This window comes from Catellatospora sp. TT07R-123, from assembly GCF_018327705.1.
Classification (GTDB): Bacteria; Actinomycetota; Actinomycetes; order Mycobacteriales; family Micromonosporaceae; genus Catellatospora.
In genome coordinates this window covers 1,549,436-1,664,778 of record NZ_BNEM01000001.1, presented here as the reverse complement: position 1 = coordinate 1,664,778, position 115,343 = coordinate 1,549,436, and the positions used below count along the sequence as shown (strand labels likewise).

83 protein-coding genes, 1 pseudogene and 2 riboswitches (2 of these 86 running past the window's edge) are annotated in these 115,343 nt (G+C 74.2%); of the genes and pseudogenes, 44 read left to right on the top strand and 40 right to left on the bottom strand.

All coding sequences use genetic code 11. The features are described from left to right. A protein-coding gene (locus Cs7R123_RS40070) for a glycosyl hydrolase family 18 protein (protein WP_244871658.1) crosses the window boundary here: on the top strand, positions 1-30 show its end. 1,857 nt of this gene lie to the left of the window's left edge; the window shows 30 of its 1,887 coding nt (coding positions 1,858-1,887); its start codon lies off the left edge, out of view; the stop codon is at positions 28-30. 71 nt (positions 31-101) lie between these two features. Here the strand turns inward: Cs7R123_RS40070 and Cs7R123_RS06910 are convergent, their stop codons facing one another. The 6 genes from Cs7R123_RS06910 to Cs7R123_RS06885 form a co-directional block, all read right to left on the bottom strand. After that, the gene (locus tag Cs7R123_RS06910; protein WP_212824359.1) at positions 102-1,361 is read right to left on the bottom strand and encodes a hypothetical protein; all 1,260 of its coding nucleotides are present in this window, start codon (positions 1,359-1,361) and stop codon (positions 102-104) included. A gap of 207 nt (positions 1,362-1,568) precedes the next feature. After that, on the bottom strand, positions 1,569-2,354 hold the full coding sequence (locus Cs7R123_RS06905) for an ABC transporter permease (protein WP_212824357.1): 786 nt from the start codon (positions 2,352-2,354) through the stop codon (positions 1,569-1,571). After that, positions 2,351-3,313, bottom strand: coding sequence for an ATP-binding cassette domain-containing protein (locus tag Cs7R123_RS06900; protein ID WP_212824355.1), 963 nt, complete (start codon positions 3,311-3,313; stop codon positions 2,351-2,353). Before Cs7R123_RS06900 ends, Cs7R123_RS06905 begins: the two co-directional genes overlap by 4 nt. Before the next feature lie 11 nt (positions 3,314-3,324). Then, on the bottom strand, positions 3,325-4,158 hold the full coding sequence (locus tag Cs7R123_RS06895) for a DUF4097 family beta strand repeat-containing protein (RefSeq protein WP_212824353.1): 834 nt from the start codon (positions 4,156-4,158) through the stop codon (positions 3,325-3,327). A gap of 120 nt (positions 4,159-4,278) precedes the next feature. After that, on the bottom strand, positions 4,279-4,806 hold the full coding sequence (locus tag Cs7R123_RS06890; protein WP_212824351.1) for a toxin-antitoxin system HicB family antitoxin: 528 nt from the start codon (positions 4,804-4,806) through the stop codon (positions 4,279-4,281). Between the two features lie 760 nt (positions 4,807-5,566). Beyond that, the gene (locus Cs7R123_RS06885) at positions 5,567-6,775 is read right to left on the bottom strand and encodes a S8 family peptidase (protein WP_244871657.1); all 1,209 of its coding nucleotides are present in this window, start codon (positions 6,773-6,775) and stop codon (positions 5,567-5,569) included. A 338-nt stretch (positions 6,776-7,113) separates the two neighbouring features. Here Cs7R123_RS06885 and Cs7R123_RS06880 point away from each other — a divergent pair, with 338 nt between their 5' ends. The 3 genes from Cs7R123_RS06880 (at position 7,114) to Cs7R123_RS40690 (ending at position 13,317) form a co-directional block, all read left to right on the top strand. After that, positions 7,114-9,948: a PQQ-dependent sugar dehydrogenase gene (locus tag Cs7R123_RS06880; protein WP_212824347.1), complete on the top strand. Its 2,835-nt coding sequence runs from the start codon at positions 7,114-7,116 to the stop codon at positions 9,946-9,948. Positions 9,949-10,010: 62 nt separating this feature from the next. Continuing rightward, entirely contained in the window at positions 10,011-12,107 is a 2,097-nt protein-coding gene (locus tag Cs7R123_RS06875; protein WP_212824345.1) for a ThuA domain-containing protein, read from the top strand. Between the two features lie 136 nt (positions 12,108-12,243). Next, positions 12,244-13,317 carry a hypothetical protein gene (locus Cs7R123_RS40690; RefSeq protein WP_212829308.1) on the top strand — a complete coding sequence of 358 codons (1,074 nt, stop codon included), beginning with the start codon at positions 12,244-12,246 and terminating at the stop codon, positions 13,315-13,317. Positions 13,318-13,395: 78 nt separating this feature from the next. Here Cs7R123_RS40690 and Cs7R123_RS06865 read toward each other — a convergent pair whose 3' ends face one another. Then, positions 13,396-14,139, bottom strand: coding sequence for an SDR family NAD(P)-dependent oxidoreductase (locus Cs7R123_RS06865; protein ID WP_244871656.1), 744 nt, complete (start codon positions 14,137-14,139; stop codon positions 13,396-13,398). Positions 14,140-14,284: 145 nt separating this feature from the next. Here Cs7R123_RS06865 and Cs7R123_RS06860 point away from each other — a divergent pair, with 145 nt between their 5' ends. Both Cs7R123_RS06860 and Cs7R123_RS06855 read left to right on the top strand, forming a co-directional pair. Then, positions 14,285-14,614: a hypothetical protein gene (locus Cs7R123_RS06860; RefSeq protein WP_212824343.1), complete on the top strand. Its 330-nt coding sequence runs from the start codon at positions 14,285-14,287 to the stop codon at positions 14,612-14,614. Positions 14,615-14,669: 55 nt separating this feature from the next. Continuing rightward, positions 14,670-15,239: a DUF4291 domain-containing protein gene (locus Cs7R123_RS06855; RefSeq protein ID WP_212824341.1), complete on the top strand. Its 570-nt coding sequence runs from the start codon at positions 14,670-14,672 to the stop codon at positions 15,237-15,239. A gap of 64 nt (positions 15,240-15,303) precedes the next feature. Here Cs7R123_RS06855 and Cs7R123_RS06850 read toward each other — a convergent pair whose 3' ends face one another. Beyond that, positions 15,304-15,963 (bottom strand): FMN-dependent NADH-azoreductase, encoded by a 660-nt coding sequence (locus Cs7R123_RS06850; RefSeq protein ID WP_212824339.1) that lies wholly within the window; start codon positions 15,961-15,963, stop codon positions 15,304-15,306. 108 nt (positions 15,964-16,071) lie between these two features. Here Cs7R123_RS06850 and Cs7R123_RS06845 point away from each other — a divergent pair, with 108 nt between their 5' ends. Beyond that, positions 16,072-16,590 carry a MarR family winged helix-turn-helix transcriptional regulator gene (locus Cs7R123_RS06845; protein ID WP_212824337.1) on the top strand — a complete coding sequence of 173 codons (519 nt, stop codon included), beginning with the start codon at positions 16,072-16,074 and terminating at the stop codon, positions 16,588-16,590. A 10-nt stretch (positions 16,591-16,600) separates the two neighbouring features. Here the strand turns inward: Cs7R123_RS06845 and Cs7R123_RS06840 are convergent, their stop codons facing one another. The 4 genes from Cs7R123_RS06840 to Cs7R123_RS06825 all read right to left on the bottom strand — a co-directional run bounded on the left by Cs7R123_RS06840 (position 16,601) and on the right by Cs7R123_RS06825 (position 20,479). Further along, complete coding sequence (locus Cs7R123_RS06840) at positions 16,601-17,074, bottom strand: GbsR/MarR family transcriptional regulator (protein ID WP_212824335.1); 474 nt, start codon at positions 17,072-17,074, stop codon at positions 16,601-16,603. A 35-nt stretch (positions 17,075-17,109) separates the two neighbouring features. Continuing rightward, complete coding sequence (locus Cs7R123_RS06835) at positions 17,110-18,735, bottom strand: ABC transporter permease (protein WP_212824333.1); 1,626 nt, start codon at positions 18,733-18,735, stop codon at positions 17,110-17,112. After that, positions 18,732-19,640: an ABC transporter ATP-binding protein gene (locus tag Cs7R123_RS06830; RefSeq protein WP_212824331.1), complete on the bottom strand. Its 909-nt coding sequence runs from the start codon at positions 19,638-19,640 to the stop codon at positions 18,732-18,734. The genes Cs7R123_RS06835 and Cs7R123_RS06830 overlap by 4 nt, the downstream gene beginning before the upstream one ends. A gap of 89 nt (positions 19,641-19,729) precedes the next feature. Next, a complete protein-coding gene (locus Cs7R123_RS06825; RefSeq protein ID WP_212824329.1) occupies positions 19,730-20,479 on the bottom strand; it encodes a GNAT family N-acetyltransferase in 750 nt (249 codons plus the stop codon). Between the two features lie 389 nt (positions 20,480-20,868). Here Cs7R123_RS06825 and Cs7R123_RS06820 point away from each other — a divergent pair, with 389 nt between their 5' ends. After that, positions 20,869-22,425, top strand: a complete 1,557-nt coding sequence (locus tag Cs7R123_RS06820; protein WP_212824328.1) for a M4 family metallopeptidase — start codon at positions 20,869-20,871, stop codon at positions 22,423-22,425. Between the two features lie 66 nt (positions 22,426-22,491). On the opposite strand, the gene Cs7R123_RS06815 is transcribed toward Cs7R123_RS06820, so the two are convergent. From Cs7R123_RS06815 to Cs7R123_RS06805, 3 genes are all read right to left on the bottom strand, one after another. Then, positions 22,492-24,534 (bottom strand): PKD domain-containing protein, encoded by a 2,043-nt coding sequence (locus tag Cs7R123_RS06815; protein WP_212824326.1) that lies wholly within the window; start codon positions 24,532-24,534, stop codon positions 22,492-22,494. A 139-nt stretch (positions 24,535-24,673) separates the two neighbouring features. Beyond that, positions 24,674-26,131 (bottom strand): SigE family RNA polymerase sigma factor, encoded by a 1,458-nt coding sequence (locus Cs7R123_RS40980; RefSeq protein WP_212824324.1) that lies wholly within the window; start codon positions 26,129-26,131, stop codon positions 24,674-24,676. Between the two features lie 102 nt (positions 26,132-26,233). Then, positions 26,234-27,415: an AAA family ATPase gene (locus Cs7R123_RS06805; protein ID WP_212824322.1), complete on the bottom strand. Its 1,182-nt coding sequence runs from the start codon at positions 27,413-27,415 to the stop codon at positions 26,234-26,236. A gap of 198 nt (positions 27,416-27,613) precedes the next feature. On the opposite strand from Cs7R123_RS06805, the gene Cs7R123_RS06800 reads away from it, so the two are divergent. Continuing rightward, positions 27,614-29,293, top strand: coding sequence for an AbgT family transporter (locus Cs7R123_RS06800; RefSeq protein ID WP_212824320.1), 1,680 nt, complete (start codon positions 27,614-27,616; stop codon positions 29,291-29,293). Between the two features lie 9 nt (positions 29,294-29,302). Continuing rightward, positions 29,303-31,102: an SLC13 family permease gene (locus tag Cs7R123_RS06795; protein WP_212824318.1), complete on the top strand. Its 1,800-nt coding sequence runs from the start codon at positions 29,303-29,305 to the stop codon at positions 31,100-31,102. Between the two features lie 3 nt (positions 31,103-31,105). Here Cs7R123_RS06795 and Cs7R123_RS06790 read toward each other — a convergent pair whose 3' ends face one another. After that, the gene (locus Cs7R123_RS06790; RefSeq protein WP_212824316.1) at positions 31,106-31,711 is read right to left on the bottom strand and encodes a hypothetical protein; all 606 of its coding nucleotides are present in this window, start codon (positions 31,709-31,711) and stop codon (positions 31,106-31,108) included. Between the two features lie 315 nt (positions 31,712-32,026). Between Cs7R123_RS06790 and Cs7R123_RS06785 the strand changes: the two genes are divergently transcribed. Further along, positions 32,027-33,100, top strand: coding sequence for a HEAT repeat domain-containing protein (locus Cs7R123_RS06785; RefSeq protein ID WP_244871963.1), 1,074 nt, complete (start codon positions 32,027-32,029; stop codon positions 33,098-33,100). Positions 33,101-33,118: 18 nt separating this feature from the next. Beyond that, positions 33,119-33,742 (top strand): hypothetical protein, encoded by a 624-nt coding sequence (locus Cs7R123_RS06780; protein ID WP_212824313.1) that lies wholly within the window; start codon positions 33,119-33,121, stop codon positions 33,740-33,742. Positions 33,743-33,809: 67 nt separating this feature from the next. On the opposite strand, the gene Cs7R123_RS06775 is transcribed toward Cs7R123_RS06780, so the two are convergent. Together Cs7R123_RS06775 and Cs7R123_RS06770 are read right to left on the bottom strand one after the other, a co-directional pair. Further along, positions 33,810-34,880 (bottom strand): dipeptidase, encoded by a 1,071-nt coding sequence (locus Cs7R123_RS06775; protein ID WP_212824312.1) that lies wholly within the window; start codon positions 34,878-34,880, stop codon positions 33,810-33,812. Beyond that, the gene (locus Cs7R123_RS06770) at positions 34,880-36,190 is read right to left on the bottom strand and encodes an amidohydrolase family protein (RefSeq protein ID WP_212824311.1); all 1,311 of its coding nucleotides are present in this window, start codon (positions 36,188-36,190) and stop codon (positions 34,880-34,882) included. Before Cs7R123_RS06770 ends, Cs7R123_RS06775 begins: the two co-directional genes overlap by 1 nt. A 103-nt stretch (positions 36,191-36,293) precedes the next feature. On the opposite strand from Cs7R123_RS06770, the gene Cs7R123_RS40685 reads away from it, so the two are divergent. From Cs7R123_RS40685 to Cs7R123_RS06735, 7 genes are all read left to right on the top strand, one after another. Beyond that, positions 36,294-37,058 carry an IclR family transcriptional regulator gene (locus tag Cs7R123_RS40685; protein WP_212824310.1) on the top strand — a complete coding sequence of 255 codons (765 nt, stop codon included), beginning with the start codon at positions 36,294-36,296 and terminating at the stop codon, positions 37,056-37,058. Continuing rightward, positions 37,055-37,999: an NAD(P)-binding domain-containing protein gene (locus Cs7R123_RS06760; RefSeq protein WP_212824309.1), complete on the top strand. Its 945-nt coding sequence runs from the start codon at positions 37,055-37,057 to the stop codon at positions 37,997-37,999. The genes Cs7R123_RS40685 and Cs7R123_RS06760 overlap by 4 nt, the downstream gene beginning before the upstream one ends. A 40-nt stretch (positions 38,000-38,039) precedes the next feature. Further along, positions 38,040-40,088, top strand: a complete 2,049-nt coding sequence (locus Cs7R123_RS06755; protein ID WP_212824308.1) for a hypothetical protein — start codon at positions 38,040-38,042, stop codon at positions 40,086-40,088. Further along, the gene (locus Cs7R123_RS06750; protein WP_212824306.1) at positions 40,085-40,714 is read left to right on the top strand and encodes a hypothetical protein; all 630 of its coding nucleotides are present in this window, start codon (positions 40,085-40,087) and stop codon (positions 40,712-40,714) included. The genes Cs7R123_RS06755 and Cs7R123_RS06750 overlap by 4 nt, the downstream gene beginning before the upstream one ends. 51 nt (positions 40,715-40,765) lie before the next feature. Next, positions 40,766-42,595 (top strand): hypothetical protein, encoded by a 1,830-nt coding sequence (locus tag Cs7R123_RS06745; protein ID WP_212824304.1) that lies wholly within the window; start codon positions 40,766-40,768, stop codon positions 42,593-42,595. Positions 42,596-42,683: 88 nt separating this feature from the next. After that, the gene (locus Cs7R123_RS06740) at positions 42,684-44,114 is read left to right on the top strand and encodes a uracil-xanthine permease family protein (protein WP_244871655.1); all 1,431 of its coding nucleotides are present in this window, start codon (positions 42,684-42,686) and stop codon (positions 44,112-44,114) included. Positions 44,115-44,171: 57 nt separating this feature from the next. Next, positions 44,172-44,735 carry a GNAT family N-acetyltransferase gene (locus Cs7R123_RS06735; RefSeq protein ID WP_244871654.1) on the top strand — a complete coding sequence of 188 codons (564 nt, stop codon included), beginning with the start codon at positions 44,172-44,174 and terminating at the stop codon, positions 44,733-44,735. A 1,146-nt stretch (positions 44,736-45,881) separates the two neighbouring features. Here Cs7R123_RS06735 and Cs7R123_RS40040 read toward each other — a convergent pair. The 3 genes and pseudogenes from Cs7R123_RS40040 to Cs7R123_RS06720 all read right to left on the bottom strand — a co-directional run. Beyond that, positions 45,882-46,397: pseudogene (locus Cs7R123_RS40040) on the bottom strand (SigE family RNA polymerase sigma factor); the annotation flags it as partial. Between the two features lie 123 nt (positions 46,398-46,520). Continuing rightward, positions 46,521-46,760 (bottom strand): hypothetical protein, encoded by a 240-nt coding sequence (locus Cs7R123_RS06725; protein ID WP_212824300.1) that lies wholly within the window; start codon positions 46,758-46,760, stop codon positions 46,521-46,523. 40 nt (positions 46,761-46,800) lie between these two features. Continuing rightward, positions 46,801-47,439, bottom strand: coding sequence for a class I SAM-dependent methyltransferase (locus tag Cs7R123_RS06720; RefSeq protein ID WP_212824298.1), 639 nt, complete (start codon positions 47,437-47,439; stop codon positions 46,801-46,803). 187 nt (positions 47,440-47,626) lie between these two features. Here Cs7R123_RS06720 and Cs7R123_RS06715 point away from each other — a divergent pair, with 187 nt between their 5' ends. Then, a complete protein-coding gene (locus Cs7R123_RS06715; protein WP_212824297.1) occupies positions 47,627-48,082 on the top strand; it encodes a hypothetical protein in 456 nt (151 codons plus the stop codon). A 45-nt stretch (positions 48,083-48,127) separates the two neighbouring features. Here the strand turns inward: Cs7R123_RS06715 and Cs7R123_RS06710 are convergent, their stop codons facing one another. Next, positions 48,128-48,925 carry an NUDIX domain-containing protein gene (locus Cs7R123_RS06710; protein WP_212824296.1) on the bottom strand — a complete coding sequence of 266 codons (798 nt, stop codon included), beginning with the start codon at positions 48,923-48,925 and terminating at the stop codon, positions 48,128-48,130. A gap of 73 nt (positions 48,926-48,998) precedes the next feature. Between Cs7R123_RS06710 and Cs7R123_RS06705 the strand changes: the two genes are divergently transcribed. Together Cs7R123_RS06705 and Cs7R123_RS06700 are read left to right on the top strand one after the other, a co-directional pair. Next, on the top strand, positions 48,999-50,291 hold the full coding sequence (locus Cs7R123_RS06705) for a hypothetical protein (protein WP_212824295.1): 1,293 nt from the start codon (positions 48,999-49,001) through the stop codon (positions 50,289-50,291). Between the two features lie 42 nt (positions 50,292-50,333). Then, the gene (locus Cs7R123_RS06700) at positions 50,334-51,851 is read left to right on the top strand and encodes a DUF4419 domain-containing protein (RefSeq protein ID WP_212824293.1); all 1,518 of its coding nucleotides are present in this window, start codon (positions 50,334-50,336) and stop codon (positions 51,849-51,851) included. A gap of 12 nt (positions 51,852-51,863) precedes the next feature. Here Cs7R123_RS06700 and Cs7R123_RS06695 read toward each other — a convergent pair whose 3' ends face one another. Both Cs7R123_RS06695 and Cs7R123_RS06690 read right to left on the bottom strand, forming a co-directional pair. Next, positions 51,864-52,298: a DUF4362 domain-containing protein gene (locus Cs7R123_RS06695; RefSeq protein ID WP_212824292.1), complete on the bottom strand. Its 435-nt coding sequence runs from the start codon at positions 52,296-52,298 to the stop codon at positions 51,864-51,866. 114 nt (positions 52,299-52,412) lie between these two features. Next, complete coding sequence (locus Cs7R123_RS06690; protein WP_212824291.1) at positions 52,413-52,787, bottom strand: TraR/DksA C4-type zinc finger protein; 375 nt, start codon at positions 52,785-52,787, stop codon at positions 52,413-52,415. 217 nt (positions 52,788-53,004) lie between these two features. Between Cs7R123_RS06690 and Cs7R123_RS06685 the strand changes: the two genes are divergently transcribed. Further along, on the top strand, positions 53,005-53,349 hold the full coding sequence (locus Cs7R123_RS06685; protein ID WP_212824290.1) for an ADP-ribosylation/crystallin J1: 345 nt from the start codon (positions 53,005-53,007) through the stop codon (positions 53,347-53,349). 1 nt (position 53,350) lies between these two features. Here the strand turns inward: Cs7R123_RS06685 and Cs7R123_RS06680 are convergent, their stop codons facing one another. After that, positions 53,351-54,184, bottom strand: a complete 834-nt coding sequence (locus tag Cs7R123_RS06680) for an alpha/beta hydrolase (RefSeq protein WP_212824289.1) — start codon at positions 54,182-54,184, stop codon at positions 53,351-53,353. Positions 54,185-54,255: 71 nt separating this feature from the next. Here Cs7R123_RS06680 and Cs7R123_RS06675 point away from each other — a divergent pair, with 71 nt between their 5' ends. From Cs7R123_RS06675 to Cs7R123_RS06665, 3 genes are all read left to right on the top strand, one after another. Then, positions 54,256-55,044 carry a TetR/AcrR family transcriptional regulator gene (locus tag Cs7R123_RS06675; protein ID WP_212824288.1) on the top strand — a complete coding sequence of 263 codons (789 nt, stop codon included), beginning with the start codon at positions 54,256-54,258 and terminating at the stop codon, positions 55,042-55,044. 168 nt (positions 55,045-55,212) lie between these two features. Further along, positions 55,213-59,196, top strand: coding sequence for a choice-of-anchor D domain-containing protein (locus Cs7R123_RS06670; protein WP_212824287.1), 3,984 nt, complete (start codon positions 55,213-55,215; stop codon positions 59,194-59,196). A 248-nt stretch (positions 59,197-59,444) separates the two neighbouring features. Beyond that, positions 59,445-59,708, top strand: a complete 264-nt coding sequence (locus tag Cs7R123_RS06665) for a hypothetical protein (RefSeq protein WP_212824285.1) — start codon at positions 59,445-59,447, stop codon at positions 59,706-59,708. A gap of 79 nt (positions 59,709-59,787) precedes the next feature. On the opposite strand, the gene Cs7R123_RS06660 is transcribed toward Cs7R123_RS06665, so the two are convergent. Continuing rightward, positions 59,788-60,369, bottom strand: coding sequence for a hypothetical protein (locus Cs7R123_RS06660; protein ID WP_212824283.1), 582 nt, complete (start codon positions 60,367-60,369; stop codon positions 59,788-59,790). Between the two features lie 88 nt (positions 60,370-60,457). On the opposite strand from Cs7R123_RS06660, the gene Cs7R123_RS06655 reads away from it, so the two are divergent. Beyond that, on the top strand, positions 60,458-60,973 hold the full coding sequence (locus tag Cs7R123_RS06655; protein ID WP_244871653.1) for a hypothetical protein: 516 nt from the start codon (positions 60,458-60,460) through the stop codon (positions 60,971-60,973). Here the strand turns inward: Cs7R123_RS06655 and Cs7R123_RS06650 are convergent, their stop codons facing one another. The 6 genes from Cs7R123_RS06650 to Cs7R123_RS06625 form a co-directional block, all read right to left on the bottom strand. Further along, positions 60,974-62,710: a DEAD/DEAH box helicase gene (locus Cs7R123_RS06650; RefSeq protein WP_212824281.1), complete on the bottom strand. Its 1,737-nt coding sequence runs from the start codon at positions 62,708-62,710 to the stop codon at positions 60,974-60,976. Positions 62,711-62,891: 181 nt separating this feature from the next. Further along, entirely contained in the window at positions 62,892-63,605 is a 714-nt protein-coding gene (locus tag Cs7R123_RS06645; RefSeq protein WP_212824279.1) for an ABC transporter permease, read from the bottom strand. Between the two features lie 9 nt (positions 63,606-63,614). Then, positions 63,615-64,568 carry an ABC transporter ATP-binding protein gene (locus Cs7R123_RS06640; protein WP_374706922.1) on the bottom strand — a complete coding sequence of 318 codons (954 nt, stop codon included), beginning with the start codon at positions 64,566-64,568 and terminating at the stop codon, positions 63,615-63,617. After that, positions 64,523-65,377, bottom strand: a complete 855-nt coding sequence (locus Cs7R123_RS06635) for an ABC transporter permease (protein ID WP_212824277.1) — start codon at positions 65,375-65,377, stop codon at positions 64,523-64,525. Before Cs7R123_RS06635 ends, Cs7R123_RS06640 begins: the two co-directional genes overlap by 46 nt. Continuing rightward, positions 65,370-66,287, bottom strand: coding sequence for an ABC transporter ATP-binding protein (locus tag Cs7R123_RS06630; protein ID WP_212824275.1), 918 nt, complete (start codon positions 66,285-66,287; stop codon positions 65,370-65,372). The genes Cs7R123_RS06635 and Cs7R123_RS06630 overlap by 8 nt, the downstream gene beginning before the upstream one ends. A gap of 213 nt (positions 66,288-66,500) precedes the next feature. Beyond that, the gene (locus Cs7R123_RS06625) at positions 66,501-67,286 is read right to left on the bottom strand and encodes a (2Fe-2S)-binding protein (RefSeq protein ID WP_212824273.1); all 786 of its coding nucleotides are present in this window, start codon (positions 67,284-67,286) and stop codon (positions 66,501-66,503) included. Between the two features lie 27 nt (positions 67,287-67,313). Between Cs7R123_RS06625 and Cs7R123_RS06620 the strand changes: the two genes are divergently transcribed. The 6 genes from Cs7R123_RS06620 (at position 67,314) to Cs7R123_RS06595 (ending at position 95,692) form a co-directional block, all read left to right on the top strand. After that, positions 67,314-68,375 (top strand): iron chelate uptake ABC transporter family permease subunit, encoded by a 1,062-nt coding sequence (locus Cs7R123_RS06620; RefSeq protein ID WP_244871651.1) that lies wholly within the window; start codon positions 67,314-67,316, stop codon positions 68,373-68,375. Further along, the gene (locus tag Cs7R123_RS06615; RefSeq protein ID WP_212824271.1) at positions 68,372-69,421 is read left to right on the top strand and encodes an iron chelate uptake ABC transporter family permease subunit; all 1,050 of its coding nucleotides are present in this window, start codon (positions 68,372-68,374) and stop codon (positions 69,419-69,421) included. The genes Cs7R123_RS06620 and Cs7R123_RS06615 overlap by 4 nt, the downstream gene beginning before the upstream one ends. Before the next feature lie 69 nt (positions 69,422-69,490). Then, the gene (locus tag Cs7R123_RS06610) at positions 69,491-69,727 is read left to right on the top strand and encodes an MbtH family protein (RefSeq protein WP_212824268.1); all 237 of its coding nucleotides are present in this window, start codon (positions 69,491-69,493) and stop codon (positions 69,725-69,727) included. An 8-nt stretch (positions 69,728-69,735) separates the two neighbouring features. Then, positions 69,736-71,460, top strand: a complete 1,725-nt coding sequence (locus Cs7R123_RS06605) for an ABC transporter ATP-binding protein (protein WP_212824266.1) — start codon at positions 69,736-69,738, stop codon at positions 71,458-71,460. Beyond that, positions 71,457-73,247, top strand: a complete 1,791-nt coding sequence (locus Cs7R123_RS06600; protein WP_212824264.1) for an ABC transporter ATP-binding protein — start codon at positions 71,457-71,459, stop codon at positions 73,245-73,247. Before Cs7R123_RS06605 ends, Cs7R123_RS06600 begins: the two co-directional genes overlap by 4 nt. A 5-nt stretch (positions 73,248-73,252) precedes the next feature. Continuing rightward, a complete protein-coding gene (locus Cs7R123_RS06595; protein ID WP_212824263.1) occupies positions 73,253-95,692 on the top strand; it encodes an amino acid adenylation domain-containing protein in 22,440 nt (7,479 codons plus the stop codon). A gap of 52 nt (positions 95,693-95,744) precedes the next feature. Here the strand turns inward: Cs7R123_RS06595 and Cs7R123_RS06590 are convergent, their stop codons facing one another. Continuing rightward, a complete protein-coding gene (locus Cs7R123_RS06590; RefSeq protein WP_212824261.1) occupies positions 95,745-96,749 on the bottom strand; it encodes an ABC transporter substrate-binding protein in 1,005 nt (334 codons plus the stop codon). 88 nt (positions 96,750-96,837) lie between these two features. On the opposite strand from Cs7R123_RS06590, the gene panD reads away from it, so the two are divergent. Further along, positions 96,838-97,251, top strand: a complete 414-nt coding sequence (gene panD / locus Cs7R123_RS06585) for an aspartate 1-decarboxylase (protein ID WP_212824258.1) — start codon at positions 96,838-96,840, stop codon at positions 97,249-97,251. Positions 97,252-97,303: 52 nt separating this feature from the next. Here panD and Cs7R123_RS06580 read toward each other — a convergent pair whose 3' ends face one another. Next, positions 97,304-98,254, bottom strand: a complete 951-nt coding sequence (locus Cs7R123_RS06580) for a methionyl-tRNA formyltransferase (protein WP_212824256.1) — start codon at positions 98,252-98,254, stop codon at positions 97,304-97,306. Positions 98,255-98,344: 90 nt separating this feature from the next. Here Cs7R123_RS06580 and Cs7R123_RS06575 point away from each other — a divergent pair, with 90 nt between their 5' ends. The 3 genes from Cs7R123_RS06575 (at position 98,345) to Cs7R123_RS06565 (ending at position 101,196) form a co-directional block, all read left to right on the top strand. After that, positions 98,345-99,646, top strand: coding sequence for a lysine N(6)-hydroxylase/L-ornithine N(5)-oxygenase family protein (locus Cs7R123_RS06575; RefSeq protein ID WP_212824254.1), 1,302 nt, complete (start codon positions 98,345-98,347; stop codon positions 99,644-99,646). A gap of 138 nt (positions 99,647-99,784) precedes the next feature. Then, a complete protein-coding gene (locus Cs7R123_RS06570; protein WP_212824252.1) occupies positions 99,785-100,765 on the top strand; it encodes a helix-turn-helix domain-containing protein in 981 nt (326 codons plus the stop codon). Positions 100,766-100,827: 62 nt separating this feature from the next. Next, complete coding sequence (locus Cs7R123_RS06565) at positions 100,828-101,196, top strand: hypothetical protein (protein ID WP_212824250.1); 369 nt, start codon at positions 100,828-100,830, stop codon at positions 101,194-101,196. A 134-nt stretch (positions 101,197-101,330) separates the two neighbouring features. On the opposite strand, the gene Cs7R123_RS06560 is transcribed toward Cs7R123_RS06565, so the two are convergent. Continuing rightward, positions 101,331-101,933, bottom strand: a complete 603-nt coding sequence (locus tag Cs7R123_RS06560; RefSeq protein WP_212824249.1) for an HAD family phosphatase — start codon at positions 101,931-101,933, stop codon at positions 101,331-101,333. Further along, positions 101,930-103,357, bottom strand: coding sequence for a hypothetical protein (locus Cs7R123_RS06555; protein ID WP_212824248.1), 1,428 nt, complete (start codon positions 103,355-103,357; stop codon positions 101,930-101,932). Before Cs7R123_RS06555 ends, Cs7R123_RS06560 begins: the two co-directional genes overlap by 4 nt. 167 nt (positions 103,358-103,524) lie before the next feature. Here Cs7R123_RS06555 and Cs7R123_RS06550 point away from each other — a divergent pair, with 167 nt between their 5' ends. Both Cs7R123_RS06550 and Cs7R123_RS06545 read left to right on the top strand, forming a co-directional pair. Next, a complete protein-coding gene (locus Cs7R123_RS06550) occupies positions 103,525-103,809 on the top strand; it encodes a hypothetical protein (protein WP_212824247.1) in 285 nt (94 codons plus the stop codon). Positions 103,810-104,081: 272 nt separating this feature from the next. Beyond that, the gene (locus tag Cs7R123_RS06545) at positions 104,082-106,646 is read left to right on the top strand and encodes a hypothetical protein (protein ID WP_212824246.1); all 2,565 of its coding nucleotides are present in this window, start codon (positions 104,082-104,084) and stop codon (positions 106,644-106,646) included. A 48-nt stretch (positions 106,647-106,694) separates the two neighbouring features. On the opposite strand, the gene Cs7R123_RS06540 is transcribed toward Cs7R123_RS06545, so the two are convergent. From Cs7R123_RS06540 to Cs7R123_RS06525, 4 genes are all read right to left on the bottom strand, one after another. Further along, positions 106,695-107,282: a DUF3592 domain-containing protein gene (locus tag Cs7R123_RS06540; RefSeq protein WP_212824245.1), complete on the bottom strand. Its 588-nt coding sequence runs from the start codon at positions 107,280-107,282 to the stop codon at positions 106,695-106,697. A 61-nt stretch (positions 107,283-107,343) separates the two neighbouring features. After that, positions 107,344-107,613, bottom strand: coding sequence for a hypothetical protein (locus Cs7R123_RS06535; RefSeq protein ID WP_212824244.1), 270 nt, complete (start codon positions 107,611-107,613; stop codon positions 107,344-107,346). Between the two features lie 75 nt (positions 107,614-107,688). Beyond that, complete coding sequence (locus tag Cs7R123_RS06530; RefSeq protein ID WP_308442891.1) at positions 107,689-108,120, bottom strand: hypothetical protein; 432 nt, start codon at positions 108,118-108,120, stop codon at positions 107,689-107,691. A gap of 53 nt (positions 108,121-108,173) precedes the next feature. Further along, positions 108,174-109,202, bottom strand: coding sequence for a peptidase (locus tag Cs7R123_RS06525; RefSeq protein ID WP_212824242.1), 1,029 nt, complete (start codon positions 109,200-109,202; stop codon positions 108,174-108,176). A gap of 325 nt (positions 109,203-109,527) precedes the next feature. Continuing rightward, positions 109,528-109,679: riboswitch (cobalamin riboswitch) on the bottom strand. 33 nt (positions 109,680-109,712) lie between these two features. After that, positions 109,713-109,838, top strand: a riboswitch (cobalamin riboswitch). Positions 109,839-109,939: 101 nt separating this feature from the next. On the opposite strand from Cs7R123_RS06525, the gene Cs7R123_RS06520 reads away from it, so the two are divergent. The 5 genes in view from Cs7R123_RS06520 to Cs7R123_RS06500 are tightly spaced (each overlapping or abutting the next) and all read left to right on the top strand, a layout consistent with a single transcriptional unit that may run on beyond the window. Beyond that, complete coding sequence (locus Cs7R123_RS06520; RefSeq protein ID WP_212824241.1) at positions 109,940-111,229, top strand: prenyltransferase/squalene oxidase repeat-containing protein; 1,290 nt, start codon at positions 109,940-109,942, stop codon at positions 111,227-111,229. Then, positions 111,226-112,080 (top strand): hypothetical protein, encoded by an 855-nt coding sequence (locus Cs7R123_RS06515; RefSeq protein WP_212824240.1) that lies wholly within the window; start codon positions 111,226-111,228, stop codon positions 112,078-112,080. Before Cs7R123_RS06520 ends, Cs7R123_RS06515 begins: the two co-directional genes overlap by 4 nt. Then, complete coding sequence (locus tag Cs7R123_RS06510) at positions 112,073-113,188, top strand: CbiQ family ECF transporter T component (protein ID WP_212824239.1); 1,116 nt, start codon at positions 112,073-112,075, stop codon at positions 113,186-113,188. Before Cs7R123_RS06515 ends, Cs7R123_RS06510 begins: the two co-directional genes overlap by 8 nt. After that, positions 113,185-114,816 (top strand): ABC transporter ATP-binding protein, encoded by a 1,632-nt coding sequence (locus Cs7R123_RS06505; protein ID WP_212824238.1) that lies wholly within the window; start codon positions 113,185-113,187, stop codon positions 114,814-114,816. The genes Cs7R123_RS06510 and Cs7R123_RS06505 overlap by 4 nt, the downstream gene beginning before the upstream one ends. Further along, positions 114,813-115,343, top strand: the 5' portion of a protein-coding gene (locus Cs7R123_RS06500) for an ECF transporter S component (protein WP_212824236.1). 267 nt of this gene lie beyond the right edge of the window; only the first 531 of its 798 coding nucleotides appear in the window; it begins with the start codon at positions 114,813-114,815; its stop codon lies off the right edge, out of view. The genes Cs7R123_RS06505 and Cs7R123_RS06500 overlap by 4 nt, the downstream gene beginning before the upstream one ends.

Sequence of the window (115,343 nt, the reverse complement as noted above, 5' to 3'; positions counted from 1 at the left end):
GTGCACGGCCACCTGGTCGGCATGCCCTGACCCGGTGACACGGCGAACGGCGGCCCGACCTGCGGGCCGCCGTTCGCCGTTCTGGCGCAGACTGCGCAGTCTCAGGAGGCGGTGGGCTGCGGCGTGGCCGCCTGCTGGGGCGCGGCCGGGCCGAGCAGGCCGTACCGGGCGGTGTCGAGCGTGCCCTTGCCGGTCACCGCGTACCCGGGCGAGGCGGCGTCGGTGGTCAGCGAGATGTTGGCCTCGTAGCGGGTGTACCAGTTCGCCGCGCCCTTGGGCGGCTGGGCGGTGGCGGCGTTGATGACGTACGGCTTGGTCGCCAGCGCGGTGTTGGTCGAGGTCATGGTGACCGTGGCCGCGTTCTCCCCGGTGTACACCCACTCGACCTGCGAGGACTCGTTCTCGCCGTCGCCGGTCCGCTCGAACTCGGTCGCGTTCAGCGCGTCGTCGCCGAACGCGCCGACGAGCCGCTTGTGGTTCTTGGCGTCGTCGACGACCAGCATCGGCAGGTAGGTCGAGCCCCACTGCGGCCGCAGCTGCGCGTCGATGCCCAGGATGGCGAAGTCGCCCACGACGCCCCGGCCGGCCTTCCAGCGCTCGATCACGCTGGGCAGCGGGATGTTGCCCCAGCTGTGCTCGTGGAAGCCGTGCCCGTCGAACTCCCGCACCTCGTCGTAGATCTTCAGGGTGCCGGTGGCGCGGCCCGTCGGCACGGGTGCGGTCCAGCCGTAGTACGTGTCGGTGCTGCCGAGGAAGATCACGCCGGTGCCGGGCCGGAACGGCGCGGCCTGGTTGGTCAGCGTCAGGTCGAGGCCGATGTCGCCGTCGCGGCCGGTCAGCCGGAAGGTCTTCGTGTCGCCGGTGAGGCTGAACGGGCCGACCTTCACGTCGCAGCGGTCGGTCGCACTGGAGAACTGGTTCCAGCTGTACGTCTTCACCACGTCGAAGTTGGAGCCCCACGGGAACGACATGATCAGGCTCGCGGCGGGCAGCCGGTTCTGCTCGGTCGGGTTCAGGGTGAGCGCGTCGCCGGGGCGGGTGCGCAGCGTGAAGGTCACCACCGTGCCGTCGTCGGTCATGAACTCGCAGTGCCAGCGCTCGTACACCTTGGGGTCGCTGTTGGCGGCGGCGGTGCGGAACCCGCCCTCCCAGGGCTGGTACTCGTCGGCCTTGAGTGACAGCCGCTGGTAGTCGGCCGGCGCGTTGCCGAACGTGTTGAGCGTGGCCGGCGGCAGCACCGCCTTCGGCTTCTCCGGTCCGCCGCACCCGGCCAGACCGGGGATGGCGGCGAGCGACCCGGCCGCGATCGCCCGCAGCACGGTGCGTCGCGACGGCGTCGAGCTGTACAGATGAGGATTCATGGCGCCGTCCCATCGCCGCGGCCCCGGCGACGATGCGCCGGAGTCCAACCCATTGATTGTTGTTTGCGCAGAATATACGGCGCATTGGCGGGATCGGCGGCGATTTGGGCAAAGTGTCCGCAGGCAGCGCGGCTGCGGCGCGTCGGCCGCGACAGCGCGAAGCGCCCCCGCGGCCAGGCCGGGGAGCGCATGCTGTACCAGCGGCGATCAGCGAACCGGATCGCGGCGGTACAGCCGCTTGGCCCACAGGTAGCAGACCACGGTGATACCGGCGCCCCAGGCGACGGCGCCCACGGCGTCGCCGCCGATCGGCCCGCCCAGCAGCAGCCCGCGCAGCGTCTCCATCATCGGCGTGAACGGCTGGTACTGCGCGAACCAGGCGATCGGGCCCGGCATCGAGTCGGTCGGCACGAAGCCGCTGCCCATGAACGGCAGCAGGATCAGCGGCATCGGCAGGTTGCTGGCCGACTCGATGCTCTTGGCGACCAGGCCGCAGGCCACCCCGAACCAGGTGATCGCCAGCGAGATCAGGGTCAGCAGCCCGGCGGCGGCGAACCACTCGGCCACCCCGGCGGTCGGGCGGAAGCCGACCGCGACCGCGACCCCGATCACCACGGCCAGGGCGAGCAGCATCTGCACCAGGTTGCCCAGCACGTGGCCGGTCAGCACGGACGGCCGGAAGATCGCCATGGTGCGGAACCGGGCGATGATGCCCTCGCTCATGTCCTGCGCCACCCCGATCGCGGTGCCCTGCGCGACACCCGCCACGGCCAGCAGCAGGATGCCGGGGGTGACGTAGTTGGCGTACACCTCGCGGCCGCCGCCGGCGGCGATGCCGTCGCCCAGGGTGCCGCCGAAGACGTACACGAACAGCAGCAGCATCACGACCGGCACGCCGATCAAATACATGATCATCGGGTATCGCCGCGCGCGCAGCAGGTACCGCCGCAGCATCGTGGTCGAGTCGCGCAGCGCGTACGTGGCGGTGCTCATCGGGTGGCTCCTTCGAGGGTGGTGGCGGTGTCGGGGTTGCCGGTGAGGGCGAGGAACACGTCGTCGAGGTCGGGGGTGTGCACGGTCAGCTCGGCGACCTCGACGTCGGCGCGGTCGAGCCGGTCGAGCACCTCGCGCAGCGAGCGGACCCCGCCGTCGCTGGGCACCTGCAGGGTCAGCGCGTCGTCGTCGCGGGTGTTCGACCCGAGCGCGCGGGCGGCCGCCTCCAGTTCGCCCGGCCCGGCGAAGCGCAGCCGGATGTGCCCGCCGGGGATGAGCCGCTTGAGCTCGGCCGGAGTGCCCTCGGCGATGATCCGGCCGTGGTCGAGCAGGGCCACCCGGTCGGCGAGCTGGTCGGCCTCCTCCAGGTACTGCGTGGTGAGGAAGATGGTCACCCCGCCCGCCACCAGGCCGCGGATGACGTCCCACATGGTCCGGCGGCTGCGCGGGTCCAGCCCCGTGGTCGGCTCGTCCAGGAAGATCACCTTCGGGTCGCCGACGAGCGTCATCGCCAGGTCGAGGCGGCGGCGCATGCCACCCGAGTAGGTGACCGCGGGCTTGGCGGCCGCGTCGGCCAGGTCGAACCGGGCCAGCAGGTCGGCCACCCGGCGGCGGCCCTCCGCCCTGGACAGGTGGTTCAGGTCGGCCATCAGCGTCAGGTTCTCGGTGCCGGTGAGCAGGTTGTCCACGGCCGAGAACTGGCCGGTGACGCCGATCGCGGCACGGGCGCCGTCGGGGTCGGCGGCCACGTCGTGCCCGGCCACGACCGCCTGGCCGCCGTCGGCCCGGATCAGCGTGGACAGGATGTTGACGGTGGTGGTCTTGCCGGCCCCGTTCGGGCCGAGCAGGGCGAAGACGGTGCCCGCGGGCACGTGCAGGTCCAGGCCCTGCAGGACGGGGGACTTGCCGTACGACTTGCGCAGGCCGGTGACCGCGATCGCCGGTCGGGGGGTGGTCATGCTGATCTCCTTCAGGAACGGTGGATGACGATGTCGCCCCAGTGGGTACGCGCGTGGATCTCGACCCGCTCGTCGGTCTCCTGCGGCCCCTCGGCGCTGTTCAGCTGGTTGCGTACGGTGCCGGACGCGTTGAGGTCGAGCCAGGCGGCGGTGCCCTCGGGGATGCCGATCTCCAGCTGCCCGGCCGCGGTCTGGAGCACGACCGAGCCGCGCACCGCGCTCTCGACGCGGATGGCGCCGTGCGCGGTCTTGGCGGTCAGCCCGCCGCCCGCACGGCCGACGGTGATGGCGCCGTTGGCGGCGTTGACGCGGGCCTGGCCGTCGGCCCGCCCCAGCCAGGTGTCGCCGTTGGAGCTCTTGAGGACGGCGGCGCCGGTGACGTGGCCGATCCGCAGCCGGCCGGTGCCCGTGCTGGCCTCGGCGTCGCCGTCGACGTGGTCGACCGACACGTCCCCGGCGCCCGTGCCCACCCGCAGCGGGCCGGTCTGCTGCAGGCTCAGATCGCCGTATCCGGTCCGGAACCGGCACTCGCCCAGCCGCCCCGTCGCCCGCACCGACCCGAGCGAGCACGTGCCCTCCAGGGCGGACCCGGCCGGCACGTGCACCTCGACGTCGATCGAGCCGGGCTTGCCGAACAGCGAGCTCGTCTTCGGCGTACGGACCAGCAGGCGCCCGGCCGTGAACTCGACCCGGGTCTGCTCGGCGAGCTTGACCGACTTCGCGTTGTTGTTGCTGGGCCGCACGGTCACGACCGTGTCGGCCCGATCGGCGGCGTGCACGCGCACCTCGCCGACGGCCAGGTGCAGATCGACGGTTATCGCTTCAGGTGTGTCGAAAGTGGGCATGGTGGTCCCCTCGCAGCGGGTAGGTGGAAAGAAAGTCCTGGTCAGTTCATTCGCCGAGTTGCCGGGCAATCGGGCTTCCCACGACGGTCGGAGTGCCCGACTGCCCGGCGACTCGGCGGGTCAGCGGACCCAGCCGGTGTAGCGCTGGCCGCTGTCGGTGATCTGGGCGGCGGTCGGGCGCGGGGCGGCGTCGGCGCCGACCATCGCGGCCGCGGCGCGGACCAGCCAGGTGTTGACCGACATCCGCTCGCGGGCGGCCGCCTCCTCGATCCGGGTCTTCAGGTCGTCGGGCAGGCGCAGGTTGATCCGGGTCATCGGGCCGCGCTCGGCGTCGTCGGCCGGTGCGGAGGCCGGTGCCACCGGGGCCGGTGCCGCGGCGGGCTCCTGCGGCCGAGGGATCTCGCCGTCGCGGACGGTCACCACGAAGCCGGGGTCGCGGCCGCGCAGGCGCAGCTCGACCGAGCCGGGCGCCATGTCGCGGGTGATCTCGTCGGCGGCGGCCGACAGCGCTTCGAGCAGCGTCAGCCGCACCGCCGACTCCAGCGGCGCGGTGAGGCGGTCGGCGAGCGCGCGGGCGTCGTCGCCACCGGCCTCGGCGGCGGTGGCGAGTTCGCGGCGCAGCGTCTCGACGTACGGCGTCAAATCCATGACGTCACTATGGCACCAAAATGGCACCACACGCAACCCACTCTGGCTCACTATGGCGCCACGGCTGAGCCAAGACCGCGACGAAGCGACGAATCCGCAGCTCGGACCTGGTCCCCACTCCGGTCACGCGTCATCTACTCCGGGTCACGCCTCCCGGCACCCGACGTGCCCTGCCGGTCGGCCAGGCGCCCCGAGGTCGGCCGGGCGCCCCGAGGTCGGCCGGGCGCCCCGCCGGTCGGCCCCGCCCCGCCGCCGCCCGTTTTCCATAGACGTTGGCCTATTACATCGACTGGCAGAAGATCACCCTCGATGTAATAGGCCAACGTCTATGAATGTCGACGCTCGAAGTCGCTTTCGTCCCCCTTTGCTGAGCGGCATGGTTGCCATTTCGACGCGGGCGGCGATCGGGGCCGCGACGCATGCCGCCTGGGTCCCACCTGCCGGAACGCGATGAACGGATTCCGACCACAATCGCCGATCAAGGTCTGCGATCGCCGTGATGATCGCCGGTGGCGGTCGAAACCTGTGCTGGACAAGCACCTTCTGACCGAAAACGGCGATCATCGAGCCGGAGCCGGAGCCGGAGCCGGAGCCGGGGCCAGGGCGGGAGCCGGTGCCGGGGCCGGGGCGGGGCGGGTGCCGGGGCCGGGGCGGGAGCTGGGGCCGGAGTGGGGCCGGGGGCGGCTGAGTTGCCGGGCAATCGGGGGTATCTTGGCGCGCTGATGGCCCGATTGCCCGGCAACTTGGGGTGAGGTGGGGGTCAGAGGGTGCGTTTGTTGAGGAGGCGGTTGGGGGTGCCCGAGAGGGTGCCGGTGACGACGCCCGTGGTCGCGTTGTCGACGATCCAGGCGTGCACGGTGGCCTGGCTGGCGTCGCCATACGTCGCCTTGTACAGCACCGCGATGCCCGCGGCGTGCGGGGTCGACATCGAGGTGCCGTTGTAGCTGCCCGTGGTGTTGCCGGGCAGGGTCGACACGATCGCCGAGCCGGGGCCGTAGATGTCGACGCAGCTGCCGGTGGAGGAGTAGCTGGCGCGGGCGTCGGTCGAGGTGGTGGCCGCGACGACCAGGGCGGCGGTCAGGTTGCGGGGCAGCCGGTCGCAGGAGTTGCTGCCGGTGTTGCCCGCCGAGGTGGCCAGGAAGACGCCCGCGTTCATCATGTTGGTCAGCGCGGTGGCCAGTGTCGCGCTGTACGTGATGTTCCACGAGGTGTTGGCGACGGCCGGCTTGACGTGGTTCGCCGTCACCCAGTTGACCGCGGCGACCGCGCCCGAGGTGGTGCCGCTGCCCGCGCAGTTGAGCCACTTGACGCCGTGCAGCGAGGCGGCCTTGGCCACGCCGTACGAGGTGGAGCCGATGGTGCCCGCGACGTGGGTGCCGTGGCCGTTGCAGTCGGTGTTGTTGCTGTCCACGGCGTTGTAGTTGAACTGCGCCCGGCCGCCGAAGTTCGGGTGGGCGGCGTCGACGCCGGAGTCGATGATGTACGCGTGCACGCCCGCGCCGGTCGCGGTGTAGCTGTAGCTGGCCGACAGCGGCAGGTTGGTCTGGTCGATGCGGTCGATGCCCCAGGCGGGCGGGTTGGCCTGGGTGGTGTCGAGGACGTGGTGGTGCCAGGCGTCGCGCTCGATGGCGACCACGTCGGCGCTGTGCGACAGCTCGGTGACCTGCGCTTCGGTCAGGGCCGCGGCGAAGCCGTTGAGCGCCTTGCCGAAGTCGGTGCGGGCGGTGGCCTTCAGGGCGCGCAGGGCGGTGCCCCGGTCGGCGCCGGAGCGGAACGTCACCAGGTAGGCGCCCGGGATGACGGCGGTGTCGGCATCGGCGGCCGGTGCCGTGATCCGTACGGGCACGGCGCGGTACGGCGCTCCGGCCGCGGTGGCGGCCGATGGCAGGGCCACGAGGGTGACCGCGGTGGTGGCGGTGAGGGTGGCGAGGGCGAGCAGGCGGTGGCGCCAGGTCCGTGTGGGTGACACGTCTTCCTCCACATACCGGTGGACGTCCTGGATGGACGGCATCTGGCCGGGAGATTACATAGACAGTGTTACGTCAATCAATGCTTTGGATGTGACGTTTTCGGCCTTACGTCGGACCTGGCGTTTCGCTGCCAGAACAGGACTTTCGGTGAGATCGACAGAAGTTCTTGTTGACACATCTGAAAGTCTGGACACGTCGATGAAAAGTGCTCTAAGGTGGCCGTCATCAATGTTTCGTCCGTGTAACCGGCGGCGCGGTTACCCCTAGCCCACCCGGCATCCGGCGCGGCGGCGCGCGCCCTGCCTGGCCTCCCCCAGTCAGGAAGGGTCGGACACCCATGTCCAGACACGCGTTAAGACGTACCCTCCAGCACGCGGCAGCGGCCGCGCTGCTACTCACCGGCCCGGCCCTGGCGGCCGTGGCCACCACCGCCGCCCCCGCGGCGGCGCACACCATCGACCCGGCCGGATACCAGCAGATCGAGCTGGCCCGGGGCGTCGCCGAGATGGGCGAGCCGATGTCGCTGGCGGTGCTGCCTGACCGGTCCGTGCTGCACACCGCGCGCAACGGCACGCTGCGGCGCACCGACGCCGCCGGGGTCACCTCGGTGGTCGGCACCATCCCCGTCTACTCCCACGACGAGGAGGGCCTGCAGGGCGTCGGCATCGACCCCGGCTTCGCCACCAACCGCTACATCTACCTCTACTTCGCTCCGCCGCTGTCCACCCCGGCCGGTGACGCGCCCGCCACCGGGACCGACTGGACGGCCTGGACGGGCGTCAACCGGCTGGCCCGGTTCACTCTCAACGCCGACTTCACGGTGAACATGTCCAGCCAGGTCACCGTGCTGGACGTGCCCGCGAACCGGGGGCTGTGCTGCCACGTCGGCGGCGACATCGACTTCGACGCGGCGGGCAACCTCTACCTGTCGACGGGTGACGACAGCAATCCGTTCGACTCGGCCGGGTACGCGCCGATCGACGAGCGGACCAACCGCAACCCGGGCTACGACGCGCAGCGCTCGGCGGGCAACACCAACGACCTGCGCGGCAAGATCCTGCGGATCAAGGTCGCGGCCGACGGGACGTACACGATCCCGTCGGGGAACCTGTTCGCGCCGGGCACGGCCAAGACCCGGTCCGAGATCTACGCGATGGGCTTCCGCAACCCGTTCCGGATGAGCGTCGACAAGGCCACGGGTGTGGTCTACGTCGGCGACTACGGCCCGGACGCGGGCACGACGGACGCCAACCGGGGTCCGAGCGGGCAGGTGGAGTTCAACCGGATCACCTCGGCGGGCAACTACGGCTGGCCGTACTGCACCGGGGCCAACACCAGCACCGAGACGTACAACGAGTGGGACTTCAACACCGGGACCACCGGGCCGAAGTTCAACTGCGCGGGCGGGCCGACCAACAACTCGTTCCGCAACACCGGTCTGACCACGCTGCCGCCCGCCCGCCCGGCGTGGATCAAGTACGGCGGGGACAGCGGCACGCCGAGCGAGTTCGGCGGCGGCTCGGAGTCGCCGATGGCCGGGCAGGTGTACCGCTACAACGCCTCCTCCACCTCGACGGTCAAGTTCCCGCAGGACATGGACGGGCTGTTCTTCGCCACCGAGTTCGGCCGGGGCTGGATCAAGCCGATCCACGTCAACGCCGACGGCAGCCGCGGCACCATCGACGCCTTCCCGTGGACCGGCAAGCAGGTCATGGACTCGGCGTTCGGCCCGGACGGCGCGCTGTACGTGCTCGACTACGGCACCGGCTACTTCAACGGCGACGCCAACTCGGCGCTGTACCGCTTCGAGTACGTCGGCACCGGCAACCGGGCCCCCAGCGCCAACGCCACCGGCACCCCGACCTCGGGTTCGGCGCCGCTGGCGGTCGCGTTCTCCTCGGCCGGGTCGAGTGACCCCGAGGGCGGGGCGCTGACCTACTCGTGGGACTTCGGCGACGGGACCAGCTCGACGGCGGCCAACCCGAGCCACACGTACACGGTCAACGGGACGTACACGGCGACGCTGACCGTACGCGACCCGCAGGGCGCCGCGGGCGGCGACAGCGTGATCGTCACGGTCGGCAACACCGCCCCGAGCGTGTCGCTCAACGTGCCCGGCGACGGTCAGCTGTTCAGCTTCGGTGACACGGTGAGCTACTCGATCGCGGTCAGCGACACGCAGGACGGCGCGATCGACTGCGCCAAGGTCAAGCTGACCTACGTGCTCGGCCACGACCAGCACGGGCACCAGATCACCTCGAAGAACGGCTGCTCGGGCACGATGACCATCCCGGTCGACGGCGAGCACGACGACGCGGCGAACATCTTCGCGATCTTCGACGCGGAGTACACCGACGGCGGCGGCCTGACCACGCACGCGCAGGTCATCCTCCAGCCCCGGCACCGGCAGGCCGAGCACTTCGGCTCCTCGCTCGGGATCAACACGTTCACCAAGACCACGGCCGAGGGCGGCAAGACCGTCGGCGACATCCACAACGGGGACTGGATCTCGTTCACGCCGTACCGGCTGAGCAACGCGACCGGGTTCACCGCCCGGGTGTCCTCGGGCGGCGTCGGCGGCACGCTCCAGGTGCGGGCCGGGTCGGCCACGGGCACCGTGCTCGGGTCGGCGACCGTGCCGGTGACGGGCGGCTGGGAGACGTTCACGAACGTCAGCGGCACCATCACCAGCCCGCCCAACGGCACCACGCAGCTGTTCCTGACCTTCGCGGGCGGCACGGGCGCGCTGTTCGACCTGGACTCGTTCACGTTCACCACGGCGGCGGGCGTCGGGCCGATCAAGGGCCTGGCCGGCAAGTGCCTGGACGTGCGCAGCGGGTCCAACGCGGACGGGACCCAGGTGCAGATCTACACCTGCAACGGGACCGGGGCGCAGACCTGGGCCGTGACCGGGCAGACGCTGCGGTCGATGGGCAAGTGCCTGGACATCTCCGGCGGCGGCACCGCCGACGGAGCCAAGATCCAGATCTACACCTGCAACGGTACGGGGGCGCAGAACTGGGTCTACCAGTCCTCGGACCAGACCCTGCGCAACCCGCAGTCGGGCAAGTGCCTGGACGTGGCGGGCAACAACTCGGCCGACAGCACGGTCGTGAACCTGTGGACCTGCACCGCCGGGGCGGCCAACCAGAAGTGGTCCCTGCCGTCCTGACCAGCCGCGGGCCGGGCAGCACCCCCTGCCCGGCCCGCCCCCCTCGTGAAAGGAGCAAAACTGTGCGCAGCATCCTGCGAACCGCGCTCGGCACGGCCGCGGCCGCGCTGACCGTGCTCGCGGCCACCGCCTGCCCGGCGGCGGCCGCCGACGCCCCGTACGACGTGCTGGTCTTCTCCAAGACGGCCGGCTTCCGGCACGACTCGATCGCGGTGGGCACCCAGGCCATCCGCGACCTGGGTGCCGCCAACAGCTTCACCGTGACCGCCACCGAGGACGCCGCCGCCTTCACCACCGCCAACCTGGCGCAGTACGAGGCGGTCGTCTTCCTCAACACCACCGGCGACGTGCTCAACGACACCCAGCAGACCGCCTTCGAGAGCTACATCCGCGGCGGCGGCGGGTACGTCGGCGTGCACGCCGCCGCCGACACCGAGTACTCCTGGCCGTTCTACGGCAACCTGGTCGGGGCGTGGTTCGCCTCGCACCCGGCGATCCAGCAGGCCAACGTGAAGATCGAGGACCGGGGCAAGGCGGCGACCGCGCACCTGCCGCAGACCTGGACCCGCACCGACGAGTGGTACAACTACCAGACCAACGTCCGGTCCACCGCGAAGGTGCTGGCCACGCTGGACGAGTCGTCGTACACCGGCGGCGGCATGGGCGCCGACCACCCGCACGCGTGGTGCAAGACCATCGACAGCGGCCGGTCGTTCTACACCGGCGCCGGGCACACCCAGGAGTCGTACGCCGACCCCGCGTTCCGGGCGCACCTGCTCGGCGGCATCCGGTACGCCGCGGGGCGGACCAAGGCCGACTGCCGCCCCGAGAACGGCTACACCGCCCTCTACAACGGCTCGACCACGGGCTGGTCGCAGGCCGGGCCGGGCAGCCTCACCAACAGCGACGCGACGCTGACCACGGTCGGCGGCATGGGCCTGTTCTGGTACAGCGCCAAGCAGTTCACCTCGTACTCGCTGAAGCTGGACTGGAAGCTCACCGGCGACTCGAACTCCGGGGTGTTCATCGGGTTCCCGCCGTCGACCGACCCCTGGTCGGCGGTGAACAACGGCTACGAGGTGCAGATCGACGCCACCGACGCGGCCGACCGGACCACCGGCTCGGTGTACACGTTCAAGTCGGCCGACCTCGCCGCCCGCGACGCCGCGCTCAACCCGCCCGGCGAGTGGAACACGTACGAGCTGCTGGTCGAGGGCGAGCGGCTGCAGATCTTCCTCAACGGCGTGAAGATCAACGATTTCACCAACACCGATCCGGTCCGGAGCCTGGCCGGGCACATCGGCATCCAGAACCACGGCACCGGTGACACCGCCTCGTTCCGCAACGTCCGGATCAAGGAGCTGGGCAGCGCCCCGACCGACGTGACGGTGCAGGCGGAGTCGTTCACCACCGCCAGCGGCGTGCAGGCGTACACCAAGGCGGGCGCCAACAACGGGCAGACGCTCGGCTACGTCGACCCGGGCGACTGGGCCTCGTACGCCAACGTCAACACCGGTGGGGCGACCAGCTTCCGCACCCGCGTCGTGTCCGGCGGTCCGGGCGGCAGCATCCAGGTGCGCACCGGCTCGACCACCGGCCCGATCCTGGGCACGGTCGCCGTCCCCAACACCGGCAGCTGGAGCACGTACGCCGATGTCAGCGCCCCGCTGACCGGCGTGCCCACCGGCAACCAGACGCTGTTCCTCACGTTCACCGGCACCGGCACCGGCCTGTTCGACGTCGACGACTTCACGCTGGTCAAGACGGGGACGCCGGGCACCGGCCCGGTGAAGGGCCTGGCGGGCAAGTGCCTGGACGTGCGGGGCTCCGGCACCGCCGACGGCACCCAGATCCAGCTCTACACCTGCAACGGATCGGGCGCGCAGAACTGGACGGTCAGCGGGCAGACGCTGCGGGCGCTGGGCAAGTGCCTGGACGTCTCCGGCGGCGGCAGCGCCGACGGCACGAAGATCCAGCTGTGGACCTGCAACGGCTCCGGCGCCCAGAACTGGACCTACCAGTCGTCGGACCAGACCCTGCGCAACCCGCAGTCGGGCAAGTGCCTGGACGTGTCGGGCAACAACTCGGCCGACAGCACGGTCGTGCAGCTGTGGACCTGTGTCGCGGGTGCGGGCAACCAGAAGTGGACCCTGCCCTGATGTGATCGCGGGCCGGACGGGTCATCCCGTCCGGCCCGCGCTTTCGGTAAGTTTCCGCAGGTCACTGGCGTGGCGATGGCGGATCGCGGCGGGGCGTGCTCCGTACGATCTGGCCAATCGTTGTGAAAGGTGACCAATGCGAAAGATCGATCGGGCTGCACTCGTCGGTGCCGCTCTGCTAGCCGCCGTGCTGGGCGGCGCCGCACCCTCGTGGAGCGCCGTCGCAGCCGGTGAGCAGGCTTACGACGACGCCGGGACGTACACCTTCGACCTGCCCCAGGGTGTCGCCGTGACCCTCGAACTGTGGGGCGCGGGCGGTGGCGGGGGCGGCGGCACCGCCGGTGGCGGGGGCGGCGGTGGCGGCGGTGGCGGCAAGGCGCTGCTCGGCCGAGGCGGAGGCGGCGGCGCGGGCGGCAGCTCCGGCGGCGGCGGGGCGGGTGCCGGATCGGGCGGCGCGGGCCAGTACGTCAAGTGCGTCCTGCCCGCCGACTTCCCGCCCGCCCAGCTCGCCGTCGTGATCGGACGCGGCGGCAGCGGCGGGCGCGGCGCCGGTGGCGTGGCCGGCGGCGCGCCCAGCGCCCCCGGCGGCAACGGCAACGCGGGCCAGGCGACCGCCGCCGGTTCCGACGGCGCCGACGGCGCGTCCACCGAGATCAGCGTGCTGCTCAACGGCACCCCGCTGACCCTGACCGCCGCCGCAGGCGGCGGGGGCGGCACGGGCGGCCCGGCGTTCTCCGACAGCGGACCCGGTGGTCAGGACGCCACCGCCAGCCGCCCCGGCCAGACCCGGCCCGGCGGCCTCGGCAGCACCACGCCCGGTGCGGGCGGCACGGGCGGACACGGGACGGTGCTCTCGCCGCGCCTGTGTTCGGCCGCCGACGGTGCCGACGGCAACCAGGGCGGTAACGGCACCGACGGCACCGGTGGCGCCTCGGGTGCCGACGGCGCGACCAACGGCAACGGCGGCGCCGGTGGCGCGGGCGCGTCGACGGTCGGCTCCGGTGGTGCGGGCGGCGCGGTCACCAGCGGTGTCGCGCACGGCGTCGGCGGTGCCGGGGGCGCGGGCGGCAAGGGCGGCAAGGGCGGCGCGGGCGGCAACGGGGCGTACGACAGCAGCCTGGCGGCCCTGGGCGGCGCGGCCGGCAGCAGCTCCTCGGCCGGTGCCACCGGCCTGGCCGGCGCTGACGGCCACGTCCGCCTGACCTGGTGACGCCACGGCTCACACCTCATGTGGTGTCCGTACACCACATGGAGGTGTGAGCCACTACGCCATGTCTGCCCGGCGGGCTCAGACGTGCAGGCTGCGGCCGCCGTCGACGACGATGCGCTGGCCGGTGACGAACCCGGCGCCGTCGGAGGCGAGGAAGCTCACCACGTGCGCGACGTCCTCGGGCCTGCCCATGCGGCCGGACGGGACCGTGGCCAGGTAGCCGTCGGTCTCGTCGCCCTCGTGCCGCTCGACCGGGATCCAGCCCGGCGCGACCGTGTTCACCGTCACCCCGCGCGGCGCCAGCTCGTGCGCCCAGGCGCGGGCCAGGCCGATCTGCCCGCTCTTGGCCGTGGCGTACGCCGACCAGCCCACCGGCGGCCGGTCGGCGATCTCGGAGTCGATGTGGATGATGCGGCCCCAGCCGCGGTCGGCCATGCCGGGGGACAGGGCGCGGCCGAGCAGCACCGGGCTCTGCACGAAGAAGGCGAGCTGGTCCAGGTGTGCCCGCCAGTCCGCCTCGGCGATCGGCGCCTCGGGCTGCGGGCCGGTGGCGTTGAGCACCAGCACGTCGATCTTCCCCAGGTAGCGCTCGACGGAGGCGGCCAGCTCGGCGACGGCCGACTCGTCGGTGACGTCGGCGGCGAACGCGGCCGCGGTGCCGCCCTCGGCCTGGATCTCGTCCACCAGCTGCGCCAGCGGGCCGCCGCAGCGGCGGCTGTTGACCGCCACCGCCATGCCGTCGCGGGCCAGCCGCTTGGCGATGGCGCGGCCCAGGCCGCGGGAACTGCCGGTGATGAGCGCTACGCGCTTGCGGGCTGCCACGGCGGTCGATCCTGCCAGTGCCCGGCCCCGGCCGCGACCGCGTCCCGCAGAGTGCGACCGCCGTCACCGCCCGTTCAGCCACGGTCTTCCCTCTGTTGATCACGTCGGCTACGGTGTGCCGCCGGACATCCGAGAAGGAGACGACGTGGACGTGTGGGGCGACATCGCGCTGCTGGTGTTGGCGCTGCTTATCGGCGCCATGGCATACGCGAAGCGGCGGTTGATCGGCGGGACGGCCTCCTTCCTCACGGTGGCCGCGAGCATCGCCCTGCTGGTCAGCGCCGGTCTGGGTGCGTGCCACAAGGTCGTGGCCGGTCTGGCGGCCGGGCCCGGTGCGCCGTTCAAGTGGATCCTCTTGGAGGCGCCGCTGTCGGTGGCGGCCGCCGCCACGCCGATATTTCCGGTTCTGCTGCTGGCGATGGCGGTCTTCGCGCGGGAGATCGAGCCCGTCGGGCAGGTGACCGGCCGGCGGTGACGCGGGCGGAATATCGCGGGACAGGGCCGGTGGGCCGGCGCTAGCGTCGTGGGCTGTGAGCGTGACACCGACGCGCCAGATCAGGGCGTGCTACGACGAGGACTCGATCACCGTGTACCAGGCGTATTCGCCGGTGATCGCGGTGCCGGCGGTGGCGGCGGGGCGGTTCGCGGACGGGTTCAAGCGGGACCGGATGACCTGGATCAAGCCGTCGTTCCTGTGGATGATGTACCGCTGCGGCTGGGCGGCCAAGCCCGGCCAGGAGCACGTGCTGGCGATCCGGATCCGGCGCGAGGGCTTCGCCTGGGCGCTGGCCAACAGCGCGCTGAGCAGCTACGAGCCCGACGTGCACGCCGATCGCGAGCAGTGGCGGCAGTCGCTGCGGGCCCCGGTGCGGGTGCAGTGGGACCCCGAACGCGACCTGCACCTGCGGCCGCTGGCGCACCGGGCGGTCCAGATCGGGCTGTCGGGCGAGGCGGTGCGGCGCTACGTCGACGAGTGGACGCTGGGGATCGAGGACGTCACGGCGCGCTGCCGCGAGATCCGCGCCCTGGTCGCGGCGGGCGACCTGGCGGGCGCGGCGGCCCGGCTGCCGGTCGAGCGGCCGTACCCGCTCGCATCATGATCTGAGACCGTGGACGCTGGATGTTGCTCTGGCAGCACCTGGCGTCCACGGTATCGGATCTTGCTCAGCCGACCGGGGTGCGGACGCGGTCGGCCAGGGTGCGGCCGTGGTCCTGGGCGGTGCTGTGCGCGTCGCGCAGCGACTGGGCGGCCTGCCCGCGCAGCGCCTCCATCGCCGGGTTGACCTCGGCCAGGGTCAGCTCCGCCTCGACCTCGTGCAGGTCCAGCCCGAACACGTCGCCGAAGATGCGCCGCAGCCACGGCGTGCCGTGGTCCCAGCCCTCGCGCGGGGTGCCCGGCCCGTAGCCGCCGCCGCGCACCACGACGAGCGCGGCCGGGCGTCCGGCCAGCGGCTGGCCCGACCCGGGCCGCAGGCGGGGGTCGGTCATGAGCAGGTCCACCCAGGTCTTGACGTGCTGCGGGACCCCGAAGTTGTACAGCGGGACGGCGAGCAGGTAGGCGTCGGCGGCCAGGACCTCGTCGGCGAGTTCGGCGGCCAGGGCCAGCGCCTCGGTCTGCGGGGCGGTGCGCTGCTCGGCGGGCAGGTGGCCGCCCGTGACCGCGTCGGCCCAGGCGCCCGCGGGCAGCGGCGCGGCGCCGAGGTCGCGGCGCAGCACGGCCGGGTGCGGCTGGTCCCCCCGCCAGGCCGCTTCGACGGAATCGGCGACCCCGCGGCTGACCGATCCGTCGATACGGATGCTGGCGTCGAGGCGGAACAGGTTCATGGCATCGTGCCTTCCCGAGAAAAGCTTACGTTCAGATGTTCTGTGAAACAGAACATCTAGTTCTTAGCACACCTCGACCCGGGTCGCCACTCGCGTACCATCGGGTCCGTGACCGCCACACCCGCCTCCGCCGACGAGCACGTGTGCCGCGAGCCGGGCTTCGACACCGACTTCGGCCTGGCCCTGGGCGCGGTGTTCCGGCAGTACCTCAAGGCGGCCGCCGACGCGGCCCGCGACGTGCCCGGCGGCGGGCGCGGCTACCAGGTGCTCGCGATGTCGGCGGCCGGGGTGTGCGCCAGCCAGCTCGCGCTGGCCAAGCAGCTGGGCATCGACCGCACCGTGATGACGTACCTGGTCGACGACATGGAGCGCGGCGGCGTGATCGAGCGCCAGCCCGACCCCGCCGACCGGCGGGCGCGCCGCCTCGTCCCCACGGCGCAGGGCCGGGCGGTGCTGGCGCGGGTGCGCGGGGAGCTGGAGCGGGCGGAACGGGAGATCCTCGCCGCGCTGGAGGAGGACGAGCGCGAGACGCTGCGCGCGCTGCTGCAGCGGGTGGCGCACCACCACCGGGTCAACGGCGAGCACGCGTGCCAGGCGGCCGCGGCGGTCGTGGCACCGACCTGCTGAGACCGGCAGGTCAGGGCCGGTTCGCCCGGGTGGCCTGCCACTTCGCGACCAGGGCCGCGATCTCGTCCTGGAGGAACACGAAGAACTCGGTCATCTCGGTGAGCCGGGCGCCCGCGGCGGAGTCGGCGCCGACGGCGGACACCCCCTCGGCCATCACGTCGGCGACCACTTTGTACACGCCGCCCTTGGCGACGCTGGCCACGTACCAGGAGTTGCTGACCGACCGGTAGCGGGTGCTGCGGGAACCGGGAACCGGCTCCCGCAGCACCAGACCGACCTGGACCAGATAGCGGACGGCGTCGGAGGCGGCGGCGGGGCTGACCCCGAGCCACTCGCCGAGCTGCGCGGCGGTCATCACCCCGTCCTCGGCGCAGGTCAGGGCCCCGAGCACCCGTGCGGGCATGCGGGGGAAGCCGAGGTCGGACAGCGTCATCGCGAGCTGCTCGACGAAACGCCGTACGGCTTCCTCGTCACGTTCGGCCATCCGCACATCCTCCATCACCGGTCGGTCCGTACTGCTCAGGTGGACAGGTCGCGCCGCCGGAACAGCGCCATTCCGGCCGCCGCCAGTGCGATCGCGACCCCGAGCAGGGCCAGGATCGGCCCGGCGGTCGGGTCCACCGCCGGGACGGCCGGCACGTGCGTGAACGGGGACAGGTCGCGTACGGCCTGCGGCAGTCCGAACAGGTCGCCGAACAGCCCGCAGGTGATGCTCACCACCAGCGCCGCCCAGGCCAGCCCGACCGTGTAGCGGGGCAGCGCGCCGAAGACCAGCAGCACGAACCCGGCCACCACCAGCGCGCCCGGCAGCTGCGCCAGACCCGCCCCGGCCAGCGTCAGCACGCCGACCTCGCCGCCGGCCGCCGCGTCGGCCAGCCCGGTGAACACCCCGGCCAGCACCAGCAGCGCGGTGGCGCCGAAGACGGCGACCGCCAGGTGCGCGCCGACCCACCGGATGCGGCCGACAGCCGTGGCCAGCAGCGCCTCGGCGGTGCCGCCCGACTCCTCGGCGCGCAGCCGCAGCAGCGCCTGCACCACGAAACCGGCGGCGAGCACGCCGTACACGTTCATCATGGCGCCGAAGAAGACGTCGACCAGGCTGGGGCCGCCGCCACCGGCGAGCCCGTTCATCATCTCGACCACGCCCTGGTTGGTGCCGAGCGCGTCCTTGACGGCCTTGCCGAGCGAGCCGATGCCCAGCCCGAACACGGCGCCGCCGATCACCCAGCCCAGCGTGGAGCCCCGGTTGAGCCGCCAGGCGAGGCCGAGCGGGCTGCGCAGGCCGCGCGCGGCGGTGGCCGGGCCGGGCCGGTCGGGGACCAGTCCCGCACCGACGTCGCGCCGGTCGACCAGCGCGTACGCGACCGCGACGCAGACCGCCGCGACCGCGACCGGCACGGCCAGCACCCACCAGCGCTCCTGCCCGTACGGCCGGGCCAGCTCACCCCAGCCCAGCGGCGACACCCAGGTCAGCCAGCCCGGTTCCACCCGGATGCCGTCGGCGGCCCGCTCGCCCAGCGCGTCGCCGATGCCGCGCACCAGGTAAGCGACGCCGACCACGGACGCGGCGGTGCCGTTGGCCGCCCGCGCGCCCTGGAACAGCTGGGCGGCGATGGCGGCGATCGCGGCGAAGGCGATGCCGGTGACCGCGCACGCGGCCCCGAACGCCAGCGCGCCCTCCGCGCCGAGCTTGGCGCCGACCAGGGTCGCGGTGACGACCAGGCCGAGCAGCACGTTGGCCAGGCCGATGGTGACCAGCGCGGCGGTCAGCGGGGCGTGGCGGCCGACCGCGCCCGCGCCGATCAGCTCGGCCCGGCCGTTCTCCTCGTTCTGGCGCGTGTGCCGGACCACGGCGAAGGTGCTCATCAGGGCCACCACCACGAGCATGGTGGCCAGGTTGCGGAAGTTGACCAGCGCGCCGAGGTCGGTGCCGACCGGCACGCCGCGCATCACCAGGATCGCCGCGCTGCTGCCCGCGCCCTTGAGCGCGGTGACCCGGGACTCCTCGGTGGCGAACTCACTGGCGACCGCGCTCGCCCCGGCCGAGGACAGGGCCGCCGCGGCGATGATCCATACCGGCAGCTGGACGCGGTCGCGGCGGATCGCGAGCCGGACCAGGCGGCCGGTGCCCGCGTACGCGTTCACCGAGCCGCCTCCGCCTGCGCGGGCTGCTGGCCGTAGTGACGCATGAACAGTTCCTCCAGCGTCGGCGGCTGGCTGGTCAGCGCCTTGACGTCGAGCGAGGCCAGGTGTGCCAGCACGCCGGGCAGCGCCGCCGCGTCGACGTCGAACCGGGCCCGGGTGGTATCGGCCTCCACGTCGTGCACGCCCGCCAGCTGCGCCAGCCCGTCCAGCGGCCGCCCGGTCTCCACCGTGATCGTGGTACGGGTCAGGTGCCGCAGCTCCGCCAGCGTGCCCGTCTCCACGGTCACGCCCTCCCGGATGATGCTCACCTTCGAGCAGAGCGCCTCCACCTCGGAGAAGATGTGGCTGCTCAGCAGCACGGTGGCGCCGCGCGCGGTGACCTCGCGGACGGTCTGCTGGAACGCCGCCTCCATCAGCGGGTCCAGGCCGGAGGTGGGCTCGTCGAGGATGAACAGCTCGACGTCGGAGGAGAACGCCGCCACCAGCGCGACCTTCTGCCGGTTGCCCTTGGAGTAGGTGCGGCAGCGCTTGGTCGGGTCGAGCTGGAACCGCTCCTCCAGCTCGCTGCGCCGCGCCTTGTCCAGGCCGCCGCGCAGGTCGCCGAACAGGTCGATCGCCTCGCCGCCGGTGAGGTTGGGCCACAGGTTCACGTCGCCGGGCACGTACGCCAGGCGCTTGTGCAGCGCGACGGCGTCGCGCCAGGGGTCGCCGCCGAGCACCTGGACCTGCCCGGAGTCGGCGCGCAGCAGGCCGAGCAGGACGCGGATGGTGGTGGACTTGCCGGCGCCGTTCGGGCCGAGCAGGCCGTGCACCTCGCCGGTGGCGACCGTCAGGTCCAGGCCGTCGAGCGCTCGGCTACGGCCGAACGCCTTGGTCAGACCGGTCGCGGAGATCGCGTGAGTCATGACCCTGAACGTACGCTTCTTTCATAACTTCGTGAAGGTTCTGGGGCGTGACGATTTTGTATAGCCCGTCACGCCCCAGCGAGGGCGGGTCAGCCGAGCAGGTGGACGTACAGGCGGGTGCCGGCGGGGCGGAAGCCGATGCGCTCGTAGACGCGGCGGGAGCCGTCGCCGGAGTACTCCAGCCACACCGACGGGGTGCCCTGGGCGAACATCGCCCCGGCCACGGCCGCCGTCACCGCGGCGGCGACGCCGCGGCCCCGGTGCGCCATCCGCGTGCCGACCCCGGCCAGCTCGGCCGTGCCGACGGCCTCCGCCGCGCAGGTGGCCGCGCCCGCGCAGGTCCCGTCCGGCGCCCGGACGAACCGCACCGCCCCGCCGCCCTCCTGGAGGCGGCGCAGCCGGGCCGCGCCCGACGCCGAGGCGGCGAACTCGCCCGAGAACGCCTCGGACAGCGCGCCGTCGATCGCCAGGTAGTCCTCGTCGGTGACCGGGACCTCGACGGCGGGGCCGCCGGCCGGCGGCGTGAACGTGTCCGGGACGCAGAGCAGGTACTCGTTCGTCTGCTCGATGGTGAACCCGGCCGCGTACAGCGCGGGCGCGACCGCCGGGGCGGCCTCGGGCGCGAACTCCAGCCGGGGCGTCAGCCCGCGCTCGCGGAACGCGGCCACCAGGGCCCACACGTCGTCGGCGGTCGGGTCGGCGCCGGGCAGGGGGGTGGCGTAGTTCAGGAACGGGCTGGTCGTGTCGGGGTCGAAACCGCAGACGAAGCCGGGGGTCTCGACGACCAGGGGGCGGCGGCGGAGGTTGGCTGCGGCGTACTGCTGGACGATGGTGTCCATGGTGGTGGGTTGATCCTCACGGTAGAGACACGGTGGTGCGCGCCGGGACAGGTGTCATGGTCGCGCGGGGATGCCGGATCCGGCCGAGCCGGAGGGTGCGCTGAGGCACCGGGCTGTCGGGCCGCCGTGAGGATGGGGCTGGGCACCGCCCTGCCGAGATGGCAGTGGATCAGTGCCGACGGCGGCCGCTGGGGGCTGCCGAGTCCATGGACTTCGTTCCTAACCGTGACTTGTGGCGAAGTGCTGCCGAGTCTGCCACGCGCCGCCGGTACGGCGCAACGCCGGGGTCAGCAAATCGTCGCCTGACTATCTATCGACCTCGATGGGCTTGTTGTATACAAGGACATCAGTGCGTCACCCGCACGCCACCGCCACCTGGGGAGAGATCCATGAGACGTACCCTCACCGCGGCCGTCGCCGCGCTGCTGGTCACGGCCGCCGCGGGCACCGCCGCGTCCGGCGCGCCGCGCCCGCGGCCCGACGCGGCCACCGCCGCGCTCGCGGTGCTCGCCGCACATCGGACGGTCGCCGAGGCGTTCACGGCCGTCCGGACCGTGACCGACCCCGACGGCGCCGCCCACGTCCGCTTCCAGCGCACCTACCAGGGGCTGCGCGTCCACGGCGGCGACGTCGTCGTCCACCTCGACCGCACCGGTGCCACCACCGGCGTGGGCGACGGGCTGGGCGCGCCGCTCGCGCTGGACACCACCGCCCGCGTCACCGCGGCCGCGGCGTCGGCCGCCGCCGTACGCGCCTTCCCCGGCCGGGTCACCTCCGTCGGCGCGCCCGAACTCGTCGTCGACGCCGACGCGGGCAGGCTGGCCTGGGAGACCGTGGTGCGCGGCTGGGCGCCCGACGGGCAGACCCCGTCCCGGCGGCACCTGCTGACCGACGCGCGCACCGGAGCGGTGTACGGGTCCTACGACGAGATCGAGACGGTGCTCGGGGTCGGGCAGGCGATCTACTCCGGGTCGGTTCAGATCGACACGACCTTCACGGGCACGTCGTACACGCTGACGGATCCGTCGCACGGCGCCAACCGCACCTGCGACATGCTCAACACCACGAGCGGGCCGTGCGTGAACTTCACCGACGCCGACAACATCTGGGGCAACTTCGCCCTCACCAACCGGGCCAGCACCGCCGCCGACGTCCACTTCGCCTCGGCGAAGACCTACGACTACTTCAAGTTCGTGCACGGGCAGGCCGGGCGCACCGGCAGCGGTGCCGGGATCACGTCGCGGGTGCACTACGGCCACAGCTACGTCAACGCGTACTTCGACGGCGCCCAGCTCACCTTCGGCGACGGCAGCGGCGACGCCCACCCGCTGACCGCGATCGACGTCGTCGGGCACGAGCTGGGCCACGGGTACACCGACGCGCTGGTCCCGCTGCTGTACAGCGGCGAGTCCGGCGGCATCGACGAGGCCAGCAGCGACATCTGGGCCACCATGGTCGAGTTCTACGCCAACGCGCCCGGCGACCCCGCCGACTACACCATCGGCGAGGAGATCGACATCTACGGCACCGGTGCGCCGCTGAGCAACCTGTACGACCCGGCGCTGGACGGCTCGTCGCACAGCTGCTGGTCGACGCTGACCCCGCCCGCGGACCCGCACGTGTCGTCGGGCGTGGGCAAGCACTTCTTCTTCGACCTGGCCGAGGGCACCGGCGCCACCAAGTGGGGCTTCAGCCCGGTCTGCGGTTCGGCGGCGGCGGTGACCGGCATCGGCCGGGCCAAGGCCGAGAAGATCTGGTACCGGGCGCTGAAGGTGTACGCCACGTCCTCGGTGAAATACGTCGGCTCCGGTAACACCATGCGCGCGGACACGCTGGCGGCCGCGGCCGACCTCTACGGCATGTGCTCGATCGAGTACAAGACCGTCAACGCGGCCTGGGCCGCGGTCAACGTCCCCGGCGCCACCCTGTGCGGCTCGCTCAGCTGACCAGGCGCGTTGAGAAGGGCACCTTCCACCGCGTATGGCGATGAGAAGGTGCCCTTCCGTTCGGTTCTAGGCGGGCGGCAGGACGACGGTCCAGCCGATGGCACGCGCCGAGGCGACGGTGCTGGTCGCCGTGACCGCCGCCCACGGGCCCGCCGCCACGGCGGAGGTGTCGCCCGCGACCGCGGCCAGCAGGCCGCCGCCGGTGCCGGTGGTGGTGCGGCGGCTGGTGACCGTGCCGGGGACGGTCCAGACGGCGGTGCTGCTGAGCTTCTGCACCCAGTAGCTGACGACGGTCGAGCCGCCGGTGGCGACCGTGACTGCGGCGGTCGGGTGGGTCGTCTTGGTGGCGGTGTCCTCGAACGCGCCACTGGCCGACACCGCCCCGGCGCCCGAGTACGCCACCAGCACCATGCTGGACTTCGTGATCGCGTCGAGCGTCACCGCCACGGTCGAGCCCGCGGTGCCGGTCACCGCCGTCCGGGTGAAGACCCAGGAGACCAGGTCGGTGCCGTCGGACTTGGTGCCGACCAGCGTCCAGCCGGTCGGGGTGGTGGTGGTCGCGCCCCGGTTGCCGGACAGGAACAGCACCAGCCGGTCGCCGACCTGCACCGAGGCCGGCACGGTCACCGACGGGGTCTGCGTGTTGGCGTCGACGCCGGCCGAGGCCCGGAACGTGACCGCGCCCGGCGGCTGCGCGCTGACCGTGACGGTGTGCGTGACGGTGCCGGTGGCGCCGTCGTCGTCGGTGACCGTCAGCGTCACCGGGAAGCTGCCCGCGGCGGCGTACGTGTGCGCCGGGGCGGTGCCGGTCGCGGTGCCGCCGTCACCGAACGTCCACGCGTACGAGGCGATGGCGCCGTCCGGGTCGGCCGCGCCGGACGCGTCGAAGGTGCAGGCCAGCTGCGTGCACGACGAGGTGAACGCGGCCGTCGGGTCCTGGTTGGCGGGCGGGGTGGTGCCGTCGGGCTTCAGGATGACGGAGTACTGCTCGCCGCCGCCTCCGGCGACGGTCACGCCCGTCAGGCCGGGGACGGTGACGCCGCGGGTGCGGCTGGTCGTGGTGCCGTCGCCGAGCTGGCCGTTGGCGTTGTAGCCCCAGGTCATGACGCTGCCGTCGGCCATCGCGGCGATACCGTGGTCGCGGCCGGAGGCGATCGACACCGCCGAGGTCACCCCGAGCACCGGCACCGGGCTGGTGCGGTTGACGGTGGTGCCGTCGCCGAGCTCGTCGCGGTAGTTGCGGCCCCACGACAGCACCTGGCCGTCGGCGCGCAGCGCGTACGAGTGGTGCGCCCCCGCGGTGACCGCGGTGACCCCCGAGGCGATGACCCGCACCGGGGTGAGCCGGTCGGTGGTGGTGCCGTCGCCGACCTGGCCGTAGACGTTCCAGCCCCACGCCCACACCGAGCCGTCGGTCAGCCGGGCGACGCCGTGGTCGCGGCCGCCCGCGATCGAGGTGACGCCGCTGAGGGTGCCGACCCGGACCGGGCTGGTGCGGGTGGTGCGGGTGCCGTCACCGAGCTCGCCGTTGTCGTTGAGGCCCCAGGCGACCGTCCAGCCGTTGGCGCGTACGGCGTAGCTCATGTCGCGTCCGGCGGCGATCGACACCGCGTCGGTCAGGCCGGTGACCAGCACGGGCGAGGTGCGGGTGGCGGTCGAGCCGTCGCCGAGCTGCCCGGTCGTGTTCAGACCCCAGGTGTAGACGCTGCCGGAGGCGGTGCGGGCCATCGAGTGGTTGTGCCCGGCGGCGACCTCGACGACGTTGCTCAGGCCCGGCACCTGCTGCGGGGTGGACCGGTTGGTGAGGTTGCCCAGGCCCAGCTGGCCCTGCTCGCTGCTGCCCCAGGTCCAGACGTGGCCGGCGGCGTCGAGGGCGATCACGTGCTCGCGGCCGCCCGCGATCTGCACGATGCCGGTCAGGCCCGGCACCGCGCCGGGGGTGGGCCGGGCCGTGGTGGTGCCGTTGCCGAGCTGCCCGAACCCGTTGCCGCCCCACGTGTACGCCGTATAGGTGACCACCTCGGCCTGCGCGCCGGGCCCCGAGGTGAGGGTGGCTGCGACGAGCAGCCCCACCAGGGTCGCACGTAGGTACTTTGTGGACGTTCGCATCAAAGGCCTCCCAGCCGCGGTCGGCGAGAATCTAACCCGGGCGGCGGGCGCGCGGCAGCGTCGGTTCAGCCGATGATTCCGGCCGTACATATGGGATGGCCGCCGTGCCGGTCGCGGGCGGCGGCCATCCCGGGGCCGGTCACGGTTCGGCGGGCGCGGTCACCCTGCTCAGGGGTACGCCGTCGAGCGACACGCTCTCGGCCACGCGGATCAGGATCTCCCGCGGCAGGCGCAGCACGTCGGTCAGGCAGTAGACCGTGACGACGTGGCGGTCGTCGAGGTAGACGGCCACGCCCGCGGAGTAGCCGGTGGTGACGTACTGCGCGGGGTGTCCGGCGACGGTCAGGTCGGGCATCCCCTCGGCTCGCCCGCCGTAGCCGTACTGCACGGTCAGCTGCGGGTACTGGTGGTATCCGCCGCCGGTGTCCACCGCCCGGCCGTGGACGGTGACCTCGTTCTCGCCGTAGGTGAGCAGGTCCCAGCCGGCCGGGGCCAGCCCGATCCCGAGCCGGGAGGTCGACCCGAGCGCCGCCGGACGCAGGTTGGCGGCGAACGCGATCGCCTCGGTCTCGGTGAGCACCTCGCTCACGGTCAGTCTCAGCCACCTGCCGTCGCGCTGCCAGGACAGGTACAGGATCCGGCTGCCGTACTCGCCGGTGTCGGTCCAGCGGAAGCCGGTGGCGCCGCCGACCGTGACCTGCTCGCCACCCTCCCGGCCCGGGCCGTCGACACCCGCCTGGAGCTGCAGGTTGCGGCTCGGCCGGGCCGGATCCCAATAGGACAGCGTAGGCAGTAGGTAGCGCAGGCTGACCTCCCGCCTCAGGCCGTCGGGCAGCTGCGGTGAGACGCCGGGCTCATACGGGAAGGGCGTCGGCTGGAGGGTGGACGGGGTCAGGGTGACCGGGCCGTCCGAAGCGGTCGGCTGGGCCGACGGCGCCGGGGTCGGCGTCGGGCTGATGACCGGGGGCGGCGACACGCGCGCCAGCAGCGGCACCGCCAGCAGCAGGATGCCGACCAGCGCGGCGACCACCCCGGTCGCGATGCGGCGTCGCCGGTTGCGGTCGGCCCGGCGCCGGACGCCGTCCAGCGGCACGGCCGGCGGTGCGGGCAGCTCCGCCGGGGACGGCACGTGCAGCAGCGTCCGCAACCGGTCGAGGCCGCGGTGGGCGTGCACGCGCACGGTGACCGGCGAGCACTCCAGCAGCTGCGCGATGCGGTCGTCGTCGAGGTCCTCGAAGAAGCGCAGCACCAGGACGGTGCGCTGGCGGCGGGGCAGGGCCGCCAGCAGCTGCCACATCTCGGCCCGGTCGGCCAGGCGGCCGGCGAAGTCGGTCCCGGTGGGCGCGTCCGGCAGCTGGGCTGACGCCGCCTCGCGGCTGGACCGGCGCCGCCACCACGCCGAGTTCGCCCAGATCAGGCTGCGGCGCAGGTAGAGGTCGGGGTCGTATTCCCGGACGCGGCGCCAGCGCGGGTAGGCCTTCGCGAGCACCTCCTGCACCAGGTCCTCGGCGAGGTGGCGGTCCCCGCACAGCAGGTGGGCGAACCGCACCAGCGCCCCCGACCGGGTGCTGACGTACTCCTCGAACTCAGTCTGCACGGTGCTCCTCGTTCTCGCCCTGGGGATCTGCCCGGTACGAGGACTCTGCGGTGCCGAACTGTTTACCGCCGGCGCCGGGATTTCCAGAGCCGTTCCGTCCGGTCAGGACCGGGCGGGCCAGTGCCACAGCGGCTCGTCGAGCATGCCCTGACCGTCGACGGTCGTCTGCCCCAGCTCCTTGACCAGCTCGATCGTGTTGACGTCGGCCTGGGCCCGGTCCAGCGCCGCGATCAGGGCCCGCGAATGCGACACCAGGATCACCTGCGAGCGCCGCGCCGCGCCCACCACCAGTTGGGCCAGGGCGGGCAGCAGGTCGGGGTGCAGGCTGGTCTCGGGTTCGTTGAGCACCACCAGTTCCGGCGGCCGCGGGGTGAGCAGCGCGGCGGTCCACAGCAGATAGCGCAGGGTGCCGTCGGACAGCTCGGCGGCGGTGAGCGGGCGCAGCATCCCGGGCTGGCGCAGGCGCAGCTCGAACCGGCCGCCTTCGGCGGCGATCTCCCACCGGCTGCCGGGGAAGGCCAGGTCGACGGCGGCGTCCAGCACGTCGCCGTCGCCGATCTCGCGGATGGTCTGCAACGCGGCGGCCAGGTCGGCGCCGTCGTGGGCCAGCACCACGGTGCGGGTGCCGACGCGCGGGACGCGGGCGGGTGCGGCGGCGTCGGTGCGCAGGTGGTCGTAGAAGCGCCAGGAGCGTACGCGCTCGCGCAGCTGCATCAGCTCCGGGGCGTGGCGCGGGTCGGCGAGTTCGCCGAGCATGCTGTCGAACGGGCGCAGCACCTCGGTCAGGCGGTGCCGGCCGCCGTCGGCGTCGCGCAGCGTCACGGTGCTGCCGTTGCGCTGCGCGACCACGCCCGAGGGCCGCAGCACCGGCCCGGCCCACACCGCCTCCACCTTGATCTCGGGGTCGAGGGCGAACGCGGACGCGGCCACCGGGCCGTTCGAGACGGGCAGGCCCAGGTCCATGGCGTACCCGAAGTCGTCGCCGCCGAAGCCGAGCTTCAGGCTCGCCGGGCCGGTCGGGGCCGTCCCCTGCACCGGGTGGCGGCCCGCGCGCACGGCCTTGCCGAGCACGGCCGGTCCGGCCCACATGGTCGACTGGAGCCCGCCCTCGCGGGCCAGCGCGGCGACGGCGCCGTTGCGGGCGGAGTCGGCCAGCAGGCGCAGCGCGCGGTACAGGCTGGACTTGCCGCTGCCGTTGGCGCCGGTCACGACGTTGAGGCCGCGCAGCGGCAGGACGACCTTGCGCAGCGAGCGGTAACCCTCGACGGCGAGCACGTTGAGCATGCTGCGAGCGTAAGCACCACATCGGGAGATCCGGGAAGGACGCCGGGCCAGTCTCCTAGGACGCCGTAGGCGACGTGACTCCGGTCGTACCGGATGAAATTCCTTGATCACGGCGAAAGACCCACCAAAGCGTCCTGATCGCATCATGCTGGGCTTCAGAGCAGCAGATCAGCAGGCGTATGCGGGGGAGTGGTGGGGATGACCGCGGCGGTGGGCGCCGGAAAGAGGACGTTCACCCAGCGGATGCTGGACGGGGTCGAGCGGGTCGGCAACAAGGTCCCGCACCCCGTCATGATCTTCCTCTATCTGATCCTGCTGATCATCATCCTGTCGGCGGTCTTCGCGGCGTTCGGCGTCAAGGTGACATACGAGACGGCCGCCCCGGCGCCGATCGCGGCCGGGGAGACCTACCCCGGGGGCACGCTGGAGCCCTCGCTGGAGACTCCGCCGGAGGAGCTGTACCACCCCGACGTCAAGGTCCACACCGAGACCACCGAGATCAAGAGCCTGCTCACCGCGGACGGCATCCGGTTCATCTTCACCTCGGCGGTCAGCAACTTCACCAACTTCGGCGTCGTCGGCGTCATCCTCGTCGCCATGGTCGGCGTCGGCCTGGCCGAGCAGGCCGGGCTGATCGGCGCGCTGATCCGCAGGCTGGTGTCGGTCGCCCCGCCGTGGTCGCTGACGTTCATCATCGTGCTGGTCGGCATCCTGAGCTCGATCGCCTCCGACGCCGGCTACCTGGTGCTGATCCCGCTGGGCGCGGCCGCGTTCATGAGCGTCGGGCGGCATCCGCTGGCCGGACTCGCGGCGGCCTTCGGGGCCGTCGGCGGCACGTTCATGGTGAACGTGCTGATCACGCCGACCGACGGCATCATCACCGAGATCACCAACGAGGCGGTGGCGCTGGCCGACCCGACCAAGAAGATCGGGCTGACCGCGAACATGCTGTTCGCGATCGCGTCGACCATCTTCCTGGCGTTCCTCATCACGTTCGTCACCGAGAAGATCATCGAGCCGCGGCTGGGCAAGTTCACCGGCACCGTGTCGAACGAGCCCACCGACGTGCCCGACGCCGCCCCGGCCGAGGGCCACGCCGACGCGGCCGCGCAGGCGCGCGGGCTGCGGTATGCCAAGTGGGGGCTGCTCGCGGTCCTGGCCGTGCTCCTGCTGCTGTCGGTGCCGCCCCGGCCGTGGGGCATCCTGCGCAACCCCGTCACCGGCAGCCTGGTCGAGGACTCGCCGCTGATGGACAGCCTGATCTTCATCATCATGCTGGTGTTCCTGGTCTGCGGCCTGTGCTACGGCAAGGGGGCCGGGACGCTCAAGGGCAGCGCGGCGGCGATGAGCGCGATCACCAAGACGTTCGCCGGGCTGGGCGGCCTGATCTTCATGCTGCTGGTCATCGCCCAGTTCATCGCGTACTTCAACTACACCAACATGGCCACCGTCGCCGCGGTGAAGATGGCCGACGCGCTGGAACGGGCCAGCATCGGCCCGCTGTGGCTGCTCATCGGATTCATCGTGGTGGTGCTGCTCCTGGACATCATCATCCCGGGCGTCATCCCGAAGTGGGCGATCTTCGCGCCGATCTTCGTGCCGCTGTTCCTGCGGCTGGGCGTGGCGCCGCAGACGGTGCTGGCCGCGTACCGGGTCGCCGACTCGCCGATGAACGTGGTCACCCCGCTGATGGTGTACCTGCCGTTCATCGTGCTGCTGGCGCAGAAGTACAGGAAGGACGCCGGCGTCGGGACGGTGATCTCGCTGATGATCCCTTACACGATCATCATCGCGGTGGCGTGGACGCTGTTCTTCGTGGCCTGGTACCTGCTGGGCATCCCGCTCGGCCCGGGTGCGCCGGTCCACCTCGCGCCGTAGCGGCCCGCCGTGAGCCAGGCGGCGGTCGCGTTCGCGATCCTGGGCGCGGTGGTGGTGCTGTTCGTCTGGAACCGGCTGCCCGTCGAGGTCGTGGCGCTCGGGGCGGCGCTCAGCCTGTACTTCACCGGCCTGCTCGGCCCCGAGCAGGTCTTCGCCGGGTTCGGCGACCCGGTGGTCCTGTTCGTGGCCGCGCTGTTCGTGGTCAGCGAGGGGCTGGACGCCACCGGGGTCACCACGTGGGCCGGGCAGGCGCTGACGGCGTGCGCCGGGACCGGCCGCGCCCGGCTGCTGGTGCTGGTCATGCTGCTGGTCGCCGGGCTCACCGCCCTGATCACGGTCAACGGGGCGGTGGCGGCGCTGCTGCCGATGGTCGTCCTGCTCGCCGTACGCACCGGGCTGCCGCCCTCGGCATTGGCGATGCCGCTGGCGTTCGGCGCCCACGCCGGGTCGATGCTGGCGCTGACCGGCACCCCGATCAACGTCATCGCGTCCGAGGCCGCCCAGACCGCCACCGGGCACGGCTTCGGCTTCTTCGAGTTCACGCTGGTCGGCGTGCCGCTGCTGGTCGGCACGGTCGCGATCGCGGTGCTGGCCGGGCACCGGCTGCTGCCCCGGCGCACCGCCGAGACGATGCCGCAGGACCTCAGCCGCCACGCTCGCACCCTGGCCAAGCAGTACCGGCTGGACCGCGACGCGTACCGGCTGGAGGTGCCGCCCGGCGGCGGGCCGGTCGAGCCGCCGGACCCGGCCGCCCACCCGGGACTGGTGCTGGTCGGGGTGCAGACCGCCGACGGGCTGCCGCGCGGCACCGGCGCCGTCGGGCCCGGCGACGTGCTGGTCCTCAGCGGCGACGCGGCGTCGGCGGCCCGGTACGCCGCCGACCGGGGCCTGCCGGTGCTGCCCGGCGCCACCGCCGACCACGTCGTGGGCGCGCTGCTCAACCGGGAGTACGGCGTCGCCGAGGTCGTCGTCAGCCCGCGCTCCGCCCTGGTCGGGGCGCCCGCGTTCCCGGGCATGGTCACCGACAGCGGCGACCTGGTCGTGCTCGCGGTGCAGCGCCGGGGCCACACCCAGGGTCCGGGCCGCACCGAGCTGGCCGCCGGTGACACGCTGCTGGTGCAGGGCGACTGGGCCGCGCTGGAACGCAACGTCGACCGTGACCCGGACGTGCTGGTGGTGCACGCGCCCGCGCTGGTGCGCCGCCAGGCGGTGCCGCTGGGGCCGGGAGCCGGGCGCGCGCTCGCGGTGCTGGCCGCGATGGTGGTGCTGCTGGCGAGCGGGGTGGTGCCGCCCGCGGTCGCGGGGCTGCTGGCGGCGGGGGCGATGGTGGTGCTGCGGGTGGTGACGATGGCGCAGGCGTACCGGGCGATCTCGTGGACGACCGTGGTCATCATCGGGGCGATGATCCCGCTGTCGGTGGCGATCCAGCAGTCGGGCGCGGCCGAGCAGGTGGCGCGGGTGCTGGTCGGGGCGGTCGGCGGCGGTGGCCCGTACGCGCTGCTGCTGGGGTTGTTCCTGCTCACCGCGGTGCTGGGGCAGATGATCAGCAATACGGCGACGGCGCTGATCGTCATCCCGATCGCGCTGTCGGCCGCCGCGGAGCTGGGGGTGTCGGCGCGGCCGGTGCTGATGTGCGTGACGGTGGCCGCGGCGGCGGCGTTCCTGACGCCGGTGGCCACCCCGGCCAACATGATGGTGCTGGGGCCGGGCGGCTACCGGTTCGGCGACTACTGGCGGCTCGGGCTGGTCATGCTGGCCTGGTTCGGCGTCGTGTCGGTGCTGGTGGTGCCACTGTTCTGGCACTTCTGACCGTCAGTTCCAGACGGTCGCCTCGACGGTGACCGACCAGTGCCCCTCGCGGGTGTCCTTGGCCAGCACGCGCAGCAGAGCCAGGTGGCCGTCGGTCGTCTCGATGCAGACCAGACGCTTGGGCAGGATCGCCTTGCCGACGGCGAAGTTGCCGTACTTGGCGGCGGCGCACTCCTCATAGGTCCCCTTGGCGCCGACCGGCAGTGCCGCGGCGTGGGTCTTGTTGTCGTGGGTGAGGATGGCATCCTCGTCGATGGTCTTGTCCCAACTGGTGAAGCCGAGATCGGTGCCACTGAGCCAGTTGGACTGGTCCCACGCGTTGGCGCCCGGTTCGACGTCGAGGTTCCACCCGATGCCGTCGGCCAGAGTGAGGCGACCGGTGCGGATGATGCTGTGATCAGGCACGGGTGCGGCGCTGGCGGGTTCGGTCTCGGTCGTCGCATGCGACGGCGCGAGGGTGGGAGTGGGGCGTGGCGGCGCGGGGTCGGACAGCTTCAATGCGGCGATGACCACGGCCGTGATCACGCCGCCGATGACCACGAAGGCCGTGCCGACCACCTGCTTGGTCAGCCAGGTGCGCGGAGATTCCTGTCGGTCATTGTCCGGCATCGCGTTCCTCCTGCTCGCCAGTCATGAGGCTATCGACCTGCGGCAACTGGATGACAGATCCAATGTGATCGGTCAACGGCGCCGATCGCGGTGATGGGATCGCCGGTCGGACCGCCCGGGTGCCCGTTGGTGCCGCCGTGGCGGGTCCCGCAGGTGACCTCGCCAGTGGAGACGTGCTCTCACCCTCGCGTCTGGCGGCTGGAGCTGCCGACTCGTCCTCACGCTGGGCGCGCCAGGTTGTGCCACCCGAGCCGTCTGCGCAGAACCGGGTTGGGCGGGTCGTCTCGTCGACCGTATCGTCCGGGTGTGCCGCTGATGGATGACAGCCAGACCAGGGTGGGGTTCGAGCGGGCGGTGTCGGCGTGGCTGGCCGATCCGACTGATGGGCAGGCCCTCGACGAGGTGCTGATACCGCTGGCGCGGGCGGATCCGGCGGGCGCGTTGGAGCTGGTCAGGGTGCGGGCCGGGTCGCCGGACGCCGATGTGCGCGCGGTCGCGGCGTGGCTGCTGTTCCGGGTGGCCGATGTCGGCGACGCGCAGGTGCGGCACCGGGCCGCCGGGCTGGCGGCGGAGCTGTATCCGGGGGAGGACGATCCGGACGTGCTCGTCGGGCTGGTGCGGACGTTCGAGTTCGCCGGGGCCGGAACAAGGTTTGGGCTGTCGGTGCTGATCGCGCTGGCTGCCCATCCTGACTCGGCGGTGCGCTTCAGTGTCGCTTCCGCGCTCTCGTCGGTGATCGGAGCCGCGCCGGAGATGTCCGAAATCGTTGCCGCAGCGGCCGTGCCCGCCGACTCCGCGGCCGAGCCGGGCCCACTCTCGGACCGCAACCCGCGATCTTCTGCCGATGATCGGCCTTCTCGGTCAGAAGACGCCCGTCCAGCTCAGCTTCTGACCGTAAACGTCGATCTTCCGGCCTACCCGGCCGCGAACGCTGAGCTTCTGACCGTAAACGCCGATCTTCCGGCCTACCCGGCCGCGAACGCTGAGCTTCTGATCGCGAACGCCGATCTGGAGGCGGGGGAGTTGCGGCCGGGGGTGGCGGAGTTGATCGTGTTGATGGGGGATGTGGACCAGGACGTGCGGGACTGGGCGACGTTCGGGCTGGGGGCGCAGCTGGACGATGACGGGCCGCTGATCCGCCGGGCGTTGTGGGAGCGGACCGATGATCCGTATCAGGACGTGCGGGAGGAGGCGGTGCGGGGCCTGGCCCGGCGCGGTGACCGGCGGGTGCTGCCGCTGTTGGCGCGGTTGCTGGAGCTGGAGACGGTCGGGGTGGCTGTGTTCGACGCGGCGGCGGAGCTGGCCGATCCGTCGCTGGTGCCGCTGCTGCGGGAGTTCAGCGGGGCCGGCAGCGCGATCGAGGCCTGCGAGCGGGGCACCGCTGGTTGATCATTTAGGATGCGGGCCATGGCGCTGCTGCACAATGCGGAGATCCACCCGACCAAGCTGGAACTGCTGGCGGCCTGGCTGCCGACCCGCACCTGGTACGAGGGCCCGGCTGAGCCCGTACTGGAGCGGGTGGCGGCCTGCCGGTTCGACGATCCGGCCGGTGAGGTCGGGATCGAGACGATGATCGTGCGGGCCGGGGACGGTCCGCTGCTGCACGTCCCGCTGACCTACCGGGGTGCGCCGCTGGATGGTGCGCAGCGGTGGCTGGTCGGCACGACCGACCATTCGGTGCTGGGAAAGCGCTGGGTGTACGACGGCTGCGGCGACCCGGTGTACGTGGCGGCGCTGGCGCACGCGGTCTTCACCGGCGGCGAGCAGGCGCCGGAGTTCATCGAGGAGGACGGCCGGGCGGTGCCGCGTACGCCCGCGATGACGGTGCGGGGCACCGGCGTCGCGGTCGCGGCCCCGGTGGTGGGTGAGGTCGCGACGGTCGACGCGGACCCGACGCTGATCGACGCCGGTGCGGTCGAGCTGGCGGTGGCCCGGGTGCTGGATCCGGCGGCCGCGCCGGACGAGGGGCTGGCGCTGCACGGTCGGCTGCCGGGGCTGGTCGCCGAGCTTTCGCTGGCCTGGGTTCGCTGAATCACCGCGCGCCACGGTCCGCTGGTGCGGTCGGCCCGTGGCGCGCGGTGTGTCTCGGCGGTGCGTCTCAGGCGCCCCAGATCCGTTCGGCGTAGTCGAGGAAGTTGCGGCCCATGATCTTCTCGATCCGCTCGGAGCGGTAGCCGCGCTGTTCGAGCAGGGCGATGAGCTGCCGGAACTGGTCCACGCCGCGCAGGTCGACGACGAACGGGAAGGTGTCGGCGCGTTCGCCGGCGGCGCCGACTCCGGCGGCCTGGCGCTGGGCGACGTGCTCGGCGAGCTGGGCGCGGTAGCCGTCGAGGTCGTCGATGGCGGTGACGGTGCCGTCGGTGCCGATGCCGACGGCGTCCTCGCCGCAGACGTCGACGGCGTGGGCGATGTGCTCGACGACGTCGGCGGCGGTGGCGTGGCCGGTGGCGTTGAGGAACGGCATGAAGTAGATGCCGACGAAGCCGCCCTGTTCGGCGACGAGGCGCAGTTCCTCGTCGGTCTTGTTGCGGGGCAGGTCGACCAGGGCGCGGCAGCCGGTGTGGTTGATGGACACGGGCCGGGTCGCGGTGCGGATGGTGTCCAGGCAGGTGTTCTCGCCGCTGTGGGACAGGTCGACCATGATGCGGTGCTGTTCGAGGGCGGCGACGGTGTCGCGGCCGAACGGGGTCAGGCCGCGGTTGCCGGGGGCCATGGAGCCGTCGCCGAGGTGGTTGGCCTGGTTGTAGGTGAGCTGGATGACGCGTACGCCGCGGCGGGCGAACTCGGCGACGCGGTCGAGGTCGTCGCCGACGGCGACGGCGTTCTGGAAGCCGTAGACGACGCCGACCTTCCCGTCGCGGCGGGCGGTGCGGATGTCGGCGGCGGTGCGCACCTTGAGCAGGTCGTCGGGGTGGGAGTCGATGATGGCGTCCCAGACGTCGAGCTCGTGCAGGGTGTGCTCGTACGGGGGCATGTCGCCGAGGGTGTAGCCGAGAGTGATGTTGACGGCGGTGAGGCCGGAGGCGTGGGCGTCGGCGATGGTGCGCGCGTCGATGGTGAGTTCGTCGCTGGTCTGGATGAGTTTGCCGGCGGCGTCGGCCGAGTGGGGCGCGTTGGGGTTGTCGAGGGCGCCGAGCGCGTTGATGATCAGGTAGTCGGTGGTGCTCATCAGGCGGGCGTCCCCTTCGCGTAGTCGGCGCGGTCGTAGCGGTGGCCGCGCTTGACGGTGTACTCGATGGCGCGGATGTTCTCGAGGTCGGCGAGGGGGTCGGCGGTCAGGACGACGAGGTTGGCGAGTTTGCCGGCCTCGACGGTGCCCATGCGGTCGGCGGCGCCCATGCTCATCGCGCCGACGAGGGTGGCGCTGCGGATGACCTGCTCGGCGGGGATGCCGCAGCGGCGCCACAGGAACAGCAGCTCCTCGTGCAGCGACGGGTACGGCTGGCCGGGGTCGGTCTCGTAGTCGGTGCCGGTGCTGATCGGGATCCCGGCGCGGTAGGCGTCGGCGGTGAGCCGGATCGACAGGTCGATGTTGGCCAGGGCGCGCTGGCGGGCGGCGTCGTCGTCGGCCTGCTCGGCCATCCAGGTCCACATGCCGGCGGTGGCGTCCAGGACGGTGCCGTGGGCGAGCATGAGGTCGTACAGGGCGTCCAGGCGGGGGTGGCCGTCGCGGACGATGGCGGCGGTGTCGATCGGGGCCTTGGTCTTGTAGCTGGTCAGCGATTCGTCGGCGGTCTGCTGGGCGAGCAGGGTGACGTGGGAGACGGCGTCGACGCCGGCGGCGACGACCTCGGCGGGGGTGGCCGGGAAGACGGCGGCGTGGGCCCATACGGCCAGGCCCTGGCGGTGGGCTTCGGCGGTGATGGCGGCGACGGTGCGGGCGGGCAGGTCGGCGTAGACCTTGACGGCGACGGCGTGGGTGCCGCGGGCCATGGCGACGGCGAGCGGCAGTTCGGTGTGGTCGTCGACGGCCTGCATCCACGGGACGTGGCCGGGGGTCTCGCCCTGGGACACCTGCCAGGTGCGGGGGTCGTCGAAGAAGCCGGGTCCGGCCATCAGCGCGGCGTAGTGGATGTCGGGGCCGGGGATCTCGCCGACGCGGGTGGCGCGGGTGAGGTCGGCGATCTGGCGCAGGTCGTCGGCCATGTCGCGGATGGCGGTGACGCCGCCGTAGACCTGGCGGCGCAGCGCGGCCTCGGCCACGGGCCGGTTGGGCGGGGTGGCCAGGTGCTGGTGGGAGTCGATGAGACCGGGGATGACGTATCGCCCGGTGAGGTCGATCTCGGTGGCGCCGTCGGGGACGGGGGTGTCGGCGTCGGGGCCGACGGCGGTGATGACGGGCCCGTCGACCACGATCGTGGTCCCGGGCCGGGCCGGGCCGCCGGTGCCGTCGACGAGGGTCGCGCCGCGGTAGGCCACCACGGTGCCGGGTTGTGCCGGGGCGTAGGGCGTGGGGGCGCCCTCGTCCTCATGTGCCATCGTCGCCACCTCCGACTTGTTACAACTGTTGTAACACTTGTATCGTTCGCTGAAACCTCGGCGTACTGTACTCCCCGCCGGACCCGAAGCGAAAGGAGCGGCGATGCCACGCTCGGCCAGCTCCGCGGTGGACAAGGCGCTGGACCTGATCGAGGCCGTCGCCCTGGCCGCCCGCCCCCTGCGCCTGGGCGAGCTCGCCCAGGCCGTGGGCCTGCACCGCGCCACCGCCTACCGGGTGCTGCTCGACCTGGTCGCGCGCGGCTGGGTGCTGCGCGTCGGCGAGCACTACCTGCCCGGCGGCGCCGCGCTGCGGGTGTCGCGGGCCGCGGCGGCGGGGTCGCTGGCCGCGCTGGCGCACCCGGTGCTGGCCCGGCTGGCCGAGGCCACCGCGATGATGGTGAACCTCCAGGTGCTGGAGGCCGACCGGTCGCGGGTCGTCGGCGCGGTGCGCCCGCCCCGGTTGCAGATGATCAGCGACCTGCTCGGCGAGGCGCTGCCGGTGCACCGGTTCGCCGGGCCGCTGGCGCTGGTGGCGTGCCTGGAGGCGGCCGCGCGCGAGCCGTACCTGGCCGCGGCGCGCGAGGCCGGGTATCCGCTGGACGGCCCGCACGGTCTGCTCGCCGACCTCGACCGGGCCCGCGCCGACGGGTACGCCCTGGAACGCGGCCGCAACGACAAGCTCATCGCCTCGATCAGCCGGGCGGTGGTGTCGGCGCAGGGGGCGCCGCTGTGCGCGCTGACCGTGGTCGGCCCCGACGCCGAGTTCGACGACGCCCGGGTGGCGCGGCTGCGCGAGCGGCTGGCCGAGGCGACGGCGGAGCTGTACACCATCCTGACCACCCGCACCGGCGACGGGAGCCCCTCATGAACGGCCTGCGCATCCTCGACCGCGAGCAGACCCGGGCCGGGCTGGACCCGCTGCGGGTGCTGGACGCGGTCGCCGCCGCGCTGGTCGCGCTCAGCCGCGGCGAGGTGTCGGCCCCGCCGCGCATCGCCGCGCAGGCGCCGGCCGGGCTGCTCGGCGCGATGCCCGCGTACGTGCCGGGCCTGGGCCTGGCCGCGAAGCTGGTGTCGGTCTTCGCCGACCCGTCCCGGCCCGGCCGCAGCAGCCACCGCGGCGTCGTGGTGCTCTACGACGCGCACGACGGCACCCCGGTCGCGCTGATGGACGCCGAGCCGCTGACCGCGGTGCGCACCGCCGCGTCGGCGACGCTGAGCATGCGGGCGCTGGCGCCGGATCCGCGCCGGATCGCGGTCGTCGGGGCGGGCGTGCAGGCGCGCGCCCAGCTGGACCTGCTCGCCGCGCTGGGCCTGGACGTGCCGGTCACCGTCGGCGGCCGCGACGCCGAGCGGGTCGCGGCGCTGGCGGCGGCGTACCCGTTCGCGCGGCCGGGCGGCATCGAGGACGCGGTGCGCGGCGCCGACGTGGTGTTCTGCTGCACCGGCGCGGTCGCGCCGCTGTTCCCGAGGGCGTGGCTGGCCGAAGGTGCGCACGTCAGCTCGGTCGGCGGGTCGCACGGCTGCGAGGTGGACGCCGCCACGGTCGCCGACGCGGCCCTGTTCGCCGAGTGGCCCGGAGCGGCCGCCGCGCCGCCGCCCGCGGGGGCGTACGAGTTGCAGGGCGTCGACCCCGGCCGGGTGGTGCTGCTAGGGTCCGTTGTGGACGGTCGGCATCCGGGGCGCGACGGGGCCGCTTTGACGCTGTACAAGTCGACCGGGCACGCCGCCCTGGACGTGGCCGCGGCGTCGGTGGTGCACGCCTGGGCCCGCTCGACGGGGGCCGGAAACCTGCTCGCATCAGCGGATTAAGGTATCCACTTATTCGCATTCACCGTCTACGCTGTCGCGGGTGATCACGAGTTCACCGTGGAGCGCGGCCGAGGCCCTGGCGTACGCGCACGCGGGCGGACCGCGCCCGTACGACGAGATCGGCTCCCGGCTCCGCTCGGCCGCCCCGCAGACCGGGGCGGTGCCGCTGCGGACCATCACCGATCTGCGCCGCGAACGGGACGCCCGGACGCGCAGCCGCCTGCCCGCCCGGTTGCAGGGCCTGCTCGACCACGCCGACCGGCTCGCGCACCGGCCCATCGACCTGCCGACGGTCGCCGGCCGGATGGGCTGGCAGGTCCGCGGCGACGTGATCCACCTCAGCGTGCAGCCCGAGGGGCAGCCGCCGCAGCTCTGGTCGTTCCCGCTGACCACGCCGCCGACGCTGCTGCGCGAGCAGGCCACCGACGACGACGTGCCCGCCGGCCCGAACCAGACCCACCGCATCGACCTGCCCGGCGTGCGCTGGCTGCCGCTGCCGACCCTGGCCGCCACCGGCCGGATCCTGCGCATGCAGGACTGGCGCGACCAGCTCGTCGGCGGCGTCCATCCGGGACGGCTGTACCTGTTCGTGTCGCATCGTTGGCTGACCCCCGACGAACCCGACCCCGACGGCACCCAGGCGGGCGTGCTGGCCTGGCACCTGCTGGCGGCCGCGTGCGAGGCGGTGCGGGTGGCGCACCTGCGCGGGCTGCGCAAGCCGCGGCGGCGCAGCACCATCCTCGGGCTGCCCATCGGGATGGCCGGCAGCGAACTGGCCGAGGCGATCATCGTCAACGTGCTGCGGCCGCTGCTCGACGACGACGCGCTGGCGGTGCTGTACGCCGAGGCCGGCGCCCTGGACGCGCTGACGGCCGACCACGGGCTGACCGCCGCGCTGGCCGACCCGGGCCTGTCGCGGCTGCGCGAGCTGCTGGGCGCCTCGCAGCTGCTGCGCTCCGTCCTGGACCGGATCATGCTGTGGTACGACTACGCCTGCCTGCCCCAGCGCCCGCACGCCGACGCGCAGGAGGCGCACGCGTTCGAGCAGGGCCTGCGGGAACTGGGCGCCTACCAGCTGATCGGGCGCACCGTCGTCATGCTCGACGACGTCGACGCGCACCTGGCCAGCGCCTGGTGCACCCTGGAGGCGCTGGTCGCCGACGCCAACCACACCAGCATGCACCTGATGCCGGGCGGCCCGCAGCCCGCCGAGGCGGCCGAGCAGGCCGAGCGGTTCCTGCGCGAAGCCCTGGCCGACCGGCCCCACCTGGTGTGGCGGGCGCTGCTGGACACCGAGGTGTTCGCACTCCAGGACCCGGTCACCTGCATGGCCCGGCTCGGGCTGACCACCACCCGCCCCGGCGACCTGCCGCTGGTGTACCGGCACCTGCTCACCCTCGGCGCCCCGCCCGGGGTCCACGTCGACGACTCCGAGGTCGTCACCGGCGTGCTCGCACTGCCCGTGGCCGGGGCCGACGTGGTCGTGCCCGTCGACACCGGCCGCGGCCTCGGGCCGGTGCCGCCGGGCGTCGGCGGGCTCGACGCGACCGCGGCGCTGCGGCTGCTCGGCGGCCCCGTCCCCGACCCGGGGCACCGGCCGCCCTGGCAGCAGTGGGCCGGCGGCGCGCACGCGGTCGTCGTGGCCGGATGCGAGGCCGAGGCGGTCCTGATCGCCGCCTGGGTCCGCACCCATCTGGACGAGATCGCCGCCGCCGCGGGCGGCCCGGTCGGCTCGCTGAGCTGGCTGGCCAGCGACATCGCCCCCGTCGGTCACCTGCCGCAGGCCAGCCTGCGCACGGCCGCGGTCGCCGCCGACCGGTGGCTGCTGCTGACCACCAGCGCCCGGCTGCGGCACTGCGTCACCACCGCCGCCGTGCGCACGGCCGTGGCCGCGGCCGGACTGTCGCTGCTGCACATCGCCTTGGACCAGCGGGGCGGCAACCTGAGCCTGCTGCCGCCCGGCGACCCCGCCGACCGGCGCGTACGGCGCGTCCCGGCCGAGCAGGTGCGCCACGCCGACGTGCCCGGCGGGGTGTTCCGCGCCGGGCTGACCCAGCTGACCCTCGCGGTGGCCGGAGGGGACCGATGACCGCACCCGAGCAGGTCCAGCGCTGGCAGCACGCGCTCGCGCAGGCGCAGCGGCTGGCCGCGGGCGCCGACCACGCCGCCAGCAGCACGCTGCTGCGCGAGGTGCTGACCGAACTGTCCTGGGCCGACGCCGTGCCCGGCGGCCTGGCCGCGGCGGTGCACGGCCTGGCCGGGGCCAACGCCCTGCACCTGGGCCAGTACGCCGCCGCCGTCACCCACACCGAGCAGGCGCTGCGGCTGTGCGAGACCGCCGGCGACAGCGCCGGTGCCGCGATCTACACCGGCAACCTGGAACTGGCCCGGCTGGCCGAGGGCGCCGGGCGCGGCGACCCGGCGTCGCTGCGCGCCATCGACGTGCGGCGGCGTGTCGCCGACGCGCAGGACCTCAGCGACGGCGGCCGCTACAGCGCCAGCAACGGCGTGCTGCGCGGGCTGCTGGCCGACGCCGCCCCGGAGACGGTGCGGCACCTGGCCAAGGTGTACGGGCTGCTCGGCCTCAACCTGTACCGGCTCGGGCAGCTCGACGCCGCCCGCACCCACACCGAGGCCGCGCTGGCGCAGTGCCGCCGCACCGGCGACGCCGACGGCATCCGGATCTACACGGCGAACCTGGCCGTCATCGGGTAGGAAACCGGCAACCGGCTCCGCCGCACCCCGCCCTTGGGCAGACTTGCAGAGGTGAGCGGCCGCGCCGATGCCCGGGACCTGCCCGCCGACGTGGACCTGCTGGCCCTGGTGCGGCGCTTCGAACCGGTGCTGCGGTTCACCGCCGGTGAGCTGTTCTTCCCGATGACCGTCGGGCAGTACCTGTCCGGCGCGGCGCTGTGGCTGGCCCCGGCGCGCGGCCGCGGCCCGGCCGTGCTGCTGGTCGACCACGGGGCCCTGGACCCCGACGCCCTGGCCCGCGCCGCCCGGCAGCACCCGGTCGAGCGGCTGTTCCTGCGGTACGCGGCCCGGTCGCTGGACCGCCGCGAGCTGCGGCTGTGGCGGCGCCGCCCGGACCGGCCCGCGTTCCACGGGGTGTCGCGGCTGGCCGCGGTCGGGCTGCTGGGCCGGTTCATCGACTCGGGTATGCGGCTGTCGCTGGTCCTGCGCGGCCGGGTGCCGGGCGGGCTGGTCGCCGCCGGGCAGCAGCGCTACGCCGAGACCGGGCCGCCGTGCGAGGCGTACCACGCGCACGTCAGCACCGACGGCGGCTACGTCGTGATCCAGTACTGGTTCCTGTACGCGATGAACGACTGGCGGTCCACGTTCGCCGGGGTCAACGACCACGAGGCCGACTGGGAGCAGCTGACGCTGTACCTGGTCGACACCGGTGACGGTCCGTCCGAGCAGCGGTACGAGCTCGCGTGGGTGGCGATGTCGTCGCACGACGAGGTCGGCGACGACCTGCGGCGCCGCCCCGACGACCCGGACCTGACCTGGGTCGGCGGCACCCACCTGGTCGGCAACGCGGGCGCGGGCTCGCACTCGGGGGCCTACCTGCCCGGCGACTACCTGGTCCGGGTGCAGCCGCCCGCGCTGGCGCGCTTCATCGCCGGATACGTGGCGGTGCGCTCGGTGCTGTTCCCGTGGACCCGGGGGCGGGCGTCGGTCGGGGTCGGCATCCCGTACGTCGACTACCGGCGCGGCGACGGGGTGCAGGTCGGGCCCGGCACCGGCCGGGAGTGGACCCCGGTCCTGATCGACTCGCAGACCCCGTGGGTGCGCGACTACCGGGGTCTGTGGGGGCTGGACACCGACGACCCGTTCGGCGGGGAGCGGGCCCCGGCCGGTCCCCGCTACGAGCGCAGCGGCGCCATCCGCCAGTCGTGGGCCGACCCGGTCGGCTGGGCGGGGCTGGACCGGGTGCCGCCCGACGCGCAGGTGGACGCGGCCCGCACCGCGCGGGTGGCCGAACTCGACCGGCTCGTCGACGGCCTCGACGGCGAGATCGCCGACGGGCAGCAGGAGCTGCGGCGGGCCGGGGCGGGCGTGGAGGCGCTGCCGCGGTCGGTCACCGGCACCCGGCACGGCGGCGACGGCGCGGCGGCGCAACTGGCCGAGCGGGAGGCGGCGGTGGCGGGGCTGCGGGCCCGGCGCCGGGTCGCGGTCAACGAACGCGACCAGCTGCGGCAGGTCGCCGACGCGGGCGTACGGCCCGACCCGCACGCCCACCTGCGGCACCGGGCCGTGCCCGACGTCACCACCTCGGCCGGGGTGCTGCTGCGGTTCTGGACCGGGGCGTCGCTGTCGATCCTGCTGCTCCTGCTCGGCGTCGGGCTGCTGCTGGACCTGGGGCCGGTGCTGTGGGTGACCCTGGTGGCGGTGCTGGCCGTGATGGCGGTCGAGGCGGTGCTGCGCGGCCGGCTGCCGGTGTTCCTGCTCAGCCTGGCCATCATCGCCGCGATCTGGTACGTGACCTGGCTGCTGCTGACCAACCTGCGGGTCGCGTTCGGAGTGCTCGCCGTGGCCGCCGCCGTCGCGCTGGGCGTGGCGAACCTGCGCAGCCTGCTCGACCGGCGGTGAACCCGCCCGGCCGGCGACCGTGTGATCGGGTGCGAAAACCACCCCGGACGGTGCATTCTGGGATGGTCCGGGCGCGACGGAGGTGCCGGTGTTGCGATGGCGTGAGGTCTACGGCGGCAGGACGCCGCCGCCGGGCCGGGTCGTGGCCCCCGACGAGCGGCTGTCCTGGCCGCGCATGGCGGGCCTGGGCGCCCAGCACGTGGTGGCGATGTTCGGGGCCACGTTCGTGTTCCCGGTCGTCATGGGACTCAACCCGCAACTGGCGATCATGGTCAGCGGCGTGGCGACGATCTGCTTCCTGCTCATCGTGCAGGGCCGGGTGCCCAGCTACCTGGGCACCTCGGCGTCGTTCGTCAGCGCCGTGGCCGCGATCCGGGCCCAGGGCGGCGACTCCGCGCAGGTCACCGGTGCGATCCTGGTCGCCGGCGCCGTGCTGGCCCTGGTCGGCCTGCTGATCCACCTGCTCGGGTTCCGGGTGCTGCACGCGGTGCTGCCGCCGGTGGTCACCGGCGCGGTCGTCATGCTGATCGGGTTCAACCTCGCCCCGGTGGTGGCGAAGGTCTACTGGCCGCAGGACCAGTGGGTGGCCCTGGCCGTGATGCTGTTCGTCATCGTCGTCGCGGTCGCCGCCCGCGGCTTCGTCGGCCGCATCGCGATCTTCCTCGGCCTGATCTTCGGCTACCTGCTGTCGTGGCTGCTCGACCGGATCGCCGGTCCGATCACCTCGGTGCTGCCCGGTGCGGCCGGGCCCACCACGCACGAGCGGGTCGACTGGTCCGGAGTGGCCGCCGCGCCGTGGCTCGGGTTCCCGCCGCACACCGGCGTCGACGCGAACGGCAACGAGGTCGCCGGGTGGCACCTGCCGCAGTTCTCGTTCGGTTTCATCCTGCTGGTGCTGCCCGCCGTCGTCGCGCTGATCGCCGAGAACGCCGGGCACGTCAAAGCCGTCGCCGAGATGACCGGCCACGACCTGAACCCGGTCATGGGCCGGGCCATCGGCGCCGACGGCGTCGCGACGGTGCTGGCCAGCGCCGTCGGCGGCTCGCCGACCACCACGTACGCGGAGAACATCGGGGTCATGGCCGCGACCCGGATCTACTCCACGGCCGCCTACTACATCGCCGCCGTGGTGGCGGTCCTGTTCGGGTTCTCGCCCAAGTTCGGCGCGGTCGTGTCGGCCACCCCCGGCGGGGTGCTGGGCGGCATCACCGTCGTCCTGTACGGCATGATCGGCCTGCTCGGCGCCAAGATCTGGAAGGAGAACGGCGTCGACTTCGGCAACCCGATCAACCTCGTGCCGCTGGCCGCGGGCATCATCATCGCCATCGGCGACACGTCGCTGGTGTTCAGCTCCACGTTCACCCTCGGCGGCATCGCGCTGGGCACCATCGTCACCGTCGTCGGCTACCACCTGGCCCGCTGGCTGGCCCCCGAGCACCTGCGCGAGCAGCAGCGCCACGAACGCGCCGCGGCCGGCGAGGTGCCCTACGACGAGCGGCGCGGCATCGCCGACGCGTGATCCACTAGGCGGGAAACCGCCCCGCCCCGGTGCGGCGCCGCGGCTACCGTCGGGCCCGTGACCCTGACGACCTCCCTGGTATGGCGCACCGCCGGCCCCGCCGACGCCGAAGCCGTGGCCCGCCTGCACGCCGACAGCTGGCGCCGCTTCTACCGCGGCGCCTACGCCGACACGTTCCTCGACGGCGACGTCGTCGCCGACCGGCACGCGGTCTGGTCGGCGCGGCTGGCCGCACCCGGCCGCAGCACCACCATCCTGGCCGAGGACGGCCCCGCCCTGGCCGGGTTCGTGCACGTGATCCTCGACCACGACCCGCGCTGGGGCAGCTTCGTCGACAACCTGCACGTCACCGTCGACCGCCACCGCGGCGGCATCGGCACCGCGCTGCTGGCCCGCGCCGCCGCAGCCGTGCTCGCCGACGCGGCGGCGCCGTCGCTGTACCTGTGGGTGCTGGCGCAGAACGACGCCGCGCAGGCGTTCTACCGCGCCCGGGGCGGCATCGCCGCCGGCAGCGAGCCGGTGGCCCCGCCCGGCGGGGTGCCGGGGCGCCTGCACGGAACCCCGGCGAAACTGCGCCTCACCTGGACCGACGTCACCGGCCTGGCCGCGTCACCCGGCTGAGCCGGCCACGACGACCACGAACGACTTCTCCCACGAGACCGGCTCCTCGTACGTGTACGGCCGCAGCTGGTCGATCCGCGCCGAGAACAGCGGGGAGATCTCGTCCGCGAGGCTGGGGCTGGGGCTGGGCACAGCCGACGGGAGCCGGTCGACGGCGAAGGTGAACTCGGCCCGGACCTTCGCACCCGCCTCGGGGCCGAGCAGGGTGCACACCACGTTCACCCCGTCGGCGCCGAAGTCCTCGCGGGTGCAGCCGTCCCAGCCCGGCCCCGCCGGGCGCAGCCACGGTTGCAGGTGCAGCGTGAGCCGCAGCCGGTCCACGCCGAGCGTGCCGCTGTTGTCGACGACGACCGACAACTGGCCGGCGTAGCGGCCGCCCGCGGCCGGTCGCAGCGCCACGTGGGTGGTGTCGAGGGCCAGCGCGGCGTGCTCGGGGTGCGCCGGCCACGACGTCGGCCCGGCCACCTGCCGGAACGCGCCGTCCACCAGCCGGTACGTGCGCCGCTGGAACGGCACGTTGCTCTGGCCGGTGTCGGTGTAGTCCTTGGACAGCTCGACGGCGATCCCCGGGTCGGCGGCCTCGATGTGGTGGATCATCAGCAGCGTGGGGCCCGTCGCGACGACCCGGCCGACCGTGGCCAGCCGCCCGGCCCCGTCCCGGCGGAACGCGACCACCTGCGTGCCCGGCGACTCCGGCCCCTCGCCGCACATGAACGTCGCGACGGACTCCTTCGTGCCGTCGCCGTCCACGTCGGATGCGACCTGCTCGACCACCCATACCGGCAGCGCGGCGCTGTCGGCGACGCCGTCGCGGTCGAGCGTGATCCGCCCGGAGGCGCACTCGGCCGCCCGCGGCCCGGTCCACTCCGGCAGCGTCAGCGTCGCCGACGCGAACGGGCCCAGGTCGGTGGGGGCGGCCGCCGCGGGCGTGGGCAGGGCGGTCGGGGAGGGGGCAGCCGACGGCGTCGGGTTCAGGGGCGGCACGGACCCGCCGCCGCCGCGCAGCGCGAGGAAGGCGACCACGGCCACGACCAGCACCGCCGCGGCCGACGCGGCGGCGGCGGTGCGCCGGGCCGCCAGCTGCCGCGACGAGACCACCGCCCGCTCCCGCAGGTCGACCGGCCTGATCTCGTCGGCGGAGCCGGCGTAGAAGTCGCGCAGCTGCGGGGCGAGCACCCGCAGCTTGGCCAGCGCCTTGGCGGTCTGGCTCTTGACCGTGCCGACGGTCACCCCGAGCGCCTGCGCGGTCTGCTCCTCGGTCAGGTCGTCGAAGAACCGCAGCACCAGCACGGCCCGCTGCCGGGCGGGCAGCCGCAGCAGCATCGACCGCAGCGTGACCTGGAGCGCGGTCTGGTCGGCCGGGTCGGCGACGGCGCCGGTGCGGGCGGGCAGCTCGTCGGTCAGCGTCTCGGCGACCCGGCGCCGCCGCCACCACGACACCTGCAGGTGGTACATGGTCTTGCGGGTGTACGCGTCGGCCGCGCCCGCCGCGTGCAGGCTCGGCCAGCTGCGGTGCGTACGGGCCAGCGCCGACTGGACCAGGTCCTCGGCCAGGTGCCGGTCACCGGTGAGGAAGTAGGCCGCGCGCAGCAGTGCGCCGGTCCTGGCCCGGACGAACGCGTCGAACTCGGCGGGCAGCGGGGCAGCGGGCGATACCGACATGCCCCCCAGGACGCGTCCCGCCCGCCCGATGGTTGCCCGCCTTGCCGCCGCTGTCGTGAATCGATCAGGAACCCGTGCCCGCGACACACCGCCGAACCGTGCCACAGGTTCATGATCGACGGACTAGGGGGTCAGGGGGTGGCCGCCGTCGCCGTCGACGATGACGTCCATGGTGCCGTCCTGGGTCAGGTCGACCATGGTGACGTCGGGGTTGCCGTCGCCGTCGGTGTCGGACTGGAACAGGTCGGGTTTGCCGTCGCCGTCGGTGTCGATCGCCCACAGGTCGGGTTGGCCGTTGCCGGTGGTGTCCAGGGCCAGGATCTCGTCATGGCCGTCACCGCGGGTCTGCACAACGTCAGTCATAAGGCGGGCATACCCGGGGCGGGGCGGGTGAAACCGGCGGTCAGGGGCGGCGGTGGGCGAGCAGCATCGCGCCCAGCGTGCTCTCGGCCGAGGTCAGCGTCAGCTGCGAGCCGACGGTGAACCCGGCGTCGTCGAGCCAGGCGGCCACGCGGGCGGGCTGGCGGCGGTGGACGTACACGTTCATCGGATGGCCGCCGTAGCCCTGGGTCTTGTGCTGCGTCTGGTCGCCGACGTGGAAGCCGAGCAGCAGCGGGCCGCCGGGGCGCAGCACCCGCCGGAAGTGGGCCAGCACCGGGCCGACCTGGTCGTCCGGGACGTGGATGAGGCTGTACCAGGCCACCAGCCCGGCGACCGAGGCGTCGGGCAGGTCCAGTTCGGTCATGGAGCCGACCTCGAACCGCAGGCCCGGGTGGTCGCGGCGGGCCACCTCGACCATGCCGGGCGACAGGTCCACCCCGAACGCGTCCAGGCCAAGGCTGTGCAGGTGCGCCGTGATCCGGCCCGACCCGCAGCCGACGTCGGCGACCGGCCCGCCGTCGCGGACCAGGCCCGCGAACGCGGCCAGGTATTCGCGCTCGTGCGGCGTCTGGTCCAGCAGCGTGCGCAGCAGCTCGGCGTAGTCGGCGGCGACGGTGTCGTAGGAGGTCCGGGTCTCGGCGAGCCAGCTGTCGGCGGTCATGACCGGACACGCTAGTCCGGCCGCCGGGGGCGGCGCGAGGTTGGACCACCTAAAGGATAAACCAGTTCCGGGCACGGCACACTCGGCTGTTCAACCCCTCGCGACCTGCGGTTTCACCCGCATAAGCTGCCGGCTCACGCCCGCCGCCGGCAGCGGGCGTCCTTTCTGTCCGCAGAGCAACGGAGGCATGTTGATCGAGGCTGAGCTCATCGCGCGCACCATCGTCCTGTCGTCGACGAAGCTGCCCGAGGCGACCGAGGTGTGGGCGTACCGCACCCTGGCCGCGGGCAACCCCGGCTACCGGGGCCGCCTGGCCGACGCGCTGATCCGCCTGGAGCGGGTCACCGCCGACCCGGCGGACCGGCTGCGGATGTCGCAGGAAGCGGTCGCGACTGCTCGACTGATCGATCCCGTCCAGGACCACACCGCCACCGAGCTGCTGATCTGGGCCCTCGACGCCCTCCAGCGCAACCTGTACGCCGCCGGCCGCCCCGCCGAAGGGCTCGCCGCCCGCCAGGACATCGTCGCGCTGTACGGCCGCGGCCTGCACCAGCGCCGCACCTGCGGCGTGACCGACTGCTACGCCGACGCCGTGCTGCCCGCCGTCGACGAGTGGATCACCGACTACGGCCTGGCCGCCTGACCGCCCACCCGGTGGCCCGCGTGTGCGCGCGGGCCACCGGGCCGCTCACCGGTGGCGCAGGCGCCAGAGCACGGCAGCGGCGGTGGGGCTCAGGTCCAGTTCGGTCACCTCGGCGTACGGCACGAACCGCGCCGCCTCGCCCTCGCCCACGGTCACGTCCGCCGCGGCTGTCGCGTCGCCCCGGTACACGTGCAGCTCGACAGCGCTCGCACCGCCGGTGAGGTCGGGCCGCAGGTCGTGCCAGAACGGGTGCAGCGGACCGGCCGGGGCCAGCCCGGTCTCCTCGGCCAGCTCGCGCCGGGCCGCCTGCGCCGGGGTCTCCCCGGCCTCGACGTGCCCGCCGGGCAGGCTCCACTGGCCGGGTTCGGCCCGCGCGTCGCGGCTGCGCAGATTCAGCAGCACCGCACCGGCGGGGTCGACCAGCAGGGCCAGCGCGATCCGCACCGGCGGCCCCGGCACCGGCGCCGGTGCGGTCAGCTGCGCGGTGACCCGGTGCCGGAGCAGCTGATACTGGCCCCGGCAGCGCCGGGGCGCGTCGGGCGGCCGGACCACGACCGCGCCGTCGGTGACGGTCTCGGCCGGGCCGAACTGCTGCCGGGTGAGATCGACCTCGGCGCCGTCGGGCAGCCGGTTCCAGTAGTGGAACCCGGTCCGCCGACCGTCCTCGTGCACCTCGCCGAGCAGCAGGTCGCCGCCGAGCAGGTCGTGCAGGACCATGGCCGTGACACCGCACTGGCCGTGGGCCGGATTGTCGGCGCGCCAGTGGTCCAGGTCGGCCGGATCGCAGGTGTCCGGCCCCCACGCCTGCTCGATGAGCGGCCGCAGCAGCGGCAGGGTCAGCATGGCCGCATCATGCCGCGTACCACCGACAGCGGCCGCCCCCAGGCGAGCCGGTCGGGGCGGCTAGTGTCCTGCCGTGGCGATTGATGAGGTCCGCTGGGACCGGCTGCTCCACCCGTACGGCGTGGCGTCCGACATGCCCGCGCAGCTGGAGGCGCTGTGCGGGGTCGCCGCCGGCGCGGCGTTCGGCGCGCTCTGGCCGGTGCCGCCCGAGTGGCCGGCCCGGACCCGGGCCATGACCGCGGCCGCGCTGGTGGTGCTGGTGCGCGATCCTGCCCTGGCCGACCGCCGCGCCGAGATCGTCGCATACCACCGCGAAGCCGCCGCCGCGGCGGCGGACCGCTGGGAGTGCGCCTCCTACGTCATCGGCCTGGGTGACCTGGGTGAGGCGCCGCGCGAGTGGCTGGACGACCCGCGCCTGGCGGTGCGGGTCTGCGCCGCCCTGGCCCCGGCGCTGGCCGACGATCCGACGGCGGTGAAACTGCTGGTCAGGACGGCCCAGACGCCCCGGGCCCTCGACGAGAGTTTCTCCGAACCGTTCGCGCCCCGCTCCCGGCCACCGGCACCGTGGGAGGAGCCGCCGCACCAGGTGCTGCTGCGCACGGTCTGCGAGCGGGTGAGCGACTTCGGGCGCCTGTACCCGGCTGCGTGCGCCGCCGCGGAGCTGCACGGGTCCGTGGCGTTCGGGCCGTACCTGCCGGTGGCCTTTCCGGATGGGCTGCCGCCCGACCGGCAGGCGACGGGTCCGCAGAGCGCATTCGCTCAGCTGCTGGCCGACCGCGACGACCTCTGGGACGGCACCCGGCCGCAGGCTGCCGCGGTGTTCACGGCGGCGGGCCTGCCCGCCGACCGGGAGCAGTGGCGGGCGGTACGGGTTCCGGAGCCGGTCGACGCCCAGGGCAGGCCGTCGTACGACGCCGCGTTGATCGTCGTGCTGGAGGGTGCGGCGGCGATCCGAAGGCGTCCGTCCATGTACCTCGGGGCGGGTCGCACCAGCCCCGAACTGCTGCCGAGGTTGCTGGCGGAGTTCACCGAGAACGGCGCGGCGGTGCAGGTGGAGGAACCGCTGACGCTGACGGCCGAGATACCCGAGCGGCTCGGCAGGCCGTTCAGCGACGACGGACACGCGATCACGTGGCGCATCAAGCACGCGAGCAGCCTCGGCGTGCTGTTCGCCGCGGCTGTCAGCCTCCGGATGTCGATCCACCAGTGGATCGACGGGGTGGCGTACCGGCAGCAGTTCGTCGAGGGTGTTGCGCAGGGCCCGGCGGAGGTGCTGGGGCGCGTCGACCGTCCCGACGGGGTGCGGTTCGTGTTCGAACTGGACCCGGACTGGCTGCCGCCGGGCAGCCGCCTGCCCGGCGCCTGAGGCGGCCGCTTTTCCGGTTGACGGTGTGGTTAGGGTCGCGCCATGGCGACCTTCCGCGTCGACGACGTCGAGCCGGTGACCGGCGCGCTGCCCACCGTGCGGCTGTCCGGCCTGTACCCGGAGGCGCTGCTGATCGGCGGCGATCCGGACCGGGCGCTGCTGGAGCCAGACGGTGTCGACCCGCTGCTGTCCGCCGTGGCCAGGGCGTTCGCCGAGCACCGGCCGCTGGTGTTGTCGCCGGACGCGGTCTGGCTCACCATCGCCCGCGGGGTGGCCCAGCACGTACGGCTGCACGCGGAACGGCTGCGGCCGATGCTGGTCGGCCACCCCGGACGCAAGCGGCTGACCGTGCCGGTCGGCGGGCCGCTGCCCGTCGACGCCGCGTCGTGGCAGCACCTGGCCGAGCAGTTCGGCAAACTGCTCGCCGCCGAGGTCACCGACGCCGACCTGTTCGAGTGCGACTTCTCCACCAGCACCGACGTGGAGCGGATGGCCGGGCGGATCGTGCTGCTCGACGCGTACTCGCCCTACTTCTCGCAGTGGGCGGTGTGCGTGTGCGGCATCCCGTCGATCACCCTGACCGGCACGGTCGAGGACTGGCGCCGGATCAGGGCCCGCGTCGACCGGCTGGCGGCGTTCGACCTCGACGGGTGGTGCCGGTCGCTGGCCCCGATCGCCGACCAGTTCGTCCGGGCCGCGGGCGGCGACGTCGACCGGGCGTTCTGGCGGCGGATCTACAACCCCGGCGACGCGTACGGCGGTGAGGTGGCCACCGGCTGGGCGGCGCGGTTCTACCCGTACCTGGACCGGCTCGGGGTGCTCGACCATCCGAATCCGCTGCTGGAACTGCCGCTGGACGAGCCGCGCGACATCGCCGCCGACGAGGGCCGCTACCACGGGCCGGGGGTGCGGACGAGCGAGGTGCCCGCGATCCTGTCCCGCGCCGTCGTCGAGGTCAACGACCGGGTCGGCGGGGACAACCGGGCGGTGGCGCTGCACGGCGGCCTGGTCGGCGTGGTCCAGGACGGCGACGGGGCGCTGCGGCCGGTCGCGGGCTGGCACCTGGCTCCGGCACCGGTCGACATCGACGACGTGCTCGACCGGATCGCGGCCGAGCACGACATCGAGCCGCTGACCCACGACTGGTACACCGGCACGCGGGAGGTCGTGGCCCTGTACCGGCGCCTCGGCGCGGTGTCGCTGTTCGGCGGGGCGTGGCGGCTGGTGCCGCCGGAGCTGCTGCGTGTGATCGACTACGGTGCCGCCGACCGGTACGACTTCCTGATGGCGGTGTTCGACCTGCCCGACGGCCGTGTCCTGGGGTATCTCGTCGACGGCAGGACCGAGACGACGTACTGGGCCGCCGTCCGCCCGGTGGCGCAGCAGAACCCCGACGGCACCCCGGCACCCCTGGAGCGGATGGCCGAAGCCCCCGCAGCCGTCCCGGTGTACGGCACCTCCCTGGCGTTCCTGCTGAACGCGGCCCTCGACTCCGGCGGGGACATCGCCCACGTGGAGACCGAGCGCCTCGACGCGGTGCTGGCCCGCCTGAACTCCTAACGGCCGAGCCGATCAGGGCGCGGTCGGGACCGGGTCGGTGCAGCTCGCGAAGTCGATCATGCCGGGGCGCAGCACCGGGCCGGTGCAGGTCTGGGTGGTCAGCTTGGCGGACGTGCCGGCCCAGCGGTCCTGGCGGGAGTCGATCACCAGGATGACGGTGCCCGCGGTGGTCGACGTGTACCGCCAGGTGATCGGGTCGCCCTCGGTGGTCGGGCCGGTGATGACGAGCTCGGCGGCCCGGTGGGCGGTGGCCGCGTCGATCAGGCACTTCAGGGCCTGCTCGGGCGCCGCCTGGGACTGGGCGAGACGGATGTCGCCGCAGCTCGCGGCCGCGAGGCCGGACGGTGACGGGCCCGCCACCGCGGTGGCGCCGGTCGTGGTGTCCCTGCCGGCGCAGCCCGCGGCCAGCAGCAGCCCGAGCAGGACCAGCATCCGTGCGGTACGCATCCCCGTGTCCCTTCCCCGTGTCTGCGGGATGGGACGCGCCCGCCGCACCGCCGGTTCCGCCGACGGCGGTGGGGAAGGGCACCCCGCAGAGCGAGGTGACCTTCCTTCCCGAAGTCAGCGGCGGCGGTCGACGCGGCTCTGGCAGGGGACGCAGTGGGTGGCCCAGGGCATGACCTCCAGACGGCCGGGCGGCACCGGCTCGCCGCAGCGGTCGCACGTGCCGAGGGTGCCCTCGCCCAGGCGGGTCAGCGCGTCGCCCAGGCGGTTGAGCTGCTCCTGGAGCGCGGCCGTGACCAGGCCGTGCTCGGCGGTCTCCGAGACGGCGTTGCCCGCGTCGGCGGAGTCGCCGGGGCCCTGGTCGTGGATGTGCCGCAGCCAGGCGGCCTCCGCCTCGGTCTCGGTGCGCAGCTGCGCGGCGGTCTCGTCGTAGCGCTGCCGCAGCAGCACGCCGAGCTGGGTCAGGTCGAGGTGGTCGGCAACCGCGGTCATCTTCACTCCTCAATGGATCGCTTGCTTGTGCGGCTCGCCCGCCGGGTGGGCGGTGAACCTCCGGCAAGCCGGGGGCGATGGGCCCGATGCTGGCAATCGTGGCTGAGCTCCGGCTGAAAGCTTGCCGGGACAAAGGTGAACGCTCCACCGCGATATTGCGCTCGCGTGCGATGCTGGTCAGCGGTAGCCTCGTCCATCTAGCGAGGAGGCGGCGGCGATGACCGAGACCCTGACCCTGTGGCGTCCGACCGGGCCGCAGGAGTTGGCGCTGGTCGAGTCGTCGGGCTGGCGGGAGTGGCCGCCACGGCTGCCCGACCAGCCGATCTTCTACCCGGTCCTGAACGAGCAGTACGCCATCATGATCGCGCGGGACTGGAACGTGCCCGCCTCCGGCGTGGGATATGTCACGAGGTTCGAGGTGGAGCGGGAGTTCGCCGCCCGCTACCCCGTGCAGCAGGCCGGGGGCCGCGACATCCTGGAGCTGTGGGTGCCGGCCGAGGAGCTGGCCGAGTTCAACCGGCACATCGTCGGGACGATCGAGGTCGTGCACGAGTTCCGCTGAGTCAGCCCACCGCCCGGCTCAGCCACGGCCGCAGCACGGGCAGCACGGCGGCGGCCTGCATGGCGCCCAGATGGTCCAGGCCGTCGAGCACGGCGACGTCCCAGCCGTACGCCGCCAGCGCTGCGCGATCGCGCAGCACCGGTCCGGCGATGTCGACGACGACGTCGCCCCAGCCGGGTCCGTACGTCATCGTGTCGGCGGAGCCGACGACGCACAGCCGCGGGCACTCGACGTAAGCCTGCGCCGCGCGGTCGTCGAAATCTTGCAGCCGCTCGTACAGCGTGACGAACTGGCGGGTCTGGTCCTCGGTGGTGGTGACCTGCACGGTGTCCCAGTCGCCGGGGACGACCTCGCCAGCGGTTTCGGCCGGGGCGGCGGCCTTGGTGTGGGCGGCGGTGGTGACGGCGAGCATCTGCCGGTACGGCCCGCCGACCGGCGGGTAGCCGCCCATGACCAGCGCCGACAGCCGATCGGTGCGCAGGGCCAGTTGGAGCCCGGCCAGGGCCAGCCACGAGTAGCCGTAGTAGGCGAAGCGTGGGGCGGCGGCCGCGTCGGCGACGGCGAGCAGGTCGGCGGCAAGGCTGTCCGGGGTGAGCGTGCCGGGTCGGGGATGGCCCATGACGTGGCCCTCGTAGTCGAACGCGATCACGCGGAACCGGTCGGCGAGCCCGGTGATGAGGTTGCGGCCGAGGTCCGGGTCGGCGCCCCAGGCGCGCATCGCGTCGGCCTGCGGTCCTTCGAGCGGCTCGGGGTTGACGGGAAGTAGCAGGTCGGGGCCGTCGCCGGTGATGCGCAGGGGCAGGCGGGCGCCGTCGTGCAGCGACGCGTGGGTCATGGCGGCTCCTGATTCCGTACGGTGTAAAGTGATGTCTCGAGACGATAGCTTACGGCGTACGGAGATGCCACGTGACGGTCTACGGCGGCCAGGGTGACCCGGCCCGCACCATGGCGCTGCTCTGGCGCGCCGACGCGCCCGCGGCGGCCCGCACCGCCCCCGGCCCCCGCCCGGGGCTGACCGTCGACGCGATCGTGGCCGCCGGGATCGCGCTGGCCGACGAGTCCGGGCTGGCCGGGCTGTCCATGCGTGCGGTCGGCCAGCGGCTGGGCACCTCCGCGATGGCCCTGTACACGTACGTGCCGAGCAAGCGCGAACTGCTCGATCTCATGTACGACCAGGCCCACGCCGGCCTGCCCACCGGATACGCGGCTGCCGGCCTGCGGGAGGCGGTGCTGGCGTGGGCCGCCGACCTGTGGGACCGCTGCCTGGCACACCCCTGGCTGCTGCAGGTCTCCTACGCCCGCCCGGTGCTCGGCCCGCACGAGCAGGCGGTGCTGGAGGCGCTGCTGGGCGTCCTCGACCGGGCGACGCTCGGGGCGGCGGCCCGGCGCACCGCCGTCAGCGCGCTGCTGCACCTGGTCCGGGGCCTGGCGCAGACCGCCGCCGAGGCGCGGGAGGCGGCGCGGGCGACCGGCGACTCCGACGAGCAGTGGTGGCAGGCCCGTGCCGGGCAGATCGCGCACGTCGCCCCGGACTTCGCCGCCCGCTTCCCGCACTCGGCCGCGCTGGCCCAGACCGGTGCCCAGACCGGTGATCAGGCTGGTGAACAGGCCGCCTACGACCCGGTGGAGCAGGCCCGCCAGGCGCTGACGGGTGCGCTGAACCTGTTGCTGGACGGCCTCGGCGCCCAGAGCTGATCAACGAACGCAAGTTCTTTAGGCCTCGGACACAAAAATATTTCCATACCGCGTCGCTATCTTGCGTTGTGGTGTCTACCACGTTACGGTTCCGTCCGATCAGGCCGAACGCGACCGCTCCGCGCCCGGTGCCCACCGCCGTCCCCGGTGATCCCCCAGGAGTAGGTCATGCCTGCCGCCAGACGTCTGCATCGGATACTCGCCGCGCTGCTGCCCGCCGTGGTCGTGTCCACCGCCGCGCTAGCCCTGCCCAGCCCCGCCGCCGCCGACCAGACCACCATCTCGGTCGACAACCTGCGCACCGGCTGGGACGCCAACGAACCCGGCCTGTCGCCCTCGGCCGTGTCGGCCGCCGACTTCGGCCAGCTGTTCAACACCACCCTCAACGGCCAGGTCTACGCCTCGCCGATCGTGGTCAACGGCACCGTCATCGCCGCCACCGAGAACAACTGGGTGTACGGCCTCAACGCCGTCACCGGCGCCATCACCTGGTCGCGCAACGTCGGCCCGGCCTGGCCCGCCTCCGCCATCGGCTGCGGCGACCTGGTGCCCAACATCGGCGTCACCAGCACCCCGGTCTACGACCCGGCCACCGCGTCGGTCTACTTCACCTCGAAGGTCAACGACGGTCCGGACGCCGACCACCCGCACTTCTACATGCACGCGGTCAACCCGGCCACCGGCGTCGAGCGCACCGGCTGGCCCGTGACGATCCAGGGCAGCCCGTCCAACGACCCGTCCAACGTGTTCAACCCCAAGACCGCCGCGCAGCGCCCCGGCCTGCTGCTGCTGGACGGGGTCGTCTACGCGGGCTTCGCCAGCCACTGCGACTACGGCCCGTACGTCGGGTACGTCGCGGGCGTGAAGACGTCGGCGCCGCAGATGTCGACGCTGTGGTCCACCGAGGCCGGGCGCTCCAACGGCATGGCCGGGATCTGGCAGTCCGGCGGGGGCCTGGTCTCCGACGGGTCCGGGCGGATCATCGTGGCCACCGGCAACGGCGTGTCGCCCGCGCCGGGCCCCGGCACCAGCCCGCCCGGCACGCTGGCCGAGTCGGTGATCCGCTTGCAGGTCAACGGCGACGGGTCGCTGACCGCGCGGGACTTCTTCAGCCCGTACAACAACAGCCGGCTGGACCAGGACGACACCGACTTCGGCTCCGGCGGCCCGATGGCGCTGCCCGCCGGGTTCGGCACCACCGCCCACCCGAAGCTGCTGGTGCAGGTCGGCAAGGACGGCCGGGTGTACCTGCTGGACCGCGACAACCTCGGCGGCAACGCCCAGGGTGCGGGCGGCACCGACGCCTCGGTCGGCGCACCGGCGGGGCCGTACAACGGCGTCTGGGGGCACCCGGCGTTCTGGGGCGGCGACGGCGGCTACGTGTACACCGTGGAGAACCAGGGCTTCCTGCGGGCCTTCAAGTACGGCGTGAACGGCTCCGGCCTGCCCGTGCTCAGCTCCGCCGGAACCAGCCCGGCCACCTTCGGCTACACCTCGGGCTCGCCCCTGGTCACCTCGACCGGCACCACCTCGGGCACCGCGCTCGTCTGGGTCGTGTACAGCGACGGGTCCAACGGCGCCAACGGCCAGCTGCGCGCGTACGACGCGCTGCCCGTCAACGGGCGGCTCAACCTGCGCTACTCGTCGCCGATCGGCACCGCGACCAAGTTCATCACCCCCACCACCGACAACGGCCGCGTCTACGTCGGCACCCGCGACGGGCGGATCTACGGCTTCGGCCGCCCCACCACCGCCGCGCTGACCAGCTCGCCCACCGACTTCGGCAACGTGGCCGTGGGCAGCACCGGCAACGCCACGGTCACCGTGACCGCCACCCGCACCGTCACCGTCTCGGCGATCGGCACCGCGGCGCCGTTCGGCGCCACCCCGCCCGCGCTGCCCGTCACGCTGAACACCGGGCAGACCCTGTCGGTGCCGGTCCGGTTCACCCCGACCGGACCCGGCGGCGCAGCGGGCAGCCTGTCGTTCACCACCGACAGCGGCACCGTCGCGCTCGACCTGCACGGCAACGGCACGCAGGCCGGGCTCGGCGCGACCCCGGGCACGCTGGCGTTCGGCACCGTACCGACGGGTGCGAACAAGACGCTCAGCGTGAGCGTCACCAACACCGGCACCAGCACGGTCACCATCACCGGGTCCACCGCACCGTCCGCACCGTTCACCGCGACCGGGTTCCCCGCCAACGGCACCACCCTGGCGGCCGGGGCGTCGGTGACGGTCACGGTGAAGTACACCCCGACCGTGGCCGGCAACCACACCGGCTCCCTGGCCGTGGCCAGCAACGCCGGTTCGGTCACGGTCCCGCTGACCGGCACCGCCGTCACCGGTGCCGCCCAGCTCACCATCACCCCGAACCCGCTGAAGTTCGGGCAGGTGCCGATCGGGCAGACCGCCACCGGCACGTTCGACATCGCCAACACCGGCAACATCACGCTGACCATCACCAAGGCCGCACCCCCGGTCGGGGCGTTCAACACCACCACCCCGGTGTCGGAGGGGCAGCAGCTCGCCCCCGGTGACGTGATCCACCAGACCGTCACGTTCACCCCGCAGACCGCGGGCGCCCAGTCCGCCCTCTACTCGATCACCGGCGACGACGGCCAGGGCGCGATCGGAGTGCAGCTCACCGGTACGGGCGTGACCGGCGGCACCGGCACCACCAACGTCGCCGCCGGGCGGCCCACCTCCTCGTCGACGGCGCAGGGCGGCTACCCGAGCAGCAACGCGACCGACGCCGACGTCAACAGCTACTGGGAGAGCGCCAACAACGCGTTCCCGCAGTGGCTCCAGGTCGACCTCGGCTCGTCCATGGCCGTGGGCAAGGTGACCCTGCGCGTGCCGCCCGCGGCGGCGTGGGCGACCCGCACCCAGACCGTGGCGGTCTCGGGCAGCGGCGACGGCAGCACCTTCACCGCGATCACGGGTGCCCAGGGCATGACGTTCGACCCGGCCACCGGCAACACGGCCAGCCTCACCTTCACCCAGACCACGACCCGCCACCTGCGCCTGACGTTCACCGGCAACACCGGCTGGCCCGCCGGGCAGGTGTCGCAGTTCGAGGTGTACGCGGCAGGCACCAGCGGCCCGGCCACCCTCACGGTGAACCCGGCGTCGCTGGCGTTCGAGTCCACGCCCGTCAACGACAACAGCGACTGGCAGACCGTCGAAATCAACAACACCGGCACCGGTACGGCGACGATCTCCGCCATCACCACCACCGGCGACTTCACCCGTACCACCACCTGCGGGGCGACTCTGGCCCCCGGCGCCAACTGCATCGTCACGGTGACGTTCCACCCGTCGGCGGCGGGCAACCGCACCGGCTCGCTCACCGTCGCCAGCAGCGCGACCAACGGCACGCTGACGGTGGCCCTGTCCGGCACCGGCACGTCGACCGGCTCGGCGACGCTGTCGGCGAGCCCGACCGGGCTGACCTTCGGCGCGACCGCGGTCGGCGGGGCCAGCGCGGCGCAGACGGTGACCGTCTCCAACACCGGCACCCTCGCGGCGAACGTGTCGTCGATCGTGCCCGGCGGCGACTACACGCAGACCAGCACCTGCGGCAGCAGCATCGCCGCGGGCGGTTCCTGCACGGTCTCGGTGGTGTTCCGGCCGTCGGCGGCGGGCACCCGCACCGGCTCGCTCACCGTCACCAGCAGCGCGACCAACTCGCCGCTGACGGTGTCGCTGACCGGCACCGGCACCAGCGCGGTCACCAACCTGGCGCTCAACCGGCCGACCAGCCAGTCGTCCAACGTCCAGACGTACGTGTCCGGCAACACCGTCGACGGCAACGCGAGCACCTACTGGGAGAGCGCCAACAACGCGTTCCCGCAGTGGATCCAGGTGGACCTCGGGTCGGCCCAGCCGGTCGGCCGGGTCGTGCTGAAGCTGCCGCCGCCGACGGCCTGGGCGGCCCGCAGCCAGACCGTGGCCGTGTCCGGCAGCACCGACGGCACCAACTTCACCACCCTGAAGGCGGCCGCGTCGTACACGTTCGACCCGGCGACCGGGAACACGGTGACGATCACCTTCCCGGCCGGGACGGTGCGCCACCTGCGGATCACCATCACCGCCAACACCGGCTGGCCCGCCGGTCAGGTCTCCGAACTGGAGGTCTACGGGTCCTGACCGGGCCGTCGTCCCGTCATCGATCCGGCGGCCACACCACATGCGGTGTACGCACATCGCATGTGGTGTGGCCGTGCAACGGGACGACAACCGTGGCCGCCGTCGCGGCCGAGCACGCCCCGCTCGGCCGCGACGGCGGCCACCCCCTCCGGTCGCGGTGCCGACCTATTTGAGCGGTTTGCGGCTCTTGTGTGCGCTGGGCCCATGACCTGGCCTGTCCGGCCGTCGTTGATCCGGGCATGACGCATGTGAAGCGAATCGGTGCAGGTCTGCTCCTGGCCGGGGCGGCGCTGTCGCTGCCCAGCCCCGCCAGCGCCGCTCCGGCCCCGGTGCAGACGCAGCACACCCCCGAAGCAGGCCTCCCCATCGTCGGTGACCTGCTCGGCAACCTGCCGCTCGTCGGCCCGCTGCTCGGCAACCTGCCCATGGTCGGCTCGCTGACCGGGCCGGCCGGCGGCGCCGCCAGCCCGAGCGGTCTCGGTGGTCTCCCCGGTCTCAACGGTCTGCTCTGAGGAACCCGGCGCGGGCCGAGCGGCACTGTCCGCTCGGCCCGCGCCGGTCCATGAGGTCGTGGACTCGCCCTGCCGAAGGTCAGAGCAGGGCGAGCAGGGTCTCGATCCGGGCGGCCAGGACGTCGTCGATGCGCCCGCGCACGGACACGGAGACGCCCGTGCCCCCGACCAGCCGCGCCATCCTTACCGTGAGCTGCGGTGTTCCCACGAGCGGGTATTCGAACCACCGGTCGTCGGCCGCTTCGTCGGTGTCGTCGAGGGCGCCGACCAGGGCCTGCTCGTCGAGGTGGTCGAAGCCGTACCCGATGAAGCCGCTCAGGTGCTCCAGCAGCCTGGCCTCGCCGCCCTCGTGGATCCAGTCCGCGACCAGGCGTTCGGTGCCCCCGGCGCCGCCGCGCGCGGGCCGGACGGGCTGCTTGCGGTCCAGGCGGGCGAGCAGGCGGGCCCTGGCCGCGTCGAGCCGCTCGCCGTAGTCGGTGGCGAAGACCTCGGGCAGCGTGGTCTCCAGCACCCCGTCGAGGCTCCACAGCGGTGACCACACGGCGGGATCCTGCTCGGCCAGTGCGGTGAACGCCGGGTCGTCCATCACGTGGAAGAGCCAGTCGGACAGCACCAGGGCCTGATCGTGGCTGAAGGTGACGGTCATGTCGGTGCCGGGCATCGGGCCACGGTAGCCAGCGCTGTCCACAGGCCCCGTCCGGCCGTCGGCGCGCGCGGGTAGCCTGCTGGTCTACGGCGGAGAGGGGCGCGTGGTGGGCGGCGACGGGCGGCAGCTGGCGGGGTCGCTGACGTCGTGGCTGGGCGCGCTGGCCTTCAGCGGCGAGGACGCCGACCGGGTGACCGAGCTGCTGGTCGAGGCGGTGCTGGCGTGGGGGACCGCGAACGGCTGGCGGGTGTATCGCAAGGCCCGCAGCGTACTGCCGCTGCCGCCGCCGTATGCCGACCGGCACTCGTGGGTCGACGTCGGGATCGGGCGGCCCGGCGGACCGCCGGTGGTGGTCGAGATCGACCAGTCCGACCGGCGGCGCACGCTGGAGAAACTACAGGCCGAAGCGGCCGCGGGCCGGGTCGCGCTGTGGGTGCGCTGGGGCGCCGGGCGCTTCGCCGAGCCGCCGGAGCCGGTGCTGCTGGTGCCGTTCCCGGTCAGTGCCGCCACCGGGCCGGGCGGGAAGCTGTTCTCCGCACCCGTGCAGCAGCGGTCGGCGCCCGTGCACAGCGGCGCCGACCTGGGGCAGGCCACGCAGGACGACCTGTTCGGGGCGTGACTACCAGCGCTGGCGGCGCTGCGGGCGGTCCCCTTGGTCACCACTGCGGTCACCACGGTCACGATCGCGATCGCGGCGCACCATCACGCGCTTGTTCTTGATCGTGGCGCTGCGCAGCGCGTCGATGACGTCGTCGGCGGCGTCGGCGGGCACCTCGACCAGCGAGAACCGGTCGGCGATCTCGATGGCGCCGATGTCGCGGCCGGACAGGTTCGACTCGCCCGCGATCGCGCCCACCAGGTCCTGCGGCCGTACGCCGTTGCGCCGGCCCAGGCCGACGAACAGCTTCACCGTGCCCGCCGCGGCCGGTCGGCCGCCGCGCCCGGTGTCGCGCTTGCGCTCGCCGCGCTCGGCGGACTCGGACAGGTCCGGGATGACCTCGTCGTCGGGCGCGTTGCCCATGGCCTCGTGCGCGAGCTTGACCGCGGCCAGTGCCACCTCGACGATGTCGAACTCGTTGGCCAGCGTCTCCACCACGACCCGGAACTGCTCGTAGTCCTCCTCGAGCAGGCTCTCGTGCAGCGCGGACTTGGTCAGTTCCAGCCGCCGGGCGTGCAGGTCGGCGACGGTGGGGATCTTCTCCATGGTGATGCGCTGCTTGGTGACGCGCTCGATGGTCTTGAGCATGCGGTGCTCGCGCGGCTCGGCGAGGGTGACCGCGACGCCTTCACGCCCGGCGCGGCCGACCCGGCCGATGCGGTGCACGTACGCCTCGGGCGCCGACGGCACGTCGTAGTTGATGACGTGGGTGAGCTGCTCGATGTCCAGGCCGCGGGCGGCGACGTCGGTGGCGACGAGCAGGTCGGCGGTCCCGGCGCGCAGGCGGCTCATGACCCGGTCGCGCTGCTCCTGGCTCATGCCGCCGTGCAGGGCCTCGGCCCGGTAGCCGCGGCCGTTCATGGTCTCGGTGAGCTGGTCGACCTCTTCGCGGGTGCGGCAGAACACGATCGCGGCGGTGGGCGCCTCGACGTCGAGGATGCGGCCGAGCGCGGCCGGCTTGTGCGAGCGGGCCACGACGTACGCACTCTGGCGGACCTTCGGCGTCTCGCCGGGCGCCGTGGCCGCGCGGCCCATCTGGATCCGCACCGCGTTGCGCAGGTAACGCTGCACCAGCCCGTCGACCCGCGACGGCATGGTGGCCGAGAACAGCACGGTCTGCCGCTGCTCGGGGGTCTCCTGCAGGATCGCCTCGATGTCCTCGGCGAAGCCCATGTCGAGCATCTCGTCGGCCTCGTCGAGCACGACGGTGCGCAGCTCGCCCAGTTGCAGGGTGCCGCGGCCGATGTGGTCGATGGCGCGGCCGGGGGTGGCGACCACGACGTCGACGCCGCGTCGCAGGGTCGCGAGCTGGCGTCCGATCGGCTGCCCGCCGTAGATGGGCAGGACCCGCACGCCCAGTTCGCGACCGTAGCGGTGGAACGCCTCGGAGACCTGGACGGCCAGCTCGCGGGTGGGCACCAGCACCAGCGCGACCGGGTCGAGGCTGTCGCGGTCGGGGCCGAGCTCCGCCCACCGCTGGAGCACGGGCAGCGCGAACGCGGCGGTCTTGCCGGTGCCGGTGGCGGCCTGGCCGAGCAGGTCGGCGCCGGTGAGCAGCGGGCCGATGGCCTCGCGCTGGATCGGGGTCGGCTCCTCGTAGCCCAGGGCGCCCAGGGCCTTGAGCAGCTCGGGGCGCAGGCCCAGGTCTTCGAAGGTGACGGCTTCGTCGTCCGCCTGCTGCGTCGTCTGCTCGGTCATGGCCCGCTTCCTGCTAATGCGATAACGCGGCGGGCTCCCGGAACCCAGACAAACCGCCCTCAGAAGATCACATTACTACAAGCCTCAGGACCACTTGCAGGCGCATGCTGAGCTGCGGTTTCGGGGAAACGTGCGAAACAGGCGGCTGATCGCCGCGTTTTCCCCGAAACCGCAGCCAGGTTCAGCTGGTCTCGCCCGCGACCGAGAACGAGCGCAGGCGCTGGACCGCGAGCCAGGTCCCGGCCACCGTGATGACCGCGCTCATCACCGCCGCGACGGTGACCGAGATGGTGGTGCTGATCAGGGCGCTGCCCGAGATCTCGTGTGCGATCGCGATCACATAGTGCTGCACCGACGCCGACCGGGTCCCGGCGACCACGTTGCTGAGCAGACCTTCCCAGACGACCACGTACAGCAGGCCGAGCAGGACGGGCCGGCGGGTGACCACGCTCAGCGCCAGGAACAGCGCCGAGTAGGCCAGCGCCCCGATCGCGCACGCCGCGGCGAGCGCCAGGCCGAGCTCCGTGCCGTCGGTGATGACCGCGGCGACGAACATCGGCACCGCGCTGACCACGGCGCTGACCGTGACCGCCACGGCCAGCTTGGCCAGGATGATCCGGCTGCGCGGGATCGGCTTGGTGAGGATGTGCACGACCGTGCCGTCGTCGATCTCCGAGCCGAGGACGCCGGTGCCGACGATCAGCGAGATCAGCGGCAGCAGCACCGCCACGCCCAGCCCGATCAGCACGCCGTCGGCCAGATCGGCGGGCTTGGCGCCGAGGGTCCTGGCGATCTGGGTGACGCCGATCAGGATCAGCGGCATCGGCAGCAGGAGCAGGGACCGGCGGCGGCCGAGCAGGCCGCGCAGGGTGATCCAGGCGATTGTCAGGTTCATCGCGGGCTCCTATGCCGAGACCAGGTAGGAGAAGACGCTTTCCAGCGACTCGTCGGACGGGACCAGCGCGCGTACCCGTACGCCCTGCTCCAGGGCGATGCGGGGCAGCGCCCGGGTGAAGGTGCCGTAGTCGCCGGCGTGGACGGTCAGCCCCTCCTTGCCTAGCGTCACCCCGGCGACCGACTCCGAGGCCATCAGCGCCACGGCCAGGCGCCGGTCGTCGCTGGACCGGATCGCGAACACGTGCGGCCGGTGCGTCATCAGCCGCCGGATGGTGCGGAAGTCGCCGGAGGCGGCCAGGCGCCCGGCGACGACGACCTGCACCGTGCCGGAGACCTGCTCGACCTCCTCCAGGATGTGCGAGCTGAACAGCACCGTGCGGCCCTGCTCGCCGAGGCGGTGGAGCAGGTCCATCATGTGCATGCGCTGGCGCGGGTCCATGCCGTTGAACGGCTCGTCCAGCAGCAGCACCGCGGGCTCGTGCACCAGCGCGGCGGCCACCCGCATCCGCTGGCGCATGCCCTTGGAGTACGTGTCCATCCGCCGGTCCTGGGCGTCGGTCATCTCGACCAGCTCGATGGCGCGCCGGGCGGCCGCGAGCGGGTCGGGCAGCCCGTGCAGGCGGGCGCTGGCGCGGACGAACTCGGCGCCGGAGAGGAAGCCGTACACGGCCTCGCGCTCGTTGACCAGGCCCAGGTGCCGGTAGATGGCGGGGTTGCGCCAGGTCGCGGCGCCGTCGAGCAGGACCTCGCCGCGGGAGGGGGCCAGGAACCCGGCCATCATGTGCAGCAGCGTGGTCTTGCCCGCGCCGTTGGGGCCGAGCAGGCCGGTCACGCCGGGGCCCAGCGTCATGGTGACGTCGTTGACGGCCACGACGTTGCCGTACCAGCGCGAGACGCCGCGCAGTTCGAGGTCGGTCACAGCGAAACCTTCCGGTAGCGCAGCAGGAGCAGCAGGGTGCACCCGGCCACGAGCAGCACGGTCACGAGGGCGTAGAGCGGGCCGAAGCTGCCGATGTCGAAGCTGTTGGTGTGGTAGAGCCAGGTCCGTACGCCCTCGGGGAGCATGAACGGGCTGGCCATCGGGGCGAGCTGGGCCAGCCTGCCCTGGCCGCCCAGCGCCACGAACAGCCCGGCGATCGGCGTGGTGATCATGAAGACGACCACGATCGCGCCCGCGGCGAAGGCGCGGCGGCTGGCCAGCGACGCGATCAGCACGGAGAGGCTGCTGAAGATCAGGGCGTAGATGCCGGAGACGACCCAGCCGCCGAGCATGCCGCGGGCCTCGGCCCATACCCCCGCGCCGTCGCCGGTGGTGAAGGCCGAACCGGCGAACAGCAGGAACTGCGGCCCGGCCATGAGCAGCCACGACGCGGTGAGCAGCGCGGCCAGCCGGGCCAGCGCGTAGTCCGACCGCTGGATCGGGCGGGAGAAGTACAGCGGCAGGGTCTGGTTGCGCAGGTCGCGCGAGACCAGCTCGGGCGCGACGACGGCCAGGAAGACCAGCACCAGCAGGCTCGCCGCCGACGGCAGGTCCTGGTACGGCAGGAACGTCTCGCCGGTCTGGGCGCGCACCGCGATGCCGACCACCGCGAGCAGGGTGACCAGGCTGATCACGATCCACGGGAAGATCTTGGCCTTGGCGCTGCGGCCCAGCCCGAACGAGACCCGCAGGCCGTGCTCGAACAGCGACCGCACCGCGTACGCGCGCCCGAGCCGGGCACCGGCGTAGCGCTGGTAGCCGATGTCGTGGATGACGCTGGTGTCAGGCATGGACGGCCTCCTGGGCGGTGGAGAACAGCTCGGCGACCCGGTGGCGGCGCTGGTCGAGCCGGTGCAGCGGCAGGTCCAGGTCGGCGACGGTGCGCAGGATCAGGTCGTAGGTGGCCTCGTCGGCCAGCGCGACCAGCAGCATCCGGCCCTCCGGCGACACCTCCAGGCCGCGCTCGCGCAGGGCGGCGGCCAGTTCGTCGGTGCCCTCGGCGACCTCGATGGCCAGCACGTCGGTGCCGGTGGTCATCGCGTCGATCCGGTCGGCGCGCAGCAGGCGCCCGCCCTCGATCGCGATCAGGGAGTCGCAGATCCGCTCGATCTCGCCGAGCAGGTGCGAGCAGACCACGACCGAGATGCCGAACTCGGTGCCGATGCGGTGGATCAGGGCCAGCATCGCGTCGCGCCCGGCCGGGTCCAGGCCGTTGGTCGGCTCGTCGAGCAGCAGCAGGTCCGGGTCGTGGACCAGGGCCTGGGCGAGCTTGACGCGCTGCTTCATGCCGGTGGAGTAGCCGCCGATCTGCCGGTAGCGCTCCTCGTACAGGCCGACGTGGCGCAGCGCCTCGGAGGCGCGCTCGCGGGCGACCGTACGCGGCAGGCCGCTCATGCGGCCCATGTGCGTGACGAACTCGGCGGCGATCATGTCGGGCGGCAGGCAGTCGTGCTCGGGCATGTAGCCGACCCGGGCGCGCACCTGCTCGGGGGCCTTGGCCGGGTCGAGGTCGAGCACCCGCACCTCGCCGCTGGTGGGCGAGAGCAGCCCGAGCAGCGTCTTGATCATCGTGGACTTGCCGGCGCCGTTGGCGCCGACCAGCCCGATGATGCCCGGCTCGACGGCCAGGGTCAGGTCGGACAGGGCGGTCACCCCGCCCGGATAGGTCTTGGTCAGCGAACGTGTCGCGATGAGGGGCACGCCCGACAACCTAGCCGCGGGCGCGTACCCGGCAGATCAGGTGTTCACCCTGGGTTCGACCCCGAGAGTGCCGCCAATATCTCGGTAGGTGGACGTAGGGTGCGTCAGTCGCGACGGTGCGTGCGCGCTGCGCCGACCTGCGGGCCGGTGCGGGCGGGATGATCCGTAATCGTGGACGCTGGGTGTCGCTATAGCAGCACCCAGCGTCCACGATTACGGATCATCCCGCCCGGCGGCGAGCTCCGCGGCCCAGCGGGCGCCGCGGTCCTCGGGGGTGCGCAGCGGGCAGCGGGTGCAGTAGTCGCCGCCGACGCGGTAGTCCAGGCAGCAGGTGCCCCGCGCGACGAACCCGGCCGGGCCGGTCGGGTGCGCGAGCACGACCAGCGACCGCCGGACCCGTACCTGCGGTGCCTGCTCGGCGATCGCCTCGATGAGCCGCTGCGCGGCCGCCCAGGCGGCCTGCGGGTCGGTGCCCCGGTGTCGGGACTGGTCGACAGCGGTCCCGGCGATCACGTCGCCGAGCCCGCCCCACAGGGCGGGCCGGCCGATCCGCGTCCGGACCCGGATCGCGGCGAAGACCGGTCGCAGCGCGGTGACCAGGTCGGCGGCGGCCGTGCGGAAGGGATCGTCGACCGGCTGCGGGTGGGCTGAGGCGATCGCGACCCCGTCGCACCAGCCGCCGGGGTGCCGGTGCACGGCGGTGCCGGTCGCGCTGACCGGCCACGCGTGCCCGAGGGTGGCCAGGGCGACGACGAGCGGGTCGGCGACGGCGGAGCCGACGTACGCCGCGAGGCTGACGGCGGCGACCGGGAGCTGGCCGCGCGCCTCCCCGGCGAGCAGGTCGGCCAGCCAGGCGTCCAGCAGGCCGGGCTCGGTCGCGAGCTGGTCGAGGGTGGTCCAGCCCGGACCGTCGGGCGGTCCGGCGTGGAGGGTGAACGGGTAGCCGAGGTCGACGGCGGCGAGCAGGTCGGCTAGGCCGGAAGGAGGGGACTGCCGCACCAGATGAGCTTAGCCTATCCTTAGTCGGTGCAGACCTCGCTGCCCGTCCGGGCTCCCGCGCCTCCGATCCCGCAGGCCCCGGCGGTGACACCCGCGCGCTCGCGGCGCCTGGCCGGACTGCTGCTCATCGTGCTGGCCCTGGCGGCCGTGTGCCTGCTCAGCATCATGATCGGCACCCGGAACATCGCCCCGCACACCGTCTGGGACACGTTCGCCCACCCCGTGGACAGCGACGACCAGACCATCGTGCGGGAGCTGCGGCTGCCGCGCACCGTGCTGGGGCTGCTGGCCGGGGCGGCGCTCGGGGTGTGCGGCGCGCTGATCCAGGCGGTGACGCGCAACCCGCTGGCCGACACCCAGGTGCTCGGCGTCAACGCGGGCGCGAGCCTGTTCGTGGTCGTCGCGATCGGCCTGTTCGGCCTGACCAGCATCTGGGCGTACGTGTGGTTCGCCTTCGCCGGGGTCGCGGTCGCCCTGGTCGCGGTGTACGCGCTGGGCTCGGCCGGCTCCGGCGGGGCGACACCGGTGCGGCTGACCCTGGCCGGGGTGGCGCTGGGCGCGGTGATGGACGGCGTCTCGTCGGGCATCCGGATGGTGCGCCCCCGGGCCTTCGACTACCTGCGCTTCTGGGACGTCGGCACGCTGACCGGCCGTCCCATGTCGATCGCGGCGGTGGTGGCGGTGTTCATCGCGGCCGGGCTGGTGCTGGCGGCGGTCGCGGCGCGCTCGCTCAACGCGGTGGCCCTCGGCGACGACCTGGCCCGCTCGCTGGGCACCAGCGTGACCCGGACCCGGGCGCTGACCGTGGCGGCGGTGATGCTGCTGGCCGGAGCGGCGACCGCGGCGGTCGGCCCGATCGGGTTCGTCGGGCTGATGGTGCCGCACGCGGTGCGCTGGTTCACCGGCCCGGACCAGCGCTGGATCATGGCGTACACGGCGGTGGCCGCACCGGTGCTGCTGCTGGGCGCCGACGTGGTGGGCCGGGTGGTCATCCGCCCGGGCGAGCTGCGCGCCGGCATCGTCACGGCGCTGATCGGCGCGCCCGTGCTGATCGTGCTGGTGCGCCGGGCGAAGGCGAGGAACCTGTGAACGTCGGCTTCGGACGCCGGACGCTGGTGCTGCGGGCCGGACCGGTGTCGGTGCGGCTGGGCGTACGCACCTGCGTGAGCGTGCTGGTGCTGCTGGCCCTGGCCGCCGGAGTGGGGGTGCTGGCCCTGGGGACCGGGCAGTTCTCGCTGCCGCCCGCCCAGGTGGTGGAGGTGCTGTCCGGCGGGGGCAGCCGGGCGGCCCGGCTGGTGGTGCTGGACTGGCGGCTGCCGCGGGTGCTGCTCGCGCTGCTGCTGGGCGCGGCGCTCGGGCTGAGCGGGGCGGTCTTCCAGGCGCTGCTGCGCAACCCGCTGGGCAGCCCGGACGTGCTCGGGTTCGGCACCGGCGCGTTCACCGGGGTGCTGGTGACGATGGCGGTGGCCGGGCGCGGGTTCGCGGTGACGGCCACCGGGGCGCTGGTCGGCGGCCTGCTGACGGCGGGGGCGGTGTACCTGTTCGCATACCGGCGCGGGGTGCAGGGGTTCCGGCTGATCGTGGTCGGGATCGGGGTGAGCGCGTTCCTGACCTCGCTCAACCAGTGGTTCCTGATCCGGGTGAACCTCCAGACGGCGATGGCGGCGGCGGTGTGGGGGCAGGGCAGCCTCAACGAGCTCGGCTGGGCCCAGGTCGGCCCGGCGGCCGCCGTGATCGGCGTGCTCGCCGCCGGGCTGCTGGCGCTGGGCGGGCGGCTGCGCCAGCTGGAGCTGGGCGACGACGCGGCGGCCGCCCTGGGCGTACGGGTCGGACCGGCGCGCCTGGCGTACCTGGCCGTCGGAGTGGCGCTGACCGCCGCGGCGACGGCCGTGGCCGGACCGGTCTCGTTCGTGGCGCTGGCCGCGCCGCAGCTGGCCCGGCGGCTGGCCGGGACGGCCGGGATCGCGCTGGCCCCGGCCGCGGCCACGGGCGCGCTGCTGCTGGCGGGCAGCGACTTCCTGGCCGCCCGGGTGTTCGCGCCGACGACGCTGCCGGTCGGCGTGGTGACGGTGGCGCTGGGCGGGATCTACCTGGTCTGGCTGCTGGCCGCGCAGGGGCGCGGCGGCGGGCGGTGACGGGGCCGGCCTTGCCCCGTCTCTCGACTTTGGTTAGCCTAACCTTTGTTCGAGTCTAGGAGGCGCCCCATGTCCACCAACCCGTTCGACGACGACGCCGCGACGTTCTTCGTGCTCGTCAACGACGAAGAGCAGCACTCGCTGTGGCCCACCTTCAAGGAGGTGCCCGCCGGGTGGACCGTCGTGTTCGGCGCCGACGGGCAGACGGGCCGCCAGGCCTGCCTGGACTATGTGGACCAGCACTGGACCGACCTGCGTCCGCGGAGCCTGCGCGAGCGCATGGCGGCCGCGGCGACCGCGAACTGACCCCGGGGATGGCGACGGCTGTCGACTCCGGCGGGGCGGTCCTGCGCCGCACCGTCGTACGCAACCGGCGGCGGCTGTCGGCCGGTTCCGCCCTCATCGGAGCGCACCAGGTCTGCGAGTCCCTGGTCCCGATCCTGATCGGCGTGATCGTCGACCGGGCCGTGGCCACCGGGGACGGGTACGCCCTGGCCCGGTGGATCGCCGTGCTGGGGCTGCTGTTCACCGTGCTGACCATGGCGTACCGGTTCGGCGCCCGGCAGCTCATGCGGGCCATCGCCGACGAGGCGCACCTGCTGCGGCTGGACATCGCGGCCACCGTGCTGCGCCCCCGGGGCCTGCGCACCGAGCAGGCCACCGGCGACCTGCTCAGCGTCGCCACCGCCGACACCGACCAGACCTCGTACGTGCTGGACTACATCCCCCGCGTCGTCGGGGCGGTCACCGCCGTCGCCATCAGCGCGGCCGCGCTGATCACCATCGACGTGCCGCTGGGCCTGACCGTCCTGGTCGGCACGCCGCTGGTGCTGCTGGCCCTGCAAGCGGCCACGCCAGCGCTGACCCGCCGGGCCGAGACGCAGCAGGAACTCGCCGGGGAGGCCACGGCGGTCGCCACCGACCTGGTGTCGGGCCTGCGGCCGCTGGCCGGGATCGGTGCCACCGGCGCCGCCGCCGACCGCTACCGCGAGGTCTCCGGCCGGTCGCGGGTGGCGATGGTCCGCGCCGCCCGCGCGCAGGGCGCCTACGCCGCCGCCTCCGGCACCGGCAGCGCGCTGCTGGCCTGCGCCGCCGCGGTCCTGGCCGGATGGTTCGCGCTGCGCGGCGACATCTCGGTCGGCGAGCTGATCACCGTGATCGGGCTGGCGCAGTTCCTGATGGAGCCGATGGGCCTGCTCGCGGTCATCCCGGGCTGGGTCGCCCAGGCCCGCGGCTCGGCCAACCGGATCGCGGCCGTGCTGGCCGCACCGGCCGTGCTGCCCGAGGCCCCGGCCGATGCCGCCGCACCCGAGCCGGAGCTGCGGCTGACCGGGCTCACCTACGCCACGCTGTCCGGACTGGACCTCGACGTGCGCGGCGGCGAGTTCGTCGCCGTCGTCACCACCCGCGCCACCGACGGCGACGCCCTGGCGGCGGTGCTGTCGGGCCGGGTGCCGCCCGACGACTACCGGGGCCACGCGCTGCTGGGCGCCGCGCCGCTGGGGCAGCACAGCCCCGACGGCTGGCCGCTGCACGCCGAGCCGCACCACCCGGACCTGTTCACCGGCACGATCGGCAGCAACCTCACCGTCGGCGCCGACCGCGGCGAGCCCGACCCGGACGTGCTGGCCGAGGCGCTGCGGGCCTCGGCCGCCGACCAGGTGCTCCAGGCCGCCGCGGGCGGGCTGGCCCACCCGGTCGCCGAACGCGGCGCGAGTCTGTCCGGCGGGCAGCGCCAGCGCCTGGCGCTGGCCCGCGCGCTGCTGGCCCGGCCGCTGCTGCTGGTGCTGCACCATCCGACCACCGCCGTGGACGCGGTCACCGAGCACGCCATCGCCCGGGGCCTGCGCGCCCTGCGCCACCCGGCAGACCCGGCCGCGCCGGCGGCGCAGACCACCGTCGTCATCACCAGCAGCCCCGCGCTGCTGGCCGTCGCCGACCGGGTGGTGCTGGTCGACGGCGGCCGCGCGGTCGCCGCCGGTACGCACGACGAGCTGTCGCGCACCCAGGACGCCTACCGGCGGGCGGTGCTGCGATGAGCGGCGCACCCGTCCCCGCCGTGCTCCCGATCGCCTCGGCCCGCGACAGCCGCGGCTACCTGTTCGCGGCGCTGCGCTCGCGCTGGCCGGGCCTGCTCGGGGCGCTGGCCGCCGGAGCGGCCGGGGCCGCGGCCGGGGTGGCCACCGTGTACACCCTCGGGGTGCTCGTCGACCGGGTGCGGGCCGGTGGCCCGGGCGCGGAGATCGGCGGGGTCGCGGCGGTGCTGGTCGGCTGCGCGGTCGTCGGGGGCCTGGCGACCGGGCTCGGGACGTATCTGACCGGGCGCATCGGCGCGGCGGTCCTGGCCGAGCTGCGCGAGCGGGTGCTGGCCCGGGTGCTGACGCTGCCCTCGACCACGGTGGAGGGTGCCGGGCAGGGCGACCTGCTGTCGCGGGTCGGCAGCGACGCCACCGTGATCGGCAAGGCCGTCGCCGACGTGATCCCGATGATGGCGACGTCGGTGCTGCTCGGCGTGCTCAGCCTGGCCGCGATGGCGGGCCTGGACTGGCGGCTGGGCCTGGCCGGCGCGGTCGCGGTGCCGCTGTACGCGGTGGCGCTGCGCTGGTATCTGCCCCGGTCGTCGCCGATCTACGCGCGGGAACGGCGCGCGGGGGCGGACTCGTCGCAGCACCTGGTCGAGTCGCTGCACGGCGTACGCACCGTGCACGCCTACCGGCTGCTGGGCTGGCGCATGGGCGGGCTGGAGACCGCGTCGGCGGCCAGACGCGACCTGTCGGTCTCGGTGTTCACGCTGTTCACCAGGTTCGTGGCCCGGGTCAACCGGGCGGAGTTCTTCGGCCTGTCGGCGATCCTGGTGGTCGGGTTCCTGCTGGTGCGCGACGGCGCGCTGACGGTGGGGGAGACGGCCGCCGCGGCGGTGCTGTTCCACCGGCTGTTCAACCCGATCGGCATGCTGCTGTTCATGTTCGACGAGGTGCAGCTGGCCGGGGCGAGCCTGGCCCGGCTCGTCGGCGTGGTGGCCATCCCGGACCCCGCCGAGCCGGTCGCGGTGGCCGAGCCGGCCGACGCGTCGCTGGAACTGGCCGACGTGGTGTTCGGGTACGCCCCGGGGGTGCCGGTGCTGCACGGGGTGACCCTGCGCCTGGCGCCCGGGGAGCGGGTGGCGCTGGTGGGGACCACCGGGGCGGGCAAGTCGACGCTGGCGGCGATCGCGGCGGGGGTGCTGCGGCCGCAGGCCGGGACGGCGCGCTCGGGCGGCGTCCCGCTGGCGGGGCTCGGTCCGCTGCTGCGGCGGCGCATCGCGATGGTGACGCAGGAGACGCGGGTGTTCGCCGGGCCGCTGGCCGAGGATCTGCGGCTGGCCCGGCCCGGCGCGACCGACGGCGAGCTGCGCGCGGCCCTGTCCACGGTGGACGCGCTGGACTGGGCGGCTGACCTGCCCGAGGGGCTGGCCACGGTGGTGGGCGAGGGCGGGCACCCGCTGACGGCCGCGCAGGCGCAGCAGGTGGCGCTGGCCCGGCTGGTGCTGGCCGATCCGGCGGTCGTGGTGCTGGACGAGGCGACCGCCGAGGCGGGCAGCCAGGGGGCCAGGGTGCTGGAGCGGGCGGCGGCGGCCGCGACGGCCGGGCGCACCGCGCTGGTCGTGGCGCACCGGCTGACGCAGGCCGCGACCGCCGACCGGGTGTGCGTCATGGAGGACGGGCGGATCGTCGAGGAAGGACACCACGACGACCTGCTGGCGGCCGAGGGCCGGTATGCCGCGCTGTGGCGGGCGTGGCAGGCGCGGACACCGGCTTTCACTGAAACAAAGGTTAGGCTAACCTAACCTACATGACCTTCGGTGTGGCCGAGTTTTCCGCTGTCCCCAGTACCATCACGACCGTCCCGGACCTGTTCGCCGCCCAGGCGGCCCGCACCCCGGGGGCACTGGCCCTGGTCGCCGGGCAGACCCGGCTGACGTACGCGGAACTGGCCGCCACGGTCTGGCAACTGGCGCACCACCTGCGCGAGCGGGGGCTGCGTCCGGAGGAGACGGTCGCGGTCAGCACGCCCCGCTCCGCCGAGATGGTCGTCGCCGTGCTGGCGATCATGGCGGCGGGCGGGGCGTTCGTGCCGGTGGACCCGGCCTGGCCCGCCCAGCGCCGGGGGAAGGTCCGCGCCGACGCCGGATCGCGCCTGGTCATCGCCTCGCCGAGCCACCCGCGGGACGTGCCCGCCGCCGACCTGGTCGAGGTCGACCTGGCCGCCTGGGCGTACGCGGACCAGCCCGACCAGCCCCTGCACCTGCCCATTCAGGGCGCGGCGCTGGCGTATGTCATCTTCACCTCCGGCTCCACCGGCAGCCCCAAGGGCGCGATGATCCGCCACGAGGCGATCTGCAACCGGCTGCTGTGGCAGGTCGAGCAGATCCTCCACTTCGGCCCCGGCGACGCGTCGCTGTTCAAGGCCCCGCTGGCGTTCGACATCTCCGTCAACGAGATCCTGCTGCCGCTGGTCAGCGGCGGCTACGTCGTGGTCGCCGACCCCGGCGGCGAGCGCGACCCGCACTACCTGCTCGACCTGGTCTCCCGCGAGCGGGTGACCTTCGTCTACCTGGTCTCGTCCATGCTGGACGTGCTGCTGGAGATGTCGCGGGGCACCACCCTGCTCGACGGGCTGCGCCACGTGTGGTGCGGCGGCGAGGTGCTCACCCCCGAGCTGTTCGAGCGGTTCCGGCGCCAGCTCACCACCACGCTCTACCACGGCTACGGGCCCGCCGAGGCGACCATCGGCGTCTCGCACGTCATCTACCGGGACGAGGCCGAGCGCATCGCCACCTCGATCGGGCGGGCCAACCCGTACACGCAGCTGTACGTGCTGGACGAGCGGCTGGAGCCGGTGCCGGCCGGGGAGGTCGGCGAGCTCTACGCCGCCGGGTTCCTGCTCGGACGCGGGTACGTCAACGCGCCGTCGCTGACCGGGGCGCGGTTCGTGGCCAACCCGTTCGACGGCCGGGGCACCCGGATGTACCGCACCGGCGACCTGGCCCGGATCGCGCCGGACGGCAGCCTCGACTTCGTCGGCCGGGCCGACAACCAGGTCAAGATCCGCGGTATGCGGCTGGAGCTGGAGGAGGTCGAGGCGGTCCTGGCCGCGCACCCGGCGGTACGCCGCGCCGCAGTCGTCGTGTACACCGGCGGCGCCGCCGCCCAGCTCGCCGGATACGCCGTCACCGACGCCCCGGTCACCGCCGAGCAGCTGCGCACCTGGTGCGCCGGGCGGCTGCCGGAGTACATGGTGCCCGCCACCGTGACCATCCTGGACGCCTTCCCGGTCACCGCCAACGGAAAGGTCGACCGCCGGGCGCTGCCGGACCCGGTGGCGCCCGAACGGGCGCCCCGGCGTGCCCCGGACGGCCCGGTCGAGCGGCTGCTCTGCGACGTCTTCGCCGACGTGCTCGGGGTTGGCGGGATCAGCGCCGACGACGACTTCCTCACCCTCGGCGGCGACAGCATCACCGCCATCGGCGTGGTCCGCCGCGCCCGCCAGGCCGGATACCTGGTCCGGCCCGCCGACATCCTGGCCCGGCGTACGCCCGCCGCGCTCGCCCCGGCCGTGACCCCGGTCGACCCCGGCAGCGCCGCGACCCCGGCCGACGCCGACGGCCCGGTGCCGCCCACCCCGATCACGGAGTGGCTCCAGGATCTCGGCCCGGCCGTGCACGGCTTCTTCCAGGCGATGACGCTGCGCACCCCGGCGGGTCTCACCGAGGAGCAGCTGCACCTGCTGCTCGACGCGGTGCTGGCCGCCCACCCGATGCTGCGTACCCGCGCCACGGGCACGCCCCGCTGGACGCTGACCGTCCAGCCCGCCGGGTCGGTCACCGCCGCCGGGCTCACCACCCGCCTCGCCGCACCGGCACCGGCCGACCTGGACGAGACGCTGGACCGGGAGACCACCGCCGCCGCGAACCGCCTCGACCCGGCCGCCGGCCGGATGCTCGACGCCGTATGGCTCGCCGCCGGGCCCGCCGAAGGCCTGCTCATCCTGGCGGTGCACCACGTCGTCGTCGACGGGGTGTCGCTGCGGGTGCTGCTGGAGGACCTGCGGGCGGCCTGGGCCGACCTGAGCGCGGGACGGCCGGTGCGCCTGCCCGGCGACGGCACGCCGTTCCGGCAGTGGGCGCGGCGGCTCACCGAGGCGGTCCGCGACGGCGTGTTCGCCGAGGCGGAGCCATACTGGCGGCGGACCTGCGCCACGCCCGACCCGGTCCTGGGCGGCCGGCCGCTCGACCCGGCCCGCGACACCGTCGCCACCGAACGCGACCTGACCGTGTCCCTGCCCCCGGACGTCTCGGCCCGCCTGCTCGGCGCGGTCCCGGCGGCCGTGCACGGCGGGGTCGACGACGGGCTGGTGACCGCGTTCGCCCTGGCGCTGCGCGACTGGCGCGGCGGCGACGGGCCGATGCTGGTGGAGCTGGAGGGGCACGGCCGCGAGGACGTGCTGCCCGGCGAGACCGACCTGTCGCGCACGTTCGGCTGGTTCACCACCCTGTACCCGTTCGCCGTCGACCCGGGCCCGGTCGGCGACCTGGGCGCGGCGGTCCGCGCCGTCAAGGAGCAGCTGCGCGCGATCCCGCACCGGGGGCTGAGCTACGGGGCCCTGCGCCACCTGGGCCACCGGCCGGAGCTGTCCGCCGCACCGCAGGTGCTGTTCCACTACCTCGGCCGGTTCAGCGCCGCCGACTCCGGGCCGTTCGCGGCCCTGGACGGCGGCGACATCGTCGTGGAGCGCCGCGATCCGGCGCTGCCGCTGGCCCGGGTGCTGGAGGTCAACGCCGTCGCCGTCGACACCGCCGACGGCCCGGTGCTGCGCGCCCGGTTCAGCTGGGCCGGGCACCTGCTCACCGCCGAGCGCGTCGCCGAGCTGGCCCGTGCCTGGACGGGCACGCTCACCGCGATCGCCGCCGACCCGGGCGTGGCCGGGCACACCCCGTCGGACTTCCCGCTGGCCGCCCTGACCACCGAGGACGTCGCCGACCTGGACGCCGCCGTGCCGGGCCTGCGTGCCGTGCTGCCGCTGTCACCGCTCCAGGAAGGCCTGTACTTCCACGCCCGCACCGCGACCGGCGCCGACCCGTACGTGGTGCAGCAGCGCATCCGGCTCGACGGGCCCGTGGACCCGGCCCGGCTGCGCGGCGCCGCCGAAGGCCTGCTGGCCCGCCACCCGCACCTGGCCTCGGGGCTGCGTACGCTGCGCGACGGGCGCACGGTCGCCGTCGTCGCGGGCCACCGCCTGCGGTGGCGCGACCTCGACCTGTCCGGCCTGGACGGCGACACCGCCGCCCGGCTGCTGGACGAGGCCGCCGACGCCGACCGCACCACCCCGTTCGACCTGGCCGACCCGCCCGCGATGCGGTTCGTGCTGGCCCGGCTCGGCGACGGGCGGCACACCCTGGTGCACACCGTGCACCACCTGCTCGCCGACGGCTGGTCGGTGCCGCTGATGCTGCGCGAGCTGCTGGCCCTGCACGAGCGGCAGCCGCTGCCGGTCCCCGTCGGCTACGACACGTTCCTGCGCGCCGTGGCCGGGCTGGACACCGACCGGGGCGCCGACGCCTGGGCCGCGGCACTGTCCGGAGTCACCGGCCCGACCCGGCTGGCCTCGGCGCTGACCGGCGGCGGCGACGGCTACGCCCGGATCGCGCGGGCCGTGCCCGCCGAGCTGACCGAGCGGTTGCGCACCCTCGCCCGGCGGCACGGGATCACCGTCAGCGGCCTGCTCACCGCCGTATGGGGTCTGCTGGTCGGCCGCCGCACCGGCAGCGGCGACGCCGTCGTCGGCCTGACCGTCTCCGGCCGCTCCGGCGACACCGACGGCCTCGACGACATCATCGGGCTGCTGGTCAACACCGTCCCGGCCCGGGTCCGGTGGACTCCGGCGGAACCGCTGATCGACGCCGTGTCCCGGGCCGCGCGGGCCCAGACCGCGCTGACGGAGCACGAGCACGTGGCGCTGCGCCGCATCCACCGCCGGACCGGCGTCGCGGACCTGTTCGACACCCTCGTCGTCATCGAGAACTACCCGGCCGCGTTCGAGCAGGTCGGCGACCTGCGCGTGACCGGCGTCGAGACCGTCGAGGCGCCGCACTACCCGGTCACCCTGATGGCCAAGCCGGGGCGGCACCTCGACCTGCTGCTCACCCACGACCTGTCGGCAGTGGACCCCGCCGCCGCGCGGACGCTGCTGGACCAGTACGCGCTGCTGCTGGCCGCGCTCGCCGACGACCCGGCCCGCCCGGTCGGGCAGGTGAGCCTCGTGCCCGCCGAGCAGCGTACGGAGCTGCTGGCCGCGTCCGGCAATCCGCGCGCCGCGCAGCCCGGCGTGCTCGCGCAGTTCGCGCGGGCGGTCGCGGCGGCACCGGACCGGGCCGCCGTGGTCTGCGGCGCCACCGCGCTGAGCTATGCCCAGCTGGCGGCCCGGGTCGACCGGGTGGCCGGGCACCTGCGCCGTCACGGGGTGGGCCGGGGCGACGTCGTCGCCGTCGCGGTCGGCCGGGGCGTCGACCTGGCCGCCGCGCTGCTGGCCGTGGCCAGGGCCGGGGCGGCGTACCTGCCGGTGGACCCGGCGTATCCGGCGGGGCGGATCGAGTTCATGCTCGACGACGCGCGGCCGGTGGCGGTGCTGACCGACGAGGCGACCGCCCGTACGCTGCCCCCGCACGGGCTGCCGCAGCACACGGTGCGGGTCGCGGCGGCGGGCGCCCCGATCGGGGACCTGTTCGAGCCCGACCCGGACGACGCCGTGTCCGTCGTCTACACCAGCGGGTCCACCGGGCGGCCCAAGGCCGTCGTCGGCACCCACGGCGGGCTGGCCAACCGGCTGGCCTGGGCGGCCGAGCAGTGGTCGGCCGAGGCCGGCGCCCCCGACGTCCGGGTGGCCAAGAGCTCGCCGAGCTTCATCGACGGCACCACCGAGCTGCTCGGCGGCCTGGTCGCGGGCGCGACCATGGTGATCGCGACCGAGCGGACCGCCGCCGACGGCGCCGCGCTGGCCCGGCTGACGGCCGACAGCGGCGCGACGCAGCTGCTGGCGGTGCCGAGCCTGGCCGCGGCGCTGGCCGAGAACCCGCTGCCCGGCGTGCGGCGTTGGCTGCTGTCCGGGGAGGCCCTGGACGCCGACACGGTACGGGCGCTGGCGGCGGCGTCGCCGCGGGCGCGGATCGTCAACTCGTACGGCTCCAGCGAGGTCGTCGGCGACGTGCTCACGGCCGACGTGACCACGGTGGACGACGGCCCGGTGCCGCTGGGCACGCCCGTGCCGGGCACCCGGGTGCTGCTGCTGGACGAGACCCTCGATCTGGTGGCGCCGGGCGGGGTCGGCGAGGTCTACGTCGGCGGGGTGCAGCTGGCCCGGGGCTACCTGGGGCAGGGCGGCGGGACGGCGGCCCGGTTCGTGGCCGACCCGTTCACGGCCGGGCAGCGGCTCTACCGCACCGGCGACCGGGGGCGGCTCACGCCGTCGGGGCAGGTCGAGTTCCTGGGCCGCACCGACGACCAGATCAAGATCAACGGGTACCGGGTGGAGCTGGCCGAAGTGGAGGCGGCCCTGGTCCGCCGCATCGGCGTCGCCGAGGCCGTGGCCGCGACCCGCCGCACGGGGGCGGGCACGCACGCGCTGCACGCCTACGTCGTGGCCGAGCCCGGCGAGCGCCTCGACCCCGGCGCGCTGCGGACGATGCTGCGCGCCGAGCTGCCGCCGTACCTGGTCCCGGCGACGGTGACGGTGCTGGAACGCATACCGCTGCTGCCCAACGGCAAGCGCGACCGGCGGGCCCTGCCCGACCCGGCGCCCGCCGCGCGACCGGGCGGCGCGGCCCGCACCCGCCGGGCCGAGACGATCCGCCGCCACCTGGCCGAGGTGCTGGCCAGCACCGACCTCGGTGCCGACGACGACTTCTTCGCCCACGGCGGCGACAGCATCCTGGCGATCCGGGTCGTCAACCGGCTGGCCCGCGAGAGCCTGGAGGTGACCGTCGAGGCACTGTTCCGGCTGCGTACGGCCACCGCGATCGACGCGGGCCTGGCCGGGGCGGCCGCGCCCGCCCCGGCCGCGCTGACCCCGGCCGACCTGGAGACGGTGCGGCTGGACCAGGCCGAGATCGACCGCATCGTGGCGGCGGCGCCGGTGCCGGTGCAGACCATCTGGGCCCTGTCGCCACTCCAGCGCGGCGTCTACTACCAGGCCGCGTACGCCGACGGCGCCAACACCTACATCGCCCAGAACGTCTTCGACCTCGACCGACGGCTCGACGTGGACCGGCTGCGGGCGGCGTTCGCGTCGCTGCTGGCGGCCCACCCGACGCTGCGCGCCGGGTTCGGGGGCGACACCCCGGTGCAGTACATCGCCGCCGAGCTCGACCCGGCCGTGGCCGTCGCCGACCTGTCCGGCTTGGACGGCGCCGACCTCGACGCCGCCCTGGCCCGCCTGCACGAGGCCGACCTCGGCGAGCCGTTCGACCTGACCCGGCCGCCGCTGATCCGGCTCACCGCCGTCCGCCTGCCCGACGGCCGCGACCAGCTCCTGCTGACCGCGCACTTCCTGCTCTGGGACGGCTGGTCGCGCGAGCTGGTGCTGCGCGACCTGTTCGCCCGGTACGCCTCCGCCGGTGCCGCCGGCGGCCTGCCGCCCGCCGGCAACGGGTTCCCCGAATACCTGACCTGGCTGGCCGGACGCGACCAGGACGCCGCCGTCGCCGCGTGGCGCGGCGAGCTCGCGGGCGTCACCGAGCCGACGCTGCTGTGCCCGGCCGCCGTCGGCCGCGAACCGCTGCCGTCGCACCGGCTGCTGGCGGCCCTGCCGTCGGCGGTCACGCTGCGGCTGCGGGAGCAGGCCCAGCGGCGCGGGGTCACCCTGCACTCGCTGCTCACCGCCGTGCTCGGCCTGCTGCTCGGGTACGAGTCCGGCCGCACCGACGTCGTCTTCGGCACCACCGTCGCCGGGCGCCCCACCGAGCTGCCCGGCATCGAGCACACCATCGGCCTGTTCCTCAACACCGTGCCGGTCCGGGTGAGTCCGGCGCCCGCCGAGACGGTGGCGCAGCTGGCCCTGCGCGCCCAGCAGGACCGGCTGCGGCTGGCCCCGCACGAGCACCTCGGGCTGGGCGACATCCACCGCGCCACCGGCCACGACCAGCTGTTCGACACCCTGTTCGTGCTCCAGAACTTCCTGGCCGACGACACCTTCGCCGACCTGGAGCAGCAGCACGGCATCACCGGGGTCGGCTACACCGACACCACGCACTACCCGTACACCTGGGTGGTCACGCCCGGGGCGAACCTGCACGTCAAGCTGGAGTTCCGGCCCGACGTCATCGGGGCGGCCGACGCCCGGCGCCAGCTCGACCGCTTCCTGCGGCTGCTGACCCGGGTCGCCGACAGCCTCGACGTGCCGGTCGGGCAGCTCGACCCGGTGCTGGACGCCGAGGCGCAGCGGCTGCGCCGCGACTGGGCCGCCACCGAGCACGCGCTGCCGGAGGCGTCCATCGCGGACCTGCTCGCGCAGCGGGCCGCACTGATCCCGGGCGACACCGCGCTGGTGTTCGGCGCCCGGTCGCTGACCTACGCCGAGCTCGACGCCGAGGTCGACCGGGCCGCGCGGCTGCTGCGCGGGCGGGGGGCCGGGGCGGGCACGGTCGTGGCGCTGGGGCTGCCGCGCGGCGTGGAGATGGTGGTGTCGCTGTTCGCGGTGCTGCGCTGCGGGGCGGCGTACCTGCCGATGGACCTGGACCACCCGGTGGCGCGCCTGGCCGACATGCTCGCCGACGCCCGGCCCGCGCTGCTGCTGTGCACCACCGGCGCCGCCGAGCTGGCGGCGCGGCAGCGCGACCTCGGCGGGCAGGCCCTTCAGCTGGACACCCCGGAGCTCGCGGCCGAGCTGGCGGCGCTGCCGGACGGGCCCCCGGCCGACCCGGGGCCCGGCTCGCTGGACGCCCCGGCGTACGTCATCTACACGTCCGGTTCCACCGGTCGGCCGAAGGGCGTGGTGACGCCGTACCGGGGGCTGACGAACATGCAGCTCAACCATCGGGCCGAGATCTTCGACCCGGCGGTGGCGCGGGCCCGCGCGGCCGGGCGCGGCCGGCTGCGGATCGCGCACACGGTGTCGTTCTCCTTCGACATGTCGTGGGAGGAGCTGCTCTGGCTCGTCGAGGGCCACGAGGTGCACGTGTGCGACGAGGAGCTGCGCCGCGACGCGACCGCGCTGGTCGCGTACTGCCGCGAGCACCGCGTGGACGTGGTCAACGTGACGCCGACCTACGCCCACCACCTGTTCGAGGAGGGGCTGCTCGACCCGGCCGGGTATCCGCCGAGCCTGGTGCTGCTCGGCGGGGAGGCGGTCAGCGACGCCGTGTGGCAGCGGCTGCGCCGGCCCGGCGGCCCGATCGGCTACAACCTGTACGGGCCGACCGAGTACACCATCAACACCCTCGGCGCGGGCACCGACGAGAGCGCGACCAGCACGGTCGGCCGCCCGATCTGGAACACCCGCGCGTACGTGCTGGACCCGTGGCTGCGCCCGGTGCACGCTGGGACGGCCGGTGAGCTGTACATCGCCGGGGCGGGCCTGGCGCACGGCTACCTCGACGCGACCGGCCTGACCGCGTCCCGGTTCACCGCCGACCCGAACGTGCCGGGCGGGCGCATGTACCGCACCGGCGACCTGGTGCGGCTGCGCCCCGACGGGCACCTGGACTTCCTCGGCCGCACCGACGACCAGGTGAAGATCCGGGGATACCGGGTCGAGCTCGGCGAGATCGAGACGGCCCTGTCGGGGCTGCCCGGCGTACGCCAGGCGGCCGTGGTGGCGCAGCTGGAGGACCCGGTCACCGGCCGCAAGCGGCTGGCCGCGTACGTCGTGCCGACCGGCGCCGCCGACGGGGTGTTCCTGGCCGGGCTGCGCGACGCGCTGGCCGAGCGGCTGCCCGGCTACATGGTGCCGCAGCGCTACGCGACCGTGCCGGTGCTGCCGCTGACCGTCAACGGCAAGCTCGACACCGCCGCGCTGCCGGAGGCGGCCGTCCCCGACACCGGCGCGACCGCGCAGCCGCGCACCGACGCCGAACGCACCCTGTGCGCGATCTACGCCGACGTGCTGGCCCTGCCCCGGGTCGGCATCGACGACGACTTCTTCACCGTCGGCGGCGACAGCATCTCCTCGATCGCGGCTGCCGCCCGCGCCCGGCAGGCGGGCCTGCACGTCACCCCGCGCGACGTGTTCCGCCGCCGCACCGTGCGGGCGCTGGCGGCCACCGTCGCCGCCGCCCCGGCCGCGCCCGCGCTCGCGCCGGTCGCCGGGGACGGGACCGTGCCGCTCACGCCGATGCTGGCCGAGACGTTCCAGGCGGCCACCCCGCTGTCGCGGTTCCACCAGACGATGCTGCTGCCGGTTCCGGCCGGGCTGGACCGCGCCGGGGTCGGCGCGGTGCTGCGGGCGCTGGGCCGGTGCCACGACCTGCTGCGGGTCCGCGTCGACGGGGACGTGCTGCGGGTCGGGGCGGTGTTCGAGCCGGACCTGACCGTGGTCGAAGGCGCGCCCCCGGCCCGGCTGGACGGGGCGGTCGACGCGCTCGCGTCCCGGCTGGACGCCCATGCGGGCCACATGGCCGCCGCGACCTGGTTCGACGAGGGGCCGCGGCGGCCGTCGCACCTGCTGCTCAGCGTGCACCACCTGGTCGTCGACGGGGTGTCGTGGCGGATCATCGCCGACGACCTGGCCCGTGCCTGCGCCGCCGTGCGCGACGGCCGGGACGCGGCGCTGCCGCCGGTGCCGGTCCGGTTCCAGGACTGGGCCGCGCGGGTGCGCGCCGTCGCCGACACCGGCCGGTACGCCGCGCAGGAGCCGTACTGGCGGGCGGTGCTGGACACCCCGGACCCGCTGTTCGGCGTACGCGAGCTCGATCCGGCGCGCGACACCGCCGCCACGGTCCGCTCGGTGACGGTCACGTTGGCCGCCGACGTCAGCACCGCCCTGCTCACCGCCGTCCCGGCCGCGCTGCGGGGCGGGGTCAACGACGGGCTGCTGACCGCGTTCGCGCTGGCCGTACGGCAGTGGCGGGCCACCCCGCGCCCCGGCTGGACCGGGTCCGGGGCGGACACGCCGGTGCTGGTCAACCTGGAGGGGCACGGCCGCGACGGCGGGCACGTCGGCGCCGCCGACGCCGACCTGTCGCGGACGGTCGGCTGGTTCACCGTGATCCACCCGGTCGCGCTCGACCCGGGCACGGTCGGCTGGGCCGAGGTCGAGGCGGCCGGACCGGCCCTGGCCGGAGCCGCCCGCGCGGTCAAGGAGCAGCTGCGCGCCGTGCCGGACAGCGGTTTCGGCTACGGCGTGCTGCGCCACCTGACCGGGGGCCACTGGCCGCGCCCGCCGCGCATCCTGTTCAACTACCTGGGCCGGTTCACCGGCGGCGAGTCCACCGGCGTGCTGCACGAGGGCGTGCACCCGGACAACCCGGCGCAGGCGCTGGAGGTCAATGCGCAGGCGCAAGACGGCCCGCACGGCCCGGTCCTGTCCGCGACGCTGAGCTGGCCGGCGGGGCTGATGGGCGAGGACGACGTACGGGAGCTGGCCCGGCTGTGGCTGGCGGCGCTGACCGCGCTGACCCGCTGCACCGGCCTCGACGGGCACACCCCGTCGGACTTCCCGCTGGTCGCGCTCACCCAGGCCGACGTGGACCGGCTCGCCCCGAGCGGCCGGGTGCGCGACATCCTGCCGCTGCTGCCGCTCCAGCAGGGCATGTACTTCCACGCCGCCTATGCCGAGTCGGAGGTGGACACCTACCGGGTGCAGCAGGTCGCCGAGCTCGGCGGGGCGCTGGACCCAGCCGTGCTGAGGGCCGCGGTCGCGGCGACGGTGCGCCGCCACGACGCCCTGCGGGCATCCTTCGCCGAGCTGTCCGACGGCCGGATCGCGCAGGTCATCGCCGCCGACGTCGAGCTGCCGTGGCAGGCGTTCGACCTCGGCGGCGCCCCGGACCCGGACGCGGAACTGGCCCGGATCGCGGCGGCGGCGCTGGCCGAGCCGTTCGACCTGGCCCAGGCGCCGCTGGTGCGGTACACGCTGGTGTCGCTGAGCCCGACCGAGCACCGCCTCATCGAGACGATGCACCACATCGTCGCCGACGGCTGGTCGTACCCGCTGGTCTTCGCCGACGTCATCGCCTCGTACGAGCGCGGCGGCGCCGAGCTGCCCGCCCCGGCGGTCACCTTCCGCGACCACGTCGAGTCCGTGCTCGCGCAGGACCCGGCGGTGGTCCGCGACACCTGGGCCCGCGCGCTGGCCGGGGCGGTGCCGACGCTGCTGGTCGGCACGTCCGGCGAGGTGGGCTGGCACGACAGCGTGTCGGCCGGCCTGTCGCCGCAGCGCACCGAGCAGGTCGCCGCCGCCGCGCGGCGCCACGGCGTGACCGTGTCGACGCTGCTGCACGCCGCGTGGGGGCTGCTGCTCGGGCAGCTGCTCGACCGGGACCGGGTCGTGTTCGGCTCGACCGTCTCCGGCCGAGGCGGGCAGCTGCCCGGCGTCGAGTCGATCGTCGGCCTGCTCATCAACACCATCCCCGTCCCGATGGCGTGGCGGGCCGACCAGCCGCTCGGCGAGGTGGTCGCCGGGCTCCAGGAGCAGCTCACCGACCTGCTCGACGTGCAGCACGCCGGGCTCGGCGAGCTGGCGCGGCTGGCCGGGGTGCGCGAGTTCTTCGACACGATCGTCGTGGTGGAGAACTTCCCGGCCGTCGACGGCACCCCGGGCGCGTCGGGCCTGCGGGTGCGCGGGTTCACCGGCACCGACGCGCCGCACTACCCGCTCGCGCTGGTGGCCTTCCCCGGCGAGCGGCTGACCCTGGAGATCGTGTACGACTGCGAGCTGATCGGCGCCGACCGGGCGCGGCAGCTCCTCGACCGGGTGGAGCACATCATCGACCGGCTGCTGACCGAACCGACCGGCACCGTCGCCGAGCTGAACGACCTTTCTCCGGCGGCCACCGCGACCGTCGCGCCACCCGGGGTGGCGTCGCTGGCGCAGGCGTACGCGGCGGCCGACGCCGACCCGGCCCGCACCGCCGTCTCCGCCGGCGACCGGCGCCTGACCTACGCCGAGCTCGACGCCCGCGCCGACCGGCTGGCCCGGGAGCTGCTGGCCCGGGGCGTACGCCCGGAGAGCCGGGTCGCCCTCGCCCTGCCGCGCGGCCTGGACCTGGTCGTCGCGGTGCTCGCCGTGGTGAAGGCCGGGGGCTGCTACGTGCCGCTGGACACGGCGTCCCCGCCCGCTCGGCTGCGGCACATCGTCGCCGACTCCGCGCCCGTCTGCGTCATCACGGACACGGCCACCGCCGGTGCCCTGCCCGGGGCCACCGAGCTGCTGGTGCTGGACGACCCGGCCACGGCCGCCGCGATCGCCGCACACCCGGCCGGTGTGCCGCAGGCGGCGGCGTCCGGTCCGGACGGTGCCGCGTACGTCATCTACACCTCCGGGTCGACCGGGCTGCCCAAGGGCGTGGTCATCACGCACGGCGACGTGCTGGCGCTGTTCGGCGCCGGGCGGCAGCGGTTCACGTTCGGGCCCGACGACGTGTGGACCCTGTTCCACTCGATCGCGTTCGACTTCTCGGTATGGGAGCTGTGGGGCGCGCTGCTGCACGGCGCGCACCTGGTCGTCGTACCCGAGGACGTGGCCCGCGACCCGCACCGGTTCCGGCGGCTGCTGTCCGACGAGCGCGTCACCGTGCTCAACCAGACCCCGTCGGCGTTCTACCCGCTGGCCGCGGCCGACGAGGAGGCCGACGGCGAGCTGGCGCTGCGCTACGTCGTGTTCGGCGGCGAGGCGCTGGACCTGTCCCGGCTGCGGTCCTGGCACGACCGCCGCCCCGCCGCGCCGACCCTGGTCAACATGTACGGCATCACCGAGACCTGCGTACACGTGTCGTTCCGGGCGCTGGCGCCCGCCGACGCGCACGGCGACCGGGGCAGCCTCATCGGGGCGGCCCTGCCCGGTCTGCGGGCCCACCTGCTCGACGAGCGGCTGGAGCCCGTCCCCGACGACACCGTCGGCGAGCTGTACATCGCCGGTGACCAGCTGGCCCGGGGCTACCACGGCCGGTCGGCCCTGACCGCGACCCGCTTCGTCGCGGACTCCGGCGGCGGCCGCCTCTACCGCACCGGCGACCTGGCCCGGCGCACCCCGGACGGGGAGCTGGTGTACGTCGGCCGCGCCGACGACCAGGTGAAGATCCGGGGGTACCGGATCGAGCTGGGCGAGGTCGAGGCGGCGGTGCTGGCGCTGCCGCAGGTCGCCAACGCCGCGGTGACGGTCCGCGAGGACGAGCCCGGACGCAGGCGGCTGGTCGCCTACGTCGTGCCCCGGACCGGCGCCCCGGTCGACGCCGAGAGCATGCGGTCGGCGCTGTCGGCGGCGCTGCCCGCCTACATGGTCCCGGCCGCGTACGTGCCGCTCGCGGCACTGCCGCTGACCGTCAACGGCAAGCTGGACCGCGCCGCACTGCCCGCGCCGCAGCCCGCCGCGCCCGCCGCGCCCGCCGCCGACGCGGCACCGACCGGTGCGGACGCGTCCACCGTGGACCAGCTCCGCGCCCTGTACGCCGAGGTGCTGCGGCTGCCGGACGCGGCGGTCGGGGCCGACTTCTTCACCCTGGGCGGCGACAGCATCATCGCGATCCAGCTCGTCAACCTGGCCCGGCGCCGGGGCCTGCGAATCTCGCCCCGCGAGGTGTTCACCCTGCGTACGCCCGAGGCGCTGGCGGCGGCGTGCGCCCCGGCGCAGCCCGTGCCGCAGCGAGCGATCGCGGCCGAGGCCGCCGGGGACGGGGTGGGCGAGGTGGCGCTGCTGCCGATCGTGCACCGGCTGGCCGAGCTGGGCGGGCGGATCAACCGGCTGCACCAGGCGGAGCTGCTGCTGACCCCGGCGGGCCTGACCAACGGGCAGGCGAACGCGCTGGTCGGGGCGCTGGTCGCCCGGCACGACGCGCTGCGGCTGCGGCTGGACCGCCCCGACCCGCTGCTGTGGTCGCTGACCGTCGGCGCCCCGGACACGGCGGCACCGCGCGTCAGCACCCTCGACGCGGCCGGGCTGTCCGACGACGACCTGGCCGAGATGGTCCGCGCGGTCGCCGAGGGCGCCGCCGACTCCCTCGACCCCGACGCGGGCAGGCTGCTGTGGGCGGTCCACTTCGACCGGGGCCCCGCGCAGCAGGGCAGGCTGCTGCTGGTGGTGCACCATCTGGCCGTCGACGGGGTGTCCTGGCGCGTCATCGGCGACGACCTGCGGGCGGGCTGGGACGCCGTGGCGGCCGGGCGGGCGCCGCGGCTGGAGCCGGTCGGCACGTCGCTGCGGGCGTACGCCCGGACCGCCGCCGAGCAGGCCACCCGGTCGGACCGGCTGGCCGAGTTCGGGCACTGGACGGCGACGCTGGCGCCCGGTGCCGACCTCGACCCGACGGCGGTGACGGTCGGCCTGACCGTCGGCGCCACCCGCGAGCACCGCATCACGGTGCCCGCCGAGGTGGTCGCGCCGCTGCTGACCACCGTCCCGGCGCGGGCGGGCGCGGACGTGACGCAGACGCTGCTGGCCGGGCTGCACCTGGCGGTGGCGCGGTGGCGGTCGCGGCGCGGCCTCGACCCGGCGGCACCCCTGCTGGTGGACCTGGAACGGCACGGCCGCGAGCCGCTGGCCGACGACACCGACCTGTCGCGCACGGTCGGCTGGTTCACCGCGATCGCCCCGGTGCGGCTGCCGGGCGTGACCGGCGGCGCGGCGCAGGTGCTGGCGTCGGTGCGGGACACGGTCTCGGGGGTACGCGACGGCGGGCTCGGCTTCGGGCTGCTGCGCCACCTCAACCCGCGTACGGCCGCCGCGCTGGGCCGCCTCGGCACGCCGCAACTGCTGTTCAACTACCTGGGCCGGTTCCCGGTCGGCGGCACCGCCGACTGGGACGGAGCCCCGGAGGAGCGGGTGCTGCACGCCGCCCCCGACCCCGACCTGGGCACGCCGTACCTGCTGGAGGTCAACGCGGCCTGCCGTGACACGGCGGCAGGCCCGGAACTGGTCGCGGTGCTCACCTACGCCGACGAGGGTCTGGACGTCGCAGGCCTGGCCGCCGACTGGACGGCCGCGCTGGCCGACCTGGCCGCCGGAGACGACCTGCTCCCGGCCGGCGTCGACGCCGCCGAGGTGGCCCGGATCGCGGCCGCGGCCGGGGTGCGCGCCGAGGCGGTGTGGCCGCTGTCGCCGTTGCAGGAGGGCCTGTTCTTCCAGGCCCGCTACGCCGGGGACGCCGACGTGTACGTCGCCCAGAACGTGTTCGACTTCGCGACCCGGCTCGACGCGGCGGCCCTGGCCACCGCGTTCGCGGGGCTGTTCGGGCGGCACGAGGCGACCCGGCTCGGCTTCGCCGCCGTGACCGGGCGGCCGGTCGCGTTCGTCGGCGCGGACCTGGCCTTCGACGTCCCGGTGGTGGACCTGTCCGATGACGGCGGTCCGGACCGGCTGGCGGGGGTGCTGGCCGCCGACCGGGCGGCCCCGTTCGACCTGGCCCGGCCGCCGCTGGCCCGGCTGACCGTGCTGCGCCTGCCCGGCGGCCGGGACCGGCTGCTGTTCACGTACCACCTGCTGCTGTGGGACGGGTGGTCGCGGGAGCTGGTGCTGCGCGAGCTGTTCGACCGGTACGCCGCCGCCCGCGACGGCCGCCCCGAACCCGTCCTCGCCCCGCCCGCGGCGCGGTTCGGCGACTACCTGTCGTGGCTGTCCCGGCAGGATTCGGCCGCGGCGACCGCGGCGTGGACCGGGCACCTGGCCGGGCTGGGCGAGCCGACGGTCCTCTACCCGGCCGCGGCGGGCACCGCGCCGGTGCTGGCCACCAGCCTCGCCCACGACCTGACCGCCGAGCAGACCCAGGCGGTGACCGACGCCGCCCGCCAGGCCGGGGTGACGCTGAACGCGCTGCTCAGCACGGCGCTCGGGCTCGTGCTGGCGCACGCGACGGGCCGGGCCGAGGCCGTGTTCGGCACGACCGTGGCCGGACGGCCGACCGAGCTCGACGGTGTGGACGAGGTCGTCGGCGTCTTCCTCAACACGGTGCCCGCGCTGGTGCGCTGCGCCCCCGGCGAGCCGGTCGCGGCGGTGCTGCGGCGGGTGCAGGACGACCGGGTCGCGCTGATGCCGTACGAGCATCTCGGGCTCGGTGCGATCCATCAGGCGCTGGGCCGCGACGTCCTGTTCGACAGCCTGTACGTGCTGCAGAACTTCCTCGGCGACGACACGTTCACCGACCTGGAGCAGGCCCACGGCATCGTCGACGTCAGCGCCGTAGACGCCACCCACTACCCGCTGACCTGGGTCGTCACTCCGGGACGGCGGCTGCGGCTGCGACTGGAGCACCGGTCCGACGTCGTGCCCGCCGAGCAGGCCCAGGCGCTGCTGGACCGGCTGCGCCAGGTGCTGCTGGCGATCGCCGCGCGGCCCGGCTCCCGGGTCGCGGACCTGCCGCTGGGCCTGCCCGGCGACGTCCGGGAGCTGACCGGCCCGCCGGGGCCGACCCCGGACCGCACGATCGCGGAGCTGCTGGCCGAGCGGGCGCTGCTGGTGCCGGAGCGCACCGCGCTGACCTGCGGCGCCGAGTCGCTGACCTATGCCGAGCTGGACCGGCGGGTGAACCGGTTCGCGCGGTGGCTGCGCGCGGCCGGGGCGGGCCCGGAGGCGATCGTGGCGCTGGCGCTGCCCCGGTCGGTGGCGGCGGTGGTGGCGCTGTTCGGGGTGCTGCGCTGCGGCGCGGCGTACCTGCCGCTGGAGCTGGACCACCCGGACGGGCGCCTGACCGAGATGCTGGCCGACGCCGACCCGCTGCTGCTGGTCACCACCTCGGCGGTGGCCGGGCGGCTGGCCGGGGCGGGTGTCCGGACGCTGCTGCCGGACGATGCCGAGGCGGCCTTCCCGGACACGCCGCTGACCCCGGCGGAGCTGGGCGGGTTCGCCCCCGGCACACCGGGCCGCCTGGACCACCCCGCGTACGTCATCTACACGTCCGGTTCGACCGGTCGGCCCAAGGGCGTGGTGACGCCGTACCGGGGGCTGACGAACATGCAGCTCAACCACCGGGCTGAGATCTTCGATCCGGTGGTCGCGGCGGCCGGCGGCCGGGTGCTGACCATCGCGCACACGGTGTCGTTCTCCTTCGACATGTCGTGGGAGGAGCTGCTCTGGCTGGTCGAGGGCCACCACGTGCACATCTGCGACGAGCAGCTGCGCCGCGACGCGATGGCGCTGGTCGCGTACTGCCGGGCGCACCGCGTCGACGTGGTCAACGTGACCCCGACGTTCGCGCAGCACCTGCTCGACGCGGGACTGCTCGACGCGGCCGGGCACCGGCCGGGGCTGGTGCTGCTCGGCGGCGAGGCGGTGCCGCAGGCGCTGTGGGCGGCGCTGCTCGCGGCGGACGTGCTCGGCTACAACCTGTACGGGCCGACCGAGTACACGATCAACACGCTCGGTGCGGGGACGGCCGACAGCGCGACCACGACGGTCGGCCGGCCGATCCGCGACACCCGGGTGCGGATCCTGGACGGCTGGCTGCGGCCGGTGCCGGTGGGCGTGCCGGGTGAGCTGTACATCAGCGGTGCCGGGCTGGCCCGCGGCTACCTGCGCCGCCCGGGGCTGTCGGCGGCCCGGTTCACCGCCGATCCGCAGGCTCCCGGCGAGCGGATGTACCGCACCGGCGACCTGGTGCGGCTGCGCCCCGACGGGCACCTGGACTTCCTCGGCCGCACCGACGACCAGGTGAAGATCCGGGGGTATCGCGTCGAGCTCGGCGAGATCGAGACGGCCCTGTCCGGGCTGGCCGGGGTGCGCCAGTCGGCTGTCCTCGCCGCGCCCGACCCGGCCGGGGGCAGGCGCCTGGTCGCCTACGTCGTGCCCGACGACCCGGCCGCCGACCCGGCCGACCTGGTCCGGGACCTGGCCGACCGGCTGCGCGACCGGCTGCCGGGCCACCTGGTGCCCAGCGCGTTCGCGGTGGTCGCGGCGCTGCCGCTGAACGTCAACGGCAAGCTCGACACCGCCGCGCTGCCCCCGGCGCTGCCGCCGCGCAGCGGCTCGCGGGCGGCGGCTACCCCGGCGGAGCAGGCGCTGTGCGAGCTGTTCGCGCAGGCGCTGGGCCTGCCCGAGGTCGGTGCCGACGACGACTTCTTCGCCCTGGGCGGCCACTCCCTGATCGCGCTGCGGCTGCTCGGGCTGCTGCGCCGCGACCTGGGCATGGAGGTGTCGGTCCGGGACCTGTTCGACGCGCGCACCCCGGCCCGGCTGGCCGCCCGCACCGCTTCGGCGGCCGCCGCGACCGAGGCGGTCACCGCCGGAGCGCGCCCCGCCCGGCTCCCGCTGTCGGCGGCGCAGGAGCGGTTGTGGCTGCTCAGCCAGCTGGAGCCGGAGTCGACCGCGTACCACTACCCGCTCACCGTGCGCCTGGGCGGCGCCGTGGACCCCGCCGCGCTGGCGGCCGCGCTCGGCGACGTCGCGGCCCGGCACGAGGCGCTGCGTACCGTGATCGAGGTCGATGCCGACGGACCCGCGCAGCGCATCCTGCCTGAGGCACCGGTGGAGCTGTCCGTCCACCACTGCTCGGCGACAGCCGAAGCGCTCGCCGAAGCCGTGGCGCGACCGTTCGACCTGGCCGGGCAGCCGCCGCTGCGCGCGGTGCTCTTCGCCGACCCCGACGCCGACGAGTCGGTGCTGCTGCTGGTGCTGCACCACCTGGCCATGGACGAATGGTCGGACCGTCCCCTGCTGTCCGACCTGGACACCGCGTACGCCGCCCGCCGCGCGGGCACGGCGCCGCAGTTCACCCCGCTGCCCGTGCAGTACGCCGACTACGCCCTGTGGCAACATCGCCGCCTCGGCGACCGCACCGACCGGGCGAGCCGCCACGCCCGCGAGCGCGCCTACTGGCAGCAGCGGCTGCGGGCGCTGCCGCCGGAGACGGCGCTGCCCGCCGACCGGCCCCGGGCGCTGGCCCGCTCGGCGTCGGCGGCGCTGACCGTCGCGGCCGAGCTGCCCGCCGCGCTGGTCGACCGGCTGCGCGAGCGGGCGTCGGCGGTGTCGGCGAGCCTGTTCATGGCCCTGCACGCGACCGTCGCGACGCTGCTGGCCCGGCACGGGGCCGGGCCGGACGTCCCGATCGGCAGCCCGGTCTCCGGCCGGGGCGACGACGCGCTGGCCGACCTGGTCGGGTTCTTCGTCAACACGGTGGTGGTCCGCTCCGACGTGGGCGGCCGCCCGACCCTCGGCGAGCTGCTGGCCCGGGCCCGCGACACGGTGCTGGGCGCGTTCGACCACGCCGAGCTGCCGTTCCAGGACGTGGTGGAGGCGGTCAACCCGGTCCGGGTGCCCGGCCGCAACCCGCTGTTCCAGGTGATGCTCGGGGTGCTGCGCCATCCTGAGGGCGGCGACCGGCTGCTGGGCCTGCCGACCCTGGCCGCCCCGGCCGCCGAGGCCGCGCCGAAGGTGGACCTGAACTTCACCTTCGTCGAGGACGGTCCCGGGCGGCCGGTGTCGGTGGCGCTGGAGTTCGACCCGGACCGCTTCGACCCCGCCACCGCGCGGCGGCTGCTGGACCGGCTGGTGCTGCTGGTCGCGGCGGCCGGGGCCGAGGGCGAGGTGCGGCTGGACGACGTGGACCTGCGTACCGGCGCGGACCTGGCCGAGCTGGGCGCCTGGCAGGACGGCGGGTCGCCGGTGGCGGGGCCGCCGCCGTGGCTGGACGCGGTGCGGTCGCACGCGGCGCGTACGCCGCACGCCCCGGCGGTTACCTGCGGCGGGACGACCCTCACCTATGCCGGGCTGGAGGCGGCGTCGGCGGTGTTCGCGCGGCGGCTGACCGGGCTCGGCATCGGACCGGAGTCCCTGGTCGCGCTGATGCTGCCGCGCTCGGTGGACCTGCTCGTGGCGCTGCTGGGCGTGGTCCGGGCGGGGGCGGCGTACGTGCCGCTGGACCCGGCGTACCCGGCCCCCCGGCTGCGGTTCATGCTCGACGACGCCCGGCCCGCCGCGGTCGTGGCCGACGCCGCCACACGTCACCTGGTCGCGGACGCGGGCTGCCCCGTCGTGACCGTAGGGTCGCCCGGCCCGGCCCCGGCCGGGTCGGCGGACGTCGCGGTGTCGCCGGACGCGGCCGCCTACGTGATCTACACGTCGGGTTCGACCGGGCGCCCCAAGGGCGTGGCGGTCACCCGGGGCGACGTCGAGGCGTTCCTGTCCGCGATGGACGGCGCGGTGCCGCTGGGCGCCGGCGACCGGTTCCTGGCGGTGACGACGCTGTCGTTCGACATCGCCGTGCTGGAGCTGCTGGGCACGCTGCGCGGCGGCGGGCACGTGGTGCTCGCCGACGACGTCCAGGCCCGCGACCCGTACCTGCTGGCGGACCTGGTCCGGGCGCACGGGGTCACGGTCCTGCAGGCCACGCCCGGCATGTGGACGATGCTGACGGAGGCCGACGCGGACCTGGCCGGGGTGCGGGCGCTGGTCGGCGGCGAGGCGCTGCCGGTGCCGCTGGCCCGCGAGCTGTCGCGTCGGGCCGCGTCGGTGACCAACCTGTACGGCCCGACCGAGGCCACGGTATGGGCGACCGCGGCGCCGGTCGACGCCGCGTGGTGCACCCGCCCGTCGATCGGCCGCCCCCTGCCCGGCACCACGGCGTACGTGCTGGACGAGCGGCTGCGCCCGGTGCCGCCGGGCGTGGCGGGTGAGCTCTACCTCGGCGGCGCCCAGGTGGCCCGGGGCTACCTGGGCCGGGCGGGGCTGACCGCGTCGCGGTTCACCGCCGACCCGTGGTCCCCGGGCGGCCGCCTCTACCGCACCGGTGACCTGGCCCGCTGGTCGGCGGCCGGGGAGCTGGAATACCTGGGCCGCACCGACCACCAGCTGAAGGTGCGCGGCTTCCGGGTGGAACTGGGCGAGATCGAATCGGTCGCGGCGGCGTGCCCGGCGGTGTCGCGGGCGGTCGCCGTCGCGGTGCCGGACGCGGCCGGGGTGCCCCGGATCGCGCTCTACACGGCCACCGCCGACGCGGTGGTGCCGCCGGACCTGGGCGGGCTGCTGGCCGAACGGCTGCCCGCGTACATGCTGCCGTCGGCGGTGGTGGCGCTGATCCGCCTGCCGGTGACGCCGAACGGGAAGATCGACCGGGCGGCCCTGCCGCCGGTGGACTTCGGCTCCGGCCCGGCGTCCACCGCCCCGCGTACGCCCACCGAGCAGCGGGTCTGCGCGCTCCTGGCCGATCTGCTCGGGCTGGCCGAGGTCGGCGTGGACGACGACTTCTTCGTCCTGGGCGGACACTCGCTGCTGCTGGTGCGGCTGTCGGCGGCGCTGCGGGCCGCGTTCGGGGTGGCCGTGCCGCTGTCGGCGCTGCTCACGCAGCCGACGGCGGCGGGCATGGCCCGGCTGGTGCAGGCTCCGGAGCCGGTCGGTGACGCGCTGGCGCGGGTGGTGGCCCTGGAGCCGTCCGGTACGCGGCCCGCCGTGTTCTGCCTCCCGCCCGCCAGCGGCCTGAGCTGGCCGTTCGCGGCGCTGAAGCGATACCTGCCGGACACGCCGCTGATCGGACTCCAGGCGCCCCGCCTGAGCCGGTCGTCCGATCTGCCGACCACGCTGCCCGCCCTGGCCGCCGAGTACGCCGACCACATCGAGCAGGCCGCGCCCGCCGGACCCGTCCGGCTGCTCGGCTGGTCGTTCGGCGGTGCGGTGGCCCACGAGACCGCGGTGCTGCTGACGGAACGGGGTCGGCAGGTGTCGTTCCTCGGCGTCCTGGACACCTACCTGGACCGGCCGGTGGCCGTCGACAGCGGCCCCGAGGCGCTGGCCGAGCTGCTGCGCGAGCTCGGCCACGAGGTCCCGCAGTCGGACCTGACCGTGGCGGTGGCGGCGCGGCTGCTGCGCGAGCGGGACCCGGCGATGGCGGCCTTCACCCAGGCCCAGGTGTGCACCGTCGTGGAGAACTATCTCGACAGCGACCGGCTCGCGGGTGGCTGGACGCCCCGGCCGTACCCGGGGGAGCTGGTCTTCGTCGAGGCGGCGCGACCGACCCCGGGGTTCCCGGGCGGCGCGGGCGTGGCCTGGTCGCCGTACGCGGGACGGGTGGTGGTCCATCCGGTCGCCTCCGGACACGGTGAGCTGCTCGACCCCGGGCCGCTGCGGGAGTGGGCCGCGCTGCTGGCCGGGTATCTGGGCCGGTAGCGAACGACGAAGGGGGCGGCCTCATGGCCGCCCCCTTCGTCATGACCTCAGGTCAGTGCGACAGGTCCTTGACGGCGGTCGCCGGGCTGCCGTCGGCCGCGGCGGCCAGCTCCGGCACGAGGATGTCGAGCGCGTACAGCAGCGCCTTGGGGCCGCTGTAGGACAGCGCGCCCGCGAGCGGCGTCTCGAAGGTGGTGTAGAGGGTCCGGTCGGTCTTCACCACGGCGAGGCGCGAGAACACGGCGGACTTGGCGCTGTCGGCCCTGGTCGCGCCGATGACGACCAGTACGTCGCGGTCGAGCAGGTCCAGCCGCTCCTCGCTGATCTCGTCCTTGGCGTCCTGGGTGGCGAAGCCGAGGGCGTCGAACAGGGCGCGGCGCGGGTCGCGGGCGCCGATCAGCCAGTGCTGGCCGTTCTCCGGTCCGTAGTCGACGACCAGGGTCTTGCCCGCGAACTCGGGGTGCGCCTTCTTCGCCGCGTCGACCTTCGCGTTGACCTGGTCGACGAGCGCCTGGGCCTCGGCGGCCCGGCCCAGCGCCCTGCCGGTGGTCAGCGTCTGCACGTCCCACGGGGTCTGCTCGTCGGGGTACGCGCTGGACTGCACGACGGTCGGCGCGATCTGCGTCAGCTTGTCGTACGTCTCCTTGGTGACGGTCTCGTAGATGGCGATGATCAGGTCGGGCTGCTGGGCGAGGATCGCCTCGTAGTTGATCTCGGCCGAGAAGGTCGGCAGCTTGACCCCGCCCAGCGCCTGCGCCACCCACGGGTACGTCGGGTACTCGGTGAACCACTCGCGGGTGCTGACCGGGGTGACCCCGAGTGCGAGGACGAAGTCCTGGTCGTTCCAGCCGACGGTGACGACGCGCTTGGGCTGCGCGGCGATGGTGGTGGCGCCGAACTTGTGGTCGATCGTCACCGGGAACGCCGCGGTCGCCGCCGACGCGGTGGGCTCGGCCTGGTCCGGGGTGGACGAGCAGGCCGTCAGCAGGCCGGTGGCCAGCAGCGTCGCGGCGGCCAGGCGCGCCATCGTGCCGCGCCGGGTGAGGGTGGAACCCATGTGGTGACTCCGTTCACGGGGGTGGTCAGGGAGTTGAGGGGGAACTTAGGATAGCATTACCTAACTTGCGATCCACGGAGGATGTTTCATGCAGCGCACACTGCTCGGCGGCAAGATCCACCGGGCCACGGTCACCCAGGCCGACCTGCACTACGTCGGCTCGATCACCATCGACACCGAACTCATGGCCGCCGCCGACCTGGTCGAGGGCGAGCAGGTGCAGGTCGTGGACGTCACCAACGGCGCGCGGCTGACGACCTACGCGATCGAGGGTCCCGCGGGCTCGGGCGTCATCGGCGTCAACGGCGCCGCCGCGCACCTGGTGCACCCCGGTGACCTGGTCATCATCATGTCCTTCCAGCAGATCGACGCCGCCGAGGTGGCCGCGCACCGGCCGCGGGTGGTGCACGTCGACGGGCAGAACCGGATCGTGGCGCTGGGCGCCGATCCGGCCGAGCCCGTGCCGGGCGCGCTCGACCAGCGCAGCGGCGCCCTCGTCTGACCTGCTCCGTCGGGTGTGGGCGGGCACCCGGCCGGGTGCCCGCCCACACCCGTCAGGGGGCCTGGGTCAGGTAGCCGCCCATGGTCCGGAAGACCTCGGCGGCGGGCAGCTCGGTGCCGTCGTCCAGGCGTACCCGCTCGATCCGCAGGCCGCGGCTGGTGCCGTAGCGGGCCTGCGCCCCGGCGACGATCACGACGCCGCCGTCCTCGGGGATGAAGACGCGCCCGGGGGTGCCGCCGTAGACGCCCCGCGACACCGAGGCTTCGATCACCCGCAGCCGCTGCCCGCGGTAGTAGGTGAACGCGTTCGGGTACGGATCGGACTGCGCCCGGACCAGCCGGTCGAGCTCCTCGGCCGTCCAGGTCCAGTCGATGCGGCTGTCCAGCTCGGACCGCTTGTGGTAGAAGCTGGCCTGGCCGCGGTCCTGCGGCGTCCAGTCAGTGCGGCCGGTGGCCAGCAGGGCCAGCCCGTCCACGGTGATCGGCCCGAACAGCGCCAGCGTCTTGTGGAACAGGTCGGTCGTGGTGTCGCGCTCGCCGACCGGGACCGCCCGCTGGAGCACGATGTCCCCGGCGTCGAGCTCGGCGTCCATCATGTGCGCGGTGACGCCGACCTCCTTCTCGCCGTTGAGCAGCGCCCAGATCAGCGGGGAGAAGCCGGCGTACCGGGGCAGCAGCGAGTCGTGCACGTTCAGGGTGCCCAGGCGCGGCAGCTCGAACACCTGCGGCGGGATCCAGGTGCGCCAGTTGGTCGCGACGATCACATCCGGCTGGGCCTGCGCGAGGCGTTCCAGCAGCTCAGGGTCGTCGGGCCGGTTGCGCAGCAGCACCGGTACGCCGTGGTCGGCGGCGAGGTCGGCCACGGAGTCGCTCCAGATCCGCTCGTACGCGTGGTCGCTGGGCGGATGGGTGACGACCAGCGCCACCTCGTGCTCGGGCGCCTCCAGCAGCGCTTTCAGGGTCCGGTGACCCCAGGTCTGGTATCCGAACATGACGACTCGCATGGCACCCCTCTAGACGCGGTATGCAGGCAAGGCTTACCTTGCTTAGGGTAGCCTAATCTAGCTCCCGCTGGTGGTACCTGGAAGGGACCCATGTTTACCTCGGCAGACGAAGTTCACGATCTCGTCGGTGTCGGCTTCGGGCCGTCCAATCTCGCCCTCGCCATCGCGTTACGCGAGCGGGGCGAGCACGGCAGCGCCGTCTTCTTCGAACGGCAGCCCGCCTTCGCCTGGCACCCCGGTCTGCTCATCGAGGGCACCACCATGCAGGTGTCGTTCCTCAAGGACCTCGCGACCATGCGCAACCCGTCCAGCGCGTTCAGCTTCCTGAACTACCTGCAGGACAAGGGCCGCCTGGCCGACTTCATCAACCACAAGACGATGTTCCCGTCGCGGGTGGAGTTCCACGACTACCTCGAATGGGCCGCCCGCCGCTTCACCGACCAGGTGCACTACGCCAGCGAGGTGCTCGCCGTGACCCCGGTCCGCGCGGGCGGCACCGTCACCGCCTGCGACGTCGAGGTCCGCCAGCACGTACGCGGGGGCACGCCGGTGGTGCGCCGCGTGCGTACCCGCAACCTCGTGGTCGCCACCGGGCTGCAACCGAGGCTGCCCGAGACGGTGACGTCCGGTCCGCGCATCTGGCACAGCAGCGAGTACCTGCACCGCGTCGACCGGCTGCGCGACCCGCGCCGCATCGTGGTCGTCGGCGCCGGCCAGAGCGCCGCCGAGGTCACCGACCACCTGCACCGCACGTTCCCCGGCGCCGAGATCTGCGCCCTGTTCAGCAAGTACGGCTACACCCCGGCCGACGACACCCCGTTCGCCAACCGGATCTTCGACCCGGCCGCGGTCGACGACTACTACGGCGCCCCGGACCAGGTCAAAGAGCTGCTGCACGGGTACCACGCGGGCACGAACTACTCCGTCGTGGACACCGAGCTGATCGTCGAGCTGTACCGGCGGGCGTACCAGGAGAAGATCCACCACACCGAGCGGCTGCGCATCATGAACGTGTCCCGGCTCGTCACCGCGACCGGCGACCACGACGGCGTGACCGCGGTGATCGAGCACCTGCCCACCGGCGCCCGGACCGAGCTGGCCGCCGACGCGATCATCTGCGCCACCGGGTACCACAGCGGCGACCCCCGGCGCCTGCTCGGCGAACTGGCCGACGAGTGCCTGACCCGGCCCGACGGGCGGCTGCGCATCGAACGCGACTACCGGGTGGCCACCACCGGCGCGCTGGCCTGCGGGATCTACGTGCAGGGCGCCACCGAGCACACGCACGGCCTGAGCAGCACCCTGCTGTCCAACGTGGCCGTGCGCGCGGGCGAGATCGCCCAGTCCATCGCGGCCCGCCCCGCGCACCGCCTGGTCGCCGCCGCCGCGTGACCGGCCGGCCGGCCGGGACGCTTCCTGGCCGGCCGACAGCTCGCATCGAATCCGCGCGAGGCTTGGACGGTCCGATCGCATCGAGTACTGTCACTGTGCCGGAAGTCGGGCATTCGCGAGGGCGGTCGGCGAACGGTCATGTCACAGGTGCTGGACACCGGCGGGGTCGCCGCCGCAGACCGGTTCCCGATGTGGAACGAGTTCCTCGCCCAGGCGGCCATGCCGGTGTCGGTCCGCACTTCGCACACAGCCGACTTCGACGCCACACTCCAGCTCCGCCGGGCCGGTGCGGTCGAGCTGCTGGAGATGCGGCATCCGCCACTCGACGTGGACCGGACTCCGAAGCTGATCCGCCGGTCCGACCCCGACGTGTATCACCTCGTGCTGAGCTCCGCCGGCGACCAGTACCTCACGCAGGACGGCAAGGAGGTCGTTCTCCGTCCGGGTGACATGACGCTCTACCACAGCTCGCGGGCCTTCAGCAGCCGTACGGATCCCCGGCTGGCGCGGGAGTCGGCCACCGTGCTGATGATCCCGTCGGCGGTGCTGCCGCTGCCGCAGCGGGTCGCGCGGGAGGTGGTGGCCACCCGGCTGCCCGGCGACGACCCGCTCACCGCGTTCGTGATCGACCACCTGCGCACCCTGCGCGGACACCTCGACCGGCTGGATCCGGCCGACGGCGTCAGGCTGTCCACGGTCACGCTCGACCTCGTCGGCCACCTGCTGGCCCGCCGGTTGGACGCCGAACGCCTGCTGCCGCCGGACACCAGGGATCGGGTGCTCTTCGCCCGCATCATCGCCTTCGCCGAGCGGCGGCTGGCCGACCCCGAGCTCAGCCCGGAGATGCTCGCGGCCGCCCACCACCTCTCGCTGCGGTCGCTGCACCGGCAGTTCGCGGCGCGAGGGCTGACGGCGGCCGGGTGGATCCGGGCCCGGCGCCTGGAGAACTGCCACCGCGACCTCGGCGACCCGCTGCTGGCCGACCGCCCGGTCGCCGCCGTCGCGGGCAGGTGGGGTCTCGGCCATCGCACGCTGGACCGGGCCTTCCGCAGGGCCTACGGCATAAGCCCGGCAGAGTACCGGCACGCGATGTCCACCTCCTGGCACGCGTTGTCGTAGCTGCTGTGCAGCGCCTTTCCGATACTTGCATCCACAGGTATCACTTCAAGGAGAGGTGTCTCGTGAAACGACTCTTCCGGGCGCTCGCCGTCGCCGCCGTCGGCATGGTTGCCGCGACCACGCTGGCGGCCACGCCGGCTCACGCGAGCGGGTACGGCGTGGGCTGGTACGGGATCTGGGCCTCCAGCGTCAACGTCCGCAACAACGGCGGCGACGCCTGCTACAACTACCCGGGCCCCGCCAACTGCCCGACCGTCCTCACCACGGTCAGCGCCCCGCAGCAGGTGTACGTCTACTGCCAGAAGGCGGGCGAGACCATCGGCGGCAACCCCTACTGGGTCTACGCCTACGCCAACGGGATGTACGGCTGGCTGGCCGGCTACTACACGGACAACGCGACCAACTGGATCGACGGCGTGCCGACCTGCTGACGGCGATCGCTGCGCGACCGGGGCCGACAGACCTCGGGGGTCTAGATCTTGTGCACTTTCCGTTGCCCCGGCGACAGAAAGTGCACAAGATCTGGACGGCCCCCGGTACGCGGACGCGCGGACGCGCGGCTCCGCTACTCGCCGTAGACCCTCCGTAGTTCGGTCAGGGTGGCGGGAGTGCTGGTGTGGTGCCACACCGCCATGCCGCCGGCCCGCGCGGGCTCCAGGTAGGCGGCGATGTCGTCGATGAACAGACACGCCTCGGGCGGCTCGGCGAGCCGGTCCAGCACGAGATCGAAGATCTCCGGGTCCGGCTTGCGCATCCCGACCTGGTCCGAGACGACCACCACATCGGCCCGCTCGTGCAGCCGCCACGGGGCGTACGGGTCGAAGTGCCCGGTGCCCCAGGAGTTCGACAGGATCCCGATCTTCACTCCGGTAGCCCGGATCCGGGCCACGGCCGCGAGCATCTGCTCGTCGGGCCGCAGCTCAGCCGCCATGCGAGCCAGCAGGCCCGGCGCGGGCACGCCGAGCCGGGCCGACACCTCCCGCTCGAACCGCGCCTGCCCGATGCCGCCGCGTTCGAGCGCGCGCAGCAGTTCGACCCCCTCGGCGTCCCTGGTCACCAGGTCCACCAGGGCGTCGTCGGCCAGTCCCTCCCGGCGCGCGAAACCGCGCAGCGCCTCCCAGAGGTCGCTGGTCAGGACGCCGCCGAAGTCGAGCACCAGCGCGGTCACGACAGCGCGCCCCGGGCGTCGGCGGCGACGGTGACGACATCGCGCCACAGGCTCTTGGCGGTCGGGGAGCCGGTGTCCGCCGCACGGCTCGACAGGGCGCGCAGCCGTCGGAGGTTGCCGGTGTGCTGCACCCGGGACACCAGGTCGAGCGCGGCCGAGGCGTCCGCGCAGGCGCCGTCGACCTCGTCGGCGCCGAGCCTGGCCTCCGCCCGGTCGATCAGCGCGGTGCAGCGGTGCCGCTGCATCGACGGGTCGAGCCGGGCGATGGCCAGGTCCAGCACCGGTTCGGCCTCGCGGTGGCGGCCGAGCCGGACCATGTCGCCGCCCTCGTACGCGGCCAGCTTGCCCAGGTTGAACACGCCGATGCCCAGCGACGCCGTCTCCGTCGGCTCGGCGGTGAGGGCCGTGCGCGACATCTCCAGCAGGGCGCGGCATGCCGAGAGGCGGCCGAGGGAGGCCGCGCGCTCGGAGGCGACGGCGGCGACCCAGCCGCGGGTCTCGTCGCTGGCGCCGCGCCGGGCCACCTCGCAGGCGTACTCCGCGAGGTCGAGGCCGGTTCGGTGGTCGCCGGAGCAGTAGGCCACGCCGAACGAGCGGCCGCCCAGGATGATCGCCTGGAGCTCCGCGTTGCCGGCGGCCTTGGCGGCCTCCCAGGCGAGGTCGACGTAGCGCCAGCCGTTCGCCTGGTCGCCCCGGTCCAGCAGGTAGAGCACGCCGATCAGCGCCGCCATCTCACCCATCACGGTGAGCAGCGAGGTGCGGACGGGTTCCGGTTGCAGGGCCGGGTCCACCGCGCCGGTCAGCCTCAGCTGCGCGTGTGCCGCTCCGAGCAGTTCCTCGGCCGGCATGTCCTGGTAGCTGCGGCGGTAGGCGGCGGCGACCGCGGACAGGTCGGCCACGCGCGCGGGGTCCACCCTGCCCGAGCGCCGCGCGGGTGACACCGAGCGGAGGACGCCCGAAAGGTCGTCGACCGGCCCCACCGCGGAGATCGCCGCGGCCGCGGTGACGAAGGTACGTCGGTACATGCTGCTCCCCGGCAGGTCCGCCGCGACGGACGGTGAGTAGTCACGGGCGAAACCGAGCTGGACCGGGCCGGTCTGGAACAGCCGGCACAGCAGGTCGCGGTAGTCGGCTCCGGCCCGGCCACCGGCCTCCCACTCCTTCCAGGACCGCTCATGCAGCCCCCGAGGACCGAGGCCGTGCCCGCGGCACAGCGCATGGACCTCGCGTACCCCCTGGGCGACCGTCCACCGGTGGGCGAGACGGAACGCCTTGAGCGGCCGGTGTCCGCAATGGTCGATGATCGCGGCCGCTACCGCCGCCAGGAGCCCGGCGGGCGGTGGGTCCGGCGCGCCGTGCGCCCGGAGCAGCTCGGCACGGATCGAGAACGCGCACTCGGCTTGATGGGTGCCGATGCCGGCCATCTGCCGCTCCCGGGGTGCGATCCTCGAACCCGACGCCTTCAACGCTAGTGGATGCGGCGCGTACGCGGTCGGTGTGAGCTTGTCTCCCTTCGGGTGAGCTTTGCTCTCACTGTCGGGCCCAGCGCGGCTCGCCCACGATGAACGGTGGTGGTGAAGAAGGCGATGTGATGGACGAGTGGAGCGGAATCCGCGCAGGTCTCGATGATCCTCCGATCGCCCCGCCCGAGGGGTGCATCGACCCGTACCTGTGGCAGTTGGCCAGGCAGCTGCTCAGCGACCACAGCCGGACCCCGTCCGGCGAGTGCGTCACGTGCCCCGGCTGGAAGCCGTGTCCCGGCCTCGCTCTGGCCAGGGACGGGCTGGCCACCGCGCTGGGGCAGTCGGTGCGCAACTCCGCCTACTGGATCGCGTACGCGCAACTGCACCGGCCCCCGGTCTCCCACGCGAGGTGAGGAAGTCCTCGGCGGTCCGGCCGCCTTCGTGCTGGCCGGGGTCACCGCACTGGTGGCAGCCGTTCTTCTGCGCGCCCGTCTCGTGCCGGAGCCGCAACCGCGTCCATGACCGGCCGCCGACCGTGCCGGCGAGGTCGGGCCCGTCCATCGCCGCGCAGTCGGACTGCCTCCCGGTGATCGTCGGCAAGCCGACTCCGCAGCGATGGACGTGATTCATGCGCGCTCCGTACGCTGTGCCCGCCCGAGGATCGTCCTCGATGGAGGGACCTGCGATGCGGTGGCTCACGATGACGGCGCGCGGGTTCACCGCCGCCCTGCTGTTCGGCTCGGCCATGCTGGCCACGGCCGCCCCGGCGCACGCCTCCGACGGCGGCCTGACGGTCGCGGTACGCGCCACCGATCCGCTAGCCCCGGTCGTCACCCTGACCAACGGCGGCATCGAGCCGTGCCAGGTCGCCGCGACCGAGCTCGGCACGCTGACGATCACCGCGCTGGCCCAGAGCGGTCAGGCTGCGGCCCCGATCGTGTTCAGCCCGGGGTTCGACGAGCCGCTGGCGACAGCCATCAGGCAGCAGTTGCGGACGCTGGAACCCGGCCAGTCCGTCGAGCTGAGACCGGCGGTCGTGCCGCTCGGGCCGACCGGCCACGCGCTGGAGAACATCGCCTACACCGGGCCGGTCGCGCCCACCGGGCTGCTGTACCCGGTCCGCGCCGGTGTCCCGCTGGAGCTCGCCGTCACCTACGCGATCCCGATCCCCGTCGGATCCGGACCGCCGCCGTGCGTCGTCACCGGTGCCGCCGTGATCGCCGCCCCGGCCGCTCAGCCGCAGGCGGCGGGCACGCGCGGCCGGCTGCTGTGGGCCGCCGTCGCCGTCGGGGCGCTGCTGCTGCTCATCCTGGTCGTCTGGCTGCTACGCCGCCGCCGCCGGGGCGCGGCCGCCGCCACGCTGATCGTCCTCGCCGTGCTGTCCGCGCCGGGCTGGTCGCAGCAGCCGGCCGAGGCGGTGGTCGTCATCCGCGACCCGTCGATCCAGGCGGCGTACGACGGCTGCATCGGTGTGCTCCAGCAGCCCGGACATGACCCGGCCGGGATCCTGCCGACGGTTCTCGGGGACGGCGTGACCGTGACCATCTTCCCGACGAGCGGCAGCAACCACGAGGGCGGCAGCAGCACGTCCGAGATGTACATCTTCTGGAACCCCGACGACCGCCACACCTACGAGGGCGCGGGCGGCAGCGCCGACCCGTGCACCACGCTCTACCACGAGCTGTTCCACGCGTGGGAGGACAGCCAGGGCGAGCACGGCATCCAGGACCTGCACGAGTGCATCACCCCGTCGGGCAAGCACACCGGGATCGGCATCAACGAGGTGCACGCCACGCAGGCGCAGAACCTGCTGCGCCGTGCGCTCGGCATGCCCCCGCGCAACTACTACGGCGACCACATCCTGCCGCCCGAGTGCCGCCCGTCGCAGCCGACCGACCCGGTGTGCAGCTCGGATGGTGAGTGCCCCGCCTCGACGGGCGAGCCGCACGTGCTCACGCTGGGCGGGCGCCGCTACGACTTCCAGGCGGCGGGGGAGTTCACCGCGCTGCAGGATCCGGCGGGCGGGTTCACGGTGCAGGTCCGGCAGCAGCCGTACCGCGACTCGAAGCATCTGGCCGTGAACACGGCGGTGGCGATGGACGTGGCCGGGGACAGGGTCGAGGTGCAGCTGACCCCGGCCGATGTCGCGGTGCTGGTCGGCGGGGTGCCGCGCCCGGACCCCATGACCGGGCTGGACCACGGCGGGCAGGTGCGGATCGGGCAGGGCGACGGCGGCCCGGTCGTCTCGGTGACCTGGCCGGACGGCTCCACGGTGTACGTCTCCGCCGTCGCCGGCGTCGGCCTCGACGTGTCGGTCGACCCGGTGCCCGCGCACGCCGCGTCGGTGGGCCTGTTCGCGAAGGAGCTGCGGGTACGCGACGGAGCGGCGCTGCCCGACGGCGAGCCGCCGTACGAGGCGCTCTACCCCGCCTTCGCCGACAGCTGGCGGGTCACCGACGCGACCTCGCTGTTCACCTACCCCGAGGGCCGGAGCACGGCCGGCTACACCGACCGGGCGTTCCCGCAGCGGGAGTCCGGCCCCGAACCCGACCCCGCCGCGGCGCAGGCGATCTGCGCCGGTGCCGGGGTCACCGCCCCGGCCGCGCTGGCCGACTGCGTGTACGACGTCAGCCACACCGGCCACCCGGCCTTCGCCCTGTCGGCGCGGGCCGGGCAGGCGTTCGCGGCGGGCCCGCGGCCGGGCGGCACCGTGCTGCTGCCCGCCACCGCCGACGTGTACCTGGGCGGCTCGGCCGCGGTGCCGTCGCTGCCGGGCGGGGCGGGCACCCGTCCGCTGGTGCTGCCGGTCTCCGGTGGCAAGGTGGCGACGTTCCCGCTGGTCACGGGTGCGCTCGGCCCGGCGGGCGGGGAGCCCGCCGACGGCCCCGACGGCGGCACGCAGTACCCGGACACCGAGATCACAGGCCTGAACGGGATCTCCGGCATCGTGCACCACAACCGGACGCTGTTCCTGGTCGGGGTGTTCCTGCCGGCCGGGGCCGCAGGCCAGAGCCCGCCCGCGGTCGACGTGACCGGGCAGGGCGAGCTGGCCGAGCTGCGGCCGGGCCTGGGCGAGCTGTTCGCGATCGGCGACGGGCGCACCGGCACCGGCACGTTGCAGCGGTTCGTCGCCCCGGCGGGCGCCGGTGTGCTGGTCGTCGGGTTCGCCGACGCGTCGTCGTTCCACGGCGAGCCGGGCTTCTACGCCGACAACACCGGCTCGCTGGCGGTGCGGACCGAGATCGGATGAGGCGGACGTGACCGCCGGGCCACCGGTCTGGCGGTCACCCGGTGCCCGCTACTTGCAGGAGACCTGCTGGCCGTCGATGGTGCACTGCTGGAAGTCGCCGAACGGGTCGTTGCCGAACGGGCCGTTGTCGAAGTCCGTCGAGTTGCCCATGTCGTTGCGGAAGTCGTCGAACTCCCGCTGCGCCGAGCAGGCGAACGTGGCCATCAGCACGAGCACGACCACGCCGATGACACCGACGACGATACCGGCCACACCGCCGGAGCCCCGGCCCTGGCCCGAGGTGATCTCGATCTGCTCGGGCCGGTCGGGGTGCACCCGCAGCGGCACGGTGGAGCCCACGATGAACGAGCGGTTGCTGGCGGCCGGGCCGACCGCGGTGACCTCGGTGCCGTCCTGCGCCCGGTAGCGGACGACCGGCCGGAACGTGATGCTGGTGCGGTGGTGCCCGTCGTGGTGGTGCGAGTGCGACTCCATCTGGTTGTCCACCACGGTGCCGGTGGTCACCCGGCCCACCTCGCGCAGCTCCTGCGAACGGGCCACCTTCCGGCTGCCCTGGATCGCGCCCCAGACGACGACCCCGCCGATGACCAGCAGCACCACGAAGAACAGTGCGAAGAACGGCCCCGTGAATTCCATGACCGCGTACGGTAGCGGAGGCCCGCAACAGCCGCTGGCCCGTTGCGTGACCAGCGCCGGATCACGGATCGGTGTCCCTGGCGGCACGGATGCGGCAGACCGGGCAGGTCCCCGTGTCGGCGCAGGTGCAGGGCTCGGCGGCCAGGGCGGTGTCGACGGCGGTCAGGGCCGCGCGGGCGGTGCCCAGTGCGTGGCTGACCTGCCGTACGCGGGCCAGGGCGGCGCCGACCTGGCGGCGGGACGCGTCGAGGCGCTCGTACTCCTCGGGGCTGAGCAGGATGAACTCTTCGCCGTCCACAGTGGCGCGGCGCGGGGGCGGTGCTTTGGGCATACCCACTCGTGGTTTCCGCTCATGGGGTGGTCGGCGGCGCGGGACGCCGCCGACCACCCGCCGGTCAGGGTGCGGTCAGGGTGCGGTGATGGACGGTGCCGCGCCCGCGCCGAAGGCCCAGCCCTCGACGGTGCCCGGCGCCGGGTTGTAGCTGCTGGCGCCCGACGAGCTGTACGTCCAGGCGGCGCCGTGGGTGCTGGCGTGCCAGTACGACCAGTACGCCGTCGCGGGCGGCGTGTTCACGCACGCCTGCTGCGCGGCGGTCGGGAGCCCGTTGATGCGGCAGACGAACGCCAGGCCCCAGCGCTGCGTGCCGGCGACGGTGAACCCGCCGCCGGTCAGCGCGGTCAGGCCGCTGGTCGGGTCGCCGGGCGCGCACGCGGTGACGACGCCGCCGCCCAGCGAGGCGAAGTCGACGACGACGGTGACGCCGGTGCTGCCGGAGCAGGCGGCCGCGTGCGCGGCGGGAGCCTGCACCAGCACGGCGCCGGTGGACAGGGTGAGCATGCTGAGCAGGGCGGTCAGCGCCCGGCCGAGACGGCGGTTCATGACGGGTCCTTTCACGGGCAGGCGAGGGTGGGGGCGGCCGGGCTGGAACCCGCCGCGTCGAGGTCGGCGTAGCCGCGGCCGGTCAGGCCGAGCACGGCCTGCGCGGTCGCGCGCGGGGCGGTCGCCGGGTCGAAGGCCCCGGCCGTGTACGCGATCGCGCCCCGGTCGGCGGCCGCACCGGCGCAGCCGACCTGGAGCCCGCGCAGGAACGTGCGGGCCTTGGCCGCCGCCAGCAGGCGGCCGCTGGACTGCAGCGCCTGGGCGGCCAGACCGGTGCTGTTGGCGTTGGCGACCCCGGCCGAGGCGAAACCGCCGTCGGCCTGCTGCTGGGCGACCAGCCAGGTCAGGCCGCCGTACGCGTGGACGTGGTCGCCCGCGGCCCGCAGCGCCTGCACCGCCAGCGCGGTCGCGTCGACGTCGCCGGTGCAGACCGGCTGCTCCAGGTAGAGCGGGAAGCTGCCGTCGGCGCAGGCGGTCCCGGCCAGGTACGACACCGCCGAGGCGGGTGCGCCCGCGGCCGTGCGGTCCAGCGCGATGACGGCCAGTGACTGGGTGAACGAGTTGCTGAAGTCGCCCCAGGCAGACCGGTCGCTGAACCGGCCCGAGGTCGCCTGGAGGCCGCGCAGCCGCGTGACCAGGTCGACGCCGCCGAACGCGGCCGGATCGGCGCCGGTGACCTCGGCGGCCAGCGCGAGCTTGGCGGTGGCCCCGGCGTACGCCTCGGTGCCGTCGCCGATGTACCCGGTGAGCGTGCCCGGCTCGGCCAGCCACGACAGGGCGGCGTCGCGGTAGCTGCCGCCGGTCTTCGAGGCGGCGAACGCGAACACCGCGTCGATGGTCAGGCCCTGGTCGGCGTAGGCGACGCCGTCGAACACGACCTCGAAGCGCTCGCCGTCGACGAGCTGGCGGGCCAGCCAGCCCGCCGCCGCGTCGGCCCGGTTCAGGGTCGGGGCGGCGGCGGCCGGAGCGGTGGCGACCAGGGCGAGAGCGGCGGTGGCGGCGGTGAGCACGGCTAGCCGCCGCACGATGGTGCGGATCATGGGTGTGCCTTTCCGGCCCGCGGCGGCATGCCGGGGCCAGTGTCGAAAGTGGAGTCAGGCGCCGTGGGTCATGCCGCCGGCCGGGGCCGGCTGATTGCCTTCGTATCGCTGCCGGCGGCCCGTGGCGGCCGGCGGTACAAGCCTGGCACCGGGCCAGGAGGGCGAGGGCGATCGCGAGGCCCGCGCCGGCCCGGCGCACGCGGCGGCCGGGACGTGAAAGGGGGACATGGCACTCCTTCTGGGCGCCATGGGAGCGGCGTGCCTCGCCCGGTCTTCGCCAGACCTGGAGCGAGGCGGCCGGGCCCAAGACGCGTGGACGGTATCCGCAGGGTGGAGCGTCACCGGCAGGTGTTCGGGCTCCGGACGTGATGGTGGTCGCGTCCATACCGTTGCGCGTCAGCCCCGGGCTCACACCGGGTTCCCCTACGCGATGACGACCTCACGCTAAGCCATGCCCCCGGTTTCGCGCGAGTTGCGTACGTGACACCGCCCCCGCGTTGACGCTTGCAGACCACATGTGGTCGGATGGCTGCGTTCCAGCACCTCAGGGGAAGCCGGTCGAATCCCGGCACTGGCCCGCAGCCGTAGGTCCTTTTTGGACGAGTCGGATTACCTGGCTGGAACGCAGCAAACCACCAGCGTCGTCGTGGTCCACGGCGCGGAGCCTGAGCACCCGGGGCAGCGTTTCCGCGGGCGGTCGGTGTCCGCGCCAGCGCCGCTCACCCCCGGGAGCCCTCATGCCCGTCATCCGCCGCCGCGCGGCCGCCGCCCTGCTCGCCGCCGTCGCCGCGTTCGCCGTCGCGGCCCCCGCCGCCGCCCGCCCGCTCGCGCAGGCCCCGGCGGAGTCCGGCCCCGACCTGGCCAAAGGTGTGGCATACCTGGTCGCCCCGGCCAATCTCCAGGACGGCCGCTACTACGAGTCGTTTCCCGGGTTCCCCGACTTCGGCCTGAGCATCGACGGGGCGTTCGCGCTGGCCGCGACCGGGTCCGACGACGCGCGGCTGCGCGCGGTCACCGAGTTCATCCGCACCGGCGGGGTCGTCGGCGACGGCGGGTTCACCGTCGACGCCTGGCTCGGCATCGGCACCGAGTTCGCCTCCGGCGGCGCCATCGGCAAGGTCGCCGTGCTGGCGCAGGTCACCGGGTACGACCCGGGCGCCTTCGGCGGTCACGACCTGATCGCCGCCCTCAAGGACGTGACCTGCGCGAAGACCGACGAGGCCGCCGGCTGCGCCGGACCCGGCAACTACGCCTGGGCCACCTCGACGTTCGGGCAGGTCCTCGGCGTGGTCGCGCAGTTGCGCGCCGGGCGGGCCGCCGACGCGGCGAGCCCGGTCACGTTCCTGCTCGGCCTCCAGCGCGCCGACGGATCGTTCCCGAGCCTGATCCCGGCGACCGACCAGGACCGCGACGTCGACAGCACCGCGATGGCCGCGATGGCCCTGGTCCTGGCGGGCGGCCACGACTCGGCGGTGGACGCGGCCCTGGCCTGGATCGCCGGGCAGCAGAAGGCGCACGGCGGCTTCCCGGGCGCGGCCGGTGACTCGACCAACTCCACCGCGCTGGCGGTGCAGGGCCTGTCGCTGCGCGCCGACACGTACGCCGCGCAGCTCGGCAAGGCACGCGCCTTCCTGGCCCAGCAGCAGAACAGCGACGGCGGATTCGACGTCGCACTGGGCACCGACGGCTCGGACCTGCGCTCCTCGACGCAGGCGGTCAGCGGCGCGACCGGGATCTCGTTCGGCACGCTGCTGCGCGACGTCCACACGCCCGCCGCCTCGCCCTCGCCGTCCGCCGCGTCGCCGTCGCCGTCGCGTGCCGGCAGCTCGCCGTCGCCGTCCGCGGGCTCGCCGACCCCGTCGCGGACCGGCGGCTCGCCGTCGGCGTCGCCGACCGGTGCCGGGGGAGGGCTGCCGGTCACCGGCCTGCCGCTGACGGCGATCGTCGCGGTCGCGCTGGTGCTGATCGTGGCCGGGATGGCGCTGCTCATCGGCCTGCGGCGCCGGACCGAGGGCGGCGGCCGGTGAACCGGCGCGGCTCGGTCGCGGCGCTGGTGCTGCTCGCGGCGGTGATGCTCGCGCCCGGCGCGCCCGCCGCGGCCGCGCCGCAGCCGGTCGGGAAGTGCACCACCAGTTCCGGGGTGATCCTGGCGGTGGACTTCAGCCACTGGGGCGGGCCGCTGCTGCGTGCCTGCGGCACCACCCCGACGACCGGATACCAGCTGCTCAACCAGGGCGGCTGGAAGACCGCCGGGACCCAGCACGACGGCCCGGCGTTCGTGTGCCGCATCGGCTACTCCGGTTACCAGGGCGGCACGCAGTATCCGACCTCGGCGACCGAGAAGTGCGTGCTGACACCCCCGGCTACGGCGTACTGGTCGTACTGGCACGCCGATCCGGGGCAGGACTCGTGGTCGTACTCGCAGCTCGGCGCGATGGGCTACCACCCGAAACCCGGCAGCGTCGACCTGTGGACGTTCGGCGCCACGGCCACGGACGGCAGCCAGGGCAGGCCGAGGTTCAGCCCGGACAGCGTGCGCGCCCGCAACACCAGCCCCATCGGCTCGCCCACCCCGAAACCGCGCCCGACCACGGCCCGGCCCTCGGCGTCCACCGCGCGACCGTCCGCCTCGGCCGCCGCAGCGTCCACTTCGGCCGGACCCTCGGCCCCGGCCGCGATGCCGAGCGCCTCGGTGAGCGAGACCGCGGCACCGACCGAGGACGTCCCGCCGATCGTCGACGCGGCGCCCACCGGGGCCGCCGCGCCGCAGGACCCGGGCACGGCGGTGCCGCTGCTGGTCACCGCCGCGATCGTGCTGCTGCTCGGCACGGGTGCGGTCGTCGCGGTACGCCGCAGGCGCGCCGCCGCCGATGACTAGCCTGGCCGCCGCGCGGCTGCCCCGGGCGCTGCACCCGGTCGCGTGGTGGCTGTGGGCGCTGGCCCTGGCCACCGCGGCCAGCCGCACCGGCAACCCGCTGCTGCTGGCGCTGATCTTCGCGGTGCTCGGGCTGGCGGTGACGCTGCGCCGGGGCGACGCGCCCTGGGCCCGCGCCTTCGGCTACTACCTGCTGCTGGCGCTGACCGTGATCGCGATCCGGGTGCTGTTCCGGGCCGTGTTCGCCTCCGGCACCGGCCCCGGCGACCACATCCTGCTCACCCTGCCGCAGGTGCCCACCCCCGACTGGTACGCGGGCATCCAGCTCGGCGGCCCCGTCTCCGCCGAGGCCGTGCTGTCGGCCGCGCTGGACGGCATGCGGCTGGCCTGCCTGCTGTGCTGCATCGGCGCCGCGAACACGCTGGCCAACCCGAAACGGGCGCTGCGGGTGCTGCCCGGTGCCCTGTACGAGCTCGGCGTCGCGGTCACCGTCGCGCTGACGGTGGCCCCGCAGCTGGTCGAGAGCGTGCAGCGGGTGGCCCGCGCCCGCCGCCTGCGCGCCGGGCGCACCCGCGGCCTGCGGGCGCTGCGCGCGATCGCGCTGCCGGTGCTGCACGACGCCCTCGACCGGTCGCTGCGGCTGGCCGCCGCGATGGACTCGCGCGGCTACGGCCGCACCGGTTCGGCCACCCGTACGTCGCGGCTGGTCACGGGCGCGCTCATGCTCACCGGGATGACCGGCCTGTGCGTCGGCGCGTACGGCCTGCTCGACCCGACCGTCCCCGGCGCCGTCGGCACGGCCGGGTTCGCCGCCGGGGCGGTGCTGTGCACCGGCGGGCTGATCCTCGGCGGGCGCCGGGTCTCGCGCACCCGCTACCGCCCCGATCCGTGGCAGTGGCCGGAATGGACGGTCGCGGTCGGCGGCCTGTCCGCCGCGTTCGTGCTCGCGGCGGGCACCGGCTACGACCCGGCCGCCGGCACGGACCTGCTGCACTGGCCGACCCTGCCCGCGCTGCCCGCCGCCGCGATCCTGCTCGCCGCCGCGGCCGCGCTGGCCGCGCCACCGCCACCGCCGCGCCACCGTCCCGTCCCCGCCGGAGCCGTCGCATGATCCGATTCGACCGCGTGTCCGTCACGTACGACGGGGCCGCCGTGCCCGTGCTGCGCGACGTCGACCTGCACCTGGACGAGGGCGAGCTGGTCCTGGTCGTCGGGCACACCGGCACCGGCAAGTCGACGCTGCTCGGGGCGGTCAACGGCCTGGTGCCGCACTTCACCGGCGGCACGCTCACCGGCCGGGTCACCGTCGCCGGGCGCGACACCGCCCACCACCCGCCGCGCGAGCTGGCCGACCTCGTCGGCGTCGTCGGACAGGATCCGGTCGCCGGATTCGTCACCGACACCGTCGAGGAGGAGCTGGCGTACGGCATGGAGCAGCTGGCCCTGGACCCGAGGGTGATGCGCGCCCGGGTGGAGGAGGCGCTCGATCTGCTCGGGCTGGCCGAGCTGCGCCACCGCGGCCTGCACCAGCTGTCGGGCGGCCAGCAGCAGCGGGTCGCCATCGCCGCCGCGCTCACCGCCCACCCGCGGGTGCTGGTGCTCGACGAGCCGACGTCGGCGCTGGACCCGACCGGTGCCGAGGATGTCCTCGCCGCGATCACCCGGCTCGTGCACGATCTCGGCATCACCGTGGTGCTGGCCGAGCACCGGCTCGAACGCGTCGTCCCGTACGCCGACCGGGTCGTCCACCTGGCCGGTGACGGCACCGTCAGCTGCGGCGACCCGGCCGCGCAACTCGCCGCGTCGACTGTCGCGCCGCCCGTGGTCGAACTGGCCCGGCACGCGGGCTGGACGCCGGTCCCGCTGTCGGTCCGCGACGCCCGCCGCCGCGCCGCGCACCTGCGCGACCGGCTGCCCGCCGACCCGCCCCCGCACCGCACCAGCCGCGCCACCGAGCAGGTGGAACTCGCCGCACGGGGCGTCATCGTCCGGCACGGGCCCGTCGTCGCGGTGCGCGGCGTCGACCTGGACCTGCGGCGCGGCGAGGTGACCGCCCTGATGGGACGCAACGGGTCCGGCAAGTCCTCGCTGCTGTGGGCGGTGCAGGGCTCGGGGCGCCGCGACGGCGGCACGGTGGCGGTGCGGGACGGCTCGGGGCGTACCGACCCGAGGTCGGTGTCGGCCGCGCGTGCCCGCGCCCTGGTCGGCCTCGTCCCGCAGACCGCGACCGACCTGCTCTACCTCGACACCGTCGGCGCCGAACTCGCCCAGGCAGACCGCGACGGCGACGTGCTCGGCAGTCCCGGCGCCGCCGCGGCGCTGCTGGACGCGATCGCGCCCGGCATCGACCGGGCCGCCCATCCGCGCGACCTGTCCGCCGGGCAGCAGCTCGCGCTGGTGCTCGCGGTGCAGCTGGCCGTCACGCCGGGCGTGGTGCTGCTCGACGAGCCGACCCGGGGCCTGGACTACCGCGCCAAGCAGGCCCTGGCCGCGACCGTCGACACCCTGGCCGCGCGCGGGCACGCCGTGGTCGTGGCCACGCACGACGTCGAGTTCGCCACGCTCGTCGCCGACCGGGTCGTGGTGATGGCCGACGGCGAGGTCGTCGCCGACGGACCGGCCGCGGCGGTGCTCACCGCGTCGCCGTCGTTCGCGCCGCAGGTGGCGAAGATCCTGGCCCCGGCGCCGTACCTGACCGTCGGCCAGGTGCGGGCCGCGCTGCCGGAGGAGGGGGTATGACCACCGTCCGCGCCGTCCGCGTGCCCGTCCGCGCCGTCGCCGTGATCACGATGGCGGCGCTGCTGGGGCTGGTCGCGTTCTTCTGGCCGTTCGTCGTCGCGCCCGGACGGCTGGGCTCGACCCAGACGCCGCCGCTGCTGTTCGGGGTGCTGCTGCTGGTGGTGCTGGCCGTGGTGCTCGCCGAGATCGCCGAGAAGCGGATCGACGCCAAGGCCCTGGCCATGCTCGGCGTCCTGTCGGCGGTCAACGCGGCGCTGCGGCCGCTGGGCGCGGGCACCGCCGGCATCGAGACCGTGTTCTTCCTGCTCGTGCTCGCCGGCCGGGTGTTCGGGCCGGGGTTCGGGTTCACCCTGGGGTGCACGTCGCTGTTCGCGTCCGCGCTGCTCACCGGCGGGGTCGGGCCGTGGATGCCGTACCAGATGTTCGGCTGCGCGTACGTCGGCATGCTCGCGGGCCTGCTGCCGAGAGTGCGGGGCAAGGCCGAGATCGCGATGCTCGCCGCGTACGCCGCCGTCTCCGGCTACCTG

Bases quoted from the DNA above. Each gene is read 5' to 3' on its own strand.
- Cs7R123_RS06910 (WP_212824359.1), bottom strand. From the start codon at position 1,361: ATGAATCCTCATCTGTACAGCTCGACGCCGTCGCGACGCACCGTGCTG.
- Cs7R123_RS06905 (WP_212824357.1), bottom strand. From the start codon at position 2,354: ATGAGCACCGCCACGTACGCGCTGCGCGACTCGACCACGATGCTGCGG.
- Cs7R123_RS06900 (WP_212824355.1), bottom strand. From the start codon at position 3,313: ATGACCACCCCCCGACCGGCGATCGCGGTCACCGGCCTGCGCAAGTCG.
- Cs7R123_RS06895 (WP_212824353.1), bottom strand. From the start codon at position 4,158: ATGCCCACTTTCGACACACCTGAAGCGATAACCGTCGATCTGCACCTG.
- Cs7R123_RS06890 (WP_212824351.1), bottom strand. From the start codon at position 4,806: ATGGATTTGACGCCGTACGTCGAGACGCTGCGCCGCGAACTCGCCACC.
- Cs7R123_RS06880 (WP_212824347.1), top strand. From the start codon at position 7,114: ATGTCCAGACACGCGTTAAGACGTACCCTCCAGCACGCGGCAGCGGCC.
- Cs7R123_RS40690 (WP_212829308.1), top strand. From the start codon at position 12,244: ATGCGAAAGATCGATCGGGCTGCACTCGTCGGTGCCGCTCTGCTAGCC.
- Cs7R123_RS06850 (WP_212824339.1), bottom strand. From the start codon at position 15,963: ATGAACCTGTTCCGCCTCGACGCCAGCATCCGTATCGACGGATCGGTC.
- Cs7R123_RS06840 (WP_212824335.1), bottom strand. From the start codon at position 17,074: ATGGCCGAACGTGACGAGGAAGCCGTACGGCGTTTCGTCGAGCAGCTC.
- Cs7R123_RS06830 (WP_212824331.1), bottom strand. From the start codon at position 19,640: ATGACTCACGCGATCTCCGCGACCGGTCTGACCAAGGCGTTCGGCCGT.
- Cs7R123_RS06825 (WP_212824329.1), bottom strand. From the start codon at position 20,479: ATGGACACCATCGTCCAGCAGTACGCCGCAGCCAACCTCCGCCGCCGC.
- Cs7R123_RS06820 (WP_212824328.1), top strand. From the start codon at position 20,869: ATGAGACGTACCCTCACCGCGGCCGTCGCCGCGCTGCTGGTCACGGCC.
- Cs7R123_RS06815 (WP_212824326.1), bottom strand. From the start codon at position 24,534: ATGCGAACGTCCACAAAGTACCTACGTGCGACCCTGGTGGGGCTGCTC.
- Cs7R123_RS06805 (WP_212824322.1), bottom strand. From the start codon at position 27,415: ATGCTCAACGTGCTCGCCGTCGAGGGTTACCGCTCGCTGCGCAAGGTC.
- Cs7R123_RS06800 (WP_212824320.1), top strand. From the start codon at position 27,614: ATGACCGCGGCGGTGGGCGCCGGAAAGAGGACGTTCACCCAGCGGATG.
- Cs7R123_RS06790 (WP_212824316.1), bottom strand. From the start codon at position 31,711: ATGCCGGACAATGACCGACAGGAATCTCCGCGCACCTGGCTGACCAAG.
- Cs7R123_RS06785 (WP_244871963.1), top strand. From the start codon at position 32,027: ATGGATGACAGCCAGACCAGGGTGGGGTTCGAGCGGGCGGTGTCGGCG.
- Cs7R123_RS06780 (WP_212824313.1), top strand. From the start codon at position 33,119: ATGGCGCTGCTGCACAATGCGGAGATCCACCCGACCAAGCTGGAACTG.
- Cs7R123_RS06775 (WP_212824312.1), bottom strand. From the start codon at position 34,880: ATGAGCACCACCGACTACCTGATCATCAACGCGCTCGGCGCCCTCGAC.
- Cs7R123_RS06770 (WP_212824311.1), bottom strand. From the start codon at position 36,190: ATGGCACATGAGGACGAGGGCGCCCCCACGCCCTACGCCCCGGCACAA.
- Cs7R123_RS40685 (WP_212824310.1), top strand. From the start codon at position 36,294: ATGCCACGCTCGGCCAGCTCCGCGGTGGACAAGGCGCTGGACCTGATC.
- Cs7R123_RS06760 (WP_212824309.1), top strand. From the start codon at position 37,055: ATGAACGGCCTGCGCATCCTCGACCGCGAGCAGACCCGGGCCGGGCTG.
- Cs7R123_RS06750 (WP_212824306.1), top strand. From the start codon at position 40,085: ATGACCGCACCCGAGCAGGTCCAGCGCTGGCAGCACGCGCTCGCGCAG.
- Cs7R123_RS06725 (WP_212824300.1), bottom strand. From the start codon at position 46,760: ATGACTGACGTTGTGCAGACCCGCGGTGACGGCCATGACGAGATCCTG.
- Cs7R123_RS06720 (WP_212824298.1), bottom strand. From the start codon at position 47,439: ATGACCGCCGACAGCTGGCTCGCCGAGACCCGGACCTCCTACGACACC.
- Cs7R123_RS06715 (WP_212824297.1), top strand. From the start codon at position 47,627: ATGTTGATCGAGGCTGAGCTCATCGCGCGCACCATCGTCCTGTCGTCG.
- Cs7R123_RS06710 (WP_212824296.1), bottom strand. From the start codon at position 48,925: ATGCTGACCCTGCCGCTGCTGCGGCCGCTCATCGAGCAGGCGTGGGGG.
- Cs7R123_RS06700 (WP_212824293.1), top strand. From the start codon at position 50,334: ATGGCGACCTTCCGCGTCGACGACGTCGAGCCGGTGACCGGCGCGCTG.
- Cs7R123_RS06695 (WP_212824292.1), bottom strand. From the start codon at position 52,298: ATGCGTACCGCACGGATGCTGGTCCTGCTCGGGCTGCTGCTGGCCGCG.
- Cs7R123_RS06690 (WP_212824291.1), bottom strand. From the start codon at position 52,787: ATGACCGCGGTTGCCGACCACCTCGACCTGACCCAGCTCGGCGTGCTG.
- Cs7R123_RS06685 (WP_212824290.1), top strand. From the start codon at position 53,005: ATGACCGAGACCCTGACCCTGTGGCGTCCGACCGGGCCGCAGGAGTTG.
- Cs7R123_RS06680 (WP_212824289.1), bottom strand. From the start codon at position 54,184: ATGACCCACGCGTCGCTGCACGACGGCGCCCGCCTGCCCCTGCGCATC.
- Cs7R123_RS06670 (WP_212824287.1), top strand. From the start codon at position 55,213: ATGCCTGCCGCCAGACGTCTGCATCGGATACTCGCCGCGCTGCTGCCC.
- Cs7R123_RS06660 (WP_212824283.1), bottom strand. From the start codon at position 60,369: ATGCCCGGCACCGACATGACCGTCACCTTCAGCCACGATCAGGCCCTG.
- Cs7R123_RS06650 (WP_212824281.1), bottom strand. From the start codon at position 62,710: ATGACCGAGCAGACGACGCAGCAGGCGGACGACGAAGCCGTCACCTTC.
- Cs7R123_RS06645 (WP_212824279.1), bottom strand. From the start codon at position 63,605: ATGAACCTGACAATCGCCTGGATCACCCTGCGCGGCCTGCTCGGCCGC.
- Cs7R123_RS06635 (WP_212824277.1), bottom strand. From the start codon at position 65,377: ATGCCTGACACCAGCGTCATCCACGACATCGGCTACCAGCGCTACGCC.
- Cs7R123_RS06610 (WP_212824268.1), top strand. From the start codon at position 69,491: ATGTCCACCAACCCGTTCGACGACGACGCCGCGACGTTCTTCGTGCTC.
- Cs7R123_RS06605 (WP_212824266.1), top strand. From the start codon at position 69,736: ATGGCGACGGCTGTCGACTCCGGCGGGGCGGTCCTGCGCCGCACCGTC.
- Cs7R123_RS06600 (WP_212824264.1), top strand. From the start codon at position 71,457: ATGAGCGGCGCACCCGTCCCCGCCGTGCTCCCGATCGCCTCGGCCCGC.
- Cs7R123_RS06595 (WP_212824263.1), top strand. From the start codon at position 73,253: ATGACCTTCGGTGTGGCCGAGTTTTCCGCTGTCCCCAGTACCATCACG.
- Cs7R123_RS06590 (WP_212824261.1), bottom strand. From the start codon at position 96,749: ATGGGTTCCACCCTCACCCGGCGCGGCACGATGGCGCGCCTGGCCGCC.
- panD (WP_212824258.1), top strand. From the start codon at position 96,838: ATGCAGCGCACACTGCTCGGCGGCAAGATCCACCGGGCCACGGTCACC.
- Cs7R123_RS06580 (WP_212824256.1), bottom strand. From the start codon at position 98,254: ATGCGAGTCGTCATGTTCGGATACCAGACCTGGGGTCACCGGACCCTG.
- Cs7R123_RS06575 (WP_212824254.1), top strand. From the start codon at position 98,345: ATGTTTACCTCGGCAGACGAAGTTCACGATCTCGTCGGTGTCGGCTTC.
- Cs7R123_RS06570 (WP_212824252.1), top strand. From the start codon at position 99,785: ATGTCACAGGTGCTGGACACCGGCGGGGTCGCCGCCGCAGACCGGTTC.
- Cs7R123_RS06555 (WP_212824248.1), bottom strand. From the start codon at position 103,357: ATGGCCGGCATCGGCACCCATCAAGCCGAGTGCGCGTTCTCGATCCGT.
- Cs7R123_RS06550 (WP_212824247.1), top strand. From the start codon at position 103,525: ATGGACGAGTGGAGCGGAATCCGCGCAGGTCTCGATGATCCTCCGATC.
- Cs7R123_RS06545 (WP_212824246.1), top strand. From the start codon at position 104,082: ATGCGGTGGCTCACGATGACGGCGCGCGGGTTCACCGCCGCCCTGCTG.
- Cs7R123_RS06540 (WP_212824245.1), bottom strand. From the start codon at position 107,282: ATGGAATTCACGGGGCCGTTCTTCGCACTGTTCTTCGTGGTGCTGCTG.
- Cs7R123_RS06535 (WP_212824244.1), bottom strand. From the start codon at position 107,613: ATGCCCAAAGCACCGCCCCCGCGCCGCGCCACTGTGGACGGCGAAGAG.
- Cs7R123_RS06530 (WP_308442891.1), bottom strand. From the start codon at position 108,120: ATGCTCACCCTGTCCACCGGCGCCGTGCTGGTGCAGGCTCCCGCCGCG.
- Cs7R123_RS06525 (WP_212824242.1), bottom strand. From the start codon at position 109,202: ATGATCCGCACCATCGTGCGGCGGCTAGCCGTGCTCACCGCCGCCACC.
- Cs7R123_RS06520 (WP_212824241.1), top strand. From the start codon at position 109,940: ATGCCCGTCATCCGCCGCCGCGCGGCCGCCGCCCTGCTCGCCGCCGTC.
- Cs7R123_RS06510 (WP_212824239.1), top strand. From the start codon at position 112,073: ATGACTAGCCTGGCCGCCGCGCGGCTGCCCCGGGCGCTGCACCCGGTC.
- Cs7R123_RS06505 (WP_212824238.1), top strand. From the start codon at position 113,185: ATGATCCGATTCGACCGCGTGTCCGTCACGTACGACGGGGCCGCCGTG.